Source organism: Trabulsiella guamensis ATCC 49490 (assembly GCF_000734965.1).
Classification (GTDB): domain Bacteria; phylum Pseudomonadota; class Gammaproteobacteria; order Enterobacterales; family Enterobacteriaceae; genus Trabulsiella; species Trabulsiella guamensis.
Window position 1 is genome coordinate 1 of sequence record NZ_JMTB01000043.1, and the last position, 115343, is coordinate 115343.

Below are 115343 nucleotides of genomic sequence, written 5' to 3' on the forward strand. Positions count from 1 at the left end.
TTCTCACTGATCATCATGGTTATTTATGATTCAGGCAGATACGCACCCCTTCCTGCGCCTCCACTGACGGAGGCGGCGGAGGTGTGCGAAAACCCGCTGTCGTTAACTGCGCTGTTCATCCCCGGCTTTTTTTCGTGGTGAGAGTGGATGCCGGTACTGCTTATATGAAGCATGTTTGCGCATAAAGGAGTCCAGCAAAAACTGGGCGTCCTGTTGTTCAACTTTTTTCTCACCGGCAGCACCGGTATTTTCTTGCATGCTTACCATATTAATTACCCTGACATTGTCCCGAGAACAGAATACGTCGGAAATGAAAACCACACCGGAGCTGAACGCAATGACCTTTGTCACTGCCAACAGCCCCGGTTGCATAACCTGAATTCCTTACAGGAATCCGTACATGGCGGCAAAGATCCAGCCAAAGACGCAGGACACGCTGACGCCAATCAGACCCGGCAGAATGAAGCTATGGTTAATGACGAAGCGCCCAATGCGGGTGGTTCCGGAACGGTCGAACTGAATCGCCGCCAGATCGCTTGGGTAGGTCGGCAGAATGTAGTAGCCGTAGCACGCCGGGGCAGACGCCACGATGTACGCCGGATCAACGCCGATAGCCAGTGCGACCGGAACAATTGCCGCCAGAGCAGCAGCCTGGGAGTTAACAAACTTGGACACCAGCAGCAGTACAATTGCGTAGGCCCACGGATACTCTTTTACCATTTCGCCCAGTACGCCCTGGATTTCTTTCATGTGCGCACCGAACATGGTTTCTGCCATCCAGGCGATACCATACACCGCCACAATCGCGATCATCCCTGAACGGAAAACTTCGTTTTTAGAGATAGACGCAGGATTGGTTTTCGTCAGGATGATAATCAGCGCCCCGGTCAACAGCATGAACATCTGAATGACCAGCACCATGGACAGCGATTTGCCGCCAAAGGAAGGACGCAGTTCAGAGAAAGCCCCCAGGATAGAAACGACCGCAATGGCACCGAGGAAGATCCACATTGCCAGCCAGTTGCTTTTCGGCAGTTTTTTTGTCCAGCAGTGTTGCGGTGTCACCATATACATAGTGATGGTTTTCCGGCACAGAGATGAACTTCTGGAAATCTTCGTCTTTATCCAGATCCTTACCACGGAACCAGCTGAAAACACCGATGGCCAGGATACCCAGCAACGTTGACGGGATAGTGATAGCGAGCAGGTCGAGGAATTCCAGATGCTTGCCTTCAAACGTCACGTTACCCAGCATGGCAACCAGAGAAACCACCGCAACGGAAACCGGGCTGGCGATAATCCCCATCTGCGCACCGATGGAGCTGGCGGCCATTGGACGTTCCGGACGAATGTTATTTTTGATCGCCACATCATAGATGATCGGCAGAATGGTATAGACCACGTGTCCGGTACCGCAGAGGATGGTCAGGGTACAGGTCACGAACGGCGCGACGATAGAAACATATTTCGGGTTGCGACGCAGCAGTCTTTCGGCAATCTGCAACATCACATCCAGGCCGCCTGAAGCCTGCAAGGTTGCCGACGCGGCGACCACCGCGATGATCACCAGCATAACGTCAACAGGCGGTTTACCTGGTTCGAGATGGAAAACGAAAACCAGAATGACGAGGCCGATACCGCCTAACAAACCCAGAGCGATACCGCCTTTCCTGGCACCATAAAACAAACATATTAATATTATGAGAAGTTGTATACTAAATAGCATTTATTTACCCTCGCGATAAAACAATCCAATTTTGATAAATAGATCACAGCCATTGTCTGTTTTTTGTGAATTAGTGCAGACCCTGACCAATATTCGTTCCGTCTGAAAGCGTGATTAATTTGTAAATATGGAATAAGGACTTCTCATGACATCCATGATCGTTCTTATCGACTTTTATGGTGTTTTCGGGGAGCAAGACTCCCCTGCGATGGGCAGTATTGAAAAAGGTGAGCAGAGGCAGATTCAGTGGTTCTTGTTGTATCTTTATGAAAAATATAGACATAATTTCATCTCACAGAATGTGCTTATCCCTAAGATGTAGCAGTTGTCCCTTGCTACTGTTTTAGTTTTTGTTAGTCCGTTTGATTATTTACGGACTACTCCTTTGGGATTAAAAATACACATTCCATGAAGCAGAGGATACTTTATTAACTTTTGTTACCGTTTTTGAAATTAAAAACAATGCGACATCTGACAATAACAACACATTGAAATGAAAGCAATATTGTAAATATTTTGATCTGGCACAAATTACAAATTTTCAGCCAGTAACCTTACGCTTTTTGATTTTTCATTATCATAATAATTATTACAAATAAATAACGTAATAATTCGGATAACTTCTCGATTATCTACTGACAATATTGTTTAAGTAAAGAATAATGTTCTGCCTGAATACGGTAGCGATAAACAGGTCTTCCCGTTACACCATAATGGATGCTGGTAGAAAGAATATGACAATTAACCAGCCAGATAAGATATTTTCGACAGGATACACGGGAGATATTAACTGCATTCGCCAGCTCATCAGTAGAAAACTCGGCATCCTGATGCGCGTCAATCCACTGGCAGATCGTGCACAGAGTTTGTGGTGTTAAACCTTTTGGCAAACGGCGGGAGTCCTGTTCATTCGCTGCGCTGCCGTGGATCAGTTGATCAAGCTCTGACTGCTCATAATACTGGTGCTTGTCCATTTCTCTTTTCTTTTGCAGCCAGTTGGTGAGCGCTTCTTCAAAACGTGAAGCCTGGAACGGTTTGATTAAATAATCAACGACACCGAAGTGTAGCGAATCCTTAATGGTGGTGGCATCGGCAGCAGACGAAATGACGATGACATCGCTTTTACATCCGGCTGCATGCAGAAGGGGAAGCAGATCCAGCCCGTTCTCTTTCTGCATATAAATATCGAGCAAAATCAGGTCAATGTGGGTATCGCTATGAAAGATGACCTCTTTGGCCTTCTCCAGCGTAGAGGCGATACCACAACACTCAAAACCGGGGATCAGTGAGACATAGCGGCGGTTCAGTTCCGCAACCATGGCGTCGTCATCAATAATAAAGACAGAGATCATGTGCTGGCCCTCTCCCCATCCCAGGGTATTTGTACGAAAAATTGCGTGAATACACCGGGTTCGGATTCCACAGAAATATTGCCGCCAAGACTTTCAACTTGCTGCTTAACAAGCGCTAAACCCACGCCACGATCAGTTCCTTTAGACGAGACGCCTTTCACAAAAATGTGCCCGATGCGATCCGCTTCTATTCCTGGACCATCATCGCTGACTTCACAATGTAACCTGCCATTGCGATAGTATAAGGAGACGCTAATTTCACCTCCAGGCTGATTACCTAACGCGTCGAGAGAATTTTCAATCAAATTTCCGAGTACAGTGATCAATACCCCAACCTGATTTTCATCACTGCTGTCCGGTAATTGGCTGTCATGGCTAATCACCAGCTTGTGCCCTGAATCGAAAGCGCGATTAATCTTACTTAACAAAAATCCTGCAATGACCGGCGATTTTATTTTACCCAACAGTGAGCCTATCTCTTCCTGATAGTTATTAGCCATCTTAATAATATAGTCTTCAAGCTGCTTATAACTCTTCAGGTGTAGTAATCCCAGAATCACATGTAATTTATTCATGAATTCGTGGGATCGTTCACGGAGTGAGTCCGCATAGTTCACCATACCGTCAAGCCGTTGCATCAACTGGCGGACTTCTGTCTTATCTCTGAACGTCGAAATAGCCCCAATAATTTTGCCGTTGCTGCGTACCGGAACGGTATTAATGAGCAGCAGCCTGTCTTTAATGTTGATCTCTTCATTGTGATGCGCGATGCCGTCACGCAGCACGCCGCTTAAATCAACAACCTGCGACCACGTATTACTGAGTGTTGAAAGCTGCGCTTCGTCCGGCGAACGGCGGTAGTCCAGCAACTCCTGTGCGGCCTCGTTAATGAGCGTCACTTCGCCGCTGTCATCGACGGCAATCACCCCTTCTTTGATTGACTGCAGCATCGCCTGGCGCTGTTCAAACAGCGTGGAGATCTCATATGGCTCCAGCCCGAACAAAATGCGTTTAAGCACTTTCACCAGTACCCAGGTTCCCAGCAGGCCCACCAGCACGCCAAATAAAACCGACCAGATAATACTGCCGCGGCTGTCGTTGATTTGCCCGGTTACCCGACTCAGCTCCAGACCTATCGCCACCACGCCAATCTGCCGGTGATTGTCATCATAAACAGGGGTAAACACGCGTAGCGCCTGGGCGAGAAAACCACGGTTGATAGCGACATTCTCTTTGCCCTCAAGCGCCAGCAAGATATCGTCGCCTTTAAATGGCTGCCCGATGCGTTGCGCCTCCGGGTGGGAATAGCGCAGAGTTTTCATATCAGTCACAACAATGAACAGCATGTCGTTACGCTTACGCACTGCCTCGGCAATCGCCTGAATGCCGCTCTCCTGCGGTTTTTTCATCAGCCCCTGGCGGATTTCCGGTGAATCCGCCAGCGTTCTCGCCACCGCCAGCGCCTTATTGGCCAGCGCATCACTTGTCATGTGGCTTATCTGAAAGAAATAGATCAGGTGTACCACCAGCAACACAGAAAACAAGACGGCACTGACCATTAATATCACCGTCGTACCGAGTTTCATCGGTCGTTTGCGCAGCTTGCGGTAAGGCAGGGAGTATTTCATCGTGATTCCGGATTCACTGTTTGTGTGGGTATTATCCCTGTTGAGACGGGGAATTTAAAGAAGGCGATGTCAACAAGCCCTTCCCTCCCTGTTCTCATGTGCTACCCTACGCGCCATTTCTAACCATATCGTTTGCGTTGTCCATGGGAGTACCTAATGAAGACAGCATCAGAGAGTCAAAAAACAGAGTTTGCAAGGTTTTCCCGTTTAGTGTTAGCCAAAGGGCGTGAGAAATCTTTACTGCGCCGTCATCCCTGGATTTTCTCCGGAGCCGTGGCCCGCATGGAAGGCAAAGCCAGTCCTGGTGAGACTATCGATATCGTTGATCATCAGGGGAAATGGCTGGCGCGCGGCGCGTATTCACCGGCATCGCAAATTCGCGCCCGCGTCTGGACGTTTGACGCCAGCGAATCCATTGACAGCGACTTCTTCATCCGCCGCCTGCAACAGGCGCAACAGTGGCGCGACTGGCTGGCACAACAGGACGGGCTCGACAGCTATCGCCTGATTGCCGGTGAGTCAGACGGTCTGCCGGGCGTGACAATTGACCGCTTTGGCAATTTTCTGGTGTTACAGCTACTCAGCGCGGGCGCAGAATATCAGCGTGCGGCGTTGATAATCGCCCTGCAGACGCTCTACCCGGACTGTGCCATTTATGACCGCAGCGATGTCGCAGTGCGTAAGAAAGAGGGGATGGAACTGACGCAAGGCCCGGTGACCGGTGAACTGCCGCCAGCCCTGCTGCCAATTGAAGAACATGGCATGAAACTGCTGGTGGATATTCAGAACGGTCACAAAACCGGTTATTACCTTGATCAGCGCGACAGCCGCCTGGCGACTCGCCGCTATGTTGAGGGCAAACGCGTCCTGAACTGCTTCTCCTACACCGGTGGTTTTGCCGTTTCTGCCCTTATGGGCGGTTGCCGCCAGGTGGTAAGCGTGGATACGTCACAGGAAGCGCTGGAGGTGGCGAAGCAGAACGTGGCACTGAACAAGCTCGATCTCAGCAAAGCGGAGTTTGTACGTGATGACGTATTTAAGCTCCTGCGCAAATACCGCGATCAGGGCGAGACGTTTGATGTCATTGTTATGGATCCGCCGAAATTCGTTGAAAACAAAAACCAATTACAGGGTGCCTGCCGTGGCTATAAAGACATCAACATGCTGGCGATCCTGCTGCTGAACCCCGGCGGGGTACTGCTGACTTTCTCCTGTTCAGGGCTGATGACCACCGATTTATTTCAGAAAATCATCGCTGATGCCGCTATTGATGCCGGTCGTGATGTACAATTTATAGAGCAGTTCCGTCAGGCCGCCGATCACCCGGTGATCGCTACCTACCCGGAAGGGCTTTATCTGAAAGGGTTTGCCTGTCGCGTCATGTAACTTGAAAAGTGGAACCTTTGCCCGCATATCGATGGCAGGTAATGTTTCCCGGGAGGTGACTATGATTGCCAGCAAATTCGGTATCGGCCAGCAGGTCCGCCACTCCCTGTTGGGATATCTGGGCGTTATTGTTGATATCGATCCAGAATATTCTCTTGATGAACCGGCTGAAGATGAGATGGCGGTCAACGCAGAGCTGCGGGCCGCCCCCTGGTATCATGTGGTGATGGAAGATGATGACGGTCAGCCAGTGCATACCTATCTTGCCGAAGCGCAACTGAGCGGCGAGATGACCGATGAACATCCTGAGCAACCCTCGATGGATGAACTGGCGCGCACCATACGCCGCCAGCTACAGGCGCCACGACTGCGTAATTAGTAAAAACCCCGTCTCGACGGGGTTTTTTGTTATTTCGCCAGCCCTAACCGTGGAATTTCAATCGCAGGACAGCGATCCATCACCACGTTCAGCCCTGCATTGCGGGCAAGCACAGCGGCCTGATCATTAATCACGCCCAGTTGCATCCACAGCGTTTTCGCGCCAATGGCAATGGCTTCCTGCGCCACGCCCCATGCTGCTTCTGAATTGCGAAACACATCAACCATGTCCACTTTTTCCGGCACATCAGCAAGCGTGGCGTACCCTTTCTGCCCCAGCAGCGTCGTGCCAGCCACTTTCGGAGAAACCGGGATCACGTGATACCCCTGATCGAGCAGATACTTCATCACCCGATAACTCGGGCGTTCAGGTTTGTCGCTCGCCCCTACCAGCGCGATAGTACGGGTGGATGTCAAAATGCCTGCTATATCGTTCTCTTTCATCATTATCCTCCGGGCAACTCTTTAAAGTGTACGACATTCCACACCAGCCAACCATGCATCCCATACTGAAGTATGAGTGCAAAAGCGATGCCCGTGTCTATATGTTAATAAAATCGTGCTTAGTAAAATTTTGATACACTCTCTTGGGCTAACTCTTTATCAGGAGATACCAATGAAAGCTGGAACACTGCTTCTGAGCGCAACGCTCCTGATCCCGGCCCTGGCCCCGGCCACGACATTACGCCTTACGGGTGATGTCGATCTGCTGGTACTGGATGGCAAAAGAGTCTCCAGTTCATTACTGCGTGGCGCTGACGGTATTGAACTGGATAATGGCCCGCATCAGGTGGTTTTCAGGGTGGAAAAAATCATCCAGTTGCCTGACAGAAGTTATCAGCGCTATGCATCCCCACCGCTGATTGCCAGTTTCGATACACGCTTAATCAGCCTGGTGAATGTTAACCTGCCCCGGCTGGAGACACGGGAAGAGACGCAATCTTTCAGCGCTACCCCCGAAATCACGCTGCTTGATGGCAATGCAGCGCCGATTCCGGTGACGCTGGATATTCTTGCGGTGACGCGAACCGCCGCCGGTATCGATTATGAACAGGCGGCGGCAGTCTATAACCACAATCGAAAACTGGCTGTCCGGTCACCGTTGAGCGCCCCGCTGCCGGATGACAGCACGCTGTTGTCGAAAAAAACCGAGCTTGATTTCCCGTCACTGCAATCGCAAACCCTTGCCGAGCAGCGGCTCAAATACTGGTTCCAGCAGGCAGATTCAGACACGCGCAATCGCTTTTTACAGTGGGCGCGTCAACAACCCTCATCATAACCCTGCATTTCTGAACGGATTTATCATTTTTTCGCCCTCACGGTTTGCAGCCTGAATCGGTTCCAGTAATCTGTCTGCATCTCAAAATGCGGAAGGGTACTATGGAACTCACAACACGCACGCTCCCGGCGCGCAAGCATATCGCACTGGTTGCGCACGATCACTGTAAAGACATGCTGATGAAATGGGTGGATCGCCACCGTACGTTACTGGAGCGCCACACGCTTTCAGCCACGGGGACGACGGGGAATCTGATCCAGCGTGCGACCGGGCTTAATGTTAACGCCATGCTGAGCGGCCCGTTAGGCGGCGACCAGCAGGTGGGCGCGCAGATTTCAGAAGGGAAGATCGACGTGCTGATTTTCTTTTGGGATCCGCTCAATGCCGTGCCGCACGATCCCGACGTCAAAGCGCTGCTGCGCCTGGCGACTGTATGGAACATTCCGGTCGCCACCAACCTTGCTACCGCCGATTTCATTATTCAGGCGCCAAACTTCAGCGATGAAGTGGACATTCTTATCCCCGACTACCCGCGTTATCTGGCGGATCGCCTGAAGTAAGTTCCCGGGCTGGCGCACAGCGCCAGCCTGCGGTTACGGTTTGCGCGCGACCGGTACGGAGAGCGCCTTCAGAGCATCGACAAACACCGATGGCTGTTCTTTGTTGAACAACAGCCAGACGCGCTGACGGGCGCGGGTTAACGCCACATACAGCAGTCGCCGCTCTTCGGCATCCGGGAAATCTTCCGGTTGCGGCAGCAGCGCCTGCTCCATAATCGATTCTCTGGCCGGTGCCGGAAACGCGTCCTGCCCGTCCTGCAACCCCATGACAATCACATAATCGGCCTGCTGCCCTTTACTGGCATGAATGGTCATGAAATCGATCGCCAGTTTCGGCCAGCGGGTGGCGGCTTTCTCCAGACTGGCGGGTTTCAGATGATGATAACGCGCCAGCACCAGGATCCGTTCGTCCGGTTTTGCATAGCCGCTGAGCTTATCGAGCAACGCATCGAGCTGATCATCTGCCAGCAGAGTCACCGCTTTTTTGTCACCCGCTTTCAGGCTGTTCAGCGGCTTGTTCAGTTGATACGGGTTCTGCTGAATAAACGCATTCGCCACCTCACCAATGCGGCTGTTAAAGCGGTAGGTGGTATCCAGCGCGCAATTGTCGCCTTCGCCAAAGTAGTGCGTAAAGGCGGTGGTCAGCGTCAGTTGCGCGCCGCTGAAGCGGTAGATGGCCTGCCAGTCATCACCCACGGCATAAAGACAGGTGCGGGAGTTCTGTTTCCTTAACGCCGCCAGCAACGCGGCTCGCTGTGGGGAGATATCCTGAAATTCATCTACCAGAATATGCTTCCACGGGCTGACAAAACGCCCTTTTTCCAGCACGTTAATGGCCTGATGAATAAGCCCGGAGAAATCCACCGCATCCTCCGCTTTCAGCGCGGCTTTCCATGCCTTGAGCAGTGGCGCCATCAGTTTGATGCGCTTACTGAAAAGCTCTCTGACCTCTTCCGGCGCCGCGTCAATCATCTCTGCCTGCGAACCGCCATGCATGCGCATCAGCCCGACCCAGCGATCAAGCCGCCCTTCCATCCGGCGCACCAGCTTTTCGTCCTGCCAGTAGTTACCTTCCGGCACCGACCAGCCCATCTCTTCGTCCAGCCACTGCCGCCAGCCTTTCGCCTGCGCTTTTTTCTCGTTGCACTGCTGCTGCCAGGTTTTGATCAACAACGCCTGTCGCGCTTTGCTGTCATTTTCCAGCTTGCTGATGGCGGGGACTTTCTTACTACCCTGCTGGATGATATGTAACGCGAGGGCATGAAAGGTTCGGGCGCTGATTGCGTCCGTGTTCAACCGTTCGCGGATCCGTTCATCCATCTCTTTTGCCGCCTGGCGGCCAAACGCCAGCAGCAGGATCTGGTCGGCAGAAGCTTCTCCGCGCATCAACAGCCATCCCGCCCGGGCCACCAGCACAGATGTTTTGCCGCTACCCGCGCCTGCCAGCACCAGCAGCGACTGCTCACCGTTGACCACCGCCCGCGCCTGCGCCGGGTTCAGCGGCGAGGCCTCTATTTTCTCAAAGAAACCAGCGTACTGGCTGAGCATCGCTTCGGTATAAGCCTGGTTATGCTTCAGGCGGCTGCTGTCGATGTCTTTCAGCCAGCACTGACACTGCCGCCAGAGCTCACGGCAGTTATCGAACGTTTCCAGGCGTTCAACGGGGATTGGCAGCGCATCCAGCGCGCGCAAAATTTTTTGCTGCACACCAAGCGTGGCCTGACGGGTCAGCCATTTACCTTCAGCGCTGAAACGCGAGATCTCCGCCAGTTGTTCTGTGAGCAGGCGCGCGGCGATGTCGCTCATTTCGCTGCCCCACTGCTCCCAGAGTGCATTCAGATGATGATGAAAGCGCTGCGTTTCGCCCCACTCAGTACCGTGAAGACGTACCACTTTATTTTCCGGCAGAATAAATTCCAGTTCGCCCCACACTAGCCCGCGTTTGCACTGAATATCGAGCAACTGGTTAAAAGGAATGAGATATTCATGACGATCGCCAGAGACTTTCACTCCGGCGTTAAGGATTTCTACTCGATCATAAGGGTGCTGCGCCATGCGCTTACCAAGCGTTGTTGCTTTTAGTTCCATGTCATGCCAAATCCCGCCACGTTTTCTTACTCCACAGTTTAACCGCCAGATACCAGGTGCTCCAGCGCAAAAAAACGTTACAATTACGAGGCCAACGACATTTTCGCAATGGACAGAGGATTTATGCGTACTGTTTTGAATATTTTGAATTTTGTACTGGGTGGTTTCGCCACAACTTTAGGCTGGTTTCTGGCGACGCTGGTCAGCATCCTGCTGATTGTCACGCTGCCGCTGAGCCGCTCCTGCTGGGAAATCACAAAACTGTCGTTCCTTCCCTACGGCAACGAGGCCGTGCATGTGGACGAGCTCGATCCGGACAACAAAAGCACAGTGATGAACGCTGGCGGTACATTCCTTAATATTTTCTGGTTTATTCTTTTCGGCTGGTGGTTATGTCTGACGCATATTTTTGCCGGGATAGCGCAGTGCATTACGCTCATTGGGATTCCTGTCGGCATCGCCAATTTTAAAATCGCCGCGATTGCGCTCTGGCCTGTCGGTCGCCGCGTCGTCAGCGTGGAAACCGCCCGCGCGGCGCGTGAAGCGAATGCCCGCCGTCGTTATCAATAATCCGGACCGATTATCACTATGCTAAGTCCGTTGCTTCGCCGCTATACATGGAACAGTGCCTGGCTCTACAACGTCAGAATTTTTATCGCCCTTTGCGGCACCACCGCCCTGCCCTGGTGGCTGGGCGATGTTAAGCTCACCATCCCGTTAACGCTCGGGGTGGTGGCAGCGGCGCTGACCGACCTGGACGATCGGTTAACGGGTCGCCTGCGTAATCTGCTGATAACACTGGTATGCTTTTTTATTGCCTCCGCCTCCGTGGAACTGTTGTTCCCGTGGCCGTGGCTGTTCGCCCTCGGACTGACCCTCTCCACCAGCGGTTTCATTCTGCTAGGCGGTCTCGGCCAGCGCTACGCTACCATCGCTTTCGGCGCGTTGCTGATCGCCATTTACACCATGCTTGGCGTGTCGCTGTATGAGCACTGGTACCAACAGCCTCTTTTCCTGCTGGCCGGTGCCGTCTGGTATAACCTGCTGACACTGACCGGACACCTGATTTTTCCCGTCCGCCCCTTGCAGGACAACCTGGCCCGCAGCTATGAACAGCTCGCCCATTATCTGGAGCTGAAATCACGCCTGTTTGACCCGGATATCGAAGAAGAAAGCCAGGCGCCACTCTATGAACTGGTGCTTGCCAACGGCCAGCTGGTGGCGATGCTCAACCAGACTAAAGCCTCTTTATTGACACGTCTGCGTGGTGACCGCGGTCAGCGTAACACCCGCCGCACGCTGCATTATTACTTCGTGGCGCAGGACATACATGAACGTGCCAGCTCGGCGCATATACAGTATCAGACGTTGCGCGACAACTTCCGCTACAGCGACGTGATGTTCCGTTTTCAGAGACTGATGTCGATGCAGTCGCAGGCATGTCAGCAACTCGCGCGCTCCATTTTGCTGCGAACGCCGTATCAGCATGATCCACGCTTTGAACGCGCGTTTACCCACCTGGATGCCGCGCTGGATCGCGTACGTGCCAGCGGCGTACCCATGGAGCAGATCAAAGCACTGGGTTTTCTGCTCAACAACCTGCGTGCCATTGATGCACAGTTGGCGACAATTGAGTCTGAGCAGGTACAAAACCAGCCGCACAACGATACGGAAAACCTGCTGTCGGATGACCGAATCCATGGCTTTAGCGATATCCGGGCGCGTCTGAGTCGCAATATGTCACCGGAGTCAGCGTTGTTTCGCCATGCCATTCGCATGTCGCTGGTCTTGTGCGCCGGGTATGCGTTTATCCAGTTAACCGGGCTGCATCACGGTTACTGGATCCTGCTGACCAGTCTGTTTGTCTGCCAGCCAAACTACAACGCAACCCGTCACCGGCTGGCCCTGCGTATTTTTGGTACGCTGGTGGGCGTCGCAATCGGTTTACCCGTTCTGTTGCTCGTCCCTTCCGTTGAAGGACAACTGGCGCTCATTGTCATCACTGGCGTGCTCTTCTTTGCCTTCCGCACCGTACAGTATGCCAACGCCACCATGTTTATCACGCTACTGGTACTGCTGTGCTTTAACCTGCTGGGTGAAGGCTTCGAGGTCGCACTGCCACGTATTTTCGATACGCTCATCGGCTGCGCCATCGCCTGGGCAGCGGTTAGTTTTATCTGGCCGGACTGGCGGTTTCGTAATCTCCCCCGCGTACTGGAACGCGCTGTGGACGCCAACTGCCGGTACCTGGATGCCATCCTTGAGCAATACCACCAGGGGCGCGATAACCGTCTGGCCTACCGCATCGCGCGGCGTGAAGCATGGAATCGCGATGCCGAGCTGGCGTCTGTTATCTCAAACATGTCGACAGAACCCAAGGTAACGGCCGAGATGAAGGAGACGGCGTTTCGCCTGTTGTGCCTCAATCACACCTTTACCAGTTACATCTCTGCGTTGGGCGCGCACCGTGAACAGCTGACTAACCCCGATATTCTGGCGCTGCTGGATGATGCGGTATGTTACGTTGACGATGCGTTCCATCACACACCCAAAGATGAGCCACGCGTGCATCAGGCGCTGACGGGCCTGATGCAGCGGATCCATCAACTGGAACCCCGTGCTGAAAGCAAAGAGCCGCTGGTGTTGCAGCAAATTGGTCTGCTGGTTACGCTTCTCCCGGAGATAAGTCGCCTCCAGCGGCTCGTTTCTCCTGCAACGGCAGAGGAGATCCCGGAAGGCTATTGACCCACTCCATGAGCTCCTGGCGCAGCTGCGCCGGGAGTGCCGCCGCATGGACACCGGCAATCGCGCCTTCCAGGGCAAACAATACGCTGACGTTTATCCCTTTTCTTTTCTCCCGCAGTTTTAGCCAGCTCAGTTCCGCCCCCAGCTCGAAAAGCATGTGGTGATCGCATATTCCAGCTTCGAAGAGCATCAACTCCATATGAAACGTAATATTGGGCAGATTTTTTAACCCGCGCCTGTCGTACCGCTGATCCTTTTCCCGCTGCGCTTCTTCAAGCGAGTGCGAAGAAAGGGTCAATAGCGTGTGGCGATCGCCCCATAACGTATCATCGACATGGTAATAATTAAGCAGCACTGGCCGGCCTCGCTTACGCAACGTGAGCAGCGGTGTCGGGTGACTGACACGGTAAGGTGCGCTTTGTTCGCATACACGGAGATAGAGCTCCCCTTCCGCCACCATCGCAAAAACCGTCTCTTCGATGGCCAGGCTATATCCGCCAAACAGCGCTCGATATTCAATTCGCCCCAGCGGAGAGAGATATTCCTGCGACTGATATATCCTTTTGTAAGAATCATTTTTCATGATTATTCCTTTGTTAATCATGCCGTTAGATGTGATTTTTTCGATTAACGGATCCGTTAAGCAGGAAAATAGGCAACTTCGTGGCAGGCGGCAAGATGATTTTTATCATCTGTACGACTTCAGTGAATTTTTGCGAGATGCTTTCAGAAAATGGGGTTGATCTTTGTACACAGTAGCTGTACTGTATATTCATACAGTAACCCACAGGGCTGGATAAACTATGTATACTTCTGGTTATGCAAATCACTCAACAATGGCCTCCGCAGCGCCGGCTCGCCATTCACGCATTGCGCCAACTCAGGCCTCTTCCGGGCTGATTAGCGAAGTGGTCTACCATGAAGACCAGCCCATGATGACGCAACTTTTGTTGCTGCCCTTGTTACAACAGCTGGGTCAGCAATCACGCTGGCAATTGTGGTTAACGCCACAGCAAAAACTGAGCCGCGAATGGGTTCAGGCTTCTGGTCTGCCATTGACAAAAGTGATGCAGATAAACCAGATGTCACCCTGCAATACGCTGGAATCCATGATCCGGGCACTTCGCACCGGCAATTACAGTGTGGTTATCGGTTGGTTGAATGATGAACTAACAGAAGATGAACACGCGAGACTGGTGATGGCAGCTGAAGAAGGACAAGCGATTGGCTTCCTTATGCGTCCTGTACGTGCAACCTCTACTGCCACGAGACAGTTAAACGGGCTAAAAATTCACTCAAATTTCTATCATTGAGTCAATTTAAGATTAATCCTGGAATTTTTTTTCGCTTTTAAAAGCAGCGTCTCAATTTTCAGCAAAAACGGTGAGAGTGCCTGTCTGGCGCGGTTTGCGCTATTTTATGCTGTAGAATATTTCGACAAAAATGTTAAATATTCTGTATACAACTCTTTTTTTTTCATAAGCCTGACAGAGTTCACACTTGTAAGTTTCCAACTACGTTGTAGACTTTACATCGCCAGGGGTGACCGGCTTAAGCCGCAAGTAACGGCATAGTTATTAACAAGTCACGCTCCCGGTGAAGGATTTAACCGTGAATTTCTTGAGTATCTTCATGGCGATTTTTGGATGATAACGAGGCGCAAAAAATGAAAAAGACAGCTATCGCGATTGCAGTGGCACTGGCTGGCTTCGCTACCGTAGCGCAGGCCGCTCCGAAAGATAACACCTGGTATGCTGGTGGTAAGCTGGGTTGGTCCCAGTTCCACGACACTGGCTGGTATGACAGCTCCCTGAACAACAATGGCCCGACTCACGAAAGTCAACTGGGTGCAGGTGCGTTCGGTGGTTACCAGGTTAACCCGTATGTTGGTTTCGAAATGGGTTATGACTGGCTGGGTCGTATGCCGTACAAAGGCGACGCGATCAACGGTGCGTTCAAAGCTCAGGGCGTTCAGCTGACAGCTAAGCTGGGCTACCCGATCACTGACGATCTGGACGTTTACACCCGTCTGGGCGGCATGGTATGGCGCGCTGATTCCAGCAACAACCAGATCGGCGACAACCACGACACCGGTGTTTCTCCGGTCTTCGCTGGTGGCGTTGAGTGGGCAATGACCCGTGACATCGCTACCCGTCTGGAATACCAGTGGGTTAACAACATCGGTGATGGTGCTACTGTTGGCGTTCGTCCGGACAACGGCATGCTGAGCGTAGGTGTTTCCTACCGTTTCGGCCAGCAGGAAGCAGCTCCGGTAGTTGCTCCGGCTCCGGCTCCGGCTCCGGAAGTACAGACCAAGCACTTCACCCTGAAGTCTGACGTTCTGTTCAACTTCAACAAAGCTACCCTGAAACCGGAAGGTCAGCAGGCACTGGATCAGCTGTACACCCAGCTGAGCAACCTGGATCCGAAAGACGGTTCCGTCGTGGTTCTGGGCTTCACCGACCGTATCGGTTCTGACGCTTACAACCAGGGTCTGTCCGAGAAACGTGCACAGTCTGTTGTTGACTACCTGGTTTCTAAAGGTATCCCGTCCAACAAGATCTCCGCACGTGGTATGGGCGAATCTAACCCGGTTACCGGTTCTACCTGTGACAACGTGAAAGCTCGCGCTGCACTGATCGATTGCCTGGCTCCGGATCGTCGCGTAGAGATCGAAGTTAAAGGCATCAAAGACGTTGTAACTCAGCCGCAGGCTTAAGTTTACGTCTACAAAAAACCCCGCCATGGCGGGGTTTTTTATTGGCTGAATAATGGTGTTTACTAAGCCTGGCATCACGACGACACTACTTTTCTTTGCCAAGCAGCGCCTGGAGATCCTGTTTCAGGCTGGACATCTTACTGGCGTATTTCTCTTTATTCTCAGCGTCTTCAATCAACTGCACGATGGTTTCAGACAATGTTTTACCCCGCCGCTGCGCCAGCCCGGCCAGTCTCTGCCAGACAATGAACTCCAGATCGATAGATTTCTTGCGTGTGTGTTGATGCTCCGCGTTGAAATGACGCTTTCGGCGAGCACGGATTGTCTGCTTCATCCGGTTTGCCAGTGTTGGATTCATATGCGCGGCGATCCACTCATTAACCAGCACGGGTTCGTTTTCCAGCGTCAGCAACTTATCCACTGCCTCTTGTGCGGCGCTGGTTTCGATGTAACGCGTGATAAGTTCGCCTTCCCGGTGCTTTTTCACCAGGTATTTCCACTTCCACCCGCTTTCAAGGTTTTCCAGTTGTTGATATTTCATCGCGATCCCAAGGTGACCGTGTAACTCATTTCAGGATATCAGTTTTTTCCCGATGCGCTGAGAAGAAATCGACGTTCGTGAACAGAAGTGTGCTCCGTTATACCTGACAACTGCATTCTCCGTGTGCTACTGCGCAGCATAAGGTATAATCCCGCCTTTTACATCTGACTAAAAAATATCGACATTGACCATCAATAAACTTTCCGGACGTGAGCTGGCTCCTGATACCACTGAGTATCAGGCACTGTTTGCCCAGACCGAGCTGACCTTACCAACCGATTCATTACTCCGCGATACGCAGGCCCGTTTGCATTATGCGCTGGAGCAGTTCCTCTATCCGCAAGCTATCTCGCCGGTGGTGCTGGTGAAAGCTCCCGAGGAGCCTGAATATCTTAAGCTACTTACCCGGCTGACCGAGAGCCTGCAAGCGCCTGCACAGCCGCTTTGTGGTGTCCATTACGATATCAACCACGGTGTCGTCACACAGCGCCCTGCGGAATCTGCTGACGACAACTTTGCCAGCACTCGCCCGGTCATTTATGCCGACTGGGTCGAGGCCGAGCAGCTTTTTGGCTGTGTGCGTCAGTTCAATGGCGACGTTACTCTGCAGCCAGGCCTGGTGCATCAGGCAAACGGCGGCGTGCTGGTTATCTCGCTGCGCGCGTTGCTGGCGCAACCGCTGCTGTGGATGCGCTTAAAAAACATCGTCACCCGCCAGCGTTTTGACTGGCTGAGTTTCGACGATGCGCGCCCTCTGCCGGTTCACGTGCCGTCTATGCCGCTGTCGTTGAAAGTGATGCTCGTGGGCGAGCGCGATTCGCTGGCGGAATTCCAGGAGATGGAGCCGGAATTCAGCGCTAACGCTATTTATACCGAATTTGAAGAAAACCTGCAGATCATTGATGAAGACTCGCTGCGCCAGTGGTGTCAGTGGGTGTGGCAGATAGCGCGCGACGCCGAACTTCCCGGCCCTGCTGCCGATGCGTGGCCGGTTTTAATCCAGGAAGCCACCCGTTACACCGGCGATCAGGAAACGCTGCCGCTCTGTCCTCTCTGGCTGGGCCGACAGCTGCGTGAGGCGGCTGCCTTTACCGAAGGTAACACGTTCAGTGCCGAACAACTCACTACAATGCTTGAGCAGCGTCAGTGGCGCGAAGGTTTCCTTGCCGAGCGCATGCAGGATGAGATTTTACTTGAGCAGATCCTGATCGAAACGGAAGGCGAACGCGTAGGACAGATTAACGCCCTGTCAGTCATTGAGTTTCCAGGCCATCCGCGCGCATTTGGCGAGCCGTCGCGCATCAGTTGCGTCGTCCATGTCGGTGATGGCGAGTTTACTGATGTCGAGCGCAAGGCGGAGCTGGGCGGCAACATTCACGCCAAAGGGATGCTGATCATGCAGTCGTTCCTGATGGCGGAATTGGGCCTTGAGCAACAGATCCCGTTCTCGGCGTCGATCACCTTCGAACAGTCTTACAGTGAAGTTGATGGCGACAGCGCCTCAATGGCCGAGCTGTGTGCACTGATAAGCGCCCTGTCAGGCGCGCCAGTCAATCAGAGCATTGCGATTACCGGTTCTGTCGATCAGTTCGGTCGCGCGCAGCCTGTCGGCGGCCTGAATGAAAAAATCGAAGGATTCTTTGCTATCTGTAAGCATCGCGATCTGACCGGCAAACAGGGTGTGATCATACCCACAGCGAATGTGCGCCACCTGAGTTTGTCGCAGGAAGTTCGACAAGCGGTTGAAGACGAGCAATTCTTTATCTGGGCGGTCGATGATGTCACCGATGCGTTACCGCTGCTGACGCAATTGCCATGGGACGGCGAAGGCCAGACCACGCTATTACAGACGATTCAGGAGCGTATTGCGCAGGCATCACAGCAGGATGCCCGTCACCGCTATCCGTGGCCGTTGCGCTGGCTGGGCTGGTTCAGTTCTAACTGATCGGACTTGTTCAGCGTACACGTGTTAGCTATCCTGCGTCCCGAACTCAAAATAAGGTTTACTGAAAACATGGTAGATAAACGCGAATCCTATACAAAAGAAGACCTTCTTGCCTCTGGTCGCGGTGAATTGTTTGGTGCAAAAGGCCCACAGTTACCGGCGCCGAATATGCTGATGATGGATCGTGTCGTTAAAATGACCGAAACTGGCGGCAATTTTGATAAGGGCTATGTGGAAGCCGAACTCGACATCAATCCTGACCTGTGGTTCTTCGGGTGCCATTTTATTGGCGATCCGGTGATGCCGGGCTGTCTGGGTCTTGATGCCATGTGGCAGCTGGTGGGTTTTTACCTCGGCTGGCTCGGCGGCGAAGGTAAAGGGCGCGCGCTGGGCGTGGGTGAAGTGAAATTCACCGGCCAGGTTCTGCCGAGCGCGAAGAAAGTCACCTATCGCATTCACTTCAAACGCATCGTTAACCGCCGCCTGATCATGGGGCTGGCAGATGGCGAAGTACTGGTTGATGGCCGTCTGATCTACACGGCCGCAGACCTGAAAGTAGGTCTGTTCCAGGATACTTCAGCGTTCTAATCGTCTTAGCGAATCCCCATTCGCGAATGCCGCAGAAGTATGAAACGGCGAAGCCACCGCGGGGCGGTGGCTTCTTAAAGAGACAGCATCAGGCGATTACTGCCCTGTCTTCCATGGCTTCTCGCCAGCCTCCCAGCCAATGAGACCTTTGATTTAAGGTCTGGTACGGACAGATTTCCTTCGATTTGCCAGCGATGCCAGCCTGGTACCCACGTTGATGTGCTCGTTCCAGGCGATCTCGTTTTTGTCTCTTCATGCCTCGTTTCCCTCATTCTTGTATCTGGTGGAAAAGAAAACAGTGGTCACAAAATATGCGTCCACGTATAACGAATACCCCGAATCAAATGCATCGTCAATGCGCAAAATTCACACCAATGTCATATTTGTGAGCTACTCAGAAGTTCATTTGTACAAAAAATGTGAGCCAGAACAAGTAATCTACTGATGATACAAACAAAAAGGCCGCAACTGATACGCCATCCGTTGCGGCCTTTGCGTGATGAAATTTACTTATGGCATCTGGTTTATCGCCTGAGCGATGACACCGGCTTCCTGACGCCAGGCTTGCCCCAGCAGTTTAACCATCTCATCATAGCCATCCTGCTGCTGCTTCAGCTCAATATGGAAGGGACGCTTGATAAGCTGCCCCTGATGATTGAGCAGCCACTCGCCACTGACGATCACCCGTCCGTCGTAACGGCCATGAAACCCGGTCACCGAAACATTGAGCGTATCCTGATTGTGCCCCAGCGGCTGGGAGGCCACGACACACCCGGGCAACTGACTGCTCAGATTCGCCACCAGCGTCGTCCGAAGCTGCTGATCGAGCGGGCTCGCCCACAGATTATTGCTGGCAATCACATACTGCACATCGCTGGTCTGATAGACCACGCCGTTCCCGGCAAGGTAATCCGGGATAGCGACCTGCTCGACCCACAGCAGACGGTTCCCCTGCGTCGTGGCGCTTTGCGCGCCACTCTGCGCCACTGGCAGCTGATAATAGGTTTTATTTTCACTGCTGCTACAGGCGCTTAACACGCAGATCAGCAAGACCATTAGCCCCTTTTTCATTCTTTCGCCCTCTTCGGCTCTGGATCTTTTTTGTCCTTCGCTTCAAATACCAGTGAGTTGCTCTTCTCATTTAACGTTTTCAGCACCGGCTGCAGTTCGCGTAATACCTGATCGAGACGCTGCATGTCAGCCACCATCTTGTTGTAGGCTGCCGATCCGGGCTGGAAGCCCTGCATGCTGCGGTTCAGCTCACGTAGCGTCTGCTGCATATCCTGCGGCAGTTGCTGCATCGACTGGCTGGCTGTCAGCTTATTGAGATTATCCAGTGTGGTTTGCAACCGGCGCATGGTGCGCTGGCTTTCCGACAAAGTATTTGTCGCCTGCTCCAGCATCGGGTTGAGCGGAAGATTGTTGATCTTGTCGAGCGTATCGACCAGTTTCTGTTGGATCTGTGCCAGACCGCCGCTCACTGTCGGCACAATCTTGTAGCCGCCAAACTCACGCATACCGGTAACCGCAGGTGCTTTCGGGTAGAAATCCATATCCACATATAATGCGCCAGTAACAAGGTTGCCAGTCTTCAGCGAGCCGCGCAGACCGCGCTGAATAAGCTCGTTGATATGTGCACCGATGTCCGGGTTTTCACCAAGCTGGCTGGCCATGCGCTCAGGCTCAATGCGGATCAGAACCGGAATGCGGTAATCGTCATTGAGCGCCTGCCGTAACCCTGGCACGTAGAACGGTACTTTACCCACAGTACCCAGTCGGATACCGCGGAACTCCACCGGTGCTCCCGGCTGCAGGCCACGAATCGAATCTTTGAAGAACATCAGATAATCAATGTGATCGGTATACAACGAATCCTGAATGCTCCGCTGATCGTCATACAGACGGAATTCCGTTTTCTCCCCCACCGGCTGGCCGAGATCAATCCCCTCCGGCACGTCGAAACTGACGCCGCCGCCGAACAGCGTCGACAGCGATCCCATTTCAACACGCATTCCCGCTGCGGTCAGATCCACGGCAATACCGCTGTCTTTCCAGAAACGCACATTACTGGTGACCAGACGATCATTTGGCGCGCTGATAAACAGCTGATAGCTGATTGTCCGCTTCTGCGGATCGAAATTGCTGGTTTCCACCGATCCGACCCGATACCCTCGGAACAACACCGGATCACCCGGGCTGAGTTGCCCGGCTTTTTTACTGTCGAGAATCACGCGAATTCCTTTCGCATCCGGCGGTGCCAGCGGTGGCGCATCCAGTAGCTGATAGCGTTCCAGTTTCCCGCCCTTGTTCCCCGGTTGCAGTTCAAGGTATGCGCCCGAAAGGAGCGTACCAAGACCACTGATACCTTCACGCCCGACCTGCGGTTTCACTACCCAGAATACTGAGTCCTGATGCAGCAACTTTTCCATACCCGAATTGAGACGCGCTTTAATTTCTACATGCGTTAAATCATCCGTCAGGGTCGCGCTTTCCACCACGCCGACATCCACGCTGCGGCTCTTGATGGTGGTTTTCCCCCCTTCAATTCCCTCCGCATTGGTGGTAATCAGCGTCACTTCCGGCCCCTGATGGCTGTAGTGATAAAACAGGATCCACGCGCCAATCAGGGCAGTGACGATGGGGAAGATCCAGACGGGCGACCAGTTCTTTACCTTTTGCACTTTCGCTTCCCCGCGGTTAGTTTCCATGCTCATACAACTCCTCATGGCTGGGTTCTGGCTCACGATCCCACGTCAGGCGAGGATCAAAGGTCATCGCCGAAAACATGGTCATTATCACGACCAGGGCAAACATCAGCGCACCGATGTCCGGATAAATATTCATCAGACCGCCGATTCGCACCAGGGCGGAAAGTACGGCGATGACAAAGACGTCAATCATTGACCAGCGGCCAACAAATTCGACAACTTCATAAATCAGGTGCATACGTTCACAGTCGCGCTTGCCATGACCGTTGGCGTCCCAGCACAGCCAGGCGATGGAGATCATCTTCAGCGTCGGCACCATAATACTGGCGATGAAGATCACCCCCGCCACCGGATACGAACCTTCACTCCACAGCAGAATCACCCCCGCCATGATCGTCGACGGCATTTTGTCGCCGAGCAGATCCGTAATCATGATCGGCAACAGATTCGCCGGCAGATAAAGGATGAAGGAAGTGATAAGCAGCGCCATGGTCCACTGTAAGCTGTTTTTACGCCGGGGGTGCGCTGTCGTCTGGCAGCGAGTACATTCGAGCTGATCAGCGGGCAGAATGGCCGTGCAACAGGGGCAGGAGCGCAACTCCTGCCGCAGTCCGGAAACGCCCACTTTCACCGGAGCCGAAAGCGGAGGCGTCGGCGCGATGTCATCCCACAGCCAGCGGCGATCAACACACTGAAACGCGCGCAACTGCAGAACACAAAACAGACACCACGGAATAAAGCTGCTGCCGATGCCAATATCGCCATAGGCCATCAGCTTGACGAAGCTCACCAGTACCCCCGCAAGGAAAATTTCCGCCATCCCCCAGCTTTTAAGATGAAACAGAATTCTGGCGAGATGGATTTTCAGCTTCAGCGGCATGTGTACCCGGTTCACCAGCAGCAGAATAGTGACCAGACAGAACGCGGGCACCAGTTGCACAAACAGAATAAAAAAGGTCCCGAGGCTGGCATAGTTTTCGGAAAACAGGACGTCCGGGATCTCCAGCAGCTCAATTTCGCTGCCGACTCCCGCCACGTTCATATTTACAAAGGGGAACAGATTAGAAAGCAACAGCATAAACAGCGCCGACAACGCATAGGCGGTGGGACGCTGACGAGGTGCGTCCCACGCTGTTGTTAACGTCGTCCCGCAGCGTGGGCAGGCGGCTTTGTGCCGGTGCTCAAGGTGCGGCAACTCCACCAGCAGATCGCATTGCGGGCACAAGATATGCCGTGCAGCATGATGTTGTTCGCACATGCAGAGTCCTCAGTTACGCGCCGTTTTTCAGTGATTCAAGATATTCCCAGCGTTCGAAGGCCTCTTCGAGGGTTTGCTCCGCCTGCGCCAGTTCGGCCAGTACCTTTTGCGTATGGTCATGGGGCTGGCTGAAAAACGCGGCATCAGCCACCTGGGCCTGTAGCAACTCCAGATTCGCCTCCAGTGTTTCCAGGCGTTGCGGTAGCTGTTCCAGTTCGCGCTGCAGGTTATAGCTTAGTTTGTTCCCGCCGCGTTTCACAATTTCTGCTTTAGGCGCAGCGACTTCCGTCACTTTCTTTTCCACCGGCTGCTTTTGCGCCAGCGATTGCGACTGCTGCCCACGGGCATCATGATAACCGCCGACATACTGGCCAATGCGCCCTTCGCCTTCGAAGATCCAGCATTCTGTCACCGTGTTATCAACAAACTGACGATCGTGGCTGACCAGCAGCACGGTGCCCTGATAGCCATCGATCAGCTCTTCGAGCAGTTCCAGCGTTTCCACATCAAGGTCGTTGGTCGGTTCATCGAGAATCAACAGATTGCTGGGTTTCAGGAACAGACGCGCCAGTAACAGACGGTTGCGTTCCCCGCCCGACAGCGCACGTACCGGCGTCATCGCCCGTTTCGGGTGGAAAAGGAAGTCCTGCAGATAACCAAGCACATGACGCGGTTTACCGTTAACCTGCACTTCCTGTTTACCTTCCGCCAGGTTATCCATCACCGTTTTATCCGGATCCAGCTCCGCACGGTGCTGATCGAAATACGCCACTTCCAGCTTCGTACCCACATGAATGCGACCGCTGTCGGCCTGCAACTGACCGAGCATCAGCTTCAGCAGTGTGGTTTTACCGCAGCCGTTAGGGCCAATCAGTGCAATCTTGTCGCCACGCTGCACCTGAGCGGAGAAATTTTTCACCAGCACTTTGCCATCAACCCGGTAATTCACGTTTTCCATCTCAAACACAATCTTACCGGATCGGGTCGCTTCTTCGACCTGCATTCTGGCGCTGCCCATCACGTCCCGGCGCTCGCTGCGCTCACGACGCATCGCTTTCAGCGCGCGAACACGGCCTTCATTACGGGTACGACGTGCCTTGATACCCTGGCGGATCCACACTTCTTCCTGTGCCAGCTTGCGGTCAAATTCCGCGTTTTGCAGCTCTTCGACGCGCAACGCTTCTTCTTTCTCCAGCAGATACTGGTCGTAATTGCCCGGATACGTCACCAGCGTGCCACGGTCGAGATCGACAATGCGGGTCGCCATGTTGCGAATGAATGAACGGTCATGCGAAATAAAGATGATGGTACCTTTGAACGTTTTCAGGAACCCTTCCAGCCAGTCGATGGTTTCGATGTCTAAATGGTTGGTTGGCTCATCGAGCAGCAGCACGCGCGGGCCGCTGACCAGCGCGCGTCCGAGCGCCGCTTTACGCAACCAGCCACCGGACAGCGATGCAAGCTGCGCGTTAGGATCCAGTTCGAGCTGCGCCAGCACTTCGTTGATCCGGTTTTCCAGTTGCCACAGACCGTGGTGATCGAGCTGTTCCTGGATCCGCGCCATCTCATTGAGGTTCTTATCACTGGCATCGGTCATCACCAGCCGGGAAATATCGTGGTAACGCTTCAGGTAGACCGCCTGCTCTTCGATCCCTTCGGCAACAAAATCGTAGACGCTACCTTCAACATTGCGTGGCGGATCCTGTTGCAGGCGCGACACCACCAGATCCTGTTCATAGACGATGCGACCATCGTCGAGAGCCTGTTCACGGTTGAGAATTTTCATCAGCGTGGATTTGCCCGCGCCGTTGCGCCCGACCAGGCAGACGCGTTCGTTATCTTCGATATGCAGTTCGGCATTATCGAGGAGCGGTGCATCGCTGAATGACAGCAAGGCGCCATGCATACTAATCAGAGACATTCTTTAATTCCTTCAGGCTTCGGTGATCAGCCAGCAGTTGTGGATCTGACGATTGCGGGCAAAGTCCTGAGACTGCGTTTTTTGCGTAATATCCTGAGCTTTCAGCCCCAGCTTCGCCAGACCATCGAGATCCATGCGGAAACCGCGCTTGTTGTTTGAGAACATAATAGTGCCACCCTTGCGTAACAGACGCTTGAGGTCAGTCATCAACCGCAGGTGGTCACGTTGTACGTCGAACGTGTCTTCCATACGCTTTGAGTTGGAGAACGTCGGCGGATCAATGAAGATCAGGTCGAACTGTTCATCAGCGTCTCGCAGCCAGCCGAGAACATCCGCCTGCAGCAGACGATGCGCGCGACCGGTTAAGCCATTCAGGCGCAGGTTGCGTTCCGCCCACTCAAGATAAGTGCGGGACATATCCACCGTCGTTGTACTGCGTGCGCCGCCAAGCCCGGCATGGACGCTGGCGCTGCCGGTATAGGAGAAGAGGTTGAGGAAATCTTTGCCTTTACTCATCTGCCCCAACATGCGGCGGGCAATGCGGTGATCGAGGAACAAACCGGTATCCAGATAATCGGTCAGATTCACCCACAGGCGCGCATTGTACTCGCTGACCTGCATGAAATCGCCCTTTTCACCCATTTTCTGATACTGGTTTTTACCTTTCTGTCGCTCGCGGGTTTTCAGCACCAGCCTGTTCGGCGCAATCCCCAGCACGGAGATGGTTGCGGCGATAACGTCAAAAAGACGCTGACGCGCTTTGTTAGCATCGACGGTTTTCGGCGGAGCATATTCCTGCACCACCACCCAGTCGGCGTAGCGATCCACCGCGACGTTGTATTCCGGCAGGTCTGCGTCGTAAATGCGGTAACATTCGATCCCTTCCTGACGCGCCCATTTATCGAGTTTTTTCAGGTTTTTCTTCAGGCGGTTGGCGAAGTCATCGCCCATGCTGCTCACCGGCGCATCGCCAGTGACTTCCGCCAGATGATAATTTTTTTGCACACAATCCAGCGGCCCGTTTTTCGCTTTGAACTGGCGATCAGCGCGCAGTTGCAGGCAGCTTAACAACTCTGGCGAGGCGCTGAACATCGACAGGTTCCAGCCGCCAAACTGGCTTTTCAGTGTACGGCCGAGCAGGTTGTGCAGCGCAATCAGCGCAGGTTCACTGTCCAGGCGCTCGCCGTACGGCGGATTGCTGATAACCGTGCCGTAGGGCCCTTTCGGCAACGGATTAATGAGCTGTGCGACGTCTTTGACTTCAAATGTGATCAACTCGCCGACACCGGCACGGCGGGCGTTGCTGCGGGCGCGCTCAATAACACGACCATCAATATCCGAGCCATAGAAGCGGGAGTCATAAGCTGCAAGCCCGGCCCGCGCGCGGCTCTGTGCGTCGGATTTCACCGCCTGCCACACCGCCTCGTCATGCTGCGCCCAGCCGCCAAATCCCCAATGACCGCGATGCAGCCCAGGTGCGCGATCAGTTGCCCACATCGCCGCTTCAATCAGCAGCGTCCCGGAACCACACATTGGATCCAGCAGCGGTGTTCCCGGCTGCCAGCCAGAACGCATGACAATCGCCGCCGCCAGGTTTTCTTTGATGGGCGCAAGGCCAGTACCGTCGCGGTAGCCGCGCAGGTGCAGGCCTTCGCCGCTCAGGTCGAGGGAAATACTGGCGGTTTCTTTATTCAGACGGACGTTGATGCGTAAATCAGGGTTTTCGCGATCGACATTCGGGCGCGGCAGGTCCTTACGGGTGAAGCTGTCGACAATCGCGTCTTTTACACGCACGGCACCAAACTGGCTGTTGCGAATCTCATCATTCAGGCCGTTGAAGCTCACTGCGAAGGTCGCGCCAGGGCTGAAAATCTCCGTCCAGTTCACTGCCTGCACGCCGAGATAGAGGTCGAGGTCGCTATATACTTTGCACTCGCCCAGCGGCATCATGATACGTGACGCCAGACGGCTCCACATCAGGCTTTGGTACAGAAGCCGCGTGTCGCCCTGAAAATGGACACCACCCTGAACCACCTGGCAACTGTCGGCGCCAAGTCCTTCCAGTTCAGTTTTTAACAGCTCTTCCAGCCCACGGGCCGTACTGGCAAACAGAGATTTCATATCGTCACTTTTATCAAACAAAATTGTTGCGCATTATAGCCAATCTGCGGCCTATGTCATAAAGTTAAAGGCTTATTTTGGCTTCAGGAAGCGTGTCATGGCGACGTTATCGCGACTTTTTATCCACCCCATCAAATCTATGCGCGGCATCGGCCTGACCCATGCTTTCGCCGACATCAGCGGTATGGCGTTTGATCGTATTTTTATGATTACTGAGCAAGACGGCACTTTTATTACCGCCCGCCAGTTCCCGCAGATGGTCAGATTCACCCCCGCACCGCTGCATGATGGTCTTCACCTCACCGCGCCTGACGGCAGCAGCGCAATCATTCGCTTTGCCGATTTTGCGCCTCAGGCTGCGCCAACGGAAGTGTGGGGGAATCATTTTACCGCCCGCATCGCGCCGACGGCGATTAACCAGTGGCTGAGCGGCTTTTTCAAACGTGACGTGCAGTTACGCTGGGTCGGCCCGGAACTGACCCGGCGTGTGAAAAAACACGAATCTGTGCCCCTCTCTTTCGCCGATGGTTTTCCCTATTTGCTCGCCACCGAAGCTTCGCTGCGTGATTTACAGCAACGCTGCACAGCCAGTGTGAGCATCGAACAGTTTCGCCCGAATCTGGTGGTTACCGGCACGGCGGCCTGGGAAGAAGACACCTGGAAAGTGATCCGCATCGGCGAAGTGGTTTTCGACGTGGCGAAACCCTGTAGCCGCTGTATTTTTACTACCATCAGCCCTGAGCGTGGGCAAAAACACCCTGCCGGGGAACCGCTGCGCACGCTACAGACCTTCCGTACCGCGCTGGATAACGGCGATGTCGATTTTGGTCAAAACCTGATTGCCCGTAACAGTGGCGTGATTCGCGTGGGCGACAGCGTCGAAGTACTGGCGACCAAACCGGCACGACTTTATGGGGCCGGACGGGCAGACGAGTCGCTGACACCAGAGAAGCAGGCAGACGCTGTGCTTGATATCGAATGGCAGGGGGAGACGTTCACCGGCAACAATCAGCAAATTTTGCTGGAACAGCTGGAACAACAGGGAATTCGTATCCCTTACTCGTGCCGGGCGGGAATTTGCGGAAGCTGCCGGATAACGCTGCTGGACGGGGAAGTCACGCCGCTGAAGAAAAATGCGGTCGGAAAGGACGGCACCATTTTGTGCTGTAGCTGTGTACCCAGAACCGCGCTGCGGTTGGGCAATTAAACGGCCTGAACGAGGGTATAATCCGTGATTACCGGTTGCGGCTGTAACCGGTCATTCATCACTTTAATGGCATCGCCAAGCTGCATCGTGCGCCCGGCCAACGTTAAACCCGGCTGGGCCAGCAGACAAAGCGCGGCATTCTCACCCGGCTCTACCACCAGCAACGTTACCTGCTGACCGCTGTCGCTCAGCCAGACACAGGCGGCATCGCCGAGAGTCGGCTGCCAGTGTGAATCGTGGGCGGTAAAGTGCCAGCTTTTCGGCATTTGCGGTTTCAGAAAGCGAATAGCCACCAGCGCATTTAAAATCAATTCGGCGCGATGTTCTTTAGAAAGGTCGAACTGACGGCACTTCTCTTCAAAGGAAAAATAAAGCGCAGCGTCATCCACGCAAAAGCCCGAAGGACAAAACGCATCCGGGGTTAACATCCGGCGGGCAAAACGCGAACGAAACAACATACCATTGGCTAAATCAAGCATCATTCGGTCATGCTCTTCATCAAAATACCAACGCCAGTTATCATCAGGTTTAATTCGCATATTCTTCTCCATCCGCGTTAGCATCCCTGTTTTGCCAACTTGCTTTTCCGTTTCCGCTTCGCTTAATTTGTCTCAATGTAATGAAAGACTAAAATGTTTAAATAAGCAACAATGAAGGAATATAAAACAACCAGGGCTGGAAATAAAGCCCTGGAAGAAAGTATTGGTCAAAAAGAGGATAAAAAATCAGATGTGAGTAACGATTTCTTTAATCAGCGGCGGGCCTTTAAAAATAAAGCCCGAATAAATCTGAACCAGCGTAGCGCCAGCCGCTATCTTCTCGCGTGCCGCAATCACCGAATCAATACCGCCGACACCAATAATCGGCAAGCGGCCATTTAATTCCGCTGACAGTTGACGAATAATTTCGGTGCTCTTTAATTGCAACGGACGACCACTGAGGCCTCCGGTTTCATCACAATGTTTCATTCCCTGGACAAGGGATCGATCCAGCGTGGTGTTTGTCGCAATAACCCCATCGATATTATGACGAACTAAACTGTCGGCCACCTGGATCAATTCCTCAGAAGAAAGATCCGGGGCGATCTTCACCGCCACAGGAACATATTTATGATGCTTTGCCTGCAGTTCATTCTGTTTATTTTTAATACCAGAAAGAAGATCGTCCAGGGCATCACCATATTGTAGCGTACGCAGGCCTGGAGTATTCGGCGACGAGATATTAATCGCAATATATCCGGCATAGGCGTAGACTTTTTCCATGCAAATCAGATAGTCATCTTTACCTTGTTCAACCGGCGTATCTTTATTTTTGCCGATATTGATCCCGAGAATTCCGTCGAAATGGGCTTTTTTGACATTCTCGATCAGATTATCCACCCCAAGATTATTAAAGCCCATCCTGTTGATCAGACCTTCGGCATCCACCAGACGGAAGATCCTCGGTTTGTCATTACCTGGCTGCGGGCGCGGCGTTACTGTGCCAATCTCGATCGAACCAAATCCCATGGCGCCCAGCGCATCGATGCATTCGCCATTCTTATCAAGACCGGCAGCCAGGCCCAACGGGTTTTTAAATGTCAGGCCCATGCACGAGACCGGCTTCGCAGGCACTTTCTGGCGGACCAGTGCTTCCAGCGGTGTTCCCGTTACACGGCGTAATTGTTGGAATGTTAATTCATGAGCGCGCTCAGGATCGAGCTGAAACAGGGCTTTACGAACGAAAGGGTAGTACATGAACTCTCCTGGATTCCCGGTGTGCAAACCGGGGGCGTATTATCTTCGATCCGGCGATGAAAGGGAATTGACCTGCGACAAAAAAGCGCAATGAAAACGCAAACGTTTTCTTAATAGTCATTTTTCGGCAAACCAGTGCCGGATAAATCATTTAGTAATCCCTCCCCTCTCTGCGATAAATGTTATCAATGTTAGATAAAAGCAAACATTTGGTTATATAGGAGGGATTATGCGGCGAGTGATTACGCTGGCGGGAAGTCCACGCTATCCGTCACGCTCCAGTGCGTTACTGGAATATGCGCGGGAAAAACTCTCCCACGCCGATATCGAAGTCTGCCACTGGCATCTGCAAAACTTCGAACCGGAAGATTTGCTCTATGCCCGTTTTGACAGTCCGGCGCTACAAACGCTTCTCGAACAACTCGCTGGCGCGGATGGGATCATCGTCGCCACGCCAGTATATAAAGCCTCTTTTTCCGGCGCCCTGAAAACACTGCTGGACCTGCTGCCTGAACGGGCGCTGGAAGGCAAAGTCGTTCTGCCTGTCGCTACCGGCGGCACCATTGCACATATGCTGGCGGTCGATTACGCACTGAAACCGGTACTGAACGCACTGAAAGCGCAGGAGATCCTGCACGGCGTTTTTGCCGATGACAGCCAGGTTATCGACTATCAACACCAGCCCCGCTTTACCCCGAATCTGCAACGCCGTCTCGACAGTGCGCTGGATACCTTCTGGCAGGCGCTGCAACGTCGCGAACCAGCCTTCCAGCCGCGACAACAAGGAGTTGCCCATGCGTGATCTGTTTAACTGGCGAATACAGACGCTGGCGCTGACCGGCCTGCTCACGCTTTCGGCCTGGAGCCTGGCCGCAGAACCCGCACCAGATGCACTGCGCATTGGCTATCAAAAAGGCAGCGTCAGTATGGTGCTGGCGAAAAGCCATCAGTTTCTGGAAAAGCGCTATCCGGATACCAACATCTCGTGGGTGGAATTCCCGGCAGGACCGCAGATGCTGGAAGCACTGAATGTCGGTAGCATCGATCTTGGCAGCACTGGCGATATTCCGCCGATCTTCGCGCAGGCGGCGGGCGCGGATCTGGTGTATGTCGGTGTTGAACCGGCAAAGCCAAAAGCGGAAGTGATTCTGGTGCCGGAAAACAGCGCCATTAAAACGGTTGCCGATCTGAAAGGCCACAAAGTGGCGTTTCAGAAAGGCTCCAGCTCGCACAACCTGTTGCTGCGTGCGCTCCAGCAGGCGGGACTTAAGTTCACCGATATTCAGCCGGTCTACCTGACACCTGCCGATGCCCGCGCCGCATTCCAGCAGAATAATGTCGATGCCTGGGCTATCTGGGATCCCTACTATTCTGCGGCCCTGTTACAGGGTGGCGTTCGGGTGCTGAAAGACGGTACTTCGCTCAAGCAGACCGGCTCTTTCTACCTCGCCGCACGTCCGTATGCCGAAAAAAATGGCGCGTTTATTCAGGGCGTGCTGGAAACCTTCAGCCAGGCCGATGCCTTAACCCAAAGCCATCGTCAGCAGAGCATTACGCTACTGGCAAAAACCATGGGGTTACCTGAACCGGTGATCGCCAGCTATCTGGATCATCGGCCGCCGACGGTGATCGCCCCGGTCACTGAACCCATCGCAGTGCTGCAACAACAAACGGCCGATCTGTTTTACGAAAACCACCTGGTGCCGAAGAAGATCGACATCCGCACCCGCATCTGGCACCCCAGTTCTCAACAAGGAGCGAAATCATGAGCCTGAATCTGTTCTGGTTTTTACCGACGCACGGTGATGGTCACTATCTTGGCAGCGACGAGGGCGCACGCCCGGTGGATCACGGGTATCTGCAGCAGATAGCGCAGGCCGCCGACAGGATTGGTTTTACCGGCGTGCTGATCCCGACCGGACGCTCCTGCGAAGACGCATGGCTGGTCGCCGCTTCGATGATCCCCGTTACACAGCGACTGAAATTTCTCGTGGCACTGCGACCGAGCGTGATCTCCCCGACGGTCGCGGCGCGCCAGGCGGCCACGCTGGATCGTCTGTCCAATGGTCGCGCGTTGTTTAACCTGGTGACCGGCAGCGATCCGCAGGAACTGGCGGGCGACGGCGTTTTCCTCGATCACACCGCGCGCTATGAAGCCTCTGCTGAATTTACCCATATCTGGCGTCGGCTGCTGGAAGGAGAAACTGTCGATTTTGACGGCAAATACCAGCGCGTACGCGGCGCGAAACTGCTCTTTCCGCCCGTGCAACAGCCACGTCCACCGCTCTATTTTGGCGGCTCCTCTGATGTGGCGCAGGATCTGGCTGCTGAGCAGGTTGATCTCTATCTGACATGGGGTGAACCGCCAGAGCAGGTGAAAGAGAAAATTGCCCAGGTGCAGGAAAAAGCCGCGCGTCACGGGCGACAGGTTCGCTTTGGCATTCGCCTGCATGTGATTGTGCGGGAGACAAATGAAGAAGCCTGGCGCGACGCAGATCGGCTGATCTCCCGTCTCGACGATGAGATCATCGCCAGAGCGCAGGCCGCCTTCGCGCAGACCGATTCGGTGGGTCAGCATCGTATGGCGGCGCTGCATAATGGTCGTCGCGAAAATCTGGAAATCAGCCCTAACCTGTGGGCTGGTGTTGGTCTGGTCCGCGGCGGCGCCGGTACCGCGCTGGTAGGCGATGGTCCGACAGTGGCTGCACGCATTAACGAATATGCTGCGCTAGGGATCGACAGTTTTATTTTGTCCGGCTATCCACATCTGGAAGAGGCATACAAGGTGGGCGAGCTGTTGTTCCCGCATCTGGATGTCGCCATCCCTGAGGTGCCGAAGTCTGTCACGTTGCAACAGCAGGGCGAAGCCGTCGCCAATGCCTTTATTCCCCGCAAAGCGGCACAAAGCTAAGGAGCGCATCATGGCTTCCACATCCCATACCCTGCTGCGGCGCATCGCTCCGTGGCTGCTGCCCGCCGGGATCGTCATCCTCTGGCAAATTGCCTCTTCAACTGGCTGGCTCTCCACACGTATTCTGCCTTCCCCGGAAGGCGTGGTGGAGGCATTCTGGTCGTTGTCCGCCAGTGGCGAACTATGGCAGCATCTGGCGATCAGCTCCTGGCGCGCGCTGATTGGTTTTTCCATTGGCGGATCGATTGGCCTGACGCTGGGGCTTATCAGCGGGCTGTCCCGCTGGGGCGAGCGGCTGCTGGATACCTCCATTCAGATGCTGCGCAACGTACCGCATCTGGCGCTGATACCGCTGGTCATTCTGTGGTTTGGCATTGATGAGAGCGCCAAAATTTTCCTCGTGGCGCTGGGAACGTTGTTTCCGATTTACATCAACACCTGGCACGGGATCCGCAATATCGATCGTGGACTGGTGGAGATGGCGCGCAGCTATGGACTCTCCGGTTTTGCACTGTTCCGGCATGTGATCCTGCCTGGCGCCCTGCCCTCGATTATGGTTGGCGTGCGCTTTGCCCTCGGCCTGATGTGGCTGACGCTGATCGTCGCGGAAACCATCTCGGCTAACGCCGGGATCGGCTATCTGGCAATGAACGCACGTGAGTTTTTACAAACCGATGTGGTGGTGGTTGCCATCATTCTCTACGCCCTGCTGGGCAAGCTTGCTGACGTCAGCGCGCAGGGGCTGGAACGCCTCTGGCTGCGCTGGAACCCGGCCTATACGTCGAAGGAGGCAAACGCATGAATACCGCTCGCTTAAATCAGGGGACGCCGCTACTGCTGAGCGGCGTCACCAAACGCTACGGCGAAAACACCATACTCAATGCCCTCGACCTGCATATTCCCGCCGGACAATTTGTTGCCGTTGTCGGGCGCAGTGGTGGCGGCAAGAGTACGCTGCTGCGCCTGCTTGCCGGTCTGGAAGCCCCCAATGGCGGTGAGGTGCTGGCGGGAAATACGCCGCTTGCCGATATTCAGGACGACACCCGGCTGATGTTCCAGGACGCCCGCCTGCTGCCGTGGAAAACGATCATCGACAACGTGGGGCTCGGGCTTAAAGGCCACTGGCGGGAGGCAGCGCGGCAGGCGCTGGCATCGGTCGGGCTGGAGAGCCGTGCCGGTGAGTGGCCTGCAGCGTTGTCCGGTGGGCAAAAGCAACGTGTGGCACTGGCACGCGCGCTGATCCATCGCCCCGGTCTGTTGTTGCTGGATGAACCGCTGGGTGCGCTGGATGCGTTAACCCGCATCGAAATGCAGGACTTAATTGAATCGCTGTGGCAGGAACAGGGGTTTACGGTGCTGCTGGTGACGCACGACGTCAGCGAGGCAGTTGCCATGGCCGATCGAGTATTGCTTATCGAAGAGGGTAAGATCGGTCTGGATCTGCCAATAGATATTCCGCGTCCGCGGCGTGTCGGTTCAGCCCGGCTGGCAGAGCTGGAAGCGGAAGTGCTGGATCGGGTAATGAAGCGGAGTTCAAATGAACTGCCTGCCAGAAAACACGGATAAACAAGCCGGGCAAGCGTAGTGCTGCCCGGCTTTTTATATCAGGCCAGCGCTTTGGTGATCTTCTCGAACAGATCGCCGGAGAGATTCTCCAGCCCTTTTAGCTGTTCCAGCGCGGCTCGCATCTTCTCCTGACGTTTCACATCGTAACGTTTCAGGCGAATCAACGGCTCAATCAGGCGCGATGCTACCTGCGGGTTGCGACTGTTGAGTTCGGTGAGCATTTCCACGAGGAACTGGTATCCGCTGCCATCTTCTGCATGGAATGCCGCCGGGTTACTGCCCGCAAAGGCGCCAATCAGCGAACGAATACGGTTCGGGTTGCTGAGGCTGAACGAGCGGTGTTTCAGCAGACGTCGCACGGTCTCCAGCACATTACTGGCCGGGCTGGTAGCCTGCAGGATGAACCATTTGTCCATCACCAGACCATCCTGATGCCACTTATCATCGTACTCCTGCATCAGCACATCACGGCACGGCAGTTGCGCGGCAACCGCTGACGCCAGCGCCGCCAGCGCATCAGTCATGTTGTCAGCATGATGGTACTGCTCACGTACCAGCCTGTCGGCCAGTTCTGTTTCACCAAACGCCAGATAACGCAGGCAGGTATTGCGCAGTGAGCGCTTGCCGATGTCGGCATGTTCCACGCGATAGCTGTCGAGCGCACTGGCGTTGTAAACAGCGAAGAACTCATCCGCCAGTTCGTTGGCCAGTGTTCGCGTCAGCGCTTCGCGCACGGTGGCGATGGCAATCGGATCAATGATATCAAACAGCTCAGCAATCTCACTGGCTGACGGCAGTGTGAGGATTTCCGCCGCCAGCGCCGGATCGATCTTCTCATCAAGCAGAATGGCGCGGAAAGCGTCGGCGACATGCACCGGCAGCGACAGCGGCTGCCCCTGCTGATGACGAGCCACATTCAGCTTGATGTAGGTCGCCAGCAGGCTTTGCGCCGCGTCCCAGCGGGAGAAATCATTGCGCGCGTGACGCATCAGGAACGTCAGTTGTTGATCGCTCCATTTATATTCCAGTTTCACTGGCGCGGAGAATTCGCGCAGCAGTGATGGTACCGGCTGGAAATAGACGTTATCAAACACGAACGTCTGTTCCGCCTGGGTGACATTCAGCACATGATGCACCGGATGGCCGCCCTTCAGCAGCGGGATGACTTTGCCTTCGTTATCGTACAGTTCGATATCAAACGGAATATGCAGCGGCTGCTTTTCCGGTTGATCCGGCGTGGCAGGCGTGCGCTGTTTGATGGTCAGCGTGTACTGCTCGGTTTCCGGGTTGTAGTCATCATGCACAGTCACCACTGGCGTACCAGACTGGCTGTACCAGCGACGGAAATGGGAGAGATCGACGTTTGACGCGTCTTCCATTGCCTGTACGAAATCATCACAGGTGGCGGCGCTGCCGTCATGGCGTTCAAAATAGAGCTGCATCCCTTTCTGGAAATTCGTTTCTCCGAGCAGGGTGTGCATCATGCGGATCACTTCTGCGCCCTTTTCGTACACCGTCAGGGTATAGAAGTTGTTCATTTCGATAACCATGTCCGGGCGGATCGGATGCGCCATCGGGCTGGCATCTTCGGCGAACTGCATCCCGCGCATGGTGCGAACGTTGTTGATGCGGTTGACCGCACGGGAACCGAGATCGGAGCTGAACTCCTGATCGCGGAACACGGTCAGGCCCTCTTTCAGGCTGAGCTGGAACCAGTCGCGACAGGTGACGCGGTTACCGGTCCAGTTATGGAAATATTCGTGACCGATAACGCGTTCAATATCGAGGTAGTCTTTGTCGGTCGCGGTATCGGTGCGGGCCAGCACGTATTTGGAGTTAAAAATGTTCAGCCCTTTGTTTTCCATTGCTCCCATGTTGAAGAAGTCGACAGCGACAATCATATAAATATCGAGATCATATTCGAGGCCGAAGCGTTCTTCGTCCCACTTCATGGAGTTTTGCAGGGACGTCATCGCCCACGGCGCGCGGTCAAGATTACCGCGGTCAACGTACAGTTCCAGCGCCACTTCACGCCCGGAACGGGTGGTGAAGGTGTCTCGTAGTACGTCGAAATCCCCGGCCACCAGCGCAAACAGATAGCACGGTTTCGGGAATGGATCCTGCCATTGTACCCAGTGACGACCGTTTTCCAGCTCGCCCTGTGCAATGCGGTTGCCGTTGGAAAGCAGGTACGGATATTTGTTTTTATCGGCGATAACTTTGGTCGTGAATCGCGCCAGCACATCAGGACGATCAAGATACCAGGTAATATGACGAAAACCTTCCGCTTCGCACTGCGTGCAGAGCGCTTCGCCGGACTGATACAACCCTTCCAGTGCAGTATTGGCGGACGGGCTGATTTCGTTGACGATGCGCAGCGTGAATCGCTCCGGCAAAGCGGAAATCACCAGTTGGTTATTCTCTTCTTTATAATCAGTCCACGGCTGGTCGTTCACATGAATGGAAACCAGTGTTAAATCTTCGCCATCAAGACGCAGAGGCACATCAGAAGACGCAGCATGCCGGGATACCTGGCTTTCTGCCGTCACCACGGTTCTGGCGGCGTCCAGGTCAAAGGTCAAGTCAATATCGCTAATCTGGTAATCCGGCGCACGGTAGTCGTGGCGGTATTTGGCTTGGGGCTGTTGTGTCATAAAAAACCTTTAGCATCTTTGTAAAGTATCGACTCCAGTCTATTCCTGTTGTGACAATCTCGCTACGCAGAATGTTCATCTTTTCAGGGCCAAACACGCTAATTGCTACATTCACATAACATTGAGGCACGAAATGCGCTCGACCAGAGCATCTGCTTGTGGTGTGATCCATGTTCAATATATTAAACTATGCTCCCGACGTGACCGCCGCAGACGATGCCGCGCTCATTGCAGGACATAGCCAGGTTAACAAGCTATACTCCTGCGTTTTTTATCTGTCTGATTTTGATGGAAACGCACCCGTGAGAGGATGCTACTGCGCGCCATGACACAATTTGCTTCTCCTGTTCTGCACACGCTGCTTGATACAGATGCCTACAAACTGCACATGCAGCAGGCTGTTTTTCACCACTACTATGATGTGCATGTGGCGGCTGAATTCCGCTGTCGTGGTGACGACCTGCTGGGCATTTATGCCGATGCGATCCGTGAGCAGGTTGACGCAATGCGTATGCTTAAACTGCAGGACGATGAATACCACTGGCTCTCCGGTCTGCCTTTCTTTAAACAGGATTATCTGGACTGGTTGCGCGACTTCCGTTACGACCCGCAGCAGGTGACGGTCAGTAACGATAACGGCAAGCTGAACATCCGCCTGTCCGGCCCATGGCGCGAAGTGATCATGTGGGAAGTGCCGCTACTGGCGGTGATAAGCGAGCTGGTGCATCGTTACCGTTCTGCGGAAACGGGCGTCTCCCGGGCGCTGGAAACCCTGGAACATAAGCTCGTTGATTTTGCCCATATGACGGCAGACCTCGACATTTCCGCGTTTCGTTTGATGGATTTTGGCACCCGCCGTCGCTTCTCCCGCGACGTCCAGCAGGCTATTGTGCAACGTCTGCAGCAAGAGCCGTGGTTTATCGGCACCAGCAACTACGACCTCGCCCGCCGTCTCTCCCTGACGCCGATGGGCACCCAGGCGCACGAATGGTTCCAGGCGCATCAGCAAATTAGCCCCGATCTGGCCACCAGCCAGCGGGCCGCGCTCGCCGCCTGGCTCGATGAGTATCCGGACCAACTGGGTATCGCCCTCACCGACTGTATCACCATGGATGCCTTCCTGCGCGATTTCGGACCAGAATTCGCCACCCGTTATCAGGGGCTGCGCCATGACTCTGGCGACCCGGTGGAATGGGGAGAAAAAGCCATCGCCCATTACCAGAAACTCGGCATCGACCCACTCAGCAAGGTGCTGGTTTTCTCTGACAATCTCGATTTAGCCAAAGCCGTCGATTTGTACCGCCACTTCTCCTCGCGGGTGAATCTGAGCTTCGGTATCGGCACGCGATTGACCTGCGATATCCCCCAGGTGAAACCGCTGAATATCGTCATTAAACTGGTGGAATGTAACGGCAAGCCGGTAGCGAAACTTTCCGACAGCCCCGGCAAAACCATCTGCCACGATAAGGCATTTGTTCGTGCGCTGCGTGAAGCCTTCGACCTGCCGCAGGTGAAAAAGGCCAGTTAAATGTCAGAAGGGAGCCCGCAGGCTCCCTTCTTCTTTATTTATTTATCATTTTCTCTCTGTTGAGCTGCGAAATCTACTTGTCTGATAGCGGATGACAGGTAACATAGATAACTCCCTTTTCGGGGAGAAATGACATTTTTATTGGACTACTACAGAGAGATTATTATGAGCGTTGTGCCTGTTGCCGACGTACTCCAGGGCCGCGTAGCCGTTGACAGCGAAGTCACCGTGCGCGGATGGGTACGTACCCGCCGAGATTCAAAAGCTGGTTTCTCCTTCGTTGCCGTCTATGACGGTTCCTGCTTTGATCCTGTACAGGCCGTCGTCAATAATTCTCTGCCCAATTACAATCAGGAAGTGCTGCGTCTGACGACCGGTTGCTCGGTGATCGTCACCGGCAAAGTGGTGGCGTCTCAGGGCCAGGGCCAGAGTTTTGAAATTCAGGCCAGCCACATTGAAGTCACCGGCTGGGTAGACGAGCCGGATACCTACCCGATGGCGGCAAAACGTCACAGCATCGAGTATCTGCGTGAAGTCGCGCATCTGCGTCCGCGCACGAACCTGATCGGTGCCGTTGCCCGCGTACGTCATACGCTGGCGCAGGCGCTGCATCGCTTCTTTGATGAGCAGGGCTTCTTCTGGGTATCTACGCCGCTTATCACTGCTTCTGATACCGAAGGCGCTGGCGAAATGTTCCGCGTGTCCACGCTGGATCTGGAAAACCTGCCGCGAGACGCTCAGGGCAAAGTGGATTACGACAAAGACTTCTTTGGCAAAGAATCCTTCCTGACCGTTTCCGGCCAGTTGAACGGCGAAACCTACGCCTGCGCGCTGTCAAAGGTGTATACCTTCGGCCCGACCTTCCGTGCTGAAAATTCCAACACCAGCCGCCACCTGGCGGAATTCTGGATGCTGGAGCCGGAAGTGGCGTTTGCTGATCTGGAAGACAACGCCCGCCTCGCAGAAGCCATGCTGAAATACGTCTTCAAAGCGGTGCTGGAAGAGCGTATGGACGACATGCAGTTCTTCGCTGAGCGCGTGGATAAAGACGCCATCGCGCGTCTGGAACGTTTTATCAGTGCTGACTTTGCTCAGGTGGATTACACCGATGCAGTCACCATTCTGGAAAACTGCGGCCAGTCGTTCGAAAACCCGGTTTACTGGGGGGTGGATCTGTCGTCTGAGCATGAACGCTATCTTGCTGAACAGCACTTTAAAGCGCCGGTGGTGGTGAAAAACTACCCGAAAGAGATCAAAGCGTTCTATATGCGTCTGAACGACGACAACAAAACCGTTGCCGCGATGGACGTGCTGGCGCCGGGCATCGGTGAAATCATCGGTGGCTCACAGCGTGAAGAACGTCTTGATGTGCTGGATGCGCGTATGGCCGAGATGGGGCTCAATAAAGAAGACTACTGGTGGTATCGCGATCTGCGTCGTTACGGCACCGTTCCGCATTCCGGTTTCGGTCTGGGCTTTGAGCGTCTCATTGCCTATGTCACCGGCGTGCAGAACGTCCGTGACGTTATTCCGTTCCCACGCACGCCGCGTAACGCGAGCTTCTGAGTTCATCAAACCGAAAGCCAGCTGCAAAGCTGGCTTTTTTGTCCCTCTGTCCCACTACTTTTCTCTTCTCAACGCCACCTGTTAAGTCGTGTAACATCTACGAACAAAAAATAACCATTTTTTGACTTGCCGATCAGACTATGCGCATCCCATAGCACAAATTTTAACCAAACCCAAAGCGGTATAGATGGCTGTTTGCCGGAAAAAGAAAAATCAGGATTCGTATCTTTTTCGCACTATTAAATGCGATTTCTGATTTTAATATAAGTTTTTCAGATAGATAGATAAGGAGTCGGAGAACTTTACAACACACTTCCCGGAACTTTGAGGTGGTTCACAAAGTTCCCTTAATTACACAAATTCTTACACATTATTTCTTTTTGTAACGTATTTAGGAGATTTGTAGCACTTTCAGGCTAGCGAAACGTTGTCATGAATGGAAATATTCGTCCTAGATACACAAAGACACCAAACTCTCATCAATAGTTCCGTAAATTTTCATTGACGGAATTTATTGGCGGCAGTGGCGAGTGTTAATAAAAAAACCTAATGAGGGTAATAAATAATGATGAAGCGCAATATCCTGGCAGTGGTTATCCCTGCCTTGTTAGTAGCTGGTGCGTCCAACGCAGCAGAAATCTATAACAAAAATGCCAACAAGCTGGATCTGTACGGCAAAGTAGTAGGTGAGCACGGCTTTGTTACCTCTGGTGACAACACCACTAACGGTGACCAGTCTTACGCTCAGATCGGTGTTAAAGGCGAAACCCAGATCAACGATCAACTGACCGGTTACGGCCAGTTCGAATATCGTATGCTGGCTGACCAGGCCGAAGGCTCCCAGGTTAACAAAACTCGTCTGGCTTTCGCTGGTCTGAAAATTGCTGACTTCGGTTCTATCGACTACGGTCGTAACTACGGCATCGTGTATGACGTAGAAGCTCTCACCGACGTAGCGCCGTCCTTCTCTGGCGAAACCTGGGCGGGCAGCACTGACAACTACATGAACAACCGTTCTACTGGCCTGCTGACCTATCGTAACAGCGATTTCTTCGGTCTGGTTGATGGTCTGAACTTCGGTATTCAGTATCAGGGTAAAAATGAGCGTGATAACCGCAAACAGTCAAACGGCGACGGCGTAGGTTACTCTCTGGGCTATGACTTCGGCGAAGGCTTTGGTGTGATTGCTGCGTACAGCAATGCTAACCGTACCATTAATAGTGATCCGGCTAAGAGCCAGAAAGCTGACGGTCGTGGTGACAAAGCTGAAGCATGGGCATTCGGTACCAAATACGATGCGAACAACATCTACCTGGCGGCGATCTATTCCGAAACCCGTAACCAGACTGCTACTACTTTAGAGGGTGTCTATGACATCGCTAACAAAACTCAGAACGTTGAAGTTGTAGCTCAGTACCAGTTCGACTTCGGTCTGCGTCCGTCCGTATCTTACGTACAGACTAAAGGTAAAGACCTGGTTGCTGCAGACGGTTCTTACTACGACCGCGACCTGGCTAAATACATCACCGTGGGTTCTTACTACTACTTCAACAAGAACTTCAACGTGTATGCTGACTACCGTATCAACCTGCTGGACAAAGAAGATGCTGACACCGCGCTGGTTGGTGTAGACGACCAGGTTGTCCTGGGTGTTGCATACCAGTTCTAATCAGTACGCCACTTTGTTATATGCTTAAAAAACAGGGCTTCGGCCCTGTTTTTTTATGTCCGGCAGTAAAAAATGGCGAGTTTTGCGAAGTCGCTCGCTTTTCGTCGCAAACGGTTGGCAATTTAGAAATCTCCCGTTAACCTGATATCGGAATTTCCTTCTGTAACCACAATGGAACCTCGTCATGTTTGAGAACATTACCGCTGCGCCTGCCGACCCTATTCTGGGGCTGGCTGATTTGTTTCGTGCCGATGATCGCCCGACCAAGATTAACCTTGGTATCGGTGTGTATAAAGATGAAACAGGGAAAACCCCGGTTCTTACCAGCGTAAAAAAAGCAGAACAGTACCTGCTGGAAAATGAAACCACCAAAAATTACCTCGGCATCGACGGTATTCCTGAGTTCGGCCGCTGCACCCAGGAACTGCTGTTCGGCAAAGGCAGCGCGTTGATTAACGACAAACGTGCACGCACAGCACAGACACCTGGCGGTACCGGTGCACTGCGTATCGCAGCAGATTTCATCGCGAAAAACACCAGCGCTAAACGCGTGTGGGTGAGCAATCCGAGCTGGCCAAACCATAAAGGCGTGTTTAATGCCGCCGGTCTGGAAGTGCGTGAATACGCATACTACGATGCGGCAAACCATGCGCTTGATTTTGACGGTCTGCTCTCCAGCCTGAGCGAAGCCCAGGCGGGCGACATTGTACTGTTCCACGGCTGCTGCCATAACCCGACCGGTATCGATCCGACGCTGGCGCAGTGGCAACAGCTGGCAACCCTGTCCGTAGAGAAAGGCTGGCTGCCGCTGTTCGACTTTGCCTATCAGGGTTTTGCCCGTGGCCTGGAAGAAGACGCGGAAGGCCTGCGCGCATTCGCAGCGCTGCATAAAGAGCTGATTGTTGCCAGCTCCTTCTCGAAAAACTTCGGCCTGTACAACGAGCGCGTCGGCGCCTGTACGATTGTCGCCGCCGACAGCGACGCTGCTGATCGCGCCTTCAGCCAGATGAAATCCGTGATCCGCGCTAACTATTCCAACCCGCCTGCTCATGGTGCTGCTGTGGTCGCGACCATTCTCAGCAACGACGCCCTGCGCGCTATCTGGGAACAGGAACTGACGGATATGCGCCAGCGCATTCAGCGCATGCGTCTGCTGTTCGTTAATACGTTGCAGGAGAAAGGTGCAGACCGTGATTTCAGCTTTATCACTAAGCAGAACGGCATGTTTTCTTTCAGCGGCCTGACCAAAGAGCAGGTGCTGCGTCTGCGTGAAGAGTTTGGGGTGTATGCGGTCGCGTCCGGGCGTATTAACGTCGCGGGGATGACGCCGGATAACATGGCGCCGCTGTGCGAAGCGATTGTCGCTGTGCTGTAAGCACACCATCATGATGAAAAAGGCCGCTTTCGCGGCCTTTTGACTTTTTACCAGACGGGCATTTCATCCTGCAGGAAGGGGTTGTGCAGGCGTTCCTCGCCGAGCGTCGACAGCGGACCGTGTCCGGGAATAAACGTGACATCATCGCCCAGCGGCAACAACTTGCGTTTAATCGCGTCGATCAGCTGGCTGTGGTCGCCACGCGGAAAATCACTGCGGCCAACACCGCCTTTGAAAATCACGTCGCCGGAAATTAACAGGCGAGACGCGTTATCAAAGAACACAACATGTCCCGGCGTATGCCCTGGGCAATGCAGCACCTGCAACGAGACGTTGCCGACGCTAACCGTATCCCCTTCGTTCAACCAGCGATCAGGCGTTAACGCCGGGCAGTCGCCCAGCCCGAACATTTTGCTCTGGGCGGGTAAACCCTGGAGCCAGAACTCATCTTCTTTTTCCGGACCGATCACCGGGATGCTGTAATGCTGAGCCAGTTCGCCCGCGGCGCCAACGTGATCAAGATGCCCGTGGGTCAGCAGAATCTGCATCAGGGTCACCTCTGCTGCCGCCACTTCCTGTTTGATTCGTTCTGCATCGCCACCCGGATCCACCAGCGCGGCCAGTTTCGTTTGTTCACACCAGATCAATGAACAGTTCTGGGAGAACGCCGTAACCGGAATAATTCGATAGTTCATGATGCTCCTGCTTCATTACCAGTGCCGAACCGGACCGGTATCAATATGCACAAAGTTGCTTCGAGGGTAATATCCTACACCACCTGCGCGCAGAGATAACGCCGCTTTGCGAATATTGCTTAAAGAGGTGCCTTCAATATGGAAATCCATGGCCTGGCCTTTGGTGTGGTAGCTCTGTTTCGCAACACCGCGGCTGTGGGCACGCATTTCATTGTTGGTATCCAGTGAACGGTAACCCGATATCAGTTGCACGGGTTTACGGGTGCCGAGCAGGCCCTGGAGACGGTAGAGCTGATCAAAGAGAGCAGGATCGATGGATCTCATTTTGTTCGCGCGGTAGTCACGGAAAAAATGATTAAGTTTTGCTAATTCTTCCTGAATATAGCCTCTGCCATCGAAAAACTCCGCTTTGATAGACTCGCCGGTATTCAGGTTACTCAGCGTCAAAATTCGCGGTCTGGGGGTCGAGAGGGTCGCAAATGCGGGTGTGGGTAAGATGGCCGCCGCGCCTAAGGCAACGCCACCTAACGCCAGCAATTTGCGGCGATTAGCGTCAAATTTGTCCATGATAATCAGGTCTACAGGTAAAGTGATCGTTATTTATGCACTTCTGGCGCACGTAGGGGAACCTTACCTGGCAATACTACTGCCGTCAAGGCACCCTATCCCAGGAAAAACAGCCCTTTTTAACTTCCGGGCCCGCTTTCCCTGTTTCATACGACACCGAAATAGCCTGAACTACTTCATTCACCTGATTAATTGTTCTGCTTTTGACAGAATTTGTGCGCCAGATCGCGCCGTGAGATCATAATTGTAAATATCTGTACGATATTGCATGCGCCCGTCGGTACCGACAAAGGCGGTCAGATAGTAGAGATTCACCGGGATATTCTCGCGAATGTTTACGTAGCGCGTATCGCCCTGCTTCAGCGCATCCGAGATCCGCGTATCGTTCCAGCCCGCATCCTGCAACAACATATTTGCCAGCTCAGAGGCTTTATTCACGCGTACACAGCCTGAGCTCAACGCACGCACATCTTTCTGGAACAGGTTGTGGTTAGGCGTGTCGTGAAGATAGATAGCGTCAGAGCTCGGCATATTGAACTTATAACGCCCCAGTGAATTGCTGGCCCCCGGTGCCTGCTGGAAACGGAACGGCAGATTCGATGGCGTAATTGTCGACCAGTCCACCATCCACGGATCTATCGTCTCTTTGCTGTTCCAGCCACGAAGCACGGTGTAGTTATGACGCTCAAGGTAACCTGGATCATTCCACACTTTTGGCAGGATATCTTTGCGCGCCAGCGTAGGCGGCACGTTCCATGGCGGATTGACCACCACATTATTCAGCGCGCTACTCATCATCGGCGTTTTCCGGTCCGGGCGACCCACGATAACGCGTGAGGAGAGTACCTGATCGCCATTCTGATAATACACCAGCGAGAACGCCGGAATGTTCACCATGATACCGGTAGAAAGCTTGCCTGGCAGCAAACGTAACCGCTGAATATTCAGCGCCAGCACCCCTGCCCGCTGCGCCGACGAGACGTTCAGCCAGCTACGCGTGCCCTGACCAATGACGCCATCAGCAGCCAGCCCTTGCCAGGTCTGAAAGCGCTTCACGGCATCGACCAGCTCCCGGTCATAGACCTGAGATTCTGCTTTAGCTTTACCCGCTGGTTGCTCTGACGGGCTTACCACTGCGTTATCGCCAGGCAACGCGATATCCGGCGTGGTTTCAAGCATGCCAGTACGGCGCATAATTTCACGCAGCGCGGGAACATCTTTGCTCCGCTGACCGGGGCTCAGCTTAGCGGTGGAGGTCAGTTCTGGCCACGGACGGGAGTCCGCTACCAGCGCCAGCAGCGCCTGATGCATTGCGGCATATTGCGGGTGTTGCGGGGCGAGTTCAGCCAGAAATTGCGGCAGCGCGCCGTTATCCAGCGCCACCTGCCATTGATTGATAACCGACAACGGTGGTGTCGCCAGCGTGTACGGTTTCGAACTGTATAACCAGCGGTTGCCCTGAAGAGGAATATTACTGATGAAATGCAGGTAGCCCATCATCGCGTCTGACAGCACGATATCGCGCGCGTCGCCGCTGACGGCAGGATCCGTCAGCAGTTCGACCCAGGTGGTGAATTGCGGTTGAAACCCGGCAATGGCGACTTCTGCGAGCTGTTGCTGAAAAGCCTGCACCGCATCGCGGTTTTCCCACATCGGTTTCATGTCGCGGGCGGCATACATCGCCGTCAGCGCATTCATATACACCGGTTTGTAGCCCGCAGGCAGCAGCGACTGGAACTGGCTACGCGCTTTTTCAGCCGCACCTTCCGGTAGCGGTTTGAATCCCGCCATCATCGCAACCGTGTCAGATTCCGTTCCCGGCAGCGCCAGCGCTGTCGCGTTTTCACCCATCGTCGCGGTACTGTCCGTCGGCACCAGTTCAGGCTCATCGGCCTGTACACTGAACAGTGGAGCAAATGCGAAAGCCAGACACACACTCAATGCTGACAATCGACGATATACGGCATTCTTAAGCAACATCCCTTGCCCCCTGTTGACATTGCAGTCCTCTCAAACGGACCTTACTCTCAGTATATAAAGACAAAAATTCTTTTGCCTGACCAAACGTAAAGAAGTTTAAAGATAATACTATATTCCTCAGCTGAACCCGATAACAAAAAGGGCGACACGCGTGTCGCCCTTGCATTTTCAGATTCTCTTTCTAAGAAGCATCTGCCGTTCCCGGCAAGGTCTCCGGCAACTGTGCCGCGAAGCCGCGCAGACCTACAACGTGAACATGCTCGTGGTTCTGGAACACCTTACGCACCAGTTTGTAGGTGGTGCCTTTTTCCGGACTGATGTTTTCCGGTGCCGCGATGATCAGCTGCATTTCAAGGCGTTCGCACAACTCGAACAGCGTGGCGATCGAGCGGGCATCCAGACGTGCTGCTTCATCAAGGAACAGCAGGCGGCACGGTGAAATATCCTTACCGCGCAGACGACGCGCTTCATCTTCCCAGCTCTGCACCACCATCACCAGGATAGACATACCGGTACCGATCGCCTCCCCTGTCGACAGCGCGCCAGACTCCGCACGCAGCCAGCCATCGGATCCACGGTTGACCTCCACTTCCATTTCGAGATAGCTGCGGTAATCCAGCAGTTCTTCACCGATGGTCTGCGGCGTACGTTGCCCCATGTCGATTTGCGGGTTCAGACGCTGATAGAGTTTCGCCAGTGCCTCAGAGAACGTCAGACGGGTACTGTTAAACAAATCCTGATGCTGTTCGTGCTGTTCAGACAGCACTTCCAGCAGCGTGGCATGCGTTTCACGCACGTTCACATTGAGGCGTACGCTGTTTACCTGACCGAAGGAGACGTTCTGCAGCCCCTGGTTGAGCATACGAATCCGGTTCTGCTCGCGCTGAATAGTTTTGCGGATGATATTCGACACGCTGCGGGAGCTTATCGCCAGCTTTTGCTCGCGCGACGTCAGTTCTTCCGTCAGACGCCCCAGCTCGATTTCCATTTGTTCAATGGCTTCCACCGGATCATCGGTACGAATAATATCCTGACGAATACGCTCACGCAGATGCTGATAAACAGCCACGAAGAACTGAATTTTACGCTCCGGCCGTTTCGGATCTTCCGACATGCGCAGCACGTCGCGCAGATGTTCGTTATCCGCCACTGCCAGACGCAGCGCACCGAGCGCTTTATCCGACATCGAACGCAGCTCATCGCCAGAGAGATAGGCCAGCTCGCGACGATGCAGACGGCGCTCGACGTTATTGTCTTTCACCAGACGCATCACTGCGCACCAGCCCGCTTTCGCGCTCACCACCTGCTCGCGCATTTCGAGATAGTTACGCTCCAGACTCCGCAGCTTGCGAGTCAGGTTGTCCATTTCCGCTTCACAGAAGGTCAGCGCTTTTTCCAGCTGATTACGTCGCGCACGGTTATTGCTGAGCTGTGTATGGAGTTCATCCCGACGCTGGCGGGCGCGCTCTTCTGCACCGCTGTCGGCACGGACACCGATATCCTGAAGTTCGCGGTGCAGATCACTCAACAGCTCTTTCTTGGTATCGTACGAACTCTTCAGCGACGCCATCACCTGGCTGTATTGACTGAGCTGTGCGGCATGAGTACGCATCGCCTCGCGGGCGCGGGTACGTTCTGCTTCAGCCTGTTCCAGACGCTGGCGCAGTTTTTCGTTGAGATCACTATTGCCACTCAGCATCTCTGCGGAGTCGGAGTAGCTGAAGTGGGCGCGACGCTGCACCACTTCGGTCAGTGCGAATGCCTGCTGACGCGCCTCGCGCTGCACCTGCTGCGAGTAAGCGTAATCTTCGCGCAGTTGTTCGAATTGTTCCGGGTCGCTCTGCAGTACCGACGCGATCGGCTCCAGCTTCGCCAGTTGATTGCCGAACTGCTGAATAAAGCGTGCGGCGTCCTGTGCTTCATCCAGGCGTTCCTGAATCTCACCGACGCGATCAGCCAGGGTTTCATCCGCCAGCAGATTCAGGCGTGGCAACAGGCGGTTCAACTGGGCTACGCCCTCTTTCGCCTGCTCGAACTGCGCCCGGCTCTGCTGGTTATCGCTTTCATGCGCGCTAAGTGCACGCTCCAGTTCGCCGCGACGGCCGTTCAGCTTGCGAATTTCCGCTTCCGGATCATCATCAAACGCCACCGCCAGATGGCTGCCGATAAAGCGGCTGAAAGCCTGATGCAGACGCTGCGTTTTCTGCACGTCGAAGGAGAGAGTCGCGAAGCGCTCGGCAAGATCTTCACGCTCGGCATGTAAAGCTTCGATGCGGCTCTCACGCGCGGCACGGCCAAACAGCGGTACCGACGGGAAGCGGGAATAACGCCACTGGCGATCGGCGATTTTCACCACTACCGCTTTTTCCAGTTCATCGACGCTGAATACGCTGTCATCAAAAGACTGCGGGTCGCCTTCGATCAGATAGAGATCTTCCGGGCAGTCTTCAAGACCTTCCAGTTGTTCGGCAATCAACGACAGATCGGGTACCACGATGGCGTGACGCGACGGACCATACAATGCCGAGAAGTACGGTGCATCGTCGAGGCTGACGTCATCGTAAATTTCCGACAGCAACACGCCACCAAAACGTTCAGCCAGTGCATTAAGACGCTGATCTTCAGAACCGCCCGGCTGGCTTAAACGTTCGATCTCTTCATCAACCGCCCGCTTACGTGCGCCGACTTCATCACGTTCAACAATCGCTTCACGCTCACGCTCCAGCAACTGTTGCAGATATTCGGTCACGTCCTGGCTGGATTCGAACTGCTCACCGCTCTGTTCACACAGTTGTGACAGGCTGCTTTGCGCCTGTAACCAGACGGGCGCACGCTGCGTCAGCACCTGAATGCGGCTCTGAAGCTGTTCCAGCTCCTGACGCAACTCCATGCGTTTTTCGCTGGCGTTTGAAACGCTTTCGGAAAGCGATTCAATGCGTTCTTCCAGTTCCTGATGCAGCGTTTCCAGTTCGTCCGCATCGTACTGTTTGCCCTGCCGCTTGCAGAATTCCGCCAACAAGCGTTCAGCGTCCTGTTGTTCGCGCAGCCGCTGCTCCAGCTCGTTCAGGCGACCACGCAGGGCATTTGCCTGCTCCGCCAGATGGCGCTGGTTGACGCCGTCACGTAACAGCTCACGGGCCACATCCCAGGCTTCATCACGGGCAACCGGACCGTTAATTGCTGTCACCAGCTGATAAGCCTGTTCAAACTGGCTGTGTGCGGTTTGCGCTACGCTCATTTTCTGATCGAGCGACAATAGTTTTTCTGTGGCTTCCTGCTCTTTCGCCTGGAAGGTTTCCAGCCACTCATCCGCGCTGTCAGGGGTCAGATCAGGCAGATGGCACAATTCTTTGGCGCGGGTCAGCGCCTGCAACGCCTGGGTGTACTGGATCGCGCGGGTCTGCTGAACATCCAGCGCCTGCTGGTAGTCGGCAAGCTGGCTTTTCAGCTCATCCACTTCCAGCTCAGCAGCTTCGGCACGCGCTTCGTTGTCTTCCTGTTGTTCGGTCGCTTCGGCCACCACTTCGTTCTGCTCTTCCAGGCGGATTTGCAGTTCTTCGAGATCAGCTTCGTAGCGTTCAATTTTCTCCTGTTGACGCAGCGCGGTTTGCACCAGGTTCAGGTGATCGCTGGCGGCCTGGTAATCGGCTTCCAGATCGCCTTCTGCACCGCTGTGCTCCTGTAATTCACGCGCCATGTCCACGTGTTTATACTGCTCAGACGCCAGTTGCTGGCGGGAGCTGAACAGTTCACGACGGAATTCGAGAGCCTTATCAAGGTGGATGCGGCGTTCGTTGGCGTGACGCATATAGTCCGCCGCCACATAATCGGTTGCTTCAGATATCAGGTGCTTGAACAGGTCACGGTCAGACTGGGTAACACGAATGGCTTCCAGCGTCATACGGTTTTCACGCAACGCGGCTTCCATGTCCTGGAAAGCCTTACGTACGCCGCTGTTTTCTGGCAGCAGGTAATCGCGCAGCGAGCGCGTGATGGCGCTGGAGATACCGCCGTACAGCGAGGCTTCAATCAGACGGTAGAATTTACTACGGTCTGAAGCCGAACGCAGACGACGCGCGACAATGCCAAGATCAAACATCAGCGAGTGATAGTCGGTGATGGAGTTGAACTGCTTGAACTGGACGCCTTCCATCGCGTCAAGCTTATCTTTCAGCTCCTGAAGCGAGAGTACGCGCGCCTGGCGCTCATTGAGCGTTTCAGTAAGCAACTGCGTCGGCTGCACAGACGTCGGCAGTCCCTGAATAGCGAAGGGTTTGATATCCACTTTACGGTCGCGCCCGGCAATCTGTTGCAGACGCACGCCGACCACCACACGCTGATGACGGGAATTGATGACATCCAGCACCGAGTAGCAGACGCCCGCTCTCAGCTTACCGTGCAGGCCTTTATCGCGCGAGCCGCTGGTCGCCCCGGCTTCCGTGGTGTTACGAAAGTGCAACAGCGTTAAGTCGGGGATCAACGCCGTGACGAACGCCGCCATGGTGGTGGATTTCCCGGCCCCGTTACCGCCTGACAGCGTGGTGACCAGTTCATCGAGATCGAAGGTACGGGCAAAAAAGCCGTTCCAGTTAATCAGCGTTAGCGACCGAAACTTACCACGTTCAATCATTATTCTTCCTCCCCGCTATCCGGCTGATTATCTTCTTCCGTCTCATCATTGAGTTGCAGATGGTTTTCAATCGACATCGCTTCGCCGTCGCGGATCATACGCAGCTGCGCTTCACGCGGATCATCGCCTGAGCGAACGTCAGCGCCGAAACGGAAGACCGATTCGGTAATGCGGAATTTGCTGCTGTCGTGCCCCATAAACCACACCATGCCGAGACGACGCAGACGGTTCAGCGACGAGCGCACTTTTTCCTGCAGTTTTTGCCGGTCGAGATCAGAGCCTGTCGAACGGTTGTTGACCAGCTTCAGGAGTTTGGGTTCATCGGCCAGCGTCAGTAGTTCGTCGTAAAGTTCCTGCTGCGTGAAAATGCCTTCATTCGCCAGACGTTCCGGGCTGAGGTACAGGTAGCAGAGAATTTTGCCGACCATCATGTCCAGTTCAGAAAGCACTGAACGCGGAATGATAGTGGTTGAGCGTGGACGCAGGTAGAAAAATCCTTCCGGCGCGCGGATTAGCTCAACGTTGTAGCGGGCATAAAACTCTTCCAGATATTCCTGAAAGTCCATCAGATAGGCATGATTATCCAGCTCATCAAGACCTATATGACGCCCCGCGCGCAGAGCGCTGTCGAGGGCAGGAAATAACGGGTTGGCCAGCGCCTGCGCCAGCTTAACTGGCATCACTTGTTCAATATTTGTCGATGACATGCGCCTGTACCTTGGCTCCGTAATCATTAATCGGCTGCCACTTCGGTGGCAGTCCGGTGAAATCTGCTTGTGCAACACCCAGGCGCACGGCCTGGTCAACGACAATCCGCGCCACATCGAAATGACGCGCACGCGGATATTGCACGAGGTATTCGCGCACCACGAGACCGAGATCCAGCGGCAGAGATTTATCTTTGTAGATGACCAGTTGTTGCTCGATCATCGCCGCAAGCTGTTCGCGGATCTCGTTAAATTCTTCGTACTCCAGATCCGGCGGAAGTTCCCCGGTGACTTCTTCGTCGCGCAACGCCATCTCTTCGTCACGCATGTCCAGCAGACGATCGGCGCTGGCGTAGGTTAACGCCCAGGGCGCATCAAAGTAGCTTTGTACCGACTGGCGAAGACGCTGGGCAAACACACGGTTTTTATCCATGTCGATGGCGGTACGGATAAATTTGTGCACGTGGCGGTCGTAGCCAATCCACAGGTCGATGGCCTGTTGTCCCCAACTGACAATGCGGTCAAGTTTGCTTTGCAAATCAAATACCAGCCGATCGACAAAGTGCAGATCGTCATGCGCAAGCGTGGCATCCTGTATGCGCAGCAGGTTCGCCTGCAGCTTATCGCCTGCCGCATCCAGCGTATCCTGCAATTCGCGCAACGTGCCGGAGGTTTCAGACAGCAGCACTTCGCAACTGGAGATCGCCGCGCGCCAGTCTTTGTTCAGCAACTGGGCGATATCATCTTTCACCTGCTGTTGTTGCTCATCCATCACCCGTTGGGTGAGATCAATACTGTCGAAAATCTCCGCTACGGAATATTTCAACGGCGCATAGACGTTGCGATGCCAGTGGAATTCGTCGCCACCTTCGTCTGCGGCGTCAGCGGCGCGCTTGAGTTCGCCCGCAACAATAGACAGCTGCATCGAGAGGCGCAGCGTCGAGAATTCGCGCTGGCGAATGTAGTAGTCGGTAATACCGATGCCAAGCGGCGTCAGGCGATAAATCGCATTCCCTTCCGCCAGTTCACTGGTAAAGCGGTTCAGCAGACGTTGTCGAACCATGTCGTTGATCGCGTTGTTGGCGCGAACGCTGATGGTTTCACTGGTTTGCTCAAACGCATCACTCACGTGACGAAATGCATCGACCAGCTCGCCTTCTGTCATCTCCCCTTCCAGCCGCTCGCCGTTTAACGTGGCGACGGCCAGCAAAAACGAGAGTCTGTCGACCGGCAGCGAAATGGCGAAATCATTTTTTCTGGCCCAGGCAACCAGTTCGGGGACTGTCTGGGAAAATTCACTCATCATTTTTCCTTGTATCTACCAGCGGCTTCATCGCGGTGACATGAATATAGCGGCCCAGGCTGATATAAGGTTCCTGGCGGCAATAGCGCGTTTCCAGTTCCAGCAACGTATCGAAACAATCGCGCTGCTGATGTTTTTCGCGCAGATAATCATGAAACACTCGCACACCGGTTTTTCCGGTAATCTGCCAGCCTGTCTCTTCCAGCCAGTCATAAACCTGTTGCGGTTCGCGCGGGTAATCCGGCGAAAGTGTACGCTTTTTCTTCTTCGGCATGCCTGCCTGTACGTAATCAAAATTCCCGGCGACCATGTTATGCATCAACAGGCCGTTAGCATTGTAGAACATTAACGACAATGCCCCACCGGGGCGCAACACCGACCACAGCGCCTGTAACACCACTTGTGGAGAAGCAACCCACTCCAGCACAGCATGAAACAATATCAGATCAACCGGGCTTTCCAAATGCTGCGTAATGTCCTGAACGGCGCATTGTTTAAAATGCATGTTGCCGCTCACACCTTTCTCGGTTGCTACTTGCGTCGCCCGGTTAATCATCTCACCCGAAATATCGCATAAGGTGACATGATGGCCGCGCTGCGCCATTTTAATCGCGGTCTGGCCCTCTCCGCCACCGGCATCCAGAACACGCAACGGCTGAGAGCCAAAAGATTCCAGAAGGCGGTCGAGATCCTGCCACAGGATCGCCTGACGCAACTGGCCTTTGGTCGTTCCGTAAATGTTACGCGCGAATTTTTCTGCAATGTCATCAAAATTGCGATCCCGCATGGCTCACTCCGCGATCCAGGCAAAAGGCGTATTTTGTCACAGACGCGACGAGAATGGAGCCATCTGGTGTAATATCACGGCATTCCATCTGTTAAATGGTTAAAAAAGGACCCATTCCGCATGCTTTTTACGCTGAAAAAGTTTGTCGGTGGCATGATGTTACCTTTGCCGCTGCTGCTCATGTTTATTGGCTTCGGACTGTTGCTGATCATTTTCAGCCGTTTTCAGAAAACCGGTAAAGGTTTTATTGCCATTGGCTGGCTCGCCTTGTTGTTGCTGAGCCTGCAACCCGTCGCCGACGGGCTCCTGAAATCGGTCGAAGATAAATACCCGACCTGGCGTGGCAGCGAGCGCGTGCAGTACGTAGTGGTACTGGGCGGAGGTTATACCTGGAACCCGGACTGGGCACCAAGCTCAAACCTTATCAACAACAGTCTCCCGCGTCTGGCGGAAGGCATTCGTTTGTGGCAGGCCAACCCCGGCGCGAAGCTGGTCTTTACTGGCGCCGCCGCGCAAACCAACCCGGTCAGCACCGGGGAAGCTGGCGCCCGCGTCGCCGAAAGCCTCGGGGTGCCGCGCAGTGAAATTATCGTGCTGGACAGTCCCAAAGACACCGAAGAAGAAGCCGCTGCGGTCAAAGCGACCGTGGGCACAGCCCCATTCCTGCTGGTGACATCCGCCTCGCATCTGCCGCGCGCGATGATTTTCTTCCAGCATGTTGGGCTTAACCCCCTTCCCGCTCCCGCGAATCAGCTGGCCATTACATCGCCGTTGAATCCCTGGGAACGGGTCATTCCGTCGCCGATCTGGCTGATGCACAGCGATCGCGTGGGTTATGAAACGCTCGGTCGTGTGTGGCAATGGCTGAAAGGCGTGTCAGGAGAGCCAGGGGAGGAGTGATTTTGCGGCCAGGTCAAAACTGGCGCGGTTAAATCGCCCGGTGTTGACCAGTTGTGAAACTTCATCCCACAGCATATAGAGCCAGCGCCGCCAGATAAACGCTTCGGCCACCGGTGCGCGTCGGAGATAATGCCACAGCAACCCTTCCGCCAGTTCGCTGTCAGCAAGGCGGAACAGTTCAAACTCCCGGGGCGCCCACAGCATGATCCCCGGGTCAACCATCGCCAGCAGTTGATCGCTGCGGGCATCTTTTAGCATACTGCGCAACGTAAAATTGCCGTGGATCAGCACACAATTGTCGTTAAAACCGTCAAACAGCGCAGGCAGACACTCCCGGGTGCGAAACAGAATACGCTTATCCTGCATGGTGAGGCCGGTGTTCTGATACAGATTCAGCGTTCCCCATAGCACCTCTACCCGCTGGCGGTACCAGTGCGGCCAGATGTTTTCCTGGGTGCTGTCTACCTGGCCGACGCGTCCGCCACTGTCATGGCGATGCCAGGAGAGCAGCGCTTCGGCTATCTGGTCCTTCAGTTGTTCCCAGCGTTCCGGGGTTCTGGCAGGTGCCTCAACCGAGACACCGCGCAGGCGTTCAATGAGCAGGACATCAGGGCCGGGATGTTCTTCGTGCGTCAGCACACCATACACCACCGGCATACGCACCGTGCCGCCGCGTGACAGCATTGAGACTTTATACGCCAGTTGACGCGCCAGACCCGGCGTGGAGAAACTTCGTGCCAGCAGTGGTAAGGGATTTCCCTGAGAATCATAGAGCGCCCACAGTGCCGAATCTGGTTTTTCGCTAACGCATTCTACCCGGCTTAGTCTTTCACCCAGCAGATGGCTCAGTTCGGCGCGCAGTTGTTCCATAGCGGATTACCCTCACATTGACTACTGCTTTTATAATGAGCGCCGCAAGGGGATATGTCACCCTGATAAGATCAAAAGTGCCGCAGAAAAGTGAGGAAAAACGAGGCGGTAGCGGTTGCCCCGGGGCTTTCGGGGCAACAATGGTTAGCGCAGTTCGGCACGTACGCGTTCAAGATCTTCCGGGGTATCCACACCCGTGCCTGGCACCTGTTTCGCCACAGCAACATGGATTTTTTCGCCGTACCAGAGCACGCGTAACTGTTCCAGCATCTCTATTTGTTCAAGCGGGCTCGGCGTCCAGCTGACATAGCGGCGAATAAAACCGGCGCGATAGCCGTAAATGCCGATGTGGCGCAACAGCGTGTCACCGATAGTGTCGCGGCTTTTCGCAAAACGGTCGCGATCCCAGGGAATGGTGGCGCGGGAAAAATAAAGTGCGTAGCCATTAGCATCCATGACCACTTTGACGGCGTTCGGGTTGAATGCTTCTTCCGCGTCATGGATGGGCACCGCCAGGGTCGCCATACCGGCGTGGCTGCTGGCGAGATTCTCCGCTACCTGACGAATGATAACCGCCGGGATCATCGGCTCATCACCCTGAACATTAACAATCACGGTATCGTCGCTGAAGCCGCATTTCTCTACCACTTCGGCCAGACGCTCGGTACCGGACTGATGATCAGCACGCGTCATGCACACTTCCCCACCAGCGGCTTCCACAGCGCGAGCAACTTCTGGGTGATCGGTCGCCACGATGATCCGCTCAGCACCTGATTCGCGCGCGCGTTCCAGCACATGCACAATCATCGGTTTGCCGTTGATATCCTGCAGCGGCTTCCCGGGCAGACGGGTTGAGGCAAAGCGGGCGGGAATAATAACGACAAAACTCATGGATGGCTCTCTTCCGCAGGTAAGGTACGCGCTTCGTTTTCCAGTAATACCGGAATACCTTCGCGTAGCGGGAACGCCAGGTTGTCAGTTTTACAAATCAGTTCCTGCTTGTCCTGGCTGTAATAGAGCTTTCCGGTGCAGACCGGACAGGCAATAATTTCAAGTAAACGGTGATCCATACTTCCTCCAGATGGGCCGGCCAAATCATCCCGCCAGCATACCACACCGACGCGTCAGTCGGCGTCAATTTCCCAACCTTCCGCCTTCGTCGCAAACAGGAATGATGGCACATGCCCCAGTCGGACGCGGGTTGCCCCTTGCCAGCGCGCAAATTCACTGATGGCCTGAGTCAGCCCCTTTTCCAGCGAAGCGCTGACACGCACGCCATCTTCAAGATATAACGCAAAGATCTCCAGAACGCCCTCTTTGCGGTGCATTTTGCTGTCCATGCGACCCACCAGTTTACCCCGATGCAACAATGGCAGAACGAAATAGCCGTACTGGCGCTTAGGTGCCGGCGTGTAGCACTCCAGCCGGTAAGTAAACCCAAACAGTTGTTCTGCGCGCTTTCTGTCCCACACGACCGGGTCGAAAGGTGACAACACTGCACTGTGAGTGGCAGTGAGTTTACCGTCCACCGCGGCATCCAGATACGGCAATAAGTTGCTGTCGAGCCACATTTCACCAAGGGTTTCAACATTGACAGGCACGATACGTTTTTCGTCCAGCCAGCGGCTCAACAACGCCGGCAACGATGGTTGGCGCAAACGGTAATAATCGGCAAGCCACTGCGGGCGAAAAATCCCCAGACTACGGGCGCTGTTTTTTAGCATGAGCGCTTCTGCTTCGGGCCTCGCCAGCAGATCCCGTTCATCATCCCAGTGCGGCATCACCCGGTGCGTTAGATCATAAACGCGCTGAAAATTACGCCGCTCAATGACCATCACCTTCCCGGCAGTGAACAGCCCTTCCAGATGGCGCTTATGCGGTTTCCACTCCCACCAGCCGGATTCGCCTTTGCGCGGATGTTCGAAGTCCGCCGAACGCACCGGGCCGTCATCGGCTATATGAGCAATCAGCGCGTCTATTTCACTGGCGTGAGCGTCCATCCACGCTTTGTTATATTTCCAGCCCATGTTGTCCAGCGCCAGCATGCGATGGCGCACCAGCGAGAAATCACTGCGAGGCAGAAAACACGCCTCATGCGCCCAGTACTCCATGAGTTCTCCGCGGCGCAGCGCATCGTCAAGCCAGCTCTGTGGGTAATCGCCTAAGCGGCTGAATAGCACAAGGTAAGGGCTGCGAGCCACAACATTGATGGTGTCGATTTGCAGCAGAGACATGCGTTCAATGGTACTCAGCACGTCCTGAGGTTGTGCGCGGCGACGGGGTTTCTTGAGCAACCCTTGCGCGGCGAGGTGCAGATGTCGTGCAGCGGTAAGCGAAAGGTGCAATTCGGGCATAGCAGTCCCTCGTCAGAGCCGCAGACGATGTGCGGCGACATTACTGTCGTTGCGTCAGCGCCACCAGCGCCTGAAGCAACGGCTGAGCGCGGTCATCATCCAGACAGGCGTCGACCGGCAGATACCACCAGTTTTCCCGGGCAAACGCCCGGCATTTAACGGCATCTTTTTCCGTCATGATCAGTGTTTGCCCGGACTCCAGCAGCGCGTCCACCTCAGAGGCGACGAGCGCCTGATGATCGGCCAGTGCCACCGTTTTGACCGCTTTCACACCACAACTCTCCAGGGTGGCAAAAAAACGCGGAGGATGACCAATACCCGCCATTGCGACGACCTGCGTCAGTTCGCGAGGATCCCGTTGCTCGCCGGTCAGCAGGTTAATGGCTTTACCGGGACGCAGTTGCATAGCGATTTCACCGGCATGCGCAACACCGCCGTTGGTGATCACCGCATCAACGGTTTTCAGCCGTGAAGCGCGTTCGCGCATGGGTCCGGCGGGCAACCACCAGCCATTGCCAAAACGGCGGACGCCATCAATGACCACAATTTCCATATCACGCGCCAGACGGTAGTGCTGTAACCCGTCGTCGGTGATGATGAGCTGGAGATCGTGCTTTTCCAGCAGCGCGCTGACCGCATCGCGTCGCACTGGCGAAACCGCCACCGGCACGCCGGTACGCTGGAAAATCAACACTGGCTCATCACCCGCTTCGGCAGTGGAGGTATTTTCAGAAAGGAGCAAGGGATAGTGAGCCGCTTTGCCGCCATAACCGCGCGACACCACGCCAACGCGAATACCGCGCTGGTGGAGCTGTTCGACCAGCCAGATAACCACCGGCGTTTTGCCGTTGCCGCCTGCGGTCAGGTTGCCGACGATGACCACCGGTACCGGCGCGCGCCAGGATGTTTTCAGCCCCAGGCGGTAGCTCAGACGAATGAGCCCGCTCACCAGGCCGTAAAGCCAGGAGAGCGGTAACAACAGCCGCCAGAGCGGCGATTCGCCGGACCAGATGCGCGAAATCATTCGCCGAATTGCATCTTATGCAGTTGGGCGTAAACCCCCCGGTGAGCCAGCAGATCGGCATGGCTGCCGCGCTCAACAATTCGGCCATCTTCCACCACCACAATTTCATCGGCTTGTTCAATGGTGGAAAGACGGTGAGCGATAACCAGCGATGTACGGTTTTTCTGCAGCTCATCCAGCGCTGCCTGAATCGCGCGTTCTGATTCGGTATCCAGCGCAGAGGTGGCTTCATCGAGGATCAGGATCGGGCTGTCACGCAGCAGAGCACGGGCGATGGCAATACGCTGACGCTGCCCGCCGGAGAGCATCACCCCGTTTTCACCAATGATAGTGTCGAGGCCGTTATCCATTTTGTTGATAAAGTCCATTGCATACGCCATACGTGCGGCTTGTTCGATCTGCTCACGGCTGTACTCTTCGGTACGGGCGTAAGCGATATTATTGGCGACCGTATCGTTGAACAGATGCACATTCTGAGAAACCAGCGCGACCTGATCACGCAGGGAGGTCAGTTTGTATTCACGCAGATCATGCCCGTCGAGCAGGATTTCGCCTTCATCGATATCGTAAAAACGGGTGATAAGGCTGGCGATGGTTGATTTCCCTGAACCCGAACGCCCGACCAGAGCCACGGTTTTTCCTTGTGGAATGTTCAGGTTAATGTCACGCAACGCGGCTGTTTCGCGGCCTGGGTAGGTAAAGGAGACATTGCGAAACTCCACATTCCCCTCGGCACGATCAATCACGAGCGTCCCTTCATCTTTTTCCTGTTCGCTGTCGAGAATGGCAAACAGTGTCTGGCAGGCGGCCATCCCGCGCTGGAACTGTGCGTTGACGTTAGTCAGCGATTTCAGCGGGCGCATCAAAGCAATCATCGACGAGAACACAACGGTAATGGTACCGGCGGTCAGGGTTTCCATGACGCTCGGGAAGCTTGCGGCATAAAGAACGAACGCCAGCGCCAGCGAGGCGATGAGCTGGATGATCGGGTCGGAAATGGAAGAGGCAGAGACCATTTTCATTCCCTGCAGACGCATTTTATTACTGACCTTATCAAAGCGTTTGGTTTCGACTGCCTGACCACCAAACATCAGCACTTCTTTGTGCCCTTTCAGCATTTGTTCTGCGCTGGTCGTCACCTGGCCCATCGTATTCTGCATGTTTTTGCTGATATTACGAAAACGCTTAGAGACGACACGAATAGCGATAGACACAATCGGCGCCAGCACGATGAGGATCACCGACAACTGCCAGCTGTACCAGAACATCATCGCGAACAGGCCGATGATCGACGCGCCTTCACGCACGACGGTAATCAGCGCGCTGGACGATGACGACGCCACCTGTTCAGAGTCATAGGTGATGCGCGAAAGCAGTGTCCCGGTGGATTGCTTGTCGAAAAAGGAGACCGGCATGCCCATCATATGGCTGAAAAGACGACGACGCATGGTCATCACTACTTTTCCCGATACCCATGAGATGCAGTAGCTTGAGATATAGCTGGTTATGCCGCGAAGGATCATCAGCCCGATCACGACCAGTGGCATCCACAGCAGCACTGAGCGATCCGTTTTACCAAAACCATCATCCAGTAACGGTTTAAGAAGCGATAGCATGAAGGTATCGCTGGCTGCGTTGAGTATTAACGCAACACCCGCCACGATCAGCCCTGCTTTAAATGGCGCAATCATTGGCCAGAGTCGGCGGAAGGTCTGCCACGTGGAGAGATCTTTGTCGTTCTGCATTCAAAAAACCAGCTTATGTTGAAATAGCCGCATATTCTACCCGTTATCACGAGACACGCCAAACCACTGATGATACCAGCGAGGTAAAATTTGATCTCGTAAGCTACGGATTTGCCAGTTGTCGCGCTGAAACAGCACAGATAGCTGCCCCTGATGAGGCGTATCGAACCATTGATAACCCTGCTGGCGGTAACGCTTCACTATTTTTTCTGATGGTAATCGCCAGGCGTTATACCGGGAAGCCGAAGCCAGCGCCGCCTGCCCGCTAACTCGCTGCAACAATGCCATGCCTGACGAGGTACTGCTGCCATGATGAGGCACCTGAATAAGTGTAGACGTAAGATGCTGCCAGTAATGGCTGAGCATAGAAAATTCGGCTGATAATTCAATATCTCCGGTCAGTAAAACACTGTATTTACCATCGTCCACCCTGACAACACAGGAGCGGTTGTTCCCCTGCGTTTGTGTTCCCGGTAGCGGCCATAGCACGCGGAACGTCAGCCCTTCCCATTGCCAGCGGTCACCGCGAAAACAGGACTGATGACCGCCCCACCCCAGCGGACTGCGGATCCACGCATGCGGCCAGGCCCGGGTCAGTGAATCCAGTCCGCCGCGATGATCAAGATGTTCATGGCTGAGGATAATCCCTTCCGGTTGAAGGTGATGCCAGCGAAGCCAGGGAATGATGAGCTGTTGACCGCTGTCGCCTCCCGGCCACGCCAGCCCGGTGTCATACAGAATGGCTTTATTATGACGGTCGATCACCATCGCCAGTCCCTGCCCGACGTCCAGCATCGTCACTCGCCATTCATCCGTTTTTTTATGCGGCCAGAGTGGATACGTCAGCACAATAATCGTGGTCAGGCACAATGCAGGCGCAGATTTCCAGCCACGAAGTTTCCACATCACTAAGCCGGGCCACGGCGACAGGGTGACGGGCAGCCACCTTGCATCGAGATCCAGCCAGCCATCAGGTATACGAGCAAGAAAGCCAAACAGCAGCGCCAGCACGCGATCCGCCAGAAACCAGATACCCGTTTCGGCAACGACAGGCCCGATGATGTGCAATGCCATGCCGACAAGAATCAGTGGCACAACGGCAAAGGTGACGACAGGCACCGCCACCAGATTCGCCACTATCGAGCTTAAACTGATGCCGTGGAATAATGCCACCTGCAATGGCATTAGCAACAGCATTAACCCCAGTTGCAAATGCAACAGTCCCGCCATCCACCTGCTCCAGGGGGGTAGCATATGAGCAGAGAATGGCACCCACTGATACCAGAAAATGAGCGTAGCGACTGCGAAAGCAGACAGCCATAAACTCTGTGAAAGAACAGCCAGCGGATCCGCAAAAAGTATCGCGGCAATACAGCAACTCCAGATCGACCACGGTGACCAGTGCCGTCCACGCAGGCGTAAACCGTAGAGGATCGCCAGCGCGGCGATAGTGCGTAGCGCTGGAGGCTGTAACCCGCTAAACAGGGCATAACCGAGTGCGCAGCCGAACCCCGCCAGCAACGGCGCTCGCCAGTTGATGTAGCGGCACGGCAGAAAAAACTGCAAGGCGCGAACCAGCAGCCAGCCCAGCGAAGCGACCAGCGCGATATGTAAACCAGAAATAGCCATCAGATGCGACGTGCCGGTCTGTTGTAGCAGGCGTTTCACCTCCGCCGGAAGCGCCAGTCGCTCGCCGGCACCGAGCGCCAGAATAACGGGCTGCCACGGGAGATCCGCAAGACTTGCCGTTAACGACGCCAGGTAACGAGCGCGCCAGCTACATGATGCGCTCAACGCCGTCGCTGACAGGAAACGACCAGAGATCGCCGTATGCCGGGCAAGTGCCGTACGCTGGCTGTCGAACCCACCTTCATTGAGTTGCCCATGGACGGGCCGCATGCGGATAGTCATACTCCAGCGTTGCCCCGGACAGGCGGGTTGCGGCAAGTAGTTGCCATAGAACGAGACGGCGATAGCCGGGAATTGCCGCTTACCGTTCAGGCGGATAATTTTGCCGTGATGCGTGGTTTGCCCGTCAGTAGCAGTGAGGATGACGTCTGCCTGCTGATTTTTTCCGGTCAGGGCATTAACTGGCCATAGCGTCTGGTGTGCCGCCAGGCATCCCCAACAGAAGAACAGTAGCGTCAGTGCGACGGGCCTCACCCCTGTCGTGCGAAGAAAGAACAACAAGACAGCCAGAACAACGATGCCCTTTATCAACAGTAAATCCGGTAACCGGGGCAATACGACCAGCGGTAAGATCCCGGAAACAACACACCAGGCGACTTGTGGTAAACGCATCAGCACTCCTCTGTTTTTCACGAGTGTGACGCAGAACGGGAATGGGTGTCAGGATGTGGTTTTCGCCAATGCGGCGAGCACTGTAAGGAGATGGAGGCGTTGCATTAACACCACAACGATTTTGCGAGAAGGATTCCAGTACACCGGGAGGCGGCAATAAAAAAAGCACCCAAAGGTGCTTTTTCCAGCCGGGTTAACACTTAACTCAGCTGCTGTAAATATTGGCGCGGTCGCGTAATTCTTTACCCGGTTTAAAGTGTGGAACATATTTACCTTCCAGATCGACTTTATCACCTGTTTTAGGGTTACGCCCGGTGCGTGGTGCACGATAGTGTAAAGAGAAGCTGCCAAAACCGCGGATTTCAATGCGCTCACCCTGGGCCAGGGTCGTAGCCATGTGTTCCAGCATCTCTTTCACAGCATCTTCAACCGCTTTCGCAGGAATGTGAGATTGCTGGCTTGCAAGTCTTTCGATGAGCTCTGACTTGGTCATGATTCCTCCGGTTTCCTTTCAGGAAAGTTGGCTATCAGCTTAAACAAGGGCGGCCGTAGCCGCCCTTTGTTGTTGATTACAGGACGAAACCTGCAATCTGTCAAGTCTACTCATTAGACTTCAGGCGGTTACGCCCGAAGTTTCAGAGTAACTTACTCGCCTTTAGCTGCTTTGAAAGCTTCAGCCATTGCGTTAGAGAAGTTGCCTTCTTCCTGTTTGTTGTTAACAGAAGCAATAGCATCTTTCTCGTCAGCTTCGTCTTTCGCACGGACAGACAGGCTGATTGCGCGGTTCTTACGGTCAACACCGGTGAACTTAGCTTCAACGTCGTCGCCCACGTTCAGCACGAGGGTCGCATCTTCAACGCGGTCACGGGAAGCTTCAGAAGCACGCAGGTAACCTTCAACGCCGTCGGCCAGTTCTACGGTTGCGCCTTTCGCGTCAACTGCAGTCACTTTACCGTTTACGATGGCGCCTTTCTTGTTCAGTGCAACCCAGTTGTTGAACGGATCTTCTGCCAGCTGCTTAACGCCCAGGGAGATACGCTCACGCTCTGCGTCAACCTGCAGAACAACAGCAGCGATTTCGTCGCCTTTTTTGTATTCACGAACTGCTTCTTCGCCTGCAACGTTCCAGGAGATGTCAGACAGGTGAACCAGGCCGTCGATGCCGCCGTCCAGGCCGATGAAGATACCGAAGTCAGTGATAGACTTGATTTTACCTTCAACACGGTCGCCCTTATTGTGGGTTTCCGCGAACTGCTGCCACGGGTTAGATTTGCACTGCTTCAGACCCAGGGAGATACGACGACGTTCTTCGTCGATGTCCAGAACCATGACTTCCACAACATCGCCAACGTTAACAACTTTGGACGGGTGGATGTTTTTGTTGGTCCAGTCCATTTCGGAAACGTGAACCAGGCCTTCAACGCCTTCTTCGATTTCAACGAAGCAGCCGTAGTCGGTCAGGTTGGTCACACGACCAGTCAGTTTGGTACCTTCCGGGTAACGCTTAGCGATAGCTACCCACGGATCTTCGCCCAGCTGTTTCAGGCCGAGGGAAACACGGGTACGCTCGCGGTCGAACTTCAGCACTTTAACAGTGATTTCGTCGCCCACATTCACGATTTCGCTCGGATGCTTAACGCGTTTCCAGGCCATGTCAGTGATGTGCAGCAGGCCGTCAACGCCACCCAGATCAACGAATGCACCGTAGTCAGTGAGGTTCTTAACGATACCTTTAACTTCCATGCCTTCCTGCAGGTTTTCCAGCAGTTGATCGCGCTCTGCGCTGTTTTCAGATTCGATAACCGCACGGCGAGAAACAACAACGTTGTTGCGTTTCTGGTCCAGCTTGATCACTTTGAATTCAAGCTCTTTGCCTTCCAGGTGCAGGGTATCACGGACCGGACGTACGTCTACCAGGGAGCCCGGCAGGAACGCGCGAATACCGTTCAGCTCAACAGTGAAGCCACCCTTAACTTTGCCGTTGATAACACCGGTAACAGTTTCAGCGTCTTCGTAAGCTTTTTCCAGCGTGATCCAGGCTTCGTGACGTTTCGCTTTCTCACGGGACAGCAGAGTTTCACCGAAGCCGTCTTCTACTGCATCCAGAGCAACGTCAACTTCGTCACCGACCTGGATTTCCAGCTCGCCCTGGGCGTTTTTGAACTGCTCTGCCGGGATGGCGGATTCAGATTTCAGACCGGCATCAACCAGTACGACATCTTTATCGATAGCAACAACAACGCCGCGAACGATAGAACCCGGGCGGGTTTCGATTTCTTTTAAGGATTCTTCAAAAAGTTGAGCAAAAGATTCAGTCATGTTTAATCTTCAGGTTAATATTAACGTCCACCTGGCTTCATGCCGGATGGGGTTGTTTCACATACCCGCTAACATTCCATTGCTGCGGGGGTACTGCAAGAATTCTGAGGCGTCTCGCCGGTTATTCGGCGGAGGCCAGTTTTTGGCGCGCGTATTGTAACGCTTTTTCAATCACTTGCTCAATGCTTAATCGTGTGGAATCCAGCACTAAAGCATCGGCCGCAGGAACCAGAGGCGCCACCGCACGGTTGCGGTCACGGTCATCACGTTCCTTTATCTCTGCCAAAAGGCGCTCAAAGTTAACACTAAAGCCCTTCTCCTGCAACTGCAGCATACGGCGGTGCGCCCGCTCTTCCGATGACGCGTCAAGGAAAATTTTCACTGGCGCATCAGGGAAAACGACGGTTCCCATATCCCGACCATCAGCAATCAGACCCGGGGCTTCGCGAAACGCGCGCTGACGACGCAGCAACGCCTCACGTACACGGGGGAACGCAGCCACCTGCGACGCGGCGTTTGCCACTTCCTGTGTCCGAATTTCACCACTGACATCTTCACCTTCGAGGATCACTTCCAGAGTGCCGTCAGTTGAGACAAACCGGACATCCAGGTGCGCCGCCAGCGGGACCAACGCTTCTTCTGATGCCACGTCCACATGATGATGTAATGCCGCCAGTGCCAGCACGCGGTATATCGCGCCTGAATCTAACAGATGCCACTGCAATGCTTCCGCCATTGCCTTGCACAAGGTTCCTTTACCTGCACCGCTTGGCCCATCAATGGTGATTACCGGGGCAATTGCCGTCATCTTTTTCTCCTTCAGCAAGGCATAGTTACATAAACGCCGCGCATTATACTCGCCAAAGCACCAGACCGTTACTACTGCATGCAAAATGCAGACAACCGGTAGCGAATTGTATGAGAATTAAGCAAGTATAGTGGGCTGACGCCGCGTCAGCCCAAAAGATGACGAGTTTTACTTTTATTTATCTTCGGCAATGCGATCGCGAATATGCTGCGCGCGATCAGCAGAGGTGGGATGAGAATCCATCAGGGATTTAGCGCGTCCGGCATCCATGGTCGCGAATTTATCGAAGGCGCTGACTAACCCTTCGCGCTTAATGCCGCGTTTTTTCAGCAGATCATAAGAGAAGTCATCGGCATCGGATTCCTGGCTACGGGAAAAAGCTGAATTAATCACGCCTTCCGCTAAATCGCCCAGCTGCGATTGCGAAAGCTGTGCCGCCACGCCGCTGGTGGCGGAGACTGCATCACGGGCGGCGAGTGTGGCATACGCTGTTTGCATCGCTTTACGGGAATGCCCTAACGAAACGTGACCCAGTTCGTGACCGAGTACCCCTTCGATTTCGTTGTCGGTCATCATATCCATCAGGCCAGAATAGACGCGCACGCAGCCGTTAGCCATGGCCCAGGCGTTAATGTCGCGGGTCATATAGACCTTGTAGTTGACCGCGGTGCCGTCGATGTTATTGCCCAGCGCTTTGGCGATTTTTTTCAGTCGTTTCGAATATTTGCTGGAAGCGCCCGCCAGTTGGTTTTCGCTGTCCATCTGTTTGCAGCTGCTGTTGCTGAGCGATTTAACGTCTGCATCTGACAGCGTCATCGCGTTATAGGCAGACATACCTGAGCTGGCAATCAGATCACCGTTGACGCCATTTTTGCACCCTGCCAGCAGGACGGCGCCGAACGTGAGCGCCAGTGCGAGTTTTGTATTCTTCATATATATCATCCACTGATAACCATAATTAAAACATATAAATCAACAAGTTGAATCAGTGATAAAGATAACACCCGACGGAGAAGTGAAAAAGTTCAGAAGCAGACATGAAAACGCCGACCCATCGGTCGGCGCTAATGACGTGATTACGCCAGCGTACTGATGCGCGCCAGCTGGTCGAAATAGTCAGGGAAGGTTTTCGCGGTACATTTTGGATCGAGAATAGTGACCGGCGTATCGGACAACGCCACCAGCGAGAAACACATTGCCATGCGATGATCGTTATAGGTCGCAATCTCGGCGAAAGTCAGTTCAACCGGCGGCGTCACGCGAATATAATCTTCGCCCTCTTCCACTTCGGCCCCCACCTTGCGCAGCTCCGTTGCCATCGCATACAGACGATCCGTTTCCTTCACGCGCCAGTTATAGATGTTGCGCAGCGTTGTCGTACCGTTGGCAAACAGTGCCGTGGTAGCGATGGTCATTGCCGCATCCGGGATATGGTTCATGTCCATATCAATGGCATTCAGTTCGCCCCGGGTACAGAGGATGAAATCATCGCCCCAGGTAATGGTCGCGCCCATTTTTTCCAGAACGTCGGCAAAACGGATGTCGCCCTGCACGCTGTTGCGGCCAATGCCGGTGACTTTGACTGTTCCGCCTTTGATGGCGGCGGCGGCGAGGAAATAAGATGCCGAGGACGCATCGCCCTCCACCAGATACGCGCCCGGAGACTGATAATGCTGCGCACCGCGCACAACAAAGCGCTGATAGTTCTGGTTTTCAACCTCCACACCGAAGGTTTTCATCAGGTGCAGTGTGATATCGATGTACGGTTTCGAGACCAGATCGCCTTTAATAGTGATGGTTGTGTCCTGCGGTGCCAGCGGCGCGGCCATCAGCAATGCCGTCAAAAACTGGCTGGAAACGCTACCGTCAACCTCAACGTTACCGCCAGTAAAGCCCCCGCGCAGGCGCAACGGCGGGTAATTTTCTTGTTCGAGATAGTCAATCCCTGCCCCGCCCTGGCGAAGTGCATCAACCAGATGACCAATCGGGCGTTCTTTCATGCGCGGTTCACCGGTCAGCACCACCGCATCGTGGCGCCCCAGACACAGCGCGGCTGCCAGCGGGCGCATCGCCGTTCCGGCATTGCCGAGAAAGAGTTCCAGCGCGTGATCAGTTTGCAGCGGCCCGCCGTTACCGGTTACTTCGCAGCGGGTTCGGTCAGCAGAAAGCGTGTAATGAACTCCCAGCGCACTCAGCGCATTCAGCATGTGGCGCACGTCGTCGCTGTCCAGCAAATTGGTCAGCACGGTAGTGCCATTGGCTAATGCAGCCAGCAGCAAGGCGCGATTCGAAACACTCTTCGAACCAGGCAGATTGATGGTGCCATCCACCCGCGCGATGGGTTGTAACGTCAGGGATTCCATGAAACTCAACTCTCAAAAACAGGTCAATAAAAACCCCGCAGCGAAGCTACGGGGGTGAAAAGGCAGTCAGGTTAACCGCGACGACGTTCGAAATCCTGCATGAAGTCGGTCAGCGCTTTTACGCCTTCCAGCGGCATCGCGTTATAAATTGAGGCACGCATACCGCCCACAACACGGTGACCTTTCAGAGCATGAAGTCCTGCGGCAAACGACTCCTCAAGGAACAGTTTGTCGAGCGAACTGTCTGCGAGCTGGAACGGGATGTTCATGCGCGAACGGTTAGCGGGTGAAACGTCATTACGGTAAAAATCACTGCGATCAATGATGCTGTACAGCAGTTCCGCTTTTTGCTGGTTGATGCTGTTCATGGCCGCGACGCCGCCCTGCTTTTTCAGCCATTTAAATACCAGACCTGCCAGATACCAGGCAAAAGTCGGCGGCGTGTTGAACATCGAGTCGTTGTCGCTGAGCACGGTGTAGTCGAGAATCGACGGGCAGGCAGTCTGCGATTTACCGAGCAAATCTTCGCGAACGATCACCAGTGTCAGCCCTGCCGGGCCGATGTTTTTCTGCGCCCCCGCATAGATGGCGCCATAGCGGCTCACATCCAGCGGATGAGACAGAATAGAAGAAGAGAAATCCGCCGTGACGATGGCGTCGCCGAAATCCGGCGTTTCATGAATGGCGATGCCATCAATGGTTTCGTTAGGGCAATAATGCAGATAGGCAGCGTCATCGCTGAGTTGCCATTCGCGCATTGGCTTTACAGCGCGCAGGCCATCGACTGTCACTTTGGCATCAATGACATTCGGTGTGCAGTATTTCCTCGCTTCTTTGACGGCACTGGCCGCCCAGTAGCCTGCATCAACGTAGTCCGCGGTGGTTTTGTCACCCAGCAGGTTCAGCGGAATACCGGCAAACTGCCCGCGACCGCCACCGTGACAGAACAAAACTTTATAACTGGAGGGGATGTTCAGCAGATCGCGAAAATCCTTTTCTGCCTCTTCCGCGACCTGAATAAATTCTTTTCCGCGATGGCTGACTTCCATCACCGAGGTACCTAAACCTTGCCAGTCACACAGTTCCTGTTGCGCCTGTTTAAGTACCTCGGCCGGTAACATTGCCGGACCAGAACTAAAATTGTAGACCTGACTCATTTCCCCTCACCACGCTAATTTGCCATAAAAAATCCTGTGGATATCGGTTTTATCATTCAGTGACACGCGCCGCAATGGCTAATAACGGCCACAGGGGAAATGTGGACGGCTTCACACAACAGGATCGACCAGCCCGGCAGTAAAAAACCGACAAAATGGCTATCAGGTCACCCGAACAGCTTTACTCGCCTTCGACCATTCCGGGTGCCCGCAGCGAGGGCATACCAGCCTGTCGCCTGCCGCCATTTTCCGTACAGCGCTGCAACGTACACAGGCGTAGTCATTTTGTTCGGGCATGACGGTAAACCTCTCATTGCAGTGTTCCGGCAGAATCGTCAGTCCTTTTTTTACCTCATCGTCAGGGTAGTAATAAACACTGACCTGGCCGTTGGTTTCCATGATCGCCAGGCGAACCTGCCCCAGTTGCTCGACACCACGCAGCCGCAGTTCCATGAAGAACTCAAATTCGGTTAAATTTTCAGCGTTCAGTTTTTCCCACGCCAGTTGTCCGTTTTCAATGACCACCACCGGTTTCCCTTCGAGTAAATCCTCCAGTTTTTCGCTGCGCGACATCAGCCACATCACCAACCGGTACAGCAGTGCCAGAGAGACAAACACCACCAGCACTGGCAGCATCGGGACATCGTCATAAAACGCCACATCCCCCGCCGCCGACCCCAGTGTCAGGATGATCAGCACCTCAAAAAGCGACATCTGGCGCACGCCGCGTCGACCGGTGATCTTGAGGAAGATAAATACCAGTACGAAGGTGTAGACACTGCGTAATGCCACTTCCCACAAAAAGTCGAACGGCACTTTGTCCAGCGCCATGCGTTGCCAGTCAAATGCTTTCATTTTTTTCCTCGTTCCGTCTGTAATTGCTGTTAAGCGTAGCCTGGTTGTTTATTTTCGTCGGCAGCGCCGCGAAGATAGCGCCTGTCAGGCAAAACCCGTATCATTGCGCGCTTTACGTACGAACTAAGTGATCGCCATGACTCAAACATTTATTCCCGGCAAAGATGCCGCGCTGGAAGATTCCATCGCTCGCTTTCAGCAAAAACTGCTCGATCTGGGCTTTGATATCGAAGAGGCCTCGTGGCTGAATCCGGTACCGCACGTCTGGTCTGTGCACATTCGTGACAAAGAATGCGCCCTGTGTTTCACCAACGGCAAAGGGGCGACGAAAAAAGCCGCACTCGCATCCGCGCTCGGTGAATACTTCGAACGTCTTTCAACTAACTATTTCTTTGCCGACTTCTGGCTGGGCGAAACCCTTGCCAACGGGCCTTTCGTTCATTACCCCAACGAAAAATGGTTCCCGTTGACCGACGATGATGAGGTGCCGGAAGGTCTGCTGGACCCGCGTCTGCGCGCCTTTTACGATCCGGATAATCAGTTGACGGCCAGCATGCTGGTTGATCTGCAGTCGGGTAACGACGCGCGCGGCATCTGCGCCCTGCCGTTCACCCGCCAGTCCGATAAGCAGACGATTTATATCCCGATGAATATTGTCGGTAATCTGTACGTCTCTAACGGTATGTCCGCAGGAAATACCGCCGATGAAGCACGAGTTCAGGGGTTGTCTGAAGTTTTCGAACGCCATATCAAAAACCGAATTATTGCGGAAAGCATCAGCCTGCCGGAAATCCCCAAAGAGGTGATGGCACGCTATCCGGGTGTGGTGGAAGCCATCAATAAACTGGAAGCGGAAGGATTCCCGATCTTTGCTTATGATGGCTCGCTGGGTGGCAAATACCCGGTTATCTGCGTCGTACTGTTCAACCCGGCAAACGGTACTTGTTTCGCCTCGTTTGGCGCACATCCGGATTTTGGTGTTGCACTGGAACGTACTGTCACTGAACTGCTGCAGGGCCGCAGCCTGAAAGATCTCGACGTCTTCACGCCGCCAACCTTTGATGATGAAGAAGTCGCGGAACACGCCAACCTGGAAACACACTTCATCGATTCCAGCGGTCTGATCTCCTGGGATATGTTTAAACAGGATGCCGACTACCCGTTCGTTGACTGGAACTTCTCGGGTACAACACAGGAAGAGTTCGCCACGCTGATGGCTATTTTCCAGGCCGAAGATAAAGACGTGTATATCGCTGATTACGAACATCTGGGCGTTTATGCCTGCCGCATTCTGGTGCCAGGCATGTCTGATATCTATCCGGCAGAAGATCTGTGGCTGGCGAACAACAATATGGGCAGTCATCTGCGTGAAACCCTGCTGGCACTGCCTGGCAGTGAGTGGGAAAAAGAAGAATACCTGGCGTTGATTGAACAACTTGATGAAGAAGGTCACGACGACTTCACTCGCGTTCGTGAACTGCTCGGTCTGGCGACTGGTAAAGACAACGGCTGGTACACGCTGCGCATCGGCGAGCTGAAAGCAATGCTGGCACTGGCAGGCGGCGACCTGGAACAGGCGCTGATCTGGACTGAGTGGACGATGGAATTCAACGCCTCCATCTTTAGCCCTGAACGGGCGAATTACTACCGTTGCCTGCAAACCCTGCTGTTGCTGGCACAGGAAGAAGAACGTCAGCCGCTGCAGTACCTGAATGCCTTTGTACGGATGTATGGCGCAGATGCGGTAGAAGCGGCCAGCGCAGCGTTGAGTGGCGAAGCTCCCTTCTATGGTTTACAGCCGGTTGATGGCGATCTGCATGCCTTCCCGGCACATCAGACATTGCTGCATGCCTATGAGAAACTTCAGCGTGCCAAAGCTGCCTGGTGGGCTAAAGAGCATTAAAAAGATGCGTTATTGGTAGGCGTAGCGATTTCTCTGCTATATATTACGGGGCCTGGTTAAAGGCCCCATTTTTATTTTCAGGCTTATTATTATAAATGTGATAATAAAGTTAAATGCGGGTGAAATATATTTTTATCGCATCGTCTTTATTGTTAAATAAAATGAAATTTACCGCATTTTAATTAACCGTTTCAGCAAGGAGGTGAAGAAAAATTCAACTCTATTTGTAATTTTTAAAATTTATTTTTCTTTGGATAATCAAACAGTTACGCCGTATTTGCTGGAAATCCATGCGTTTTACGGGCCTATAAGCCAGGCGAGATATGATCTACATCAAATTCTCTTCTATAATGCTTTGTTAGTATCTCGTCGCCGACTTAATAAAGAGAGAGTTAGTGTGAAAGCTGACAACCCTTTTGATCTATTACTTCCTGCAGCAATGGCGAAAGTCGCTGAAGAAGCAGGTGTCTATAAAGCCACCAAACATCCGCTGAAAACCCTTTATCTGGCAATTACTGCGGGCGTATTCATCTCCATTGCGTTTGTCTTTTATATCACCGCGACGACTGGCACCGCCACGATGCCCTTTGGCATGGCCAAACTGATTGGGGGTATTTGCTTTTCACTCGGCCTGATTCTTTGCGTCATCTGCGGCGCTGATCTCTTCACCTCAACGGTGCTTATCGTTGTTGCAAAAGCAAGCGGAAAGATCACCTGGGGCCAACTGGCACTCAACTGGCTCAACGTTTATGTTGGTAATCTGATTGGCTGCCTGCTCTTTGTTCTGTTGATGTGGTTGTCCGGTGAATATATGGTCGCCAATGGCGGCTGGGGACTCAACGTTCTGCAAACCGCCGACCACAAAATGCACCATACTTTTATTGAAGCCGTTTGCCTGGGTATCCTGGCCAACCTGATGGTTTGCCTCGCGGTCTGGATGAGCTATTCCGGTCGCAGCCTGATGGATAAAGCCATGATTATGGTATTGCCCGTGGCGATGTTTGTTGCCAGCGGTTTCGAGCACAGCATTGCAAATATGTTTATGATCCCGATGGCTATCGTGATCAAACACTTTGGAAGCCCGGAGTTCTGGACCGCCATCGGTTCAACTCCTGACAGTTTTTCTCACCTGACTGTTATAAACTTCATCACTGATAACCTGATTCCGGTGACTATCGGTAACATTATTGGCGGGGGTTTGTTAGTCGGGTTGACATACTGGGTCATTTACCTGCGTGGTGACGATCATCATTGCTGATGGTTTTCTCAGGCAGTAAATAAAAAATCCACTTAAGAAGGTAGGTGTTACATGTCCGAGCTTAATGAAAAGTTAGCCACTGCGTGGGAAGGTTTCGCGAAAGGTGAATGGCAGAATGCCGTTAACGTCCGTGACTTTATCCAGAAAAACTACACCCCATATGAAGGTGATGAATCCTTCCTGGCCGGTGCCACCGACGCGACCACTAAACTGTGGGACAGCGTGATGGAAGGCGTTAAACTGGAAAACCGCACTCACGCGCCAGTTGATTTTGACACCTCTGTTGCTTCCACCATTACTTCTCACGACGCGGGTTACATCAACAAAGCGCTGGAGAAAATTGTTGGTCTGCAAACTGAAGCTCCACTGAAACGTGCAATCATCCCGTTCGGTGGTATCAAAATGGTTGAAGGTTCCTGCAAAGCGTACAACCGCGAACTGGACCCGATGCTGAAAAAAATCTTCACCGAATACCGCAAAACCCATAACCAGGGTGTATTCGATGTTTATACCAAAGACATCCTGAACTGCCGTAAATCCGGTGTTCTGACTGGTCTGCCGGATGCTTACGGTCGTGGCCGTATCATCGGTGACTATCGTCGTATCGCGCTGTACGGCATCGACTTCCTGATGAAAGACAAATACGCACAGTTCCTGTCTCTGCAGGACGAACTGGAAAGCGGTGAAAATCTGGAAGCGACTATCCGTCTGCGTGAAGAAATTGCTGAACAGCACCGTGCGCTGGGCCAGATCAAAGAAATGGCAGCGAAATACGGCTGCGATATCTCTGCACCAGCGACCAACGCTCAGGAAGCTATCCAGTGGACTTACTTCGGCTACCTGGCTGCCGTTAAGTCTCAGAACGGTGCGGCAATGTCCTTTGGCCGCGTGTCTACCTTCCTGGACGTGTTCATTGAACGTGACCTGAAAGCAGGCAAAATCACTGAAAAAGACGCTCAGGAAATGATTGACCACCTGGTCATGAAACTGCGTATGGTTCGTTTCCTGCGTACTCCTGAATATGATGAACTGTTCTCCGGCGACCCGATTTGGGCAACTGAATCTATCGGCGGTATGGGCGTTGACGGCCGTACGCTGGTCACCAAAAACAGCTTCCGTTTCCTGAACACCCTGTACACCATGGGGCCGTCTCCGGAGCCGAACATCACTGTTCTGTGGTCTGAAAAACTGCCGCTAAACTTCAAAAAATTCGCCGCAAAAGTGTCCATCGATACCTCTTCTCTGCAGTATGAGAACGATGACCTGATGCGTCCGGACTTCAACAACGACGACTACGCTATCGCATGCTGCGTAAGCCCGATGATCGTTGGTAAGCAAATGCAGTTCTTCGGTGCGCGCGCAAACCTCGCGAAAACCATGCTGTACGCTATCAACGGCGGCGTTGATGAAAAACTGAAAATGCAGGTTGGTCCGAAATCTGAACCGATCAAAGGTGATGTCCTGAACTTCGACGAAGTGATGGAACGCATGGATCACTTCATGGACTGGCTGGCTAAACAGTACGTCACTGCGCTGAACATCATTCACTACATGCATGACAAGTACAGCTACGAAGCCTCTCTGATGGCACTGCACGACCGTGACGTTATCCGCACCATGGCGTGTGGTATCGCCGGTCTGTCTGTAGCGGCTGACTCCCTGTCTGCTATCAAATATGCGAAAGTTAAACCGATTCGTGACGAAGACGGTCTGGCTATCGACTTCGCTATCGAAGGCGAATACCCGCAGTTTGGTAACAACGATGCTCGCGTGGATGACCTGGCGGTTGACCTGGTAGAACGTTTCATGAAGAAAATTCAGAAACTGCATACCTACCGCAACGCTATTCCGACGCAGTCTGTTCTGACCATTACCTCTAACGTTGTGTATGGTAAGAAAACCGGTAACACCCCGGATGGCCGCCGCGCTGGCGCTCCGTTCGGACCGGGTGCTAACCCGATGCACGGCCGTGATCAGAAAGGTGCGGTTGCCTCTCTGACCTCTGTTGCAAAACTGCCGTTCGCTTACGCTAAAGATGGTATTTCTTACACCTTCTCTATCGTTCCGAACGCACTGGGTAAAGATGACGACGTTCGTAAAACCAACCTGGCTGGTCTGATGGATGGTTACTTCCATCACGAAGCGTCCATCGAAGGTGGTCAGCACCTGAACGTGAACGTCATGAACCGTGAAATGCTGCTTGATGCGATGGAACACCCGGAAAAATATCCGCAGCTGACCATTCGTGTATCTGGTTACGCAGTACGTTTTAACTCCCTGACGAAAGAACAGCAGCAGGACGTTATCACTCGTACCTTCACTCAGACCATGTAATCGGTTTTGACTGAAAACAGGTTTTAAAAAGAGTACAATAAAGGCTCCACGCAAGTGGGGCCTTTTTAACAACTCTCTCCTGCCCCAGCCTGCTTTGCCAGCCATCTATACTATGGGTATCTGTCAAAACAGACTTAACACAGCCGGTTTTGAGCTGTGAATACACTGGCCCTGGATGGGCCACATCTGGAGAAAACACCGCAATGTCAGTAACTGGTCGCATTCACTCCTTCGAATCCTGTGGCACTGTTGATGGCCCCGGCATCCGCTTTATCACCTTCTTTCAGGGCTGCCTGATGCGCTGCCTCTATTGTCACAATCGCGATACCTGGGATACCCATGGCGGTAAAGAAATCACCGTCGATGAATTGATGAAAGAGGTGGTAACCTATCGCCACTTTATGAATGCCTCCGGCGGCGGCGTAACAGCATCTGGCGGTGAAGCCATTTTGCAGGCCGAATTCGTGCGTGACTGGTTCCGTGCCTGTAAAAAAGAAGGCATCCATACCTGCCTCGACACCAACGGCTTTGTGCGCCGTTACGATCCGGTCATTGATGAACTACTGGAAGTGACCGATCTTGTAATGCTTGACCTCAAACAGATGAATGATGAGATCCACCAGAATCTGGTGGGGGTATCCAACCATCGTACGCTCGATTTCGCGAAATACATTTCCGCCAAAGGGATAAATACCTGGATCCGCTACGTGGTCGTGCCGGGCTGGTCAGATGACGACGACTCCGCCCATCGACTCGGTGAATTTACCCGTGACATGGGCAACGTCGAAAAAATCGAACTGCTGCCGTATCACGAACTGGGTAAACACAAATGGGTGGCGATGGGTGAAGAGTATAAGCTGGATGGTGTCAAACCACCGAAGAAAGAGACCATGGAGCGCGTTAAGGGCATCCTGGAGCAGTATGGTCACAAAGTGATGTACTGACACTATCAGAGCAGCAAAAAGCCCCGTCCTCCGGGGCTTTTTTATATCAGGCATGCGCCACTGGCGTCGGGTGATGCTCCACTTTGCGCAGCAGCATCAGTAGATAGATAAACGACACACCGGCAATCATGATGAACAGCAGATTATCGGAGTAGTTCTGCATCAGCATCGCCGTGAAAGTCGGCCCCAGAAGACTGCCGATGGTGTAGCTCAGCAACAGCGCCTGGTTCATCGCGACCAACTGGTGATGCTGCACTTTTTCACAGGCCCAGGCCATCGCCACCGGGTAAAGCGTAAAGCCTGCAGCCCCCAGGATAAACAGCGCGGGCGCCATCGCTGCCTGACTGAGCATCGCGGCGCAACCAATAATAACAACAAAAACCTGCACCCGCAGCACCAGCAAACGGCCATAACGATCGGCAAGACGCCCTACCGGCCACTGGCCGACGATGCCCGCACTGACCATGACCGCCATCCAGAAGCCAATACCCGAATCGCTGACCCCTTTGTGGTTCAGCCACAACGGCATCAGGCCATACAGTGACCCCAGCACAATACCGGAAATCACGCAGCCATTGACACCCAGACGCGCACCGCGCAGTTTGAACATCGACCAGACATGGCTGGCTTCATGCTGTTCTTGTTGTTGATTCACAATACGGGTAAACAACAGCGGGAGAATGCCCGCCAGTGTCAGCGCCGCCGCCCAGGGCAGAGCACTCATCAGATCCGTCGGCAGCTTGCTGACCATCAGTTGACCCAGCGCGGTACCCACGTAATAGACCATCATATACGCTGCCAGCAGACGACCACGGTTGCGTGACGTCCCGCTGCTCATCAGCGCGCTTTCAACGACGACCCAGATCATGGCGCAACCGACACCGGCGATGAACCGCCAGCTCATCCAGCTCCAGAAACCGACCATGAAACCCAGTCCGACGCATCCAACAGCAAAAATCAGCGAGGCGAGATAGTAGCTACGGTTGAACCCCATGCGCTGGATCAATCGTCCCGTCAGCAAGGTGCCGACCAGATTACCGGTAAAATAGGATGAGCCCACCATTCCCACCTGCCAGGTAGGAAGATTTTCATGAGCGAGCCAGAGCGGAACGAGCGTATTTAATACTGCGATCGCCAGCGTCAACAACAGCAGGCCACAGAGCAATAACAGCACTGGCCGGGAATAGGTGGTCATGGATACAAAAAACCGTGAGCTAATTCATATTTCGTGCGCATCATGCCATTGCTGTAAACGTTGTCAATCCACCAGAATTCAGCAATGACGCGGTTTTCAGGGCATCGATTGATCTTTCTTATTCAATAATGCGAGGAGGGAATTATTCTTCCGCTTATTCCATTGTTTTTCCTGGTTAATCAGGAAAAAGTGCGAAAAAGAACAGTCGAAAAATTTCATGGAAAGAAATACAGACAAAAACGCCAGCATCACAGGACGCTGGCGTTTTTCAGAGTCAGAAACCGGGTTTAACCGATGTACTGCAAACCGTTCATGTATGGACGTAACACTTCCGGCACTTCAATGCGGCCATCCGCCTGCTGGTAGTTTTCCATCACCGCTACCAGCGTGCGCCCTACCGCCAGACCCGAACCGTTCAGTGTATGCACCAGTCGGGTTTTCTTGTCAGATTTACTGCGGCAACGCGCCTGCATGCGACGCGCCTGGAAATCCCAGACGTTAGAGCAGGACGAAATTTCACGATAGGTGTTCTGCGCCGGCACCCACACTTCGAGATCGTAGGTTTTGGCGGCACCAAAGCCCATGTCGCCAGTGCACAGAATGATCTTGCGATACGGCAGACCGAGCAGTTGCAGCACTTTCTCTGCATGACCGGTCATCTCTTCAAGCGCGGCCATTGAATCTTCAGGGCGAACAATCTGCACCATTTCAACTTTGTCGAACTGATGCATACGGATCAGGCCACGGGTATCGCGACCGTATGAACCTGCTTCAGAGCGGAAGCACGGCGTGTGCGCGGTCATTTTGATCGGCAGATCGTCTTCATCGATGATTTCGTCGCGGACGAGGTTGGTCAGCGGCACTTCCGCCGTCGGGATCAGCGCATAGTTGCTGCTGTCTGCTTCTTCTTCCAGAGGACGCGTATGGAAGAGGTCACCGGCAAATTTTGGCAACTGGCCGGTACCATACAGCGTATCGTGGTTAACCAGATACGGCACATAGTTTTCGCTATAACCATGCTGTTCGGTATGCAGATCCAGCATGAACTGAGACAGCGCGCGGTGCATACGGGCAATCTGCCCTTTCATTACTACAAAACGGGAACCAGTGAGTTTCACGGCTGCCGCAAAATCGAGACCACTGTGCATTTCGCCCAGCGTGACGTGATCGCGCACGTCGAAATCAAACTGGCGCGGCGTGCCCCAGCGGCTGACTTCAACGTTGTCATTTTCGTCTTTACCCACTGGTACGCTGTCGTCAGGAATGTTCGGGATGGCCAGCGCGATATCGCGAATTTCTGCCTGGAGAACGTCCAGTTCGGATTTCGCCTGATCAAGCTCTTCACCCAGTTTGTTGACTTCCAGACGTAATGGCTCAATGTCTTCCCCGCGCGCTTTTGCCTGGCCGATGGATTTCGATCGCGAGTTACGCTCAGCCTGCAGATTTTCAGTTTGTACCTGCAGAACTTTACGACGCTCTTCAAGAGCGCGCAGCTTATCTACATCCAGCTTAAAGCCCCGGCGTGCCAGTTTTTCAGCGACTGCGTCTGGCTCATTACGCAGCAGATTGGGATCGAGCATGCTTATCCTGTGCTTATCGAATTGAAAGAGGAGAAAAAGACCGCAGCCTGCGGCCACAGATATAAGTGACAACATTACCGCAACGCCAGGCTTAGCGGTAGCGTTTTATAGGGCTATTTTGATCCTGTCCGGCAAGCCAGGCGAGCTTTTCGCCAATCTTCCCTTCAAGACCTCTGTTTGTCGGCTGATAGTAGCGCGTTTGTGCCATTTCCTGCGGAAAATACTCCTCACCGGCAGCATACGCATTGGGCTCGTCATGAGCATAACGATACTCCTGCCCGTAGCCCATCTCTTTCATCAGTTTGGTTGGCGCATTACGCAGATGCACTGGCACATCGTAATCCGGGCGCTCGCGGGCATCTGACATCGCCGCTTTAAAAGCGGTATACACGGCGTTACTTTTTGGCGCACAGGCAAGATAGACAATCGCCTGAGCGATAGCGCGCTCCCCTTCTGCCGGGCCGACGCGGGTGAAGCAGTCCCAGGCGGCGAGCGCCACCTGCATTGCTCGTGGGTCGGCATTACCGACATCTTCCGAGGCAATCGCCAGACAGCGACGCGCAACATACAGCGGATCGCCGCCCGCGGTAATAATCCGGGCATACCAGTAGAGGGCGGCATCCGGTGCGCTGCCGCGTACCGATTTATGCAGTGCCGAAATCAAATCGTAGAAACGGTCGCCTTTGTTATCAAAGCGTGCGCTGCGCTCACCAGCGATTTCCGTCAGCAGTGTCTGCTTGAGCACACGTTTTCCGGCGTCATCCGCTTCGGCCATGTCGGCCATCATTTCCAGCGTATTGAGCGCCCGGCGTGCGTCGCCATTGACCAGTTCAGCAATGGCCCGACGAGTCTCATCCGGCAGGATGATATCCTGACCGCCATAACCGCGGGCGTTGTCGGACATCGCCTGTTCGAGCACCTGCTCAATATCCTCTACAGTCAGCGATTTCAGCAAATAGACACGGGCACGCGAAAGCAGCGCTGAATTGAGTTCAAAGGAGGGGTTTTCGGTCGTCGCGCCAATGAAGGTGATGGTGCCGTCTTCGATATGCGGAAGGAAGGCATCCTGCTGGCTCTTGTTGAAACGGTGGACTTCGTCGACGAACAAAATGGTGCGGCGGCCGGCATTACGGTTTTGCCGGGCGCGTTCGATGGCTTCACGGATCTCTTTCACGCCGGAGGTGACGGCGGAAATGCGCTCGACATCCGCACTGGCATAGCGGGCAATCACTTCTGCCAGCGTCGTTTTTCCGGTTCCAGGCGGTCCCCAGAGAATCATTGAATGCAGATGCCCTGCTTCAATGGCTCGTGGCAACGGTTTACCCGGGGCCAGCAAGTGCTGCTGACCAATATACTGCGCTAAATTTTCTGGCCGCATGCGGGCGGCCAGAGGTTGAAACGCATTATCGGAAAAATCGAGTGACAGGTTGCTCACACTCGCCTCTACTTACGCTGATCGTCTACCGTCACGCCCTGCGGCGGGGTGAAAGTAAATTTAGACGCGTCAGTCACGCTGTTCTGCTGAGATTTCAGCTGATAGCTACTGCGCTGGTCATCCTGCTCGACAGCACTGAACTGATGGATGGTGCCATCACGACTGACGTTGATAGTAAATTCCTTCAGATTACCGCTGTTGCCTTTTGGCGTCAGCAGGAAGTCATCGCCATTTTGTTTAATGTTGTACTGCTGCCAGTCGCTGGACTGGTTACGGGCAATCAGCATGAATGGCGTATTGCTGGTGGCGTCTTTCAGCCAGGTCGCGGTCGCCTGTTCCACAAACGGGTTGTAGAACCACAGCGTTTTGCCATCAGAAACCAGAATGCTCTCGTCTGGCTGCGTCATATGCCAGTTGAACAGATTCGGCCGTTTTACCCATAAATCACCCTGACCTTCCTGCACCGCATTGCCGCTGCCATCGGTCACTTTCTGTGTGAAGCTGGCATGGAAACTGCTGACTTTATCCAGACGGCTCTTGAGATCGCTGGCGGCATCCGCCCATACGCTGCTGGCAACCAGACCTGAAAGTAAGGCACAGGTAATAGCGAGTTTTTTCATTATTCATCCTTAGTGTACGTCATGCTTCTGCCACCATTACAGGCTAATGCCCCACAGGGTGACAGAAGAAAATACTGATTTATGACTTATTTACTCATCTTTGCAATCATTCGAAGGGAGGTGGAGCCAGCACTTCACGGTTGCCGTTATGGCCCTGTTCGCTGACGATCCCCTGCGCTTCCATCTGCTCGATGATGCGGGCGGCACGGTTATAGCCGATGCGGAACTGACGCTGTACGCCGGAAATAGACGCTTTACGTTTTTCGGTGACGAAATTCACCGCCTGGTCAAACAGCGGATCCAGCTCTTCGCCGCCATCAAAACCACCTCCGCCGCCTTCGTTTTCGGTATCGGAAGTAATGCCATCAACGTACTGCGGACGACCGCGCGCTTTCCAGTCCTGCACCACGGCATGGACTTCCTGATCGCGCACGAAGGCACCGTGAACACGTACCGGCGTGGTTGAATTCGGGCCTGAATAGAGCATATCCCCCATGCCCAGCAGCGATTCGGCACCGCCCTGGTCGAGAATGGTGCGGGAGTCGATTTTGCTCGACACGGTAAAGGCGATACGCGTCGGAATGTTAGCTTTAATCAGACCGGTGATGACATCCACCGACGGACGCTGCGTTGCCAGCACCAGGTGGATACCCGCAGCACGCGCTTTCTGCGCCAGACGCGCAATCAGCTCTTCGACTTTCTTGCCAACCGTCATCATCAGATCGGCAAATTCATCAACCAGCACCACGATATACGGCAGTTTTTCCAGCACCGGATGGGTGGCGTCCATACTGTCGCCCGGCTTCCAGTACGGATCCGGAATCGGACGGCCCATGCGCGCCGCCTCTGCAATCTTGTCGTTGTAACCCGCCAGATTGCGCACGCCGAGCGCCGACATCAGTTTATAGCGGCGTTCCATCTCGTTAACGCTCCAGCGCAAGGCGTTGGCGGCGTCTTTCATGTCGGTAACCACTTCCGTCAGCAGATGCGGGATGCCTTCGTACACGGAAAGTTCCAGCATTTTCGGGTCGATCATGATGAAACGCACATCTTCCGGCTGCGCTTTGTAGAGCATGCTCAGGATCATGGCGTTCACACCGACCGACTTACCGGAACCAGTGGTACCGGCCACCAGCAGGTGCGGCATTTTCGCCAGATCAGCAATGACTGGATCGCCCGCGATATCTTTCCCCAGCACCACTGTCAATGGTGACGGGTTTTCGCGGAATTTCGCGCAGTCCAGCACTTCGCGCAGATAAACGGTGTGACGTTTCTTGTTCGGCAGTTCAAGGCCGACGTAGGGTTTACCAGGAATAACTTCCACCACGCGTACGGCGACGGTGGAGAGCGAACGCGCCAGATCGCGCGACAGGTTCGAGATACGCGCGGCTTTGACGCCTGGTGCGAGATTCAGTTCAAAACGGGTGATCACTGGACCTGGCGAGTAGTTCACCACATCCGCTTTAATGCGGAAATCGGCCAGACGTGCTTCAACCAGACGCGCCATTTGCTCCAGCGCGAAGGTGTCGACCGGCTCAACTTCCGTCGGCGGAGGCGTGAGAAGATCCAGTGACGGCAGTGGTGTGGTCGGTTTTTGCAGCGGGCGGCTGTCGCCGTTACGCATCAACAACGGATGAAGCAGGCTTTCCTGCACCGGTGGTTGTGATTGTACCGGCTGAGCATGTTGCTGCTGCGTGTGTGGTGCTGCTGCGGCAGGCGCTTCCTGCATCGGACTCGGCATAAACAGCGGCTCGCTCGGCGTATCATCCACCAGGGTTTTCATCGGCGAGAAGTCGAAATCATCCAGTGCAGATCCGCCATAACGCGCTTGCTGTGTCGCCGCGAACTGACGAGCCAGTTCGGCTTCGGCTTCTGCGTCTTCATCATACGCTTCATGCGGCTGCGCATAGTGTTGCGGTTCTTCACTGCGGTAACGCTGCTGCTGCGAAGCAGCAAACTGACGCGCCAGCTCTTCCTGTTGTTGCGCATCTGCTTCATCGTCAGTCATGTCGCTATCGGCATAAGGCTGATAACGCTCCGCCTGGCGTGCTTTTTCTTCTGCCATTCGTTGCGATGGCAGCTTAATGCCGTAAGAGGCGCGTTCCCGACGCGTAGGAAGGCGTACACGATTCGGTCGCGGCAACTGTGGGCCAATGCCCTCTTTCACCTGCGGACGCGGCGCATCGCTTGCCAGGCTGAAAATTGGGGCGGCGACGGACGCTGCGGCAGCGGCTGTTCCGGTCGCCTCTTTCACGCTGGCGGCGGCAGGCGTCATGGCTGACGCAGGATCAATCACTGGCGGCGAGGAAGGCACAGGGGCAGAAGCCGGCTTAGCAGGCTCAGGCGTTGGCTGATACCATGCCGCCAGTTGTTCTCGTTCGCGGGCGCGCTTTTCTTCCACTTCTTCGAAGTAATAAAGCGGCGGACGCTGCGGTTTGATCTCTTCTTCCGGCTCCGGCACGGCATCTGACTGCCATTCCGGCTGTTCCGGCTCATACGTATATTCTTCAGGATGTGGCGCATGAGGCTGCGGCGGCCAGCTGTCCGGCGCCGGAGCAATGGTCGGTTCCGCCGTTTGCGGACCAGGCACCTGCTGCCATTCCACGGCTGGTGTAGTGTCGACTGGTTCTGCGCTTTCAGGCGGGGGTGTTTGTACTACTGGCTCAACTGGCGCAGCCCAGGACTGCGCTGCCGTCGTTGCGGCAGCCGCCGCGGCGACCGGTTCTGTCAGCGAATGACCGTTCAGCAGGGGATCATACGGATCGTAATCCGACGGACGCACCGCACTGGTACCGGAGAACAGCACGTCGTCAGCGTCAGCGGCGACGCCGCGCGCACTGTACTGGATATCGTCTTCATCGTCGTCCATCCGTTTACCGGAGAAGAGCGCTTCGTCGGTTTTGCGCCCCACCGGGTTGGCGAACTTGTCCGCCAGACGTTTGCGACGGGCTAATGCGCCGCGCAGGATACGCGCCCGGCGGGAATCACGGCGAGGCGATAGTTGCTCCTCGTCGTCTTCATAATCATTTTCATACTCGTCGTCATCGACCCACGTATCATCACGACGGGTACGGTTGCTGGCGAAGGTCAGAATGTTCAGCACCCAGCTGCCAATTTTTTCGGCAATACTGACCCAGGACCAGCCAGTGAAGAGTGTCAGCCCCGCAGCCCAGATGCACAGAAGCGCAATAGTACCGCCACTGCTGTGCAGCATCGGTTGCAGCGCGGTGCTGAGCAGGCTACCGATCACGCCACCAGAAGCAAAATACCAGATGTCGTCGGCGTTAATCGCCGCCAGACCACAGGAAGTTAAGATTAGCGCCAGTACGCCAATCAGACGCAGTGAAACCGCGAAGTAATCAATATAATCTTCGTTAGCGCGATGCCGGTAAGCAAACCAGCAACCACCGATGATAATCACCGGAATGGTGTAGGCCATCACGCCAAAAATAAAGAACAGTGTATCCGCAAGCCATGCACCAGGCGCACCGCCGAGATTATGAATAGGCTCATGCCAGGCGGTTTGCGACCAGCTGGGATCTGAGGGGTTAAAACTGAGTAACGCTGCCATCAGCCAGACGGCAAAAAGGGAACACAGGATCAGTAACGCCTCCAGAAGTCGGCGCCCGCTGCTTAATCTTGTCAATCTGACTTCTTTGTCTTCAGTGTATTCCTGGCTCAAGAAAGGCTCTCCAGGTTTCAGGCTTTTCCTGCCCGATGCTAAAACGGACAACAGCGCCGGGTCTCCCCGGCACTGTTGCTGTATGGATTAACAGGAGTGTAATCAAACTATGTCGATTTTGCACCTGTTCCGTATTAGCGAGTCTTAATTACCAGACGATTGCTCTGTTTGACCTCTTCCATGACCACGTAAGTACGGGTGTCGTTCACACCCGGCAGACGCAGCAGGGTCTCGCCCAGTAACTTACGATACGCTGACATGTCCGGTACACGGGTTTTCAACAAATAGTCGAAATCGCCGGAAACCAGGTGACACTCTTGAATTTCTTCAAGTTTCTGTACAGCGGAGTTGAATTGCTCAAACACATCCGGTGCACCACGATTCAGAGTAATCTCAACAAAAACCAGAAGTGATGCATCCAGATAATGCGGGTTCAACAGCGCGGTATAGCCCTGAATAAAACCCTGTCTTTCCAGCCGGCGCACACGCTCAAGGCAAGGCGTCGGAGAAAGTCCCACTCGTTTAGAAAGCTCGACGTTGGAAATACGCCCATCCTTTTGCAACTCATTCAGAATGTTGCGATCGATGCGGTCGAGATCTTTGCCTGGGCGCTTCTTGCTATCTACCATTATTATTGTCTCTCTGTATTCCTTCCCTACTCCTGTCTGGACTCTTAGCACGTCACTGTTCAGAGTCTGCGCCCGTTGTTTACGCGCCGCTCTGTCGCCAGAGACATAGCGTAATCCAGGGTACGTGTTGAGAAGACCGGTGCCAGTTGGCTGCTTTCGCTATCTCGTATGGCGTCTGTCCACGCCATGCGCGGATTGCGCTAGCCCGGGTATACACGGAACCGTGTATATAAATGGTATTTGCATGCATGATAATTCAGCACACGCGAAACACTTCTTTAATCTTCCTTGAATGTTTTCGCAAAAGCACAGGTGATTGTCAAAGCAAAACATCGATTTTTAGTACAACATGCCAGATATTCCTTAACTGACTCTGCCAATCCTCATGTTTTCGCCTTATAACGCGTCTCTTTTCAGAAGAAATTATTATGGACTGCAACAGAAATAACGACTATCCATTGGCGTTTTCTATTGCACATATCGCTAACAACATTGCGCAGCCCTTTTTTTACTGCAACAAATTCCCTACAATCGCGGCAAACGTCTGCCAACAATTATGGGGATCTCATGGGCACGACCAAACACAGTAAATTGCTTATTCTGGGTTCCGGCCCTGCGGGATATACCGCAGCGGTCTATGCGGCACGCGCCAATCTGAAACCGGTGCTGATCACCGGTCTGGAAAAAGGCGGTCAGTTGACCACCACCACGGAAGTGGAAAACTGGCCAGGCGATCCAAATGACCTGACCGGTCCGCTGCTGATGGAGCGCATGCACGAGCATGCGACCAAATTTGACACCGAAATTCTCTTTGATCACATCAACAAGGTTGATCTGCAGAATCGTCCGTTCCGCCTGACTGGTGACAACGGCGAATATACCTGTGACGCGCTGATTATCGCCACCGGTGCTTCTGCGCGCTATCTGGGCCTGCCGTCTGAAGAGGCGTTTAAAGGCCGTGGCGTTTCCGCCTGCGCGACCTGTGACGGGTTCTTCTACCGTAACCAGAAAGTGGCAGTTATCGGCGGCGGTAACACGGCGGTCGAAGAAGCACTCTATCTGTCGAATATCGCTTCTGAGGTGCACCTGATTCATCGTCGTGATTCTTTCCGTGCGGAAAAAATTCTCATCAACCGTCTGATGGATAAAGTCGCGAGTGGCAACATTGTGCTGCACACCCATCGCACACTGGAAGAAGTCACCGGCGATCAGATGGGCGTCAGCGGTTTGCGTATCCGCGATACTCAAAACACCGATATCATTGAAACACTGGACGTCGCTGGCCTGTTTGTGGCGATTGGTCACAGCCCGAACACCGCGATTTTTGAAGGTCAGCTGGAACTGGAAAACGGCTACATCAAAGTCCAGTCCGGGATCCACGGCAACGCCACCCAGACCAGTATCCCGGGTGTGTTTGCTGCAGGTGACGTGATGGACCATATTTACCGTCAGGCGATCACCTCTGCCGGTACGGGTTGTATGGCCGCGCTGGACGCTGAGCGTTATCTCGACGGTCTGGCTGACGCGTGCAAATAATCTTTACAAGTCAGTAACAAAGGTAAATAAGGCGACGAAAAGTCGCCTTTATTTTTGCCCCGATGTAACATTGCCGTGCCCAATAAAACTCATAACTGCACCTGCTAAGCACGCAATGAATAAAACCCGTCAACAAGAGCTTACCCGCTGGTTAAAACAGCAGAGTATCCTGTCCCGACGCTGGCTGACGCTATCTCGTCTGCTGGGCTTCGTCAGTGGACTTCTGATCGTCGCGCAAGCCTGGCTGCTCGCCCGCACGCTCCATCACATGATCATGGAGAACATTCCGCGCGAAGCCTTACTGCTGCCTTTCGTTTTACTGGTTCTCACCTGGGTGCTGCGCGCCTGGGTGGTATGGCTGCGTGAGCGTGTCGGGTTTCATGCCGGGCAGACTATCCGTTTTGAGATCCGCCGTCAGGTGCTTGACCGCCTGCAACAGGCCGGTCCGGCGTGGATCCAGGGTAAGCCTGCCGGAAGCTGGGCAACGTTGATTCTGGAACAGATTGACGATATGCATGATTACTACGCCCGTTACCTGCCACAGATGGCGCTGGCGGTCTGCGTACCGTTGCTGATCGTGATGACGATTTTCCCCTATAACTGGGCCGCCGCGCTGATCCTGCTCTGCACCGCGCCGCTCATCCCGCTGTTTATGGCACTGGTCGGTATGGGCGCCGCCGATGCCAACCGGCGTAATTTTCTGGCGCTGGCTCGTCTGAGCGGTCATTTTCTCGATCGTCTGCGATGGATGGATACCCTGCGACTGTTCGGTCGCGGCGAGGCGGAAACCGAAAACATCCGCCATGCCTCACAGGATTTTCGCCAGCGAACGATGGAAGTCCTGCGTCTGGCATTCCTCTCTTCCGGGGTACTGGAATTTTTCGCCTCACTGTCGATAGCGCTGGTGGCGGTCTATTTTGGCTTCTCCTACCTCGGCGAGTTTAATTTCGGCTCTTATGGTCTCGGCGTAACGCTCTCGGCCGGTTTCTTAGCACTGATTCTGGCACCGGAATTTTTCCAGCCGCTGCGCGATCTCGGTACCTTTTACCACGCCAAAGCGCAGGCCGTCGGTGCGGCTGACAGCCTGAAAACGTTTCTCGAAACGCCGCTGGCGCAGCCTGAACCGGGCGAGCACCGGCTTTCTGATGACGAGATGATCAGCATTCAGGCGCACGAGCTGCTCATTAAATCGCCTGAAGGTAAACCCCTGGCCGGGCCGCTTGATTTCGAACTTGCCGCCGGGCAGCGCGTGGTTCTGGTCGGGCAAAGCGGTTCCGGAAAAAGCTCGTTGCTCAATACCCTGGCCGGTTTTTTACCTTATGAAGGCAGTCTGCGCATCAACGGCGTTGAACTGCGAGAGCTGCACACGGAAGGCTGGCGCCGACTGATAAGCTGGGTCGGGCAAAACCCGCATCTTCCTGCCGCCACACTGCGCGAGAACGTGCTGCTGGCAGATCCTGATGCCAGCGACGAACAGCTTCAGGCTGCGCTTGATGCCGCCTGGGTCAGCGAATTTATTGATCAGTTGCCGCAGGGCATCGACACCCCCACCGGCGATCAGGCCGCAGCTCTTTCCGTCGGTCAGGCACAACGAGTCGCTGTCGCCCGCGCCTTACTCACACCGTCTCGGCTGTTGTTGCTGGATGAACCCGCCGCCAGTCTTGATGCGCATAGCGAGTTGCGTGTAATGCAAGCATTAACTCAGGCATCCACTCGCCAGACCACGCTAATGGTTACGCATCAACTGGAAAACCTGACAGACTGGGACGCCATCTGGGTGATGCATGATGGACGCTTAGTTGAACAAGGGGACTATGCGACGCTGGCACAGGCTGACGGCCCGTTTGCGAGCCTGCTGGCTCACCGTCAGGAGGAGATTTAAATGCGTGCACTGCTTCCCTATCTGGCTCTCTATAAACGCCACAAATGGCTGTTGTCGCTCGGTGTGGTGCTGGCGATTGTGACTCTGCTCGCCAGTATCGGTCTGTTGACGTTGTCCGGCTGGTTCCTGTCGGCGTCAGCGGTGGTGGGCGTTGCCGGGCTTTACAGTTTCAACTACATGTTGCCTGCGGCGGGTGTGCGTGGCGCGGCGATTATCCGTACTGCCGGACGCTACTTTGAGCGTCTGGTAAGCCACGACGCCACCTTCCGCGTATTACAGCACCTGCGCGTTTTTACCTTCAGCAAGTTGCTTCCCCTCTCCCCTGCCGGGCTGGCGCGTTTTCGCCAGGGTGAACTGCTGAACCGCGTGGTCGCGGATGTCGATACCCTTGATCATCTCTACCTGCGCGTAATTTCGCCGCTGGTGGGCGCGCTGGTGGTCATTCTTGTGGTGACGTTTGGTCTGAGCCTTCTTGATATGACACTGGCCCTGACGCTGGGTGGCATCATGCTGGCGACGCTGTTTATCCTGCCCCCTGTGTTCTATCGCGCCGGGAAACCCACCGGCGAAAGCCTTACCCGGCTGCGTGGTCAGTACCGCCAGCAGGTGACAGCGTGGTTGCAGGGTCAGGCGGAACTGTCGCTGTTTAACGCCAGTACCCGCTACCGCCAGCAGATGGAACAGACGGAAATGAACTGGCATGAGGCGCAGCGGCGACAGTCCGAGCTGACGGCCCTGTCTCAGGCCATGATGTTGCTGATCGGCGGCGTGGCGGTGATCACCATGCTATGGATGGCCGCAGGCGGCGTCGGCGACAACAAACAGCCTGGGGCGCTCATTGCGCTGTTTGTGTTCTGCGCGCTGGCGGCGTTTGAAGCGCTGGCACCGGTCACGGGCGCCTTCCAGCATCTCGGTCAGGTGATTGCTTCAGCCTTACGTATCAGTCAAATCACCGAACAGCAGCCTGAAGTCAGCTTCCCGGCAGCTGCAACCACAGTGCCGTCGCAGGTCAGCCTGACGCTAAAACAGGTTTCATTTCGCTATCCGCAGCAGCCACAATGGGCGCTGGACGGCATTTCCGCGCAGATCACCGCCGGTGAACACGTAGCGATCCTCGGGCGCACCGGCTGTGGCAAATCAACCCTGTTGCAGCTTCTGACGCGCGCCTGGGACCCGCAACACGGCGAGATCCTGCTCAATAATCGCCCCGTCAGCGAATTTGATGAAGCGTCGCTGCGCCAGGCGATGAGCGTCGTACCTCAGCGTGTCCATCTTTTCAGCGCCACCTTGCGCGATAATCTGCTGCTGGCAAAGCCGGATGCTACGGATGCTGACCTGACGGTAGTGCTGCAGCGCACCGGGCTGGATAAACTGCTTGAGGACAGCGGACTCAACAGCTGGCTTGGCGAAGGCGGTCGTCAGTTGTCGGGCGGTGAACTGCGCCGTCTGGCTATCGCCCGCGCGCTGCTGCACGATGCGCCGCTGATGCTGCTGGATGAGCCAACTGAAGGGCTTGACGCGACAACAGAGCGGCAGATCCTTGATTTACTGACGGTTGTGATGCAGGAAAAAACCGTGCTGATGGTCACGCATCGTCTGCGTGGACTGGCGCGTTTTGATCAGATAATTGTAATGGACAACGGACAAATTATTGAGCATGGTAGTCACGCAGATCTGTTGGCGAAACAGGGGCGTTATTACCAGTTCACGCAGCGTCTGTAGGCCACTCTATCAATTGTTTGCCATGTAAGAGGTCGTTCTGGCATGCGTCTGGTCCAGCTTTCCCGTTACTCGATTGCGTTCCCCTCGCCAGAAGGGGCTTTGCGTGAACCCAATGGGTTACTGGCATTAGGGGGCGATCTTAGCCCGGCCCGGCTATTGATGGCGTATCAGCGCGGTATTTTCCCCTGGTACTCGCCAGGTGATCCTATTTTGTGGTGGTCACCCGATCCCCGTGCGGTTTTGTGGCCGGAACAATTTCACATCAGCCGCAGCATGAAGCGATTCCATAAAAACTCGCCCTACCGCGTGACGCTGAATCATGCCTTTGAGCGTGTGATTGAAGGCTGCGCCAGCGATCGCGACGAAGGCACCTGGATCACCAGCGATATTGTCGAAGCCTATCACCGGCTGCACGAGCTTGGTCATGCGCACTCCATTGAGGTGTGGAAAGAAGACGAACTGGTCGGTGGCATGTATGGCGTTTCTCAGGGCGCGCTGTTCTGCGGCGAGTCGATGTTCAGCCGCGCTGAGAATGCCTCTAAAACCGCGCTGCTGGTGTTCAGCGCCGATTTTGCCCGTCAGGGTGGCAGACTCATTGACTGCCAGGTGCTGAACAGCCACACGGCATCACTGGGCGTGACAGAGATACCCCGGCGAATCTACCTTGAACAGCTTTCCGCATTACGTGCTCATTCTCTCACGCAGCGCTGCTGGGTGCCGAGAACGCTCTTTTCCCCTGCGACATAAATGTTTTCGAAACATTTTTTTATCAGGGTGATATAATTGTGCCGAAGAGTCGCTTCTGCATCTTGCCCCGCCGCCGTTTGGGACCGTTCGAGTCAGTTAATACCACTGCTCCTTCTCTACGTTTGCGCTGTCATACGCTCTTTTCGTGTGGCATCAGGGCAATGCGCAAAAACGACTTTGCGTTTTTTACGTACAAATCTTTACTTAATTGCTGAATTTCGGCATTATCTTGCCGGTTCAAAACTACGGTAGTGATACCCCAGAGGACTAGATGGCCAAAGAAGACAATATTGAAATGCAGGGTACCGTTCTTGAAACGTTGCCTAACACTATGTTCCGCGTAGAACTGGAAAACGGACACGTGGTAACCGCGCATATCTCCGGTAAAATGCGTAAAAACTATATCCGCATTCTGACGGGCGACAAAGTGACTGTTGAGCTGACCCCGTACGACCTGAGCAAAGGCCGCATTGTCTTCCGTAGTCGCTGATTGTTTTATTTGCCGAAACGGCAACCGAATTATGCTGAAAGGCCGGGAAGTGTTCCCGGCTTTTTTCATGGCATGACGGATGAAAAAAAACGGGCTTACGCCCGTTTTTTTATGCGGTAAGGAAATTAATGTGCCGCTTCCGGTTTGTGCTTCTGCGCACTCTGGAAACCATATGTCAGCGCATTTTTCTCTTTATCGAGTTCAACAGTGACCTGACCGCCGTCAACCAGTTGACCAAACAGCAGCTCGTTTGCCAGTGGTTTCTTCAGGTTGTCCTGAATCACACGCGCCATCGGACGCGCGCCCATCGCACGATCATAGCCTTTGTCAGCCAGCCAGTTGCGGGCATCCTGGCTCACTTCCAGCGACACGCCTTTCTGATCCAGTTGCACCTGCAGTTCGACGATGAACTTATCCACAACCTGATGAATCACTTCCGTCGAGAGGTGATCGAACCAGATGATGTTGTCCAGACGGTTACGGAATTCCGGCGTAAAGATCTTCTTAATCTCTTCCATTGCATCGGTGCTGTTATCCTGCTGGATAAGGCCGATGGATTTACGTTCGGTTTCACGTACCCCGGCGTTGGTGGTCATCACCATCACCACATTGCGGAAGTCCGCCTTGCGGCCGTTGTTATCGGTCAGCGTACCGTTATCCATTACCTGCAACAGCAGGTTAAAGACGTCCGGGTGCGCTTTCTCGATCTCGTCGAGCAACAGTACGGCATGAGGATGCTTAATGACCGCATCGGTCAGCAGACCGCCCTGGTCGAAGCCCACATAGCCAGGAGGCGCGCCAATCAGGCGGCTCACCGTATGGCGTTCCATATATTCGGACATATCGAAACGCAGCAGCTCAATGCCCAGCGCTTTCGCCAATTGCACGGTCACTTCAGTTTTCCCGACCCCGGTCGGCCCGGCGAACAGGAAAGAACCTACCGGTTTGTGGTCGTGACCCAGGCCGGCGCGGCTCATCTTGATGGCTTCGGTCAACGCCTCAATGGCATTATCCTGACCAAAGACCAGCATTTTCAGGCGATCGCCGAGGTTTTTCAGCGTATCGCGATCGCTTTGCGAGACACTCTTCTCCGGGATACGCGCTATACGCGCGACCACAGATTCGATATCCGCCACATTCACCGTTTTCTTGCGTTTGCTGACCGGCATCAGACGCGCCCGCGCGCCCGCTTCGTCGATCACATCAATTGCTTTATCCGGCAGATGGCGATCATTAATGTATTTCACCGCCAGCTCCACCGCCGCCCGCACCGCTTTCGCGGTGTAACGCACATCGTGATGCGCTTCGTATTTCGGTTTCAGACCGTTGAGGATCTGCACAGTTTCTTCAACTGACGGCTCGGTGATATCAATTTTCTGGAAACGACGCGCCAGCGCACGATCCTTCTCGAAGATATTGCTGAATTCCTGGTAGGTGGTGGAACCAATTACCCGGATCTTGCCGCTGGAAAGCAGCGGTTTAATCAGGTTAGCGGCATCCACCTGGCCGCCCGATGCCGCACCCGCACCGATGATGGTGTGGATCTCGTCGATGAACAGAATACTGTTGGTATCCTGCTCCAGCTGTTTCAGCAGCGCTTTAAAGCGTTTTTCAAAATCACCGCGGTATTTGGTCCCTGCCAGCAGTGAGCCGATATCCAGCGAGTAGATGGTGCAATCGGCGATCACTTCCGGTACATCGCCCTGCACAATGCGCCAGGCGAGACCTTCAGCGATAGCGGTTTTACCGACGCCGGATTCACCCACTAGCAGCGGGTTATTTTTGCGACGGCGACACAGAACCTGGATGGCGCGTTCCAGTTCTTTGTCCCGTCCGATTAACGGGTCGATGCCGCCGACACGCGCGAGCTGATTGAGGTTGGTCGTGAAGTTTTCCATACGTTCCTCCCCGCCTGCTTGCTCTTCGCTGTTCGGTTGACTTCCGGCATCTGAAGACTGGCTCGGCTCGGCTCGTCTTTGCGCGTGCCGTGAGAAATGAAGTTCACCACATCAAGGCGGCTGACTTCGTGTTTACGCAGCAGGTAAGCCGCTTGTGACTCCTGCTCGCTGAAAATGGCGACCAGCACATTCGCACCGGTAACTTCGCTGCGACCGGAAGACTGAACGTGAAAGACCGCGCGCTGCAATACGCGCTGGAAGCTGAGCGTCGGTTGCGTATCGCGCTCTTCTTCACTGGCGGGCAGTACGGGTGTGGTTTGTTCGATGAAGGCTTCGAGTTCCTGACGCAGCGCCACCAGATCCACAGAACACGCTTCCAGCGCTTCACGGGCCGATGGGTTGCTGAGCAAAGCCAGCAACAGATGCTCGACGGTCATAAACTCATGACGGTGCTCGCGCGCTCTGGCGAAAGCCATATTTAAACTGAGTTCCAGTTCTTGATTGAGCATAGGCACCTCCCCCAATTTTCATGCCTGTCTTCAGGCTTTTTCCAGCGTACACAGCAACGGATGCTCGTTCTCCCTCGCGTATTTGTTCACCATCGCTACTTTGGTTTCTGCGACCTCTGCGGTAAATACGCCACAAATCGCCTTACCTTGATAATGAACCGTGAGCATCAGTTGCGTTGCACGTTCTACATCATAAGAAAAGAATTTTTGTAACACGTCAATAACAAACTCCATGGGAGTATAATCATCATTGACCAATATCACTTTATACATCGATGGCGGCTTCAGCGCATCGCGCAGTTTATCTTCTGCCAGCTGGTCAAAGTCCAGCCACTCTCTGGTCTTGCTCATCGTCAGTTATCATCTTAGTTTACAGGTGCCGACAGGCCGGAGGCCCACCGCTGACAAGAGTCTACACACTATTGAATCTACACGAGATCGCAGATAACTATCATCTATTGTTGTCATCCGCGACAGCTGTCACATTCCCCGGAATAGCGTTAACTGCTTCAAATTTTGATTCATTTTCCACCGTTTCGCGACGCCATCCCCTTGACGCGATACCCGCTTTATCTACATTCTACTGATTGAGAGTTGGCGAGGATTTGAACAGTCCTCCGACTCTACCACCGGTCATTCCATCTACTTATAAAGATTTACGAAGGATGTCGAAGTATGGAAATGGGTACTGTTAAGTGGTTCAACAATGCCAAAGGGTTTGGTTTTATCTGTCCCGAGGGCGGTGGCGAAGACATATTCGCTCATTACTCCACCATTCAGATGGATGGTTACAGAACGCTAAAAGCCGGGCAATCTGTTCGGTTTGATGTCCATCAGGGCCCTAAAGGCAATCATGCCTCAGTGATTGTGCCCGTCGAAGCAGAAACGACCGCATAGCTCTTATGCATTATTGTGTACATCCCGCAGGCAAAATGCCAGTCCTTATGACTGGCATTTTTTTCGCTTATTCGCGCGCCAGCGCATCCACCGGATCAAGTCGGGCCGCATTTCTCGCAGGTAACCAGCCAAACAAAACGCCGGTCAGCGTCGAGCAGAAAAACGCCGTCAGCAGCGCCAGCGGTGAGAAACCAATCTCCCAGCCCGGCAAAAAGAGTTGCAATACCATGGCAATCATCAGCGATAACGTTACGCCCAGCGCGCCACCCACCAGGCACACCAGCACCGCCTCAATCAGGAACTGCTGCAGGACATCGCTGGCCCGCGCACCAACCGCCATGCGGATGCCGATCTCTCGGGTACGTTCCGTGACCGACACCAGCATAATATTCATCACGCCAATCCCGCCTACCACCAGTGAAATCACCGCCACCAGTGTCAGGAACAACTGAAGAGTATGTGTGGTTCTTTCCGCCGTTTTCAAGACACTGTCCATATTCCAGGTAAAGAAATCTTTCTTACCGTGGCGCAGCGTCAGCAACCGGGTCAGTTGCTGTTCCGCGAGCGCACTGTCATAACCCTCTTTGACCCTGACGGTGATAGAGTTGAGCCACGACTGCCCGACCACGCGCCCTGACATGGTGGTGTACGGCAACCAGACGCGCAGCACTTTGCTGCTGCCGAACATTGACTGTTTTTCATCTGCCACGCCAATCACCGTGGCGGGCGTATTGCCCACCAGTATCACTTCCCCGACGACCTTCGCTTTATTGGGAAAGAGCTGGCGGCGGCTGTTGCTGTCAAGCACCACCACCTGCGCACGGCCATTAAGTTGAATATCATTAAAGGTATTTCCTTCGCTGAAGGTCATACCGTAGACGTTGAAATACTGTCCACCGACCCCTTCCGCATTCGCCGCCACATCAATATTGTTGGCGCGCAGACGCAGGCTTTTAGACACCGCCGGAGTCGCCGAACTGACCCACGACTGTTTCTGAATCGCCAGCAGATCATCATATTTCAGCGACTGCTGGTACTGCGGATCGTCGTCGCCAAAATCCTTACCGGGGTAGATATCAATAGTATTGGTGCCAATCGCCCGGATATCCGCCAGCACCATCTGCTTAGCGGCGTCGCCCACCACTACTATCGAGACCACCGAAGCGATGCCGATGATAATCCCCAGCATCGTTAGCAACGTGCGCATTTTATTAGCCGCCAGCGCGCGCCAGGCCATCGACAGCGCTTCGCGAAACCCGCTGGTAAACTGTCGCCAGCCGGAAGCATTGGCATGTTGCTCGCGAATAGCAGCTCCCTGCGTTGCTGTTTTCGCCGGGGGATTGGTCATAATTTCCCCGTCACGAATCTCGATGATGCGCTCCGCCTGCGCCGCTACTTGCGGATCATGCGTCACGATGATGACCGTATGGCCCTGCTCTTTCAACTGATGCAGGATAGCCATCACTTCGTCGCCGGAATGGGTATCCAGCGCCCCGGTGGGTTCGTCGGCGAGGATCACCTGTCCGCCGTTCATCAGCGCACGTGCAATACTCACGCGCTGCTGCTGGCCGCCGGACAGCTTCGACGGCTGATAATCCACCCGATCTTCCAGCCCCAGGCGCTTCAGTAATCCGAGCGCCCGCTGTCGTCTTGCTTTGCGTTCCGTACCGGCGTAGACCGCCGGGATCTCCACATTCTGCGCCGCCGTCAGGTGTGATAACAGGTGGTAGCGCTGAAAGATGAAGCCAAAGTGTTCACGGCGAAGCTTTGCCAGCGCGTCGCCGTCCAGCGTGGCGACATCAGTTCCGGCAACGCGATACGTTCCGCTGCTCGGCTTATCGAGACAACCGAGTATATTCATCAGGGTCGATTTGCCCGAGCCGGAAGCGCCGACAATCGCCACCATTTCGCCGGCTTCAATACTGAGGGTGATCCCTTTGAGCACATCGACACTGCCGTCACCGGAGGGATAACTGCGCCGAATATTATTCAGCTCAAGCAGTGCCGTCATTTCGCGGCTCCGGGTTTGCCTTCGCCGGTGATGACCTCATCCCCCTCTTCAAGCCCTTTGGTAATCTCCACGTCGGTGTCGTTGCGCGCACCAATGCTGACTTCACGATCTTTGACCTCACCGTTACGCAGCAACCGCACGGTATAGCGGTTGTCGCCAACGGCGTCTCCCAGCGCCGACAACGGAATCGTCATGATGTTTTTCACGCCGCTGAGCTGAATATGCACCTGGGCGGTCATCTCCAGACGCAGCACGCCCTGCGGGTTCGGCACTTCAAAACGGGCGTAATAGAAGATGGCGTCGTTCACTTTTTCCGGTGTCGGCAGAATGTCTTTCAGTGTGCCTTCGTAGCGCGTCAGCGGGTCGCCAAGTACGGTAAACCAGGCCTTTTGTCCTGGTTTAAGGTGGATCACATCCGCTTCCGACACCTGCGCTTTCACCAGCATGGTGCTGAGATCCGCCAGAGTCAGAATATTCGGCGCCTGTTGCGCGGCGATGACTGTCTGCCCCTGCAGCGTCGTTATTTGCGTCACTTCACCCGCCATCGGGGCGACAATGCGGGTGTAATCCAGATTGGTTTTTGCCGTATCAAGGGTCGCCTGATTGCGTTTAATCTGCGCTTCGATAGTACCGATTTGCGCCTGCTTAACCGCCAGATCAGTCGCGGCGGTATCCAGATCCTGTTGCGAGATCAGGTTAGTTTTCGCCAGTTTTTGCTGTCGCGCCAGCGTCACCTGCGCCAGTTTCTGCTCAGCCTGCGCCTGCCGCAGTTGGGCGCGAAGCTCCATCAGCGTGGCGTCCACCTCTTTGATCTGGTTTTCCGCCTGTTCCGGGTCAATAACCCCCAGCAACTGATCTTTTTTCACTTTATCGCCAATGCTGACTGACAGTGTTTTTAGCTGACCGCTCACCTGGGCGCCTACATCCACTTTGCGTAGCGCATCAAGCTTACCGGTCGCCAGCACGCTTTGTTGCAAATCGCCCTTGCGCACAATCAGCGTCTGATATTGTGGCAGCGGAGCATTCAGCGTCCGCCATAGCCAGATCCCGGCAATGACAATCAGCACAGCCAGCAGCAGATAAACCTTTTTGCTTTTTCCCTTCAAATTCATAAAAAGTCCAACTCTATGCACGGGCATAAATAAAGGATGATTCTATCTAAACCTGACCTCAACGAAACCCTCTGTTTTACCAACAGGTCTGATTTGTTTAGACAGTATTGATTATTCACCTGATGAAATAGTGCCATCCCTACCTGACCAACAGATTTCATCATGTCATTCATCGCAGAAATATCGCAATCGGAATCCGCGCAACTGAAGTCGGGCTGGCAGCTTTTTCAGTTACTTCGAAGTGGAAAACTCATGCCAGGCCTGGCGTGGCGCAATCAGGCCTATCGCCGCAAATTCATGCTGCGTTCGCTGGCAACACCGTTCAGCACGTTGCACCTGTTGAATGTCCTGGCCCAACAGCCGCAACTGATACAGATGCTGCATGTGCAGCCAGGACTGCCCTGCCGTCTGCATCGCCCGTGGTTATCCGTCAATATGTCGCGCGCACAGGCTGTCGACGCGCTGCACTGTCACTATCAACGGCTCGCCGACGTGCTGCCGGTGCGGGTATTCAACCGCTATCTCACGCCGGATGGCGTCACACTGGCAGTGCTGAGCGGTAAAGACGACCAGACCTTTACGGTGCGTCTGCGGGCCGACGCCATGCAGGATAAAGAAGGCGAAGCGACGTTGCAGTTTTATGATGCGCAGGAAATTATGCTGGCGGAGTTGACCTTTACGTTCTGCCGCTTCGGGGGCAAAAATACGCTCTATATCGGCGGCCTGCAAGGCGCCAAAGCGCACGTCCCCCATGAACGGATCCAGACGGCGACCAGGGCCTGCCACGGTCTTTTTCCGAAACGCCTGCTGGTGGAAGTCGCCATGACGCTGGGCCAGCATCTCGGCGCGGCGCAGATCCGCGCAGTCAGTAACGAAACGCATATTTACCGCAGCCTACGCTATCGCAGGAAAAAACAGGGACACCTGCATGCGGATTATAATAGTTTCTGGGCGTCGCTAGGTGCCCGTGTGGATGAGCGCGGCGATTACGTGCTGCCCAACGAAATGCGACGTAAGCCGATGGAAGAGATTGCCAGCAAGAAGCGCGCCGAATATCGTCGCCGCTACGCGCTGTCAGACAGTCTGCATCAACAAACGCGGCTGGTATGTCAACGCTAATCTGCTCTCCCGCGCGCCAGCCAGAGTACGCGGGAGAACATTTTTCGCAGCAGCATCGGGACGGCATCGATCCCCCGACGCCCGGCTTCAATCGCCACTTCAATAGCCAGATCCGGCTTTGATGAGCGGTGAATCGCTTTAGTGATCACCCGCCGCAGGTTCATCGGCACGCCTTCCGGAATCTGCGCCACCCGGTGATAAACCCCCGCGAACCCCTGTTTGTACATGAAGTGTTCCATATCCATGGCCGGTAACACCGTCAGGTGATCCCGCTCCAGCTCTCCGTCATTGTTGAGCAGGCTGCGCACTGTCGCGGCATATTTCTTCCCGGCTTCATCACCATCCACCAGCACATGCCACTCGATGCCCATCCGGCGGGCAAACTTAATCAGCGGCTTCAGGCCTGACTGGGCGAATTCGATCACTTTCACCCCTTCCGCATCAAAATGGTGACCGCACTGGCGTGCCATTTCGTTGATCATCCAGGTTTCGGTTTCGCCTTCCACCAGCAGCCAGCAGCGGGAAAAGAGCGAAGAGGCACGATTAAAACGAATATGGAACGCGATGCGGCGACCGTCTTCCGCATTCATTCCACCTGGCCCGAGACGCCATGCGGCCACCCGCGACGACTCACGCACCAGTCGGCACACCTGCTCAACCGGCGTCATGGATAACAGTTCGCTGGAGTTGGTAGTAGTCACCTGCTGTAACGGCAGAAGATTCAGCAAATTCCAGGCGACGGAGAGCATGATCGGATGCAGACGGGTTTCCGGATCTTCCACCAGCAACAGGGGGCGCGCATCCCGGTCCAGCCTGACAGTGCCTTTGGCCTGCAACAGAGTGGAGAACAACCCCAACAGGATCACCCGATGGCTGCGACTGCCGGGTTTATCGATCATGCGGTTAATAATGTCGAGATAACGCCAGCTGCGCTGTTCATCCGTCGACCGCCGGCGTAACAAACGGTGGCGTGATTCGGCGGTTCCCTGCTCGGAAAAGTAGTGTTCCAGCAGTTGTACCATAGCGGAAAGCCCCTGGCGGATCTGGGCATCGGTGAGGTTTTGCGGGCTGCGCACCAGCTCGCGGGAGAGGAAATCAAGCTGGCGGGCGGTGACTTCTACATCCGGCAGATGCGGCACCGTCCCACTGCTAATGCGGCGCATAAAGCGGGCATCGCGCAGGCGCAGCACCGGTTTCAGGCGGATCAGATGGTGCGCCAGATTGTCGATATCGTCCAGTTCCAGCGCTTCGCCCTCGCCATTGAGGAAACTGCGCAGCGTCATCACGCTTCCGTCTTCCGCCAGTTCCCCTTCAAGACGATAAAAGACGCGCTGATAACCATCGTCGCAAGGTACCCACCCGGCAGAAAGCGGGCGATAACGGCGCACACGATGGCGGCCAGGCTCGAGTTCGCGAAAGGTCAGGATGATGTGTAAATGATGCTCGCGCCCCTGCACATCGCCCGTGGGAAACCAGAAATCGTCGCGGACAAAATGGTAGAGCGACGGCTCAGGAGACAACAGTAACGTTAATGCATCCAGGAGGCTGGATTTACCCCAGGCGTTTTCACCGATCAACACGTTGTTATGTTCCAGCATCAGCGATAAGCGCCGGATCCCGCGAAAGCCTACGATTTCCACCCGTTCAAGAAGCATAGCCCTCTCCCCTCCGTCATATTCTCCTTTTGCTATCAGCAGTATAGCGGCAGAGTCTGGCGCTGAACACCAGCCTAATCGTATCTGTTTAGCCTGTATTCTTTTCCAGATGAAACATGAAAACGCGTGAAAAGAATATGAACCAGAGCCTGCAATTATATTTTATGCTGTATGTTTACTTTCAGTTGAAGCATTCTACACTTACATTACCTCAGAATTTTCTAAGGAATGACACCGTATTGCCTTAAATCAAACCAATAAGACTTATTTAACTGGCAAAGGGATGGTTTTCATTTTTAGAATACGTAGTCTTTATTTTCATCGCATTCCTTTGTCGCGATAAATAAATGACCAGTGCGGCTTATTCGCGCACTGATACACTATTATCCATTGAGGTGGCTATGTTCAGAAAATTAGCAGCGGAATGCTTTGGTACATTCTGGCTGGTGTTCGGTGGTTGTGGTAGCGCGGTTCTGGCTGCGGCATTCCCTGAATTAGGAATTGGTTTTGCAGGTGTTGCGCTGGCGTTTGGTTTAACAGTACTGACCATGGCCTATGCCGTGGGTCATATCTCTGGCGGTCATTTCAACCCGGCGGTGACGTTAGGCCTGTGGGCTGGTGGTCGTTTCCCGGCGAAAGAGGTGATTGGTTATATTATCGCCCAGGTGGTGGGCGGTATTATTGCCGCAGCGATTCTGTACCTCATTGCCAGCGGTAAAGTCGGTTTTGATGCCGCAGCCAGCGGTTTCGCCTCTAACGGCTATGGCGAACACTCACCGGGCGGCTTTTCCATGCTGTCTGCCATTGTGATTGAGATTGTCCTGACCTGTGGCTTCCTGCTGGTCATCCACGGTGCGACTGATAAACATGCGCCGGCTGGCTTTGCGCCGATTGCCATCGGTCTGGCGCTGACGCTAATCCACCTGATCAGCATTCCGGTCACCAACACCTCGGTTAACCCGGCGCGCAGTACCGCCGTCGCCATCTTCCAGGGCGGCTGGGCACTGCAGCAGTTGTGGTTATTCTGGGTGATGCCGATTGTCGGCGGTATCCTCGGCGGCGTGCTCTATCGCACTCTGCTCGAAAAACGCGATTAAGCGAATTGTCACATACGCCCGACGTCGCCTCACCGCGTTGTCGGGCGTTTTTTATTCCGCATCTATTTACTGAGTCCCGGGAATTAGGTAGTGTCTGGTGCGCTATTTTTATTCAAAGGACCGGGTTGTTCATGTTCTCAGGCTTGCTGATTATCCTCCTGCCGCTGATAGCAGGTTATCTTATCCCCCTGCGCCATAGCGCAACACTGAAACTGATAAATCGTCTGTTAAGCTGGATTGTTTACGTGATTCTCTTTTTTATGGGGATCAGCCTGGCGTTTCTTGATAATCTGACAAGTAATCTACTGGCGATCCTTCACTATTCTGCTGTCAGTATCGTTATTATTTTGCTGTGCAATATTGTGGCGTTGTTATGGCTGGAAAGAGTCCTTCCCTGGCGTCATCAGCACCAGCAGGAAAAATTACCGTCGCGTATTGCGATGGCGCTGGAATCATTAAAACTTTGCGGCGTTGTGGTGCTGGGTTTTTTACTTGGACTGACCGGACTTGCTTTTCTTCAGCATGCCACCGAAGCCAGCGAATATACGCTCATCTTTTTGCTATTCCTCGTCGGCGTGCAATTAAGAAATAACGGCATGACACTCAGACAAATAATCCTGAATCGTCGGGGAATGATTGTCGCGGTTATTGTTGTCATCAGTTCGCTGGTGGGTGGCGCGATGAATGCCTTTATTCTTGACCTGCCGTTAAAAACCAGTCTCGCCATGGCATCCGGGTATGGCTGGTATTCGCTGTCGGGCATTTTGCTTACCGAAGCCTTTGGTCCGGTGATTGGCAGCGCCGCCTTCTTTAACGATCTGGCGCGCGAACTTATCGCCATTATGCTGATTCCGGGCCTGGTACACCGTAGTCGCTCCACCGCTCTGGGGCTGTCTGGTGCAACATCAATGGACTTTACTCTGCCGGTACTGCAACGTTCCGGAGGAATTGAAATTGTTCCTGCGGCGATTGTGCATGGCTTTATTTTGAGTCTGCTGGTGCCGTTATTAATGGCCTTTTTCTCCGCATAACGCCCTTCCTGGCGGTAATGCCATTACCGCCAAAATTGCGCTAAATCAATCTCTGTGTAAGTTGCATTAAAAATGCCTTTTCAGCGACATGGTCGGAGCTTACTCTTAAACATGTATCTTAAATATAACTTTAAAAGGTGTGACCATGTTTTGTGTGCAATGTGAACAAACCATTCGTACCCCGGCAGGTAACGGCTGTTCTTACGCGCAGGGGATGTGCGGGAAAACCGCGGAAACCTCTGATCTGCAGGATCTGCTGATCGCCACGCTACAGGGCTTGTCGGCATGGGCGGTAAAAGCACGTGAATACGGCATCATCGATCATGATGTTGATAACTTTGCCCCTCGCGCCTTCTTCTCAACATTGACCAACGTTAACTTTGATTCCCCTCGCATTATTGCCTACGCGCGCGAAGCCATCGCCAGACGCGAAATGCTGAAAGCGCAATGCCTGCATAACGATCCTGCTGTTGCCGTTGATAACCCGATGGCGGGTCTGCAACTGGTCAGCGACGACCTCGGCGAATTACAACGTCAGGCCGCTGAATTCACTCCGAACAAAGACAAAGCAGCGATTGGCGAAAACATTCTCGGCCTGCGTCTGCTGTGCCTGTATGGTCTGAAAGGTGCCGCAGCGTACATGGAGCATGCGCATGTACTGGGGCAGTACGACAACAGCATTTATGCGCAATACCACAAAATCATGGCGTGGCTGGGTACCTGGCCGACTGACATGAATGCACTGCTGGAATGCTCGATGGAAATCGGTCAGATGAACTTCAAAGTGATGAGCATCCTCGACGCCGGTGAAACCGACACCTACGGCCACCCAACTCCGACGCAGGTCAACGTGAAAGCCGTTGCCGGGAAATGCATTCTGATTTCCGGTCATGACCTGAAAGATCTCTACAACCTGCTGCAGCAGACCGAAGGCACCGGCGTTAACGTTTATACCCATGGTGAAATGTTACCGGCGCATGGTTATCCTGAGCTGCGTAAATTCAAACACCTCGTCGGTAACTACGGCAGCGGCTGGCAGAATCAGCAGGTGGAATTCGCCCGCTTCCCTGGCCCCATCGTTATGACCTCCAATTGCATTATCGACCCGACCGTGGGGGCTTATGATGATCGCATCTGGACCCGCAGCATCGTCGGCTGGCCGGGTGTGAGCCACCTCGAAGGCGATGACTTCTCGCCGGTTATCCAGCAGGCGCAGCAAATGGCAGGCTTCCCGTATAGCGAAATTGAGCATCTGATCACGGTCGGTTTTGGCCGCCAGACACTGCTCGGCGCAGCAGACACCCTGATTGACCTGGTCAGCCGTGAAAAACTGCGGCACATCTTCCTCGTGGGCGGCTGTGACGGCGCGCGCGATGAACGTAGCTACTTCACCGATTTTGCCACCAGCGTCCCCGATGACTGTCTGATCATGACCCTGGCGTGCGGTAAATACCGTTTCAACAAGCTGGACTTCGGCGACATCGAAGGTCTGCCGCGTCTGGTGGATGCCGGTCAGTGTAACGACGCCTATTCGGCGATCATTCTGGCGGTGACTCTGGCAGAAAAACTGGGTTGTGGTGTGAACGATCTGCCATTGTCGCTGGTGCTTTCCTGGTTTGAACAGAAAGCGATTGTCATTCTGCTGACCCTGCTGTCGCTGGGCGTGAAAAACATCGTCACCGGCCCGACCGCACCTGGCTTCCTGACGCCGGATCTGCTGGCCGTTCTGAATGAAAAATTTGGTCTGCGTTCAGTCACCACCGTTGAACAGGATATGCAGCAATTGCTGTGCGCGTAAGGAGGAAAGCATGACGATGCCAACATCACAGTGTCCGTGGCGGATGCAGGTTCATCACATCACTCAGGAAACGCCGGATGTCTGGACGCTGTCACTGCTGTGTCACGACCATTATCCGTACCGCGCCGGGCAGTATGCGCTGGTCAGTATCCGCAATTCGGCGGATACCCTGCGCGCCTACACTCTCTCTTCAACGCCGGGCGTCAGCGAATACATTACGCTGACTGTCCGTCGCATCGATGATGGCGTAGGCTCGCAGTGGCTGACGAACAACGTCAAACGCGGCGACTACCTCTGGCTTTCCGGCGCTCAGGGTGAATTTACCTGTGATGATAAAGCGAGCGATCGTTTCCTGCTGCTGGCCGGTGGTTGCGGCGTGACGCCGGTGATGTCGATGCGTCGCTGGCTGGCGAAATATCGTCCGCAGGCGGATGTGAAGGTGATCTTTAACATCCGATCGCCACAGGACGTTATTTTCGCTGACGAGTGGTGCCAGTACCCTGTTACCCTGGTAGCGGAAAATAACGCCACGGACGGTTTCGTTGCCGGTCGTCTTACCCGTGAACTCCTGGCGAGCGAGCCGGATCTCGCCTCCCGCACAGTGATGACCTGTGGCCCGGCACCGTACATGGCGATGGTTGAAGAGGAAGTGAAAGCGCTGGGTGTGACGCAGTTTTATAAAGAGCAATTCTTTACACCGGTCGCGGAAGCGGCCACCAGCGGGCTGAAATTCACCAAACTGCAACCGGCAAAAACGTTTTTTGGTCGTGTCGGCACCACGTTGCTGGAAGCGCTGGAAAGCAACAAAGTCCCGGTCAATGCCGCCTGTCGCGCCGGGGTTTGCGGAAGTTGCAAAACCAAAGTGGTCTCCGGTGAGTATACCGTCAGCAGTACCATGACCCTGACGGAGCAGGAGATCGCCAGTGGCTATGTGCTGGCCTGTTCCTGTCATCCGCAGGGTGATCTTGTCCTCGCGTAATCTGCAAGCCCGGTGGCATCAGCGCTTACCGGGCTTACAAAACCGCTATTTCCACACGGGATTTTTCGCAACGGCATAACGTCCTGCGCCTAAAAACGCCACCGCCAGCGCGCCAATGAAGAAATAGACCAGGCTTTCAATCGCCCACGCCCCGACCTTGTCCAGCGCGAAGGTCTCTCCCATTCCGACCATCAACCATGCCACGATCATCGTCAGCGCCAGCACCAGCGCCGCCGGACGTGTCAGCACGCCGAGAATAATCAGCACCGGCGCGACTACTTCGCCAATCAATACGCCATAGGCAATAAACCCCGGTAATCCTTTGGCCACCAGCATGCCGCTGATACCCGCAACGCCGCCAAATAACTTATGTAAGCCGTGAAACAGCATCAGCCCACCCACGGCAAGTCGTAACAAGAGTTTACCGAAATCGTCGCACGCGAGTCTTTTATTAACAGCGAGTAATAATGATTCAGCCATTTGAAATAATTCCTGTTTTCATTTGAGGAACTATCAGATTATGCCGAATAATTACGCCTGAAAAGCCCCTTTTAATCGCAGGTATTTACCGGGCAATACCGCGACTTTCTTCTAAGCTTGTAAGCGTTATCACAAAAACGGAGATGGACAACCATGAAACAAACTGTGGCGGCTTATATTGCAAAAACCCTCGAACAGGCGGGTGTCAAACGTATCTGGGGAGTCACCGGAGACTCACTGAACGGTCTGAGCGACAGTCTGAACCGAATGGGCACCATTGACTGGATGTCAACACGCCATGAAGAAGTGGCAGCCTTTGCCGCAGGCGCAGAAGCACAATTAACCGGGGAACTCGCGGTGTGCGCCGGCTCCTGCGGGCCGGGCAACCTACACCTGATCAACGGGCTGTTCGACTGCCACCGTAACCACGTTCCGGTACTGGCGATCGCCGCGCATATTCCCTCCAGTGAAATCGGCAGCGGCTATTTTCAGGAGACGCATCCGCAGGAGCTGTTCCGCGAATGCAGCCACTACTGCGAGCTTGTATCTAACCCGGAACAAATCCCCCAGGTGCTGGCCGTTGCGATGCGCCAGGCGGTGCTGAAACGCGGCGTATCGGTGGTCGTGTTACCCGGCGATGTCGCCCTGAAACCAGCCCCGGAAACTGCCAGTTCTCACTGGTATCACGCGCCGCACCCCATCGTGACGCCTGCCGAAGAAGAGCTGAGAAAACTGGCGCAGTTGCTGCGCTACTCAAGCAATATCGCCCTGATGTGCGGCAGCGGCTGTGCGGCCGCGCATAACGAGCTGGTCGAGTTTGCTGCGAAATTGAAAGCGCCGATTGTCCACGCCCTGCGCGGAAAAGAACACGTCGAGTACGACAACCCGTACGACGTCGGTATGACCGGGCTGATCGGCTTTTCGTCTGGCTTCCACACCATGATGAACGCCGACACGCTGGTGCTGCTCGGCACCCAGTTCCCGTACCGTGCTTTCTACCCGACCGATGCCAAAATTATTCAGATCGATATCAACCCCGCCAGCATTGGCGCGCACAGCAAAGTCGATATGGCGCTGGTGGGCGATATCAAATCCACACTGACCGCGCTGCTGCCCTTTGTAGAAGAAAAGACCGACCGCAAGTTCCTTGATAAAGCGCTGGAGCACTACCGCGACGCACGCAAAGGGCTGGACGATCTGGCTAAACCGAGCGACAAAGCCATTCACCCACAGTATCTGGCGCAGCAAATCAGCCAGCTCGCCGATGACGATGCCATCTTCACCTGCGACGTTGGCACGCCTACCGTCTGGGCGGCACGCTATCTGAAGATGAACGGCAAGCGTCGCCTGATTGGTTCGTTTAATCACGGATCGATGGCTAACGCCATGCCGCAGGCGTTAGGTGTCAAAGCCACCGATCCCAGCCGCCAGGTGATAGCGATGTGCGGCGACGGCGGTTTCAGTATGCTGATGGGGGATTTTCTGTCGGTAGTGCAAATGAAACTGCCGGTGAAAATCATCGTCTTTAACAACAGTGTGCTCGGCTTTGTGGCGATGGAAATGAAAGCAGGCGGCTATCTGACTGATGGTACCGAGTTGCACGACACCAATTTTGCCCGCATCGCCGAAGCCTGTGGCATTACCGGCATTCGGGTTGAGAAAGCCGCAGATGTCAATGACGCGCTCCAGCGCGCTTTCAGCATCGACGGCCCGGTGCTGGTGGATGTCGTCGTCGCGAAAGAAGAGCTGGCGATCCCACCACAGATAAAACTTGAACAGGCCAAAGGGTTCAGTCTGTATATGTTGCGCGCCATCATCAGCGGACGCGGTGATGAAGTGATCGAACTGGCGAAAACCAACTGGCTCAGGTAAAAATGGTGGCATTACCCTGTATCTGATAAGGAAATGCCGTGATTGATCTACGTAGTGATACCGTCACCCGTCCGGGACGCGCCATGCTGGAAGCTATGATGACCGCCCCGGTTGGGGATGACGTTTATGGTGACGACCCTACCGTCAACGAACTACAGCGCTACGCCGCCGAACTGGGCGGAAAAGAGGCGGCGCTGTTTTTACCCACCGGCACCCAGGCTAATCTCGTGGCATTGCTGAGCCATTGCGAACGCGGCGAAGAGTATATTGTCGGCCAGGTGGCACATAACTATCTCTATGAAGCAGGTGGTGCTGCCGTGCTGGGCAGCATCCAACCACAGCCGATTGACGCCGCACCGGACGGCACATTACCGCTCGACAAAGTGGCGGCGAAAATTAAAGCCGATGATATTCACTTTGCCCGTACGCGCCTGCTGAGTCTGGAAAACACCCACAACGGCAAAGTGCTGCCACGTGAATACCTGAAACAGGCGTGGGAATTTACCCGCGAGCGCGGACTATCCCTGCACGTCGACGGCGCGCGGATCTTTAACGCCGTAGTGGATTACGGCTGCGAACTGCGCGAGGTGACGCAATACTGTGACTCCTTCACCATCTGCCTGTCGAAAGGGCTGGGCACGCCGGTCGGTTCACTGCTGGTCGGCAGCGCAGACTACATCAAACGGGCGACGCGCTGGCGCAAAATGGCGGGCGGCGGTATGCGTCAGGCCGGGATCCTGGCAGCCGCCGGGCTGTATGCACTGAAAAACAACGTGCAGCGACTGCAGCAGGATCACGACAACGCCGCCTGGATGGCTACGCAGTTGCGTGAAATGGGTGTCGACGTCATGCGCCACGATACTAACATGCTGTTTGTTCGTGTCGGCGACACGCATGCTGCCGCACTGGGCGAGTTTATGCGTGAGCGCGGCGTGCTGATCAACGCGGCGCCCGCCCTGCGGCTGGTGACGCATCTCGACGTCAGCCGCGAACAGCTGGCGCAGGTGGTCAGCCACTGGCAGGCCTTTTTGCAGCGTTAAGGAGTGACGTCCGTGTCGCAATCCATTCTGGTGCTCGGCGCCAGCGGCTATATCGGCCAACATCTGGTGACTGAGCTCAGCCAGCGCGGCTATACCGTGCGGGCGGCGGCACGTCGTATTGAACGGCTGGAGAAGCAACAACTGCCTGGCGTCAGTTGCCATCAGGTCGATCTCATCTGGCCACAAAACCTTCCCGACCTGTTAAACGGCGTGGAAACGCTTTATTACCTGGTGCACGGCATGGGCGAAGGGGGCGACTTTGTCGCCCATGAACGGCAGGTGGCGCTGAACGTGCGTGATGCGCTGCGAGAAACGCCGGTGAAGCAAATCATTTTTCTCAGCTCGCTGCAGGCGCCGGAAAGTCAGCAGTCGGATCACCTGCGCGCCCGGCAAATCACCGCAGATGTGCTGCGTGACGCTGGCTGTCCGGTGACCGAACTGCGCGCCGGGATCATCGTCGGCGCAGGCTCTGCCGCGTTCGAGGTAATGCGCGATATGGTGTACAACCTGCCGGTGCTGACGCCGCCGCGCTGGGTACGTTCGCGAACCACACCGATCGCACTGGAAAACCTGCTGTTCTATCTGGTGGAACTGTTAAACCACCCCACCCCGGAGCACCGCATTTTTGAAGCCGCCGGGCCGGACGTACTGAGCTATCAGCAGCAGTTTGAACATTTCATGCAGGTCAGCGGCCGTCACCGGTTGCTGATCCCCATTCCCTTCCCCACTCGTTGGGTATCGGTGTGGTTCCTCAATGTGATTACCTCCGTGCCGCCAACCACCGCCAAAGCGCTGATTCAGGGCCTGAAGCATGATCTGTTAGCCGATGACGCTGCACTGCGCGCCCTCATTCCACAGCCACTGATCCGCTTTGACGACGCAGTGCGCCGCACGCTGAAGGAAGAAGAGAAACTGGTGAACTCCAGCGACTGGGGTTACGACCCGCAGGCATTTGCCCGCTGGCGCCCGGAATATGGCTATTACGCCAAACAGGCGGGCTGCACTGTGCAGACCTCCGCCAGCCTCAGCGCATTGTGGGAGGTGATCAACCGTATCGGCGGCAAAGAGGGCTACTTTTTTGGCAATATTCTGTGGAAAATCCGCGCCAGTCTGGATCTGCTGGTCGGCCACAAGCTGGCAAAAGGCCGCCCTTCTCATCAGTATCTGCAAACCGGCGATGCGGTGGACAGCTGGAAAGTGATTATCGTCGAACCGGAAAAGCAACTGACGCTGCTGTTTGGCATGAAAGCGCCAGGGCTTGGCCGCCTCAGTTTTACGCTTTGTGATAAGGGCTCACATCGTGAGCTGGACGTTCGTGCCTGGTGGCACCCGCATGGCATGCCGGGGCTGTTTTACTGGCTGCTGATGATCCCCGCACATCTGTTCATTTTCAGGGGTATGGCGCGGTCAATTGCACGTTTTGCAGAACAAATCACAGTCAACATCTTAAAATAGCAGCAGTTCTTTCATGTTTCCCATTGCATCCTGCGGGAATTCACGGAAAAATGCGCACGAAATTCTTTTTTTATCATGTGGACGGATATGAAGGTTCTGGTCACCGGCGCCACCAGCGGTTTGGGCCGCAACGCGGTGGAATACCTGCGCAACAAAGGCATCAGCGTACGCGCCACAGGTCGCAACGAAGCGATGGGCACGCTACTGATGAAAATGGGTGCGGAGTTTGTCCATGCCGACCTTACCGAACTGGTCTCCTCTCAGGCCAAAGTGATGCTGGCAGGCGTCGACACGCTCTGGCATTGCTCCAGCTTTACCTCCCCCTGGGGGACGCAACAGGCGTTTGATCTCGCTAACGTGCGCGCCACCCGCCGTCTGGGCGAATGGGCCGTGGCGTGGGGAGTACGTAATTTTATCCATATCTCTTCCCCGTCGCTCTATTTCGACTATCACCATCACCGGGATATTCAGGAAGATTTTCGCCCACACCGCTTTGCCAACGAATTTGCACGCAGTAAGGCCGCCAGCGAAGAGGTCATCCAGATGCTGGCGCAGGCCAACCCCAACACCCGTTTTACAATTTTGCGCCCGCAGAGCCTGTTCGGCCCCCATGACAAAGTGTTTATTCCCCGTCTGGCGCAAATGATGCACCACTACGGCAGCGTGTTGTTGCCACGTGGCGGCGAGGCGCTGGTGGACATGACCTATTACGAAAATGCCGTTCATGCGATGTGGCTGGCGAGCCAGCCGCTGTGCGACACACTGCCCTCCGGGCGCGCTTACAACATCACCAACGGCGAACATCGTACGCTGCGCAGCATTGTGCAAAAGCTCATCGACGAGCTGGACATCAAATGCCGCATCCGCTCGGTGCCTTACCCGATGCTGGACATGATCGCCCGCAGTATGGAGCACTTTGGCAATAAATCCGCCAAAGAACCGGCGCTGACGCACTACGGCGTCTCCAAGCTGAATTTTGATTTCACCCTCGACACCACCCGTGCACAAGACGAACTGGGTTACCAGCCGGTGGTCTCCGTGGATGAAGGCATTGTGCACACCGCAGCCTGGCTACGCGACCACGGAAAGCTGCACCGCTAGCGCCCGGCGGCACTCCGTTTGCACGGGCCTGGGCGTTACGCCTGACAAAATCTCGGGGCTTTTAATTCTCCGGCCATGAATCCCACAACATCATGCAGCAACCCGCGCAACGGAATCTGCACCTGTTCATTTTTTGGCAACAGTATCAGTGCCTGATTCAGCGCCCGGCAATAGTCACACTGTGTCGCTGAATCAGCATGTTCGGCAAGATCGATAAAGTCAGGATGACGGACGGTGAGTTCGCTATAGATCAGCGGAGTGAAAGGTTTTGTCATTGGTATATTCCACATGCAAAGTGAATAAACCACCGCCGGAAACGCCAGGTTCACTGGCGGTGGATGAGCCGGAATTGGCGTACCAGTGCATGTGATAACTGGCGCTTCTTACGAAGCTCCCGGTCATCCACCATAAACGTGAGGGAGTATACCCTGCACTTTCAAACAGATGAAGTGACCCACGGAAAATAGAGATTTACCGTCACATACATTTCAGGACGCCAATCCTGACACCTGATATTGCAGGTGCGCGACGATAATACCACTGTCGTTATACCCAGCTATCGCTAAAGATAAATTCTGGAAAGCGGCTCGCAATTTTTTATAGCGGATTGTTAAATATAAGAAAAACGCTTTTCGGTGTTCTGCATGGCTGCACAATTGCCGATGTGCGGATGGTCCGGCTGAAAATTGCCGACGCGTTTCCGTAAGGCCGGGGAAGCCCACAGGGATGTGGGCTTAGGGCGCGCTTTACAGGGATGTTACCTCGCGCCCGACCCGATAGCCTGGAGGAATAAGCGGAGGGTACCGCGAAGCGGCAATTTTCCTGCCGGGAGCCGGGATTGTTAAGGGCGTGGCGGAGAACGCCCTTAACACGTTCACGGGCGCAGACCTGCCAGAGGAATGGTGAACTTGAGGTGAACGGAACCCTGTGCTCAGCGTCACATATGCCGTTAAGCTTCGCGAAAATCTCACCCCTGCCCGTACTTTTCTAACAGCGCGTCGGCAATTGCCTGCGTTTCGGCGTCCGCCACACCGTCCCAGCGGGCCGGGCGGAAATGCATCTGGAACGCCATAATTACCCGCTTCTGCTGCGCGTCGGTCATGTCCGGCGTCACCTCATACCCGTAACGGGAAAGCAGATCAAGCAGCGAAGCGGTCTCTACCGGCTCGTACGGCGCACGACCATTGAGATAAAACGCCACGCGGGCAGCATCCGGCCAGGCACCGATGCCCTGTTGCGCCAGTTGCTGCCAGGGGAACAGCGGCCCGGGATCATCCTTACGCTGCGGCGCCACGTCGGCGTGCGCCACCACATTCTGCGGTGCGATGTCATAGCGAGCGATAATGTCTTTCGCCAGCGGGATTAGCGCGCTGATTTGCCCCGGCGCAAACGGTGTGAAATGTTTTATTCCGCCCGTTTTCTGCCAGCCACGGTTTTCCAGCTCAATGCCAATGGACGTGTCATTGATGCGCGTTGCGCCTCGCCAGAAACTGATCCCCGCATGCCAGGCCAGTTTGTCTTCCGGCACCAGTTGCCAGATACGCGGTTTACCGCGATGCATGGGCGGATCTTGTGGGATCAAATAATGGGCGCTGACGTGTTTATCGGTCAGCGTTGCCAGCGAGACGTCAAAATCATCCGCAGTGTAATGGATCACCAGCACCTTGATGCGCGGCAGAGCGACCTGCGCAGGATGACGGGTATCCAGCTGATACCCGTCTTTGTTAACAATACCCTGCTCACCAGCACAACCCGCAAGCAGCACAGACAGCAGCAGTAAAAGACGTTTCATCGGCGGGTTTTGACTGCCGTCCCGCTGACGCTCACCATCAGCATACTGCCGTTCTGACCCACGGTTTCGTAATCGATATCAATACCGACGATTGCATCTGCGCCCATCGATTTTGCCTGATCGCCCATCTCTTCGAAGGCGATTTCCCGCGCTTTACGCAGCTCTTTTTCGTACGAGCCGGAGCGCCCGCCGACAATGTCGCGAATGCCTGCAAAGAAGTCACGGAAGATATTGGCGCCAAGGATGGCCTCGCCGGTGACCACGCCGCAGTATTCGACGATGGTTTGCCCTTCCAGGGTTGGGGTCGTTGAGAATTGCATTTCCAGGCTCCTTTGTTTAGGTTCAATGCGTTAGCTCAGATACGCAAACGCATTATCGGATCGATACGCTATGCTTGAAAAGATATTTACACATTAGTTTATAAGGAAATCCTGATGCGCTATACAAAACTCGCTCTTCTGGTTCCCGGCGCGCTGCTGCTCAGCGCCTGCACTACCGTCACACCAGCATTTAAGGATATTGGCACCCGCAGCGGCCCGTGTGTTGACGGCGGACCGGACGCGGTAGCCCAACAATTTTACGACTATCGCATTCAGCACAAAAATAATGACCTGACGGGCCTGCGTCCATACCTCAGTGACAGTCTGGCAAAATTGCTGAATGATGCCAGCCGTAATCCTGATGATCGCGCCATCATGCAGTCCGATCTCTTCTCCAGCCGCACCACACTGCCGGAAAGTGCTGATGTCGCCAGTGCATCAACGATTCCGAATACCGATGCCCGAAACATTCCGCTGCGCGTCGAACTGAAACAGGGAACACAACGCTGGCAGGATGAGGTGCTGATGATTCGCGAAGGCCAGTGCTGGGCCGTGGATGATGTACGCTATCTTGGCACCAATGCCCATGCGCCCGCCGGTACGCTGCGTCAGGTACTGGAAAAACGTTAATTATGCCAGGTGCCGCCGCGCGTTAGATGATAACCCCGATAAAATGTCTGGCATTCCGTGATGAATGCCG

Annotated in this window: 92 protein-coding genes and 2 pseudogenes; 41 read left to right on the forward strand and 53 right to left on the reverse strand. The window is 54.4% G+C overall.

What is annotated here, in order from left to right; all coding sequences use genetic code 11:
* Positions 1-102: 102 nt before the first annotated feature.
* The 4 genes and pseudogenes from GTGU_RS04980 to GTGU_RS04995 form a co-directional block, all read right to left on the reverse strand.
* Entirely contained in the window at positions 103-372 is a 270-nt protein-coding gene (locus GTGU_RS04980; protein WP_038154622.1) for a hypothetical protein, read from the reverse strand.
* Positions 373-384: 12 nt separating this feature from the next.
* Positions 385-1726 (reverse strand): annotated as a pseudogene (dcuB, locus tag GTGU_RS04985) (anaerobic C4-dicarboxylate transporter DcuB).
* 632 nt (positions 1727-2358) lie between these two features.
* Positions 2359-3078 (reverse strand): two-component system response regulator DcuR, encoded by a 720-nt coding sequence (dcuR, locus tag GTGU_RS04990; RefSeq protein WP_038154623.1) that lies wholly within the window; start codon positions 3076-3078, stop codon positions 2359-2361.
* Positions 3075-4706 (reverse strand): sensor histidine kinase, encoded by a 1632-nt coding sequence (locus tag GTGU_RS04995; RefSeq protein ID WP_038154625.1) that lies wholly within the window; start codon positions 4704-4706, stop codon positions 3075-3077. The genes dcuR and GTGU_RS04995 overlap by 4 nt, the downstream gene beginning before the upstream one ends.
* Positions 4707-4916: 210 nt before the next feature.
* Between GTGU_RS04995 and rlmI the strand changes: the two genes are divergently transcribed.
* Together rlmI and hspQ are read left to right on the forward strand one after the other, a co-directional pair.
* A complete protein-coding gene (rlmI, locus tag GTGU_RS05000) occupies positions 4917-6092 on the forward strand; it encodes a 23S rRNA (cytosine(1962)-C(5))-methyltransferase RlmI (RefSeq protein ID WP_038154627.1) in 1176 nt (391 codons plus the stop codon).
* A gap of 61 nt (positions 6093-6153) precedes the next feature.
* Positions 6154-6471 carry a heat shock protein HspQ gene (hspQ, locus tag GTGU_RS05005; protein WP_038154629.1) on the forward strand — a complete coding sequence of 106 codons (318 nt, stop codon included), beginning with the start codon at positions 6154-6156 and terminating at the stop codon, positions 6469-6471.
* A 29-nt stretch (positions 6472-6500) separates the two neighbouring features.
* Here the strand turns inward: hspQ and GTGU_RS05010 are convergent, their stop codons facing one another.
* Complete coding sequence (locus tag GTGU_RS05010) at positions 6501-6914, reverse strand: CoA-binding protein (RefSeq protein WP_038154630.1); 414 nt, start codon at positions 6912-6914, stop codon at positions 6501-6503.
* Between the two features lie 172 nt (positions 6915-7086).
* Here GTGU_RS05010 and csgI point away from each other — a divergent pair, with 172 nt between their 5' ends.
* Positions 7087-7749: a curli synthesis inhibitor gene (gene csgI / locus GTGU_RS05015; protein WP_038154632.1), complete on the forward strand. Its 663-nt coding sequence runs from the start codon at positions 7087-7089 to the stop codon at positions 7747-7749.
* 101 nt (positions 7750-7850) lie between these two features.
* The gene (gene mgsA / locus GTGU_RS05020) at positions 7851-8309 is read left to right on the forward strand and encodes a methylglyoxal synthase (RefSeq protein WP_038154634.1); all 459 of its coding nucleotides are present in this window, start codon (positions 7851-7853) and stop codon (positions 8307-8309) included.
* A gap of 33 nt (positions 8310-8342) precedes the next feature.
* Here mgsA and helD read toward each other — a convergent pair whose 3' ends face one another.
* A complete protein-coding gene (helD, locus tag GTGU_RS05025) occupies positions 8343-10397 on the reverse strand; it encodes a DNA helicase IV (RefSeq protein WP_038154636.1) in 2055 nt (684 codons plus the stop codon).
* 123 nt (positions 10398-10520) lie between these two features.
* Here helD and GTGU_RS05030 point away from each other — a divergent pair, with 123 nt between their 5' ends.
* The gene (locus tag GTGU_RS05030) at positions 10521-10967 is read left to right on the forward strand and encodes a YccF domain-containing protein (protein ID WP_038154638.1); all 447 of its coding nucleotides are present in this window, start codon (positions 10521-10523) and stop codon (positions 10965-10967) included.
* Between the two features lie 18 nt (positions 10968-10985).
* A complete protein-coding gene (yccS, locus tag GTGU_RS05035; protein ID WP_038154639.1) occupies positions 10986-13142 on the forward strand; it encodes a YccS family putative transporter in 2157 nt (718 codons plus the stop codon).
* On the opposite strand, the gene GTGU_RS24315 is transcribed toward yccS, so the two are convergent.
* Positions 13063-13725, reverse strand: coding sequence for a TfoX/Sxy family DNA transformation protein (locus tag GTGU_RS24315; RefSeq protein ID WP_072011910.1), 663 nt, complete (start codon positions 13723-13725; stop codon positions 13063-13065). The two genes, yccS and GTGU_RS24315, sit on opposite strands and share 80 nt — an antisense overlap.
* A 220-nt stretch (positions 13726-13945) precedes the next feature.
* On the opposite strand from GTGU_RS24315, the gene sulA reads away from it, so the two are divergent.
* On the forward strand, positions 13946-14455 hold the full coding sequence (gene sulA / locus GTGU_RS05040) for an SOS-induced cell division inhibitor SulA (protein WP_038154641.1): 510 nt from the start codon (positions 13946-13948) through the stop codon (positions 14453-14455).
* 353 nt (positions 14456-14808) lie between these two features.
* On the forward strand, positions 14809-15861 hold the full coding sequence (gene ompA / locus GTGU_RS05045) for a porin OmpA (RefSeq protein ID WP_156964065.1): 1053 nt from the start codon (positions 14809-14811) through the stop codon (positions 15859-15861).
* 85 nt (positions 15862-15946) lie between these two features.
* On the opposite strand, the gene matP is transcribed toward ompA, so the two are convergent.
* Complete coding sequence (gene matP, locus GTGU_RS05050; RefSeq protein WP_038154646.1) at positions 15947-16402, reverse strand: macrodomain Ter protein MatP; 456 nt, start codon at positions 16400-16402, stop codon at positions 15947-15949.
* 184 nt (positions 16403-16586) lie between these two features.
* Here matP and GTGU_RS05055 point away from each other — a divergent pair, with 184 nt between their 5' ends.
* Complete coding sequence (locus tag GTGU_RS05055) at positions 16587-18347, forward strand: AAA family ATPase (protein WP_038154648.1); 1761 nt, start codon at positions 16587-16589, stop codon at positions 18345-18347.
* Between the two features lie 69 nt (positions 18348-18416).
* Entirely contained in the window at positions 18417-18935 is a 519-nt protein-coding gene (gene fabA / locus GTGU_RS05060) for a bifunctional 3-hydroxydecanoyl-ACP dehydratase/trans-2-decenoyl-ACP isomerase (protein WP_038154650.1), read from the forward strand.
* A gap of 88 nt (positions 18936-19023) precedes the next feature.
* On the opposite strand, the gene rmf is transcribed toward fabA, so the two are convergent.
* The 6 genes from rmf to rlmKL all read right to left on the reverse strand — a co-directional run bounded on the left by rmf (position 19024) and on the right by rlmKL (position 26943).
* Entirely contained in the window at positions 19024-19191 is a 168-nt protein-coding gene (rmf, locus tag GTGU_RS24320; RefSeq protein WP_054179110.1) for a ribosome modulation factor, read from the reverse strand.
* Between the two features lie 254 nt (positions 19192-19445).
* Positions 19446-20006 carry a membrane integrity-associated transporter subunit PqiC gene (gene pqiC / locus GTGU_RS05065; protein WP_038154651.1) on the reverse strand — a complete coding sequence of 187 codons (561 nt, stop codon included), beginning with the start codon at positions 20004-20006 and terminating at the stop codon, positions 19446-19448.
* A complete protein-coding gene (pqiB, locus tag GTGU_RS05070; RefSeq protein WP_038154799.1) occupies positions 20003-21643 on the reverse strand; it encodes an intermembrane transport protein PqiB in 1641 nt (546 codons plus the stop codon). The genes pqiC and pqiB overlap by 4 nt, the downstream gene beginning before the upstream one ends.
* Complete coding sequence (pqiA, locus tag GTGU_RS05075) at positions 21633-22901, reverse strand: membrane integrity-associated transporter subunit PqiA (protein ID WP_038154652.1); 1269 nt, start codon at positions 22899-22901, stop codon at positions 21633-21635. Before pqiA ends, pqiB begins: the two co-directional genes overlap by 11 nt.
* A gap of 13 nt (positions 22902-22914) precedes the next feature.
* Complete coding sequence (locus GTGU_RS05080; RefSeq protein WP_038154653.1) at positions 22915-24822, reverse strand: ABC transporter ATP-binding protein; 1908 nt, start codon at positions 24820-24822, stop codon at positions 22915-22917.
* 12 nt (positions 24823-24834) lie between these two features.
* Complete coding sequence (rlmKL, locus tag GTGU_RS05085) at positions 24835-26943, reverse strand: bifunctional 23S rRNA (guanine(2069)-N(7))-methyltransferase RlmK/23S rRNA (guanine(2445)-N(2))-methyltransferase RlmL (protein WP_038154800.1); 2109 nt, start codon at positions 26941-26943, stop codon at positions 24835-24837.
* 97 nt (positions 26944-27040) lie between these two features.
* Between rlmKL and GTGU_RS05090 the strand changes: the two genes are divergently transcribed.
* Positions 27041-28150 carry a YcbX family protein gene (locus GTGU_RS05090; protein WP_038154654.1) on the forward strand — a complete coding sequence of 370 codons (1110 nt, stop codon included), beginning with the start codon at positions 27041-27043 and terminating at the stop codon, positions 28148-28150.
* Here the strand turns inward: GTGU_RS05090 and zapC are convergent.
* Together zapC and pyrD are read right to left on the reverse strand one after the other, a co-directional pair.
* The gene (gene zapC, locus GTGU_RS05095) at positions 28147-28689 is read right to left on the reverse strand and encodes a cell division protein ZapC (protein ID WP_038154655.1); all 543 of its coding nucleotides are present in this window, start codon (positions 28687-28689) and stop codon (positions 28147-28149) included. The genes GTGU_RS05090 and zapC overlap by 4 nt on opposite strands.
* A 186-nt stretch (positions 28690-28875) precedes the next feature.
* On the reverse strand, positions 28876-29886 hold the full coding sequence (gene pyrD / locus GTGU_RS05100; protein WP_038154656.1) for a quinone-dependent dihydroorotate dehydrogenase: 1011 nt from the start codon (positions 29884-29886) through the stop codon (positions 28876-28878).
* Positions 29887-30115: 229 nt separating this feature from the next.
* Between pyrD and ssuE the strand changes: the two genes are divergently transcribed.
* Genes ssuE through ssuB form a run of 5 tightly spaced genes read left to right on the forward strand, consistent with a single transcriptional unit; the run spans position 30116 to position 34363 of the window.
* A complete protein-coding gene (gene ssuE, locus GTGU_RS05105; protein ID WP_038154657.1) occupies positions 30116-30688 on the forward strand; it encodes an NADPH-dependent FMN reductase in 573 nt (190 codons plus the stop codon).
* Positions 30681-31655, forward strand: a complete 975-nt coding sequence (locus GTGU_RS05110; RefSeq protein WP_038154658.1) for a sulfonate ABC transporter substrate-binding protein — start codon at positions 30681-30683, stop codon at positions 31653-31655. The genes ssuE and GTGU_RS05110 overlap by 8 nt, the downstream gene beginning before the upstream one ends.
* On the forward strand, positions 31652-32797 hold the full coding sequence (ssuD, locus tag GTGU_RS05115) for an FMNH2-dependent alkanesulfonate monooxygenase (protein ID WP_038154659.1): 1146 nt from the start codon (positions 31652-31654) through the stop codon (positions 32795-32797). The genes GTGU_RS05110 and ssuD overlap by 4 nt, the downstream gene beginning before the upstream one ends.
* A 10-nt stretch (positions 32798-32807) precedes the next feature.
* Positions 32808-33599: an aliphatic sulfonate ABC transporter permease SsuC gene (gene ssuC / locus GTGU_RS05120; protein WP_038154660.1), complete on the forward strand. Its 792-nt coding sequence runs from the start codon at positions 32808-32810 to the stop codon at positions 33597-33599.
* Positions 33596-34363 carry an aliphatic sulfonates ABC transporter ATP-binding protein gene (ssuB, locus tag GTGU_RS05125; RefSeq protein WP_038154661.1) on the forward strand — a complete coding sequence of 256 codons (768 nt, stop codon included), beginning with the start codon at positions 33596-33598 and terminating at the stop codon, positions 34361-34363. The genes ssuC and ssuB overlap by 4 nt, the downstream gene beginning before the upstream one ends.
* A 38-nt stretch (positions 34364-34401) precedes the next feature.
* Here ssuB and pepN read toward each other — a convergent pair whose 3' ends face one another.
* Positions 34402-37017 (reverse strand): aminopeptidase N, encoded by a 2616-nt coding sequence (pepN, locus tag GTGU_RS05130; protein WP_038154662.1) that lies wholly within the window; start codon positions 37015-37017, stop codon positions 34402-34404.
* A gap of 325 nt (positions 37018-37342) precedes the next feature.
* On the opposite strand from pepN, the gene pncB reads away from it, so the two are divergent.
* The 4 genes from pncB (at position 37343) to GTGU_RS05150 (ending at position 43155) form a co-directional block, all read left to right on the forward strand.
* Entirely contained in the window at positions 37343-38545 is a 1203-nt protein-coding gene (gene pncB, locus GTGU_RS05135; protein ID WP_038154801.1) for a nicotinate phosphoribosyltransferase, read from the forward strand.
* A gap of 165 nt (positions 38546-38710) precedes the next feature.
* Entirely contained in the window at positions 38711-40111 is a 1401-nt protein-coding gene (asnS, locus tag GTGU_RS05140) for an asparagine--tRNA ligase (RefSeq protein ID WP_038154663.1), read from the forward strand.
* Between the two features lie 565 nt (positions 40112-40676).
* Complete coding sequence (locus GTGU_RS05145; RefSeq protein WP_038154665.1) at positions 40677-41780, forward strand: porin; 1104 nt, start codon at positions 40677-40679, stop codon at positions 41778-41780.
* Between the two features lie 184 nt (positions 41781-41964).
* Complete coding sequence (locus tag GTGU_RS05150; protein WP_038154666.1) at positions 41965-43155, forward strand: amino acid aminotransferase; 1191 nt, start codon at positions 41965-41967, stop codon at positions 43153-43155.
* Between the two features lie 47 nt (positions 43156-43202).
* On the opposite strand, the gene GTGU_RS05155 is transcribed toward GTGU_RS05150, so the two are convergent.
* The 7 genes from GTGU_RS05155 to cmoM all read right to left on the reverse strand — a co-directional run bounded on the left by GTGU_RS05155 (position 43203) and on the right by cmoM (position 53824).
* Complete coding sequence (locus GTGU_RS05155) at positions 43203-43850, reverse strand: MBL fold metallo-hydrolase (RefSeq protein WP_038154667.1); 648 nt, start codon at positions 43848-43850, stop codon at positions 43203-43205.
* 15 nt (positions 43851-43865) lie between these two features.
* Positions 43866-44417, reverse strand: coding sequence for a peptidoglycan L,D-endopeptidase MepK (gene mepK, locus GTGU_RS05160; protein WP_038154669.1), 552 nt, complete (start codon positions 44415-44417; stop codon positions 43866-43868).
* A gap of 180 nt (positions 44418-44597) precedes the next feature.
* Positions 44598-46397, reverse strand: a complete 1800-nt coding sequence (ldtD, locus tag GTGU_RS05165) for a L,D-transpeptidase (RefSeq protein WP_072011912.1) — start codon at positions 46395-46397, stop codon at positions 44598-44600.
* Positions 46398-46578: 181 nt separating this feature from the next.
* Positions 46579-51027 carry a chromosome partition protein MukB gene (gene mukB / locus GTGU_RS05170; protein WP_038154671.1) on the reverse strand — a complete coding sequence of 1483 codons (4449 nt, stop codon included), beginning with the start codon at positions 51025-51027 and terminating at the stop codon, positions 46579-46581.
* A complete protein-coding gene (mukE, locus tag GTGU_RS05175) occupies positions 51027-51734 on the reverse strand; it encodes a chromosome partition protein MukE (protein WP_038154673.1) in 708 nt (235 codons plus the stop codon). The genes mukB and mukE overlap by 1 nt, the downstream gene beginning before the upstream one ends.
* A complete protein-coding gene (gene mukF, locus GTGU_RS05180; protein ID WP_038154675.1) occupies positions 51715-53037 on the reverse strand; it encodes a chromosome partition protein MukF in 1323 nt (440 codons plus the stop codon). The genes mukE and mukF overlap by 20 nt, the downstream gene beginning before the upstream one ends.
* On the reverse strand, positions 53030-53824 hold the full coding sequence (gene cmoM / locus GTGU_RS05185; RefSeq protein WP_038154677.1) for a tRNA uridine 5-oxyacetic acid(34) methyltransferase CmoM: 795 nt from the start codon (positions 53822-53824) through the stop codon (positions 53030-53032). The genes mukF and cmoM overlap by 8 nt, the downstream gene beginning before the upstream one ends.
* Before the next feature lie 120 nt (positions 53825-53944).
* On the opposite strand from cmoM, the gene elyC reads away from it, so the two are divergent.
* Positions 53945-54724 carry an envelope biogenesis factor ElyC gene (elyC, locus tag GTGU_RS05190; protein ID WP_038154678.1) on the forward strand — a complete coding sequence of 260 codons (780 nt, stop codon included), beginning with the start codon at positions 53945-53947 and terminating at the stop codon, positions 54722-54724.
* On the opposite strand, the gene GTGU_RS05195 is transcribed toward elyC, so the two are convergent.
* The 14 genes from GTGU_RS05195 to GTGU_RS05260 all read right to left on the reverse strand — a co-directional run bounded on the left by GTGU_RS05195 (position 54701) and on the right by GTGU_RS05260 (position 70520).
* Positions 54701-55594, reverse strand: a complete 894-nt coding sequence (locus GTGU_RS05195) for a YcbJ family phosphotransferase (protein ID WP_038154680.1) — start codon at positions 55592-55594, stop codon at positions 54701-54703. The genes elyC and GTGU_RS05195 overlap by 24 nt on opposite strands.
* 144 nt (positions 55595-55738) lie before the next feature.
* On the reverse strand, positions 55739-56485 hold the full coding sequence (kdsB, locus tag GTGU_RS05200) for a 3-deoxy-manno-octulosonate cytidylyltransferase (RefSeq protein WP_038154681.1): 747 nt from the start codon (positions 56483-56485) through the stop codon (positions 55739-55741).
* Positions 56482-56664: a Trm112 family protein gene (locus GTGU_RS05205; protein WP_038154683.1), complete on the reverse strand. Its 183-nt coding sequence runs from the start codon at positions 56662-56664 to the stop codon at positions 56482-56484. Before GTGU_RS05205 ends, kdsB begins: the two co-directional genes overlap by 4 nt.
* Positions 56665-56718: 54 nt before the next feature.
* The gene (locus GTGU_RS05210; protein ID WP_038154684.1) at positions 56719-57948 is read right to left on the reverse strand and encodes a winged helix-turn-helix domain-containing protein; all 1230 of its coding nucleotides are present in this window, start codon (positions 57946-57948) and stop codon (positions 56719-56721) included.
* 40 nt (positions 57949-57988) lie between these two features.
* On the reverse strand, positions 57989-58972 hold the full coding sequence (gene lpxK, locus GTGU_RS05215; RefSeq protein WP_038154686.1) for a tetraacyldisaccharide 4'-kinase: 984 nt from the start codon (positions 58970-58972) through the stop codon (positions 57989-57991).
* Complete coding sequence (gene msbA, locus GTGU_RS05220; protein WP_038154687.1) at positions 58969-60717, reverse strand: lipid A ABC transporter ATP-binding protein/permease MsbA; 1749 nt, start codon at positions 60715-60717, stop codon at positions 58969-58971. The genes lpxK and msbA overlap by 4 nt, the downstream gene beginning before the upstream one ends.
* A gap of 36 nt (positions 60718-60753) precedes the next feature.
* Complete coding sequence (locus GTGU_RS05225; protein WP_038154688.1) at positions 60754-63018, reverse strand: ComEC family protein; 2265 nt, start codon at positions 63016-63018, stop codon at positions 60754-60756.
* A gap of 205 nt (positions 63019-63223) precedes the next feature.
* Positions 63224-63511, reverse strand: a complete 288-nt coding sequence (ihfB, locus tag GTGU_RS05230) for an integration host factor subunit beta (RefSeq protein ID WP_038154689.1) — start codon at positions 63509-63511, stop codon at positions 63224-63226.
* A gap of 152 nt (positions 63512-63663) precedes the next feature.
* Complete coding sequence (gene rpsA / locus GTGU_RS05235; RefSeq protein ID WP_038154692.1) at positions 63664-65337, reverse strand: 30S ribosomal protein S1; 1674 nt, start codon at positions 65335-65337, stop codon at positions 63664-63666.
* 121 nt (positions 65338-65458) lie between these two features.
* Positions 65459-66145, reverse strand: coding sequence for a (d)CMP kinase (gene cmk / locus GTGU_RS05240; protein WP_038154693.1), 687 nt, complete (start codon positions 66143-66145; stop codon positions 65459-65461).
* Positions 66146-66319: 174 nt separating this feature from the next.
* The gene (gene loiP, locus GTGU_RS05245) at positions 66320-67078 is read right to left on the reverse strand and encodes a metalloprotease LoiP (RefSeq protein WP_038154695.1); all 759 of its coding nucleotides are present in this window, start codon (positions 67076-67078) and stop codon (positions 66320-66322) included.
* 143 nt (positions 67079-67221) lie between these two features.
* Positions 67222-68508 (reverse strand): 3-phosphoshikimate 1-carboxyvinyltransferase, encoded by a 1287-nt coding sequence (gene aroA / locus GTGU_RS05250; RefSeq protein ID WP_038154697.1) that lies wholly within the window; start codon positions 68506-68508, stop codon positions 67222-67224.
* Positions 68509-68579: 71 nt separating this feature from the next.
* Positions 68580-69665: a 3-phosphoserine/phosphohydroxythreonine transaminase gene (gene serC, locus GTGU_RS05255; protein WP_038154699.1), complete on the reverse strand. Its 1086-nt coding sequence runs from the start codon at positions 69663-69665 to the stop codon at positions 68580-68582.
* Positions 69666-69827: 162 nt separating this feature from the next.
* Positions 69828-70520: a YetF domain-containing protein gene (locus GTGU_RS05260; protein WP_038154701.1), complete on the reverse strand. Its 693-nt coding sequence runs from the start codon at positions 70518-70520 to the stop codon at positions 69828-69830.
* 136 nt (positions 70521-70656) lie between these two features.
* On the opposite strand from GTGU_RS05260, the gene ycaO reads away from it, so the two are divergent.
* The 4 genes from ycaO (at position 70657) to pflA (ending at position 76959) form a co-directional block, all read left to right on the forward strand.
* On the forward strand, positions 70657-72423 hold the full coding sequence (ycaO, locus tag GTGU_RS05265; protein ID WP_038154703.1) for a 30S ribosomal protein S12 methylthiotransferase accessory factor YcaO: 1767 nt from the start codon (positions 70657-70659) through the stop codon (positions 72421-72423).
* A gap of 397 nt (positions 72424-72820) precedes the next feature.
* A complete protein-coding gene (focA, locus tag GTGU_RS05270; protein WP_038154705.1) occupies positions 72821-73681 on the forward strand; it encodes a formate transporter FocA in 861 nt (286 codons plus the stop codon).
* 51 nt (positions 73682-73732) lie between these two features.
* Positions 73733-76015 (forward strand): formate C-acetyltransferase, encoded by a 2283-nt coding sequence (pflB, locus tag GTGU_RS05275; RefSeq protein ID WP_038154707.1) that lies wholly within the window; start codon positions 73733-73735, stop codon positions 76013-76015.
* Positions 76016-76218: 203 nt separating this feature from the next.
* On the forward strand, positions 76219-76959 hold the full coding sequence (gene pflA / locus GTGU_RS05280) for a pyruvate formate lyase 1-activating protein (protein WP_038154709.1): 741 nt from the start codon (positions 76219-76221) through the stop codon (positions 76957-76959).
* A 46-nt stretch (positions 76960-77005) separates the two neighbouring features.
* Here pflA and GTGU_RS05285 read toward each other — a convergent pair whose 3' ends face one another.
* From GTGU_RS05285 to lrp, 6 genes are all read right to left on the reverse strand, one after another.
* The gene (locus GTGU_RS05285) at positions 77006-78154 is read right to left on the reverse strand and encodes an MFS transporter (protein WP_038154711.1); all 1149 of its coding nucleotides are present in this window, start codon (positions 78152-78154) and stop codon (positions 77006-77008) included.
* A 287-nt stretch (positions 78155-78441) separates the two neighbouring features.
* The gene (serS, locus tag GTGU_RS05290; protein ID WP_038154712.1) at positions 78442-79734 is read right to left on the reverse strand and encodes a serine--tRNA ligase; all 1293 of its coding nucleotides are present in this window, start codon (positions 79732-79734) and stop codon (positions 78442-78444) included.
* A gap of 91 nt (positions 79735-79825) precedes the next feature.
* Positions 79826-81169: a replication-associated recombination protein RarA gene (gene rarA, locus GTGU_RS05295; protein ID WP_038154714.1), complete on the reverse strand. Its 1344-nt coding sequence runs from the start codon at positions 81167-81169 to the stop codon at positions 79826-79828.
* Between the two features lie 8 nt (positions 81170-81177).
* The gene (gene lolA, locus GTGU_RS05300; protein WP_038154716.1) at positions 81178-81789 is read right to left on the reverse strand and encodes an outer membrane lipoprotein periplasmic chaperone LolA; all 612 of its coding nucleotides are present in this window, start codon (positions 81787-81789) and stop codon (positions 81178-81180) included.
* Between the two features lie 106 nt (positions 81790-81895).
* Positions 81896-85471: a DNA translocase FtsK 4TM domain-containing protein gene (locus GTGU_RS05305; protein ID WP_038154717.1), complete on the reverse strand. Its 3576-nt coding sequence runs from the start codon at positions 85469-85471 to the stop codon at positions 81896-81898.
* Between the two features lie 134 nt (positions 85472-85605).
* Complete coding sequence (gene lrp, locus GTGU_RS05310; RefSeq protein ID WP_002439523.1) at positions 85606-86100, reverse strand: leucine-responsive transcriptional regulator Lrp; 495 nt, start codon at positions 86098-86100, stop codon at positions 85606-85608.
* Positions 86101-86667: 567 nt separating this feature from the next.
* Between lrp and trxB the strand changes: the two genes are divergently transcribed.
* The 5 genes from trxB (at position 86668) to infA (ending at position 92477) form a co-directional block, all read left to right on the forward strand.
* Complete coding sequence (gene trxB, locus GTGU_RS05315) at positions 86668-87636, forward strand: thioredoxin-disulfide reductase (RefSeq protein WP_038154720.1); 969 nt, start codon at positions 86668-86670, stop codon at positions 87634-87636.
* 115 nt (positions 87637-87751) lie between these two features.
* Positions 87752-89518, forward strand: coding sequence for a heme ABC transporter permease/ATP-binding protein CydD (gene cydD, locus GTGU_RS05320; RefSeq protein WP_038154722.1), 1767 nt, complete (start codon positions 87752-87754; stop codon positions 89516-89518).
* Positions 89519-91240 (forward strand): heme ABC transporter ATP-binding protein/permease CydC, encoded by a 1722-nt coding sequence (cydC, locus tag GTGU_RS05325; protein WP_038154723.1) that lies wholly within the window; start codon positions 89519-89521, stop codon positions 91238-91240.
* Positions 91241-91282: 42 nt separating this feature from the next.
* Positions 91283-91987 carry a leucyl/phenylalanyl-tRNA--protein transferase gene (aat, locus tag GTGU_RS05330; RefSeq protein ID WP_038154724.1) on the forward strand — a complete coding sequence of 235 codons (705 nt, stop codon included), beginning with the start codon at positions 91283-91285 and terminating at the stop codon, positions 91985-91987.
* Between the two features lie 271 nt (positions 91988-92258).
* Positions 92259-92477, forward strand: a complete 219-nt coding sequence (infA, locus tag GTGU_RS05335; RefSeq protein WP_001040187.1) for a translation initiation factor IF-1 — start codon at positions 92259-92261, stop codon at positions 92475-92477.
* Positions 92478-92602: 125 nt separating this feature from the next.
* Here infA and clpA read toward each other — a convergent pair.
* Together clpA and clpS are read right to left on the reverse strand one after the other, a co-directional pair.
* A pseudogene (gene clpA, locus GTGU_RS05340) lies at positions 92603-94884 on the reverse strand (ATP-dependent Clp protease ATP-binding subunit ClpA).
* Positions 94885-94914: 30 nt separating this feature from the next.
* Positions 94915-95235 carry an ATP-dependent Clp protease adapter ClpS gene (gene clpS, locus GTGU_RS05350; RefSeq protein ID WP_038154726.1) on the reverse strand — a complete coding sequence of 107 codons (321 nt, stop codon included), beginning with the start codon at positions 95233-95235 and terminating at the stop codon, positions 94915-94917.
* A 324-nt stretch (positions 95236-95559) separates the two neighbouring features.
* On the opposite strand from clpS, the gene cspD reads away from it, so the two are divergent.
* Entirely contained in the window at positions 95560-95781 is a 222-nt protein-coding gene (gene cspD / locus GTGU_RS05355) for a cold shock-like protein CspD (protein WP_038154727.1), read from the forward strand.
* A 67-nt stretch (positions 95782-95848) separates the two neighbouring features.
* Here the strand turns inward: cspD and macB are convergent, their stop codons facing one another.
* Both macB and macA read right to left on the reverse strand, forming a co-directional pair.
* On the reverse strand, positions 95849-97792 hold the full coding sequence (gene macB, locus GTGU_RS05360; RefSeq protein ID WP_038154728.1) for a macrolide ABC transporter ATP-binding protein/permease MacB: 1944 nt from the start codon (positions 97790-97792) through the stop codon (positions 95849-95851).
* Positions 97789-98904, reverse strand: a complete 1116-nt coding sequence (gene macA / locus GTGU_RS05365) for a macrolide transporter subunit MacA (protein WP_038154729.1) — start codon at positions 98902-98904, stop codon at positions 97789-97791. The genes macB and macA overlap by 4 nt, the downstream gene beginning before the upstream one ends.
* A 162-nt stretch (positions 98905-99066) precedes the next feature.
* Here macA and GTGU_RS05370 point away from each other — a divergent pair, with 162 nt between their 5' ends.
* Positions 99067-100023: a VirK/YbjX family protein gene (locus GTGU_RS05370; protein WP_038154730.1), complete on the forward strand. Its 957-nt coding sequence runs from the start codon at positions 99067-99069 to the stop codon at positions 100021-100023.
* Here GTGU_RS05370 and GTGU_RS05375 read toward each other — a convergent pair.
* Positions 100020-101678 carry an ATP-dependent endonuclease gene (locus tag GTGU_RS05375; RefSeq protein WP_038154732.1) on the reverse strand — a complete coding sequence of 553 codons (1659 nt, stop codon included), beginning with the start codon at positions 101676-101678 and terminating at the stop codon, positions 100020-100022. The genes GTGU_RS05370 and GTGU_RS05375 overlap by 4 nt on opposite strands.
* Positions 101679-102079: 401 nt before the next feature.
* Between GTGU_RS05375 and aqpZ the strand changes: the two genes are divergently transcribed.
* The 4 genes from aqpZ to hcr all read left to right on the forward strand — a co-directional run bounded on the left by aqpZ (position 102080) and on the right by hcr (position 106583).
* Positions 102080-102775 carry an aquaporin Z gene (gene aqpZ / locus GTGU_RS05380; RefSeq protein ID WP_038154734.1) on the forward strand — a complete coding sequence of 232 codons (696 nt, stop codon included), beginning with the start codon at positions 102080-102082 and terminating at the stop codon, positions 102773-102775.
* Between the two features lie 131 nt (positions 102776-102906).
* Entirely contained in the window at positions 102907-103806 is a 900-nt protein-coding gene (locus GTGU_RS05385) for a LysO family transporter (protein ID WP_038154735.1), read from the forward strand.
* A 145-nt stretch (positions 103807-103951) separates the two neighbouring features.
* Positions 103952-105604, forward strand: coding sequence for a hydroxylamine reductase (hcp, locus tag GTGU_RS05390; protein WP_038154737.1), 1653 nt, complete (start codon positions 103952-103954; stop codon positions 105602-105604).
* A 10-nt stretch (positions 105605-105614) separates the two neighbouring features.
* The gene (gene hcr / locus GTGU_RS05395; RefSeq protein WP_038154738.1) at positions 105615-106583 is read left to right on the forward strand and encodes an NADH oxidoreductase; all 969 of its coding nucleotides are present in this window, start codon (positions 105615-105617) and stop codon (positions 106581-106583) included.
* Between the two features lie 45 nt (positions 106584-106628).
* Here the strand turns inward: hcr and GTGU_RS05400 are convergent, their stop codons facing one another.
* Entirely contained in the window at positions 106629-107063 is a 435-nt protein-coding gene (locus GTGU_RS05400; protein WP_038154740.1) for a DoxX family protein, read from the reverse strand.
* A 153-nt stretch (positions 107064-107216) separates the two neighbouring features.
* On the opposite strand from GTGU_RS05400, the gene poxB reads away from it, so the two are divergent.
* The 4 genes from poxB to GTGU_RS05420 all read left to right on the forward strand — a co-directional run bounded on the left by poxB (position 107217) and on the right by GTGU_RS05420 (position 112531).
* Positions 107217-108935, forward strand: a complete 1719-nt coding sequence (gene poxB / locus GTGU_RS05405; protein WP_038154741.1) for a ubiquinone-dependent pyruvate dehydrogenase — start codon at positions 107217-107219, stop codon at positions 108933-108935.
* A gap of 38 nt (positions 108936-108973) precedes the next feature.
* On the forward strand, positions 108974-109975 hold the full coding sequence (gene ltaE, locus GTGU_RS05410) for a low-specificity L-threonine aldolase (protein ID WP_038154743.1): 1002 nt from the start codon (positions 108974-108976) through the stop codon (positions 109973-109975).
* 12 nt (positions 109976-109987) lie between these two features.
* The gene (locus GTGU_RS05415) at positions 109988-111430 is read left to right on the forward strand and encodes an SDR family oxidoreductase (RefSeq protein ID WP_038154744.1); all 1443 of its coding nucleotides are present in this window, start codon (positions 109988-109990) and stop codon (positions 111428-111430) included.
* Between the two features lie 87 nt (positions 111431-111517).
* The gene (locus GTGU_RS05420) at positions 111518-112531 is read left to right on the forward strand and encodes an NAD-dependent epimerase/dehydratase family protein (RefSeq protein ID WP_038154805.1); all 1014 of its coding nucleotides are present in this window, start codon (positions 111518-111520) and stop codon (positions 112529-112531) included.
* 35 nt (positions 112532-112566) lie between these two features.
* On the opposite strand, the gene GTGU_RS05425 is transcribed toward GTGU_RS05420, so the two are convergent.
* From GTGU_RS05425 to GTGU_RS05435, 3 genes are all read right to left on the reverse strand, one after another.
* Positions 112567-112806, reverse strand: a complete 240-nt coding sequence (locus GTGU_RS05425) for a hypothetical protein (protein ID WP_038154746.1) — start codon at positions 112804-112806, stop codon at positions 112567-112569.
* A 692-nt stretch (positions 112807-113498) separates the two neighbouring features.
* A complete protein-coding gene (locus GTGU_RS05430; protein WP_038154747.1) occupies positions 113499-114323 on the reverse strand; it encodes an N-acetylmuramoyl-L-alanine amidase in 825 nt (274 codons plus the stop codon).
* Entirely contained in the window at positions 114320-114643 is a 324-nt protein-coding gene (locus GTGU_RS05435) for a heavy metal-binding domain-containing protein (RefSeq protein ID WP_038154748.1), read from the reverse strand. The genes GTGU_RS05430 and GTGU_RS05435 overlap by 4 nt, the downstream gene beginning before the upstream one ends.
* Positions 114644-114757: 114 nt before the next feature.
* Between GTGU_RS05435 and GTGU_RS05440 the strand changes: the two genes are divergently transcribed.
* Entirely contained in the window at positions 114758-115273 is a 516-nt protein-coding gene (locus GTGU_RS05440) for a lipoprotein (protein ID WP_038154750.1), read from the forward strand.
* Positions 115274-115343: the final 70 nt, after the last annotated feature.

Excerpts from the sequence above, each read along its gene's own strand:
- mukE (WP_038154673.1), bottom strand. The coding sequence starts at position 51,734 with ATGTCATCGACAAATATTGAACAAGTGATGCCAGTTAAGCTGGCGCAG.
- GTGU_RS05375 (WP_038154732.1), bottom strand. The coding sequence starts at position 101,678 with ATGCTTCTTGAACGGGTGGAAATCGTAGGCTTTCGCGGGATCCGGCGC.
- mgsA (WP_038154634.1), top strand. The coding sequence starts at position 7,851 with ATGGAACTCACAACACGCACGCTCCCGGCGCGCAAGCATATCGCACTG.
- ihfB (WP_038154689.1), bottom strand. The coding sequence starts at position 63,511 with ATGACCAAGTCAGAGCTCATCGAAAGACTTGCAAGCCAGCAATCTCAC.
- lolA (WP_038154716.1), bottom strand. The coding sequence starts at position 81,789 with ATGAAAAAACTCGCTATTACCTGTGCCTTACTTTCAGGTCTGGTTGCC.
- GTGU_RS05385 (WP_038154735.1), top strand. The coding sequence starts at position 102,907 with ATGTTCTCAGGCTTGCTGATTATCCTCCTGCCGCTGATAGCAGGTTAT.
- infA (WP_001040187.1), top strand. The coding sequence starts at position 92,259 with ATGGCCAAAGAAGACAATATTGAAATGCAGGGTACCGTTCTTGAAACG.
- pepN (WP_038154662.1), bottom strand. The coding sequence starts at position 37,017 with ATGACACAACAGCCCCAAGCCAAATACCGCCACGACTACCGTGCGCCG.
- pflB (WP_038154707.1), top strand. The coding sequence starts at position 73,733 with ATGTCCGAGCTTAATGAAAAGTTAGCCACTGCGTGGGAAGGTTTCGCG.
- sulA (WP_038154641.1), top strand. The coding sequence starts at position 13,946 with ATGTATACTTCTGGTTATGCAAATCACTCAACAATGGCCTCCGCAGCG.
- cydD (WP_038154722.1), top strand. The coding sequence starts at position 87,752 with ATGAATAAAACCCGTCAACAAGAGCTTACCCGCTGGTTAAAACAGCAG.
- GTGU_RS05210 (WP_038154684.1), bottom strand. The coding sequence starts at position 57,948 with ATGCCCGAATTGCACCTTTCGCTTACCGCTGCACGACATCTGCACCTC.
- elyC (WP_038154678.1), top strand. The coding sequence starts at position 53,945 with ATGCTTTTTACGCTGAAAAAGTTTGTCGGTGGCATGATGTTACCTTTG.
- GTGU_RS05155 (WP_038154667.1), bottom strand. The coding sequence starts at position 43,850 with ATGAACTATCGAATTATTCCGGTTACGGCGTTCTCCCAGAACTGTTCA.
- macA (WP_038154729.1), bottom strand. The coding sequence starts at position 98,904 with ATGAATTTGAAGGGAAAAAGCAAAAAGGTTTATCTGCTGCTGGCTGTG.
- GTGU_RS05030 (WP_038154638.1), top strand. The coding sequence starts at position 10,521 with ATGCGTACTGTTTTGAATATTTTGAATTTTGTACTGGGTGGTTTCGCC.
- aqpZ (WP_038154734.1), top strand. The coding sequence starts at position 102,080 with ATGTTCAGAAAATTAGCAGCGGAATGCTTTGGTACATTCTGGCTGGTG.
- GTGU_RS05440 (WP_038154750.1), top strand. The coding sequence starts at position 114,758 with ATGCGCTATACAAAACTCGCTCTTCTGGTTCCCGGCGCGCTGCTGCTC.
- fabA (WP_038154650.1), top strand. The coding sequence starts at position 18,417 with ATGGTAGATAAACGCGAATCCTATACAAAAGAAGACCTTCTTGCCTCT.
- loiP (WP_038154695.1), bottom strand. The coding sequence starts at position 67,078 with ATGAAGAATACAAAACTCGCACTGGCGCTCACGTTCGGCGCCGTCCTG.
- rmf (WP_054179110.1), bottom strand. The coding sequence starts at position 19,191 with ATGAAGAGACAAAAACGAGATCGCCTGGAACGAGCACATCAACGTGGG.
- pqiC (WP_038154651.1), bottom strand. The coding sequence starts at position 20,006 with ATGAAAAAGGGGCTAATGGTCTTGCTGATCTGCGTGTTAAGCGCCTGT.
- cmoM (WP_038154677.1), bottom strand. The coding sequence starts at position 53,824 with ATGCGGGATCGCAATTTTGATGACATTGCAGAAAAATTCGCGCGTAAC.
- pqiA (WP_038154652.1), bottom strand. The coding sequence starts at position 22,901 with ATGTGCGAACAACATCATGCTGCACGGCATATCTTGTGCCCGCAATGC.
- yccS (WP_038154639.1), top strand. The coding sequence starts at position 10,986 with ATGCTAAGTCCGTTGCTTCGCCGCTATACATGGAACAGTGCCTGGCTC.
- GTGU_RS05425 (WP_038154746.1), bottom strand. The coding sequence starts at position 112,806 with ATGACAAAACCTTTCACTCCGCTGATCTATAGCGAACTCACCGTCCGT.
- GTGU_RS05420 (WP_038154805.1), top strand. The coding sequence starts at position 111,518 with ATGAAGGTTCTGGTCACCGGCGCCACCAGCGGTTTGGGCCGCAACGCG.
- poxB (WP_038154741.1), top strand. The coding sequence starts at position 107,217 with ATGAAACAAACTGTGGCGGCTTATATTGCAAAAACCCTCGAACAGGCG.
- asnS (WP_038154663.1), top strand. The coding sequence starts at position 38,711 with ATGAGCGTTGTGCCTGTTGCCGACGTACTCCAGGGCCGCGTAGCCGTT.
- hcr (WP_038154738.1), top strand. The coding sequence starts at position 105,615 with ATGACGATGCCAACATCACAGTGTCCGTGGCGGATGCAGGTTCATCAC.
- lpxK (WP_038154686.1), bottom strand. The coding sequence starts at position 58,972 with ATGATTTCGCGCATCTGGTCCGGCGAATCGCCGCTCTGGCGGCTGTTG.
- helD (WP_038154636.1), bottom strand. The coding sequence starts at position 10,397 with ATGGAACTAAAAGCAACAACGCTTGGTAAGCGCATGGCGCAGCACCCT.
- aroA (WP_038154697.1), bottom strand. The coding sequence starts at position 68,508 with ATGGAATCCCTGACGTTACAACCCATCGCGCGGGTGGATGGCACCATC.
- lrp (WP_002439523.1), bottom strand. The coding sequence starts at position 86,100 with ATGGTAGATAGCAAGAAGCGCCCAGGCAAAGATCTCGACCGCATCGAT.
- hspQ (WP_038154629.1), top strand. The coding sequence starts at position 6,154 with ATGATTGCCAGCAAATTCGGTATCGGCCAGCAGGTCCGCCACTCCCTG.
- GTGU_RS05150 (WP_038154666.1), top strand. The coding sequence starts at position 41,965 with ATGTTTGAGAACATTACCGCTGCGCCTGCCGACCCTATTCTGGGGCTG.
- GTGU_RS04995 (WP_038154625.1), bottom strand. The coding sequence starts at position 4,706 with ATGAAATACTCCCTGCCTTACCGCAAGCTGCGCAAACGACCGATGAAA.
- matP (WP_038154646.1), bottom strand. The coding sequence starts at position 16,402 with ATGAAATATCAACAACTGGAAAACCTTGAAAGCGGGTGGAAGTGGAAA.
- ssuC (WP_038154660.1), top strand. The coding sequence starts at position 32,808 with ATGGCTTCCACATCCCATACCCTGCTGCGGCGCATCGCTCCGTGGCTG.
- clpS (WP_038154726.1), bottom strand. The coding sequence starts at position 95,235 with ATGAGCAAGACCAGAGAGTGGCTGGACTTTGACCAGCTGGCAGAAGAT.
- cspD (WP_038154727.1), top strand. The coding sequence starts at position 95,560 with ATGGAAATGGGTACTGTTAAGTGGTTCAACAATGCCAAAGGGTTTGGT.
- serS (WP_038154712.1), bottom strand. The coding sequence starts at position 79,734 with ATGCTCGATCCCAATCTGCTGCGTAATGAGCCAGACGCAGTCGCTGAA.
- GTGU_RS05225 (WP_038154688.1), bottom strand. The coding sequence starts at position 63,018 with ATGCGTTTACCACAAGTCGCCTGGTGTGTTGTTTCCGGGATCTTACCG.
- serC (WP_038154699.1), bottom strand. The coding sequence starts at position 69,665 with ATGAGTCAGGTCTACAATTTTAGTTCTGGTCCGGCAATGTTACCGGCC.
- ssuB (WP_038154661.1), top strand. The coding sequence starts at position 33,596 with ATGAATACCGCTCGCTTAAATCAGGGGACGCCGCTACTGCTGAGCGGC.
- GTGU_RS05010 (WP_038154630.1), bottom strand. The coding sequence starts at position 6,914 with ATGAAAGAGAACGATATAGCAGGCATTTTGACATCCACCCGTACTATC.
- mukB (WP_038154671.1), bottom strand. The coding sequence starts at position 51,027 with ATGATTGAACGTGGTAAGTTTCGGTCGCTAACGCTGATTAACTGGAAC.
- GTGU_RS05195 (WP_038154680.1), bottom strand. The coding sequence starts at position 55,594 with ATGGAACAACTGCGCGCCGAACTGAGCCATCTGCTGGGTGAAAGACTA.
- ycaO (WP_038154703.1), top strand. The coding sequence starts at position 70,657 with ATGACTCAAACATTTATTCCCGGCAAAGATGCCGCGCTGGAAGATTCC.
- GTGU_RS04980 (WP_038154622.1), bottom strand. The coding sequence starts at position 372 with ATGCAACCGGGGCTGTTGGCAGTGACAAAGGTCATTGCGTTCAGCTCC.
- msbA (WP_038154687.1), bottom strand. The coding sequence starts at position 60,717 with ATGCAGAACGACAAAGATCTCTCCACGTGGCAGACCTTCCGCCGACTC.
- GTGU_RS05110 (WP_038154658.1), top strand. The coding sequence starts at position 30,681 with ATGCGTGATCTGTTTAACTGGCGAATACAGACGCTGGCGCTGACCGGC.
- pncB (WP_038154801.1), top strand. The coding sequence starts at position 37,343 with ATGACACAATTTGCTTCTCCTGTTCTGCACACGCTGCTTGATACAGAT.
- ldtD (WP_072011912.1), bottom strand. The coding sequence starts at position 46,397 with ATGTTGCTTAAGAATGCCGTATATCGTCGATTGTCAGCATTGAGTGTG.
- GTGU_RS05435 (WP_038154748.1), bottom strand. The coding sequence starts at position 114,643 with ATGCAATTCTCAACGACCCCAACCCTGGAAGGGCAAACCATCGTCGAA.
- GTGU_RS05370 (WP_038154730.1), top strand. The coding sequence starts at position 99,067 with ATGTCATTCATCGCAGAAATATCGCAATCGGAATCCGCGCAACTGAAG.
- GTGU_RS05260 (WP_038154701.1), bottom strand. The coding sequence starts at position 70,520 with ATGAAAGCATTTGACTGGCAACGCATGGCGCTGGACAAAGTGCCGTTC.
- csgI (WP_038154632.1), top strand. The coding sequence starts at position 7,087 with ATGAAAGCTGGAACACTGCTTCTGAGCGCAACGCTCCTGATCCCGGCC.
- GTGU_RS05080 (WP_038154653.1), bottom strand. The coding sequence starts at position 24,822 with ATGTCTCTGATTAGTATGCATGGCGCCTTGCTGTCATTCAGCGATGCA.
- cmk (WP_038154693.1), bottom strand. The coding sequence starts at position 66,145 with ATGACGGCAATTGCCCCGGTAATCACCATTGATGGGCCAAGCGGTGCA.
- rpsA (WP_038154692.1), bottom strand. The coding sequence starts at position 65,337 with ATGACTGAATCTTTTGCTCAACTTTTTGAAGAATCCTTAAAAGAAATC.
- GTGU_RS05090 (WP_038154654.1), top strand. The coding sequence starts at position 27,041 with ATGGCGACGTTATCGCGACTTTTTATCCACCCCATCAAATCTATGCGC.
- trxB (WP_038154720.1), top strand. The coding sequence starts at position 86,668 with ATGGGCACGACCAAACACAGTAAATTGCTTATTCTGGGTTCCGGCCCT.
- kdsB (WP_038154681.1), bottom strand. The coding sequence starts at position 56,485 with ATGAGTTTTGTCGTTATTATTCCCGCCCGCTTTGCCTCAACCCGTCTG.
- ompA (WP_156964065.1), top strand. The coding sequence starts at position 14,809 with ATGAAAAAGACAGCTATCGCGATTGCAGTGGCACTGGCTGGCTTCGCT.
- GTGU_RS05285 (WP_038154711.1), bottom strand. The coding sequence starts at position 78,154 with ATGACCACCTATTCCCGGCCAGTGCTGTTATTGCTCTGTGGCCTGCTG.
- GTGU_RS05145 (WP_038154665.1), top strand. The coding sequence starts at position 40,677 with ATGATGAAGCGCAATATCCTGGCAGTGGTTATCCCTGCCTTGTTAGTA.
- mukF (WP_038154675.1), bottom strand. The coding sequence starts at position 53,037 with ATGAGTGAATTTTCCCAGACAGTCCCCGAACTGGTTGCCTGGGCCAGA.
- GTGU_RS05430 (WP_038154747.1), bottom strand. The coding sequence starts at position 114,323 with ATGAAACGTCTTTTACTGCTGCTGTCTGTGCTGCTTGCGGGTTGTGCT.
- zapC (WP_038154655.1), bottom strand. The coding sequence starts at position 28,689 with ATGCGAATTAAACCTGATGATAACTGGCGTTGGTATTTTGATGAAGAG.
- hcp (WP_038154737.1), top strand. The coding sequence starts at position 103,952 with ATGTTTTGTGTGCAATGTGAACAAACCATTCGTACCCCGGCAGGTAAC.
- cydC (WP_038154723.1), top strand. The coding sequence starts at position 89,519 with ATGCGTGCACTGCTTCCCTATCTGGCTCTCTATAAACGCCACAAATGG.
- macB (WP_038154728.1), bottom strand. The coding sequence starts at position 97,792 with ATGACGGCACTGCTTGAGCTGAATAATATTCGGCGCAGTTATCCCTCC.
- rlmKL (WP_038154800.1), bottom strand. The coding sequence starts at position 26,943 with ATGAAATCTCTGTTTGCCAGTACGGCCCGTGGGCTGGAAGAGCTGTTA.
- pqiB (WP_038154799.1), bottom strand. The coding sequence starts at position 21,643 with ATGGAAACTAACCGCGGGGAAGCGAAAGTGCAAAAGGTAAAGAACTGG.
- ssuD (WP_038154659.1), top strand. The coding sequence starts at position 31,652 with ATGAGCCTGAATCTGTTCTGGTTTTTACCGACGCACGGTGATGGTCAC.
- pyrD (WP_038154656.1), bottom strand. The coding sequence starts at position 29,886 with ATGTACTACCCTTTCGTTCGTAAAGCCCTGTTTCAGCTCGATCCTGAG.
- GTGU_RS05205 (WP_038154683.1), bottom strand. The coding sequence starts at position 56,664 with ATGGATCACCGTTTACTTGAAATTATTGCCTGTCCGGTCTGCACCGGA.
- GTGU_RS24315 (WP_072011910.1), bottom strand. The coding sequence starts at position 13,725 with ATGAAAAATGATTCTTACAAAAGGATATATCAGTCGCAGGAATATCTC.
- pflA (WP_038154709.1), top strand. The coding sequence starts at position 76,219 with ATGTCAGTAACTGGTCGCATTCACTCCTTCGAATCCTGTGGCACTGTT.
- GTGU_RS05400 (WP_038154740.1), bottom strand. The coding sequence starts at position 107,063 with ATGGCTGAATCATTATTACTCGCTGTTAATAAAAGACTCGCGTGCGAC.
- mepK (WP_038154669.1), bottom strand. The coding sequence starts at position 44,417 with ATGGACAAATTTGACGCTAATCGCCGCAAATTGCTGGCGTTAGGTGGC.
- dcuR (WP_038154623.1), bottom strand. The coding sequence starts at position 3,078 with ATGATCTCTGTCTTTATTATTGATGACGACGCCATGGTTGCGGAACTG.
- aat (WP_038154724.1), top strand. The coding sequence starts at position 91,283 with ATGCGTCTGGTCCAGCTTTCCCGTTACTCGATTGCGTTCCCCTCGCCA.
- ssuE (WP_038154657.1), top strand. The coding sequence starts at position 30,116 with ATGCGGCGAGTGATTACGCTGGCGGGAAGTCCACGCTATCCGTCACGC.